The following is a 115,343-nucleotide window of genomic DNA, read 5'->3' as shown; positions in this document are numbered from 1 at the left end:
GCCAATGTGATTATAGATATTTTTGTACGGGAGGTTGCCCTTCGGCAGATCAAAGACTTTTTGGTAAAGAAATCTATAGAAAACAACATTGCACTTTTAATAAGAGATTATATGAAAAAGTTATATGGAAATGAGAAAGTAGTGATGATTTAAATGAAAAAAATTAACAGAGAAAAAAAGGGGGTTAAAATAGCTGTTATAGACAGTGGATTTACACCCCATATAGATATAAACAAAGGGCTTATATTAAAAGGAATTGGTTTATATTATGCAAATAATAAGATTAAGGTATCTGACAATTATGAAGATTTGTCAGGTCATGGTACTGCCATTGTAGGTATAATCAATGACAATATACCAGATGCGCAAATATATGTTATAAAGGTATTGGATTATAAAAATCAGTCAAATTGCGAATTATTACTTAAAGGAATAGAGATTGCTATAGATTATGGGGTAGATATTATTAATTTAAGTTTAGGAACAACAATAAAGGAATATAAGAAGGAGTTTTTAAAGATATGTAAATATGCCATGGGCAAAGGTGTTCATTTAGTAGCAGCTGAAAATATGAAAATGATTTACTCTTTACCTGCTAGAATTGAAGGAGTTATTAATGTATTTGCTGGACATATCTATTCTAACAAAAAGATTTACAATAGTGATAAAGGTTTTATAGCTCAAGGAATAAAACGTATGTTATACAGTTTAAATGATAGGTATAAAATGTTAGGGGGAAGTAGTTTTGCTACACCAATTGTTACTTCGTTAGTTGCTAAGATTATTCAAGAAAAGGGGAGATTACCCAATAAATATATGTATTCAGAATTAAGAAAAAGATCTTATAAGGTTTGTAATGGAAATATTATGAAAGTGTTAATAGAAAGATATGAAAATATATCAGAAAATATAGATAAGTATATATTTAAAGAAACTTTATTAGGGTTAGAAAGGGTAGTGCCTATTTATGACTATAATCAAAAGTTAATATCTCAAGGGCTAACATCTGATAAATATTATACTGTATTAAGACAAATAAATAATAGCCTACCAATAAAATATACTGAATTTAGTTATTTGGATTTTTTTAATGTATATTCTTTGGCTAGTAGGGTTCAAAAGTCTACAAAGAGTATACAAAATGAAAAAGAAAGGAGTTAGTTATAATGCATTTAGATTTGTGGGTTACAGATCATTGCAATATGGACTGTTCATATTGTTATATTAATAAAAATGACAAAAGTGAATTTACCAATGGAATGCAAAAGACTCTAATTGATTTTATAGAGTACCAAATAGAGACTAATGAGTATTACAAAAAAGAAAATGAGGCAAGGAAAAAATTAGCCATAAGATTCTTCGGGGGAGAACCTTTGTTAAAATTTGACTATATAAAAGATCTAGTTAATAAAATTAATAAGTTGGCTGATAAATATAAATTTAATAATCCTGTTAGTTTTCAGATGACTACAAATGGAACTTTATTAGATAAAGATAAAGTAGACTACTTAAAGGAAAATAATTTCTCTTTGTCCCTTAGTATTGATGGTTCATCAACTATACAGAATACACATAGAAAGCTAAATAGTGGTGAGAACTCTTGGGAATTAATAGAACCTAATTTGGATTATATAATTAATAGGATACCAAATACTTTTGCTAGAAGCACATATACGGTGGATACAGTTTCCGAGTTATCCAAAGGAATTGAATTTTTGATTTCAAAAGGATTTAAAAGAATAAAACCTATACCAGATTTTTTTGATTCAAGATGGGGAGAGGAAAGTTTTGCTAAACTAGAGCAACAGCTTTGGTATATAACTAATAAACATATAAATAAAGAGTATCCTAAAGATGTAAAGATATTACCTTTGTATGAATATAAAGTTTTAAAAAAATATGGAGACAGGTGTTTAGGAGGATATTCCCATTTCTCTATAACTTCCAATGGTGATATATATCCGTGTAATTATATATCAAAAGATGAAAAATTTTGTTTGGGGAATATAAGCAACTTAGATTCAATAAAAACTCCAGAAGAAATAAAGGAGGAGTGCAACCCTATTTGTTCTGAATGTGCTTATAGTGAATGTTGTAAAAGTAAAATGTGTGTATATATAAACTATAAAATGACAAATAAATTTAATAAACCCAATGGTTTTTATTGTGCTTATCAAAAGTTAATGATTGAAATAGGCAATAAATTAAAGTCTAAAGCCATATAACAAAAACATATAAAGGGGTGAAAAGGTGATCAAAGCTCAAAATACATATGATTATAATCATTTTATTAGGTTTATATATTTAGGTAAACATGTCATGGTCATTAATGGAAGGACTGGAGTATGGATAAAGATCTTAAAAGAGGTTAAAGATTTTATAGATAAGTCTATAGAAGCAAAGTTAACACTGGAAGAAACTATAAACAAAACAGAGGATATACCAACAAGAAATTATGTTGAAGAATTACTAGAAGAAATGTTTTCCCATAGTATGCTTAAAGACTGTAAAAGTGATGAAAATGATAAGTTAAAATTAGATTCAGTATCTTTTTCTTTGACTAATAAATGTAATTTAAGGTGTATACATTGTGCTAATAACTCTGGAGAATATATAAAAAATGAATTAGATTTTAAGCAGGTTTGTAAGATAATAGATTATATTTCTAATCTAGAAATAAAAGAACTTTGTTTAACCGGTGGGGAAATTTTTGTAAGAGAGGATATAGATAAAATATTAGAATATGCAAGTGAAAAATTTAGTGGAAGCTTAGAAATAATGTCAAATGGAACATTAATAAATAACAAAGAGATTGCTAGATTGATATTTAAGACTTGCGATAAAGTACATTTGAGTCTAGATGGATTTGATAAAGATAGTGTAGATAAAATTAGGGGACCTGGAATTTATGAAAAGGTTTTAAAATCTATAACATTATTAAAAGATGCAGGAATAGATAAAATAACTTTATCTATGGTGAAAACAAAAATTAATGATGATATAAAATTTAAAGAATTATGTGAAAAATTGGGAGTTAAACCGGTTATACGGAAACTAGATCCAGTGGGAAGAGGTAAAGAGTGTTATGATGAATTAAAATTATCTTCACAGAATAATGAAGATGTAAAAATGATGAGAAAGAATGTTAGAGGAAACTGTTTCTGTAAAGCTGGAGTAACTACTATTTTTATAGATGAAATAGGAGATGTATATCCTTGTGATGTGTTAAATTTTCCTGAGTATAGAGTTGGAAATTTTTTTCATGATAACTTTAGTGATAATTTCCAAAGTGATTTGAGGAAAATAATAGAAAAATTAAATATATGTATACTTGATCAAATAGAAGATTGCAAAGAATGCAACTATAGATACTTCTGTTCTAATGGCTGCCCAGGGATAGATAGATTAATCTTTAATAATGAAAATTATAAAAAAGAAATATGCCACTATAATAAGGAGAAATTCAAAAACTTAATTTAAAAGTATTGTAATTAACAAAAAGTATGGTGGAAAAATCAGATAAAACGCTTTACAATAAAATGTAAAGATGTAATAATAAAGATGATGAAAAAGATTAATATACTTTGCTAGGAGGAGAGATTGTGAATATAGTATCTGGTCAAAATATTAAAAAGTATTATGAAGTGGGAGAAAATATAGTAAAAGCACTGGATGGAGTAAATATTTCAATAAAAAAAGGAGAGATTGTATCGATTATAGGATCTTCAGGTTCTGGAAAGACCACGTTATTGAATATATTAGGTGGACTCGATAAACCAACTGAAGGTGAAGTTTTAATAGAAGATAGAAATATACATTCAATGACTAAAGACGATTTGGCTATATTTAGAAGAAGAAACATAGGATTTATATTCCAATCATACAATCTATTGCCAGTGCTTACAGCATGGGAAAATATAATATTGCCCTTGGAGTTAGATCATAAAAATGTAGATAGGGAATACATAGAAGACTTGATGATGACATTACAAATATATGATAGAAGAAATCACCTACCTGGAGAGTTATCGGGAGGACAGCAACAGAGGGTTGCCATAGCTAGGGCACTAGCATCTAAACCACTAATTTTATTAGCAGATGAACCCACGGGCAATGTAGATTCAGAAACAGAGCAGGAAATATTAAAGTTATTAAAGTTCTCTGTAAAAAAATATAATCAAACTCTGGTGATGATAACCCATAGTAGTGTAGTAGCAAATATGGCTGATAGAATTATAAAAATAGAAGATGGAAGGTTAATAGTATAGGAGGAGTTAGATATGTTATTAAAATTATCATGGAAGTATATAAAAAATAATAAAAAACGGACGAAAGCTATAATTATTTCTATAATAATATCGACTCTCTTGCTTACTGTAATAGGTGTATTGGGGTATAATTTAAAAAAACGAAATGTAGAACGGATAATGGATGTAACTGGCGATATGCATGTAACTTTTACTAATCAAAAAGGTAGTTTTCTAAATAAAATAAAGAATAATAATCAGATAAAAAAAGTCGGAAAATCCTATTTGTTTGGAAATGTTGATTTTAGTGAAAGACTAAGTATGTTATATTACGATAAAAATTCTCTAGACATGTTAGATATGAAACTAACTAAAGGTGATTATCCTAAAAGAAAAAATGAGATAATTATGAGTAAACATATATTTGATAAAATGAATCTATCCCATATAGGAGAAAAAGTTAATTTAAAGTTCCGCAAATATAAAGTAAATGCTAAAAATGTACTATCAGCTTTAGAAGAGAAGGAATTTGTAGTAAGCGGTATTTTAAATGAATCCATATTGACAAATAGAAGTATCTTAATAACAGATCAATATATTGAATCTGAATATGGTGTAGAAGATTTAAAATATGATTTTTTGGTTAAGTTTAATAATGATATAAATATTGAAAATAAATCATATGATATAGCAGAAAAAGTGGGAATAGAACAAGAAAACATAAAAATTAATCATTTTTTATTAGAAGCTAAAGGATATGATTTAAAGTCGTTAATACCATATATAGTTATAATAGGTATTATATTATTAGCTACCATATTAATTATATATAGTATATTTTATATGTCCATAAACGATAGAATACGGCAGTTAGCATTGGTAGCCTGCATTGGGGTAACTAATAAACAGATGAAAAAATTAATTTTATATGAAGGGTTATTTTTAAGTGTTATAGGAATTCCAATAGGTGTAATATTGGGCTCTTTAATTGGTTATAGTATTAATTTTATTGATATTTTGAATAATATAGATATTAGTATACCAGTTAAAATGATTATGTTGGTTACATTAATATCTTTTATATCTGTCATGTTGCCTATATTTAAAGTTATTAAAATCGTGACAAGGAAATCTGCCATAGAGTTAGTAAATTATGTAGGAAGAAAGTCACATAAGACCAAAAGAAGAAGTAGGCTTAGCTCTTTTTTTAGTAAAAATACTAAGCTTGCATATTTAAATTTATTAAGAAATAAGAAGCGAACATTTATTACTATATGTTCTTTATCTATTAGTGTTATACTATTTATAACCTTTTTAAGATATTCTGAACATATGAAAATAGACCATTTAGTTTATACTAAGATGGGACTAGATAGTGATATTACAATATCTAAGAAAATAGGCTCCCAAGCTAAATTAGATAAGATTGCAGAAAAACTAGATGGTATTGAAGAAATAAAAGATTATTATACTATAGGGCATAGGCCTTATAGCATGAAGTTAGATGATAAAAAGATGAGAAAAGAATTGATAGAAAAAATAAGAAAGTATAGTGAAGAAGATAGAATTTTAGGAGATATGTATCTATTAGATGGAGAGCGAATAAAATCTCTTAATGATTATTTAGTAAAAGGAAATATCAATGCAGATGAAATGGAGAATAGTCCCGTAGTGATTCTAAAAGAAGATAAAGAAGATTTAAATTATAAAATAGGAGATGAAGTTACAGTTGAGATAATAAACTCGAAGGGAGAGGAAATTAAACAGGATGTAGTAATAGGGGGGATTGTTAGAGCTATTCCTGGAAAGTTATCTGCTGGAGCTGTGGGACCAAAATTAGTAATGCATGAGGAAATGTATAGGAATATTGAAGATGAAAAAATTATATCTAAAATATGTATAAAGTCAAAACAAGATTCATATAAAAAATTAGAAAAAAATATAGAAGAGTTGGTTGCAAATAAAGATATAGAGGTCACCACTATTGGAGAGGTAAGGGAAGAGTTAGAAGAGTATAATAGTTTTATTAAAATTATAGTGGTAGGCTTAGTACTGTTAATATCCATAATATCCATTATAAACTTTAAAAATACATTAACAGCTAGTATATTAGCAAGGAAAAAGGAGATAGGGGTAATACAAGCGATAGGGATAACTAGAAAGCAATTAAAACAAATGGTTTATACAGAGGGTTTAAGTTATGCGGTTATAAGTATAATAATATCTAATATATTGGGGATATTTTTATCAACCCATATTATCCAATTAATTACTGAGACAAAAGTAACATATAAATTTATGCCTAGTATTATTTTACTAGACATTATTTTTATTGGTATAGTATTCATAAATACATCTAGTATCCTAAATAAGCTGGAAAGATATAGTGTGATTGAAAAAATACAATCTGTAGACTAAAGGACTATAGAAGGAGTAAATATAAAAGAAATACTTTCACTTTATTAGTCATCCAAAAGAAATTAACATAATTTAAAGTAAACTCAAATAAAGAATAGAGAATGAATAGACACATATTTTAAAGAAATAACATAATATAAATTAGAATAAAAACATGAAAATATATTTAAATTTTTCAGTGGAATAGATATAATATTGTTTTTATTTTATATAAATATTTAAATGAACTTTTAGGAGGGATTTAAAAATGTTTAATATAAGACCCTTTAGAAAAAGACATTTAAATATGAAGGATGACTTTTCTTCCCCTTCTATTAAAAAATTTTTTAATAATAATTTTTTTTCGGTGATGGATTATATAAAAGAAGATTTAGAAGAAACTGATAAAAATTATTTTATAAAATTAAAATTACCTGATATTAAAAAAGAAGCTGTAGATATAGAGTTCAGTAATAGCTATCTTATTATTAGTGTAAAAAGGGACGAGGCTATAAAAGAGGAGAGGCAAAACTATATTCGGAGTGAAAGACATTACGGAGAATTTAGAAAGAGTTTTTATGTAGGAAATATAGATGCAAGTAAGATAGAAGCTTCTTTTAAAAATGAAACTTTAGAAGTTTTTGTTCCAAAGATAACTTCAGTTAAAAATAGAAAAAGGAAAATTCATATTAATTAAATTAGTTGGGGGATTGTAAATCCCCCAATAACTATTTATATATCGAATAGGGACTGGAAATATCCAGTCCCTATTTAATGCGTAAATATTACAGAATATTAATAATAAATGAATTGACTATTAATACAATAAGTTATAAAATATTTTCTAAATATTAAAAAAATAAAGGAGGTGACACCATGTCTATTACAAAAAATATTAGAAATTATTACATATACTCTACATTTGCGGAGTTATTAATACTAGGACCAATATTTATGTTATTTTTTGTAGCTAAGGGATTATCTTATACCCAAATAATGACTTTAAATTCAGTTGCAGCTGTTTCAGTGGTATTATTTGAAGTACCTACAGGGGCTATTGCCGATAAAATAGGAAGAAAATTTAGTATGTGTTTGGGGGCCATATTTTGGGCGATTAGTCTCTTAGTATATATACTAGGGACTAATTTTTTTATATTTATGATTGCAGAAGTAATATTTAGTATAGGTGCAACATTAAAATCAGGTGCAGATACGGCACTTATTTATGATTCATTAAAATCAAAAAATAACGAACATAGGTTTCAAAAAATAGAAGGTACGGCTAGGTCACTGTCATTGTGTGCCCAGGCTATAGGCTCAATAATTGCATCTTATATATATGAAATAAACATAAATCTACCTATGATAGTTTCCATAGGATTTATGATTATAACAGTTATAGTAGCATTAAGATTTGATGAGCCATCTATAAAAAAAGAGAATGATGATACCATACAATATTTTAAGCAAATAAAGGACAGTGGAAAATATATATTTAACCATGAGAAAATAAAAGCTATATTAGCTTTTTCAATGGTATTTTATATTTTTTATAGGGCAGGGTTTTTATATTTTCAGCCATATATGAAAGCAGTAGATATACCTGTGAAGACCTTTGGGGTTGTATTTTTTATATTCAATATAACTGCGGCTTTGGTTTCTAAGATAAGTGATAGAATAATGAGCAAAACTAAACCAAAGACCCTTACATTTATGGCAGCGCTACTTATAGTATCTTTTATTTTACTGGGGTTAGTAAAAGTGGAAGTGGGAGTAATTTTTATATTATTACAACAAATAGCTAGGGGGCTATATAGACCTGTTACTAGAAAATATTTAAATAAACATATACCATCGGATAAAAGGGCTACTATACTATCATTTCAAAACTTAGCAACAAGTTTAGCATCAGCTATATTCTATCCACTTATAGGTATATTATTAGATAATACAAATATATTTACATCCCATCTAGTATTGGCTGGAGCTATGATAGTAATGATGTTTTTTGCAACTAGATATATGGATAAGCGGTTGGGAGTTGCTTTTAAAGAAGAGAGTGGAAAGAAGAAATTTAAAACAGAGAATAAAGAATAGAGAATAAATAATAGATGAGGAAACCTTCGACTGAAGTCGAAGCTATAGATTTTATTATGGGGAGATCAAGATAGAAGGGGGGCGTATAATGTTAATTAGAAAGGCGGTAAAAGAGGATGCTAAGGAGATTATTAATATTAATCATAAGACGTGGCGTATCGCATATAGGGGAATAGTATCCCAGGAGTTTATGGATAAGAGGGATAAAAAAATAAATGATAAAATAACTAAAATGTCTAAACAAATCAAAAATAATCAAGTAAATATATTGGTTGCTGAGGAAGATGAGAAAGTTATTGGATTTGTATCCTACGGAAAAAGTAGAGAGAATAGATATGAATCAGAAGTATATGCTATATATGTATTGAAAGAATATCAAAAAAGAGGCGTGGGGAAAAAGCTTATTAAAAAAGTTATAGAAAATTTGATAAAAGAAAATTATAGTAATATTATAATTTGGTGTTTGAAAGACAATAAATATAAAAAATTCTATGAAGAAGTAGGAGGTCAACCTAGAGAAAATAAGGTATTGAAAATAGGGAACAAACAATTAGACACAATAGGATATGGGTTTTATAATCTGAACAAAGTAATGGAAAAGTTAGGTTGAGATTAAAGAAGATTTATTCACAGTATTCTGTATCAACAAAAAAGCACCGAAGGTGCTTTGGTATGGTTACAATTTATAATTTACAATTTATAATTTACAATTTATAATTTACAATTTATAATTCTGAAGCTATGCTTCAGCGAGGGGGTAGATAAAAATGTTAAAAGGTAAAAAAGTAAAGTTAAGGGGAATAGAAAAGGAAGATGTTAAGTTAGCATATAAATATATGAATGATCCAGAGGTGATATTAAATTTAACTCCAAGTATACCATATCCCATGACTTTAGATAGAGAAATGGATTGGTATGAGAATCAAAAAAAATCTAAGGATACATATAATTTTGCCATAGAAGCTATAGAAGAAGGTATATATATAGGGGGATGTGGAATTAATACATTAGATCTAAAAAATGGAGTTGTAATAGTAGGAATATTTATAGGAAATAAGGATTATAGAAGTAAGGGTTATGGAACAGAGGCAATGAAATTATTAATTGATTTTATATTTAATCAGATTAATGTAAATAAGGTGCAATTAGTAGTATATGGCTTTAATGAAAGGGCAATAAAATCATATAAGAAAAATGGATTTATCGAAGAAGGAAGAATAAGACAGAGAATATTTAGAAATGGAAAATATCACGATGAAATAGTTATGGGCATACTAAGAGAAGAATATGAGAAGATTAATATATAGATTTATTCACTAGTGTTCAAATAATGGATAAATAAACCATTGACATTAGTAATATGATTATTTTTGAAATAATTCCATAAAATTAGGTATAAAAATAGCCAGTAATCTTTGGTTTAATATAATTACCACATAACCATATCAACCAAGGAGGTTACTGACTATGGGTAATTATATCAAACTTTTCGAAGAATTTATAGATATCATTAACTGGAATACTTTGAAAAAGTCTACATTTAAAATGAATATTGATTACAATATAGCTCAAAATCATTTAAAAGCTCTCATTTATTTTCACTTAGCAAAGTTAGATAGCTTGAGAGATATACATTCTTTTATGGAATCGAATTCTGGTCTAAAAAGTTTAATTAAAGGCATTAGCCTAGGGTCATTATCACATTACAATAACAACATAAACTATGAAATTTTAATTCCCATAATGAATGAATTAATCAATACAGCATTAAAATCTATAACTATAGATGAAAAGCTAAAAAAATTTGGGGCGATAAAATTAATTGATTCATCTACTATAAGTATGGCTATCACTTACTTTAAGTGGGCTAAGTTCCGTAGCACTAAAGCTGGAATTAAGCTTCACACAAAGTTTGACCTTGCTAAGGGTGTTCCTGAACAAATTATTGTCTCAAACGCTAAGATACATGATAAAACAAAGTTAGATGAACTAATGACTGAAAAAAATGCTATTTATATTTATGATAAAGCATATATTGACTATAAAAAATTCGACAAATTAGATTCTAATGAGAAACAATTTATTACTAGATTAAAAGATAATGCTATTGCTTCTGAAGTTCAGAGTTTAGATGTTACTTATTCAGAAACTCAGTTATTAGATAAAGAAACTCAAATTATTTATGATAAAATAGTGTACCTTGGTAATGATTGTAATAAAACAAAACAGAAATATAGGATTGTAAAGGTAATAACTTCAGAATACAAGGAACTAATTTTTCTAACCAATAATTTTACTTTGTCAAGTGAAGAAATAGCATGGTTATACAAAAAACGTTGGGAAATCGAATTATTCTTTAAATGGATAAAACAAAATTTAAAAATTAAAAGGTTTATTGGCCATAGTTTAAATGCTGTTATGATGCAAATAATTACAGCTATTATCACATTTATTATGCTAAAGCTAGTTAAGGATCACTCTAACTCAGCCTACGGCTTATTAAAAATTAGAAGATTAATAAAGTATTCAATAACTGAATTAGTCAATAAAGATATCTTTAGTTGGGCATTATGGCTAGGGGGATAAAATATAGAAAATAATTCCATATAAGACTACAGCTTATCCCTACCGGGAAACTACGCTCATTTTTATTGGTATTATATACCAATATCGTAAATTGCTTATTTTTTAGCTTTGAGCATTTGAGTTATAAAAGTCAATGGTAATATTTTTAAATTATTGAACACTAGTGAGATTTATTAAAGAAATAGCTTCTAAACATGAAACAACCATCATCCTAATTAGGATGGTGGTTGTTTCATGTTTAGAAGAAAATTATACTATAAATGATAAAAAATTTATAAAATATAAATTTAACTGTAACTTTTTATTATAAAATACGAATATAGGATGAAATGAAAAGTGAGGTGGCAAGATGAATGAAGATAAAATATTATTAGAGGGCTTTAAATCTGGAAATCCCAAAAGTTTTGAAAACTTAATCATAAAATATAGACAGAAGGGAATCAACTTTGCAAAAAAATATCTTCATGATTACTATCTTGCAGAGGATATTGTACAGGAAAGTTTTGCTGAGATATATGTCTATAGAGACAGATATGATCCTAAGTATTCTTTTAAATCATACCTTTATTCGATTATAAGAAATAAATCTGTAGATTATATACGAAAAAATCATAGTATTCCCGTTAAAGAAATTAGTTTAACCACTGAAGATACACCGGAGAAATCATTTTTTAATAAAGATAGAAAAAATACAGTTATAGAAAAAATTAATCAAATGAAAATGGATTATCGTATGGCAATATATTTGGTGGAGTATGAAGAACTAAGTTATAAGGAAATTGCTAAGATTATGAATAAAAATATGACTCAAGTGAAAATACTTATTTATCGTGCTAGAAAAAAACTTAAAAACCTTTTAGAAGGGGAGGTTTAGTTATGTATGATGAAAAGAATAATAAAGATTTTTTACAAGGTGTTTGGAATAAGGTAAGATATTTAGAATATAAAAAATGGGAAGAAGAAAAGGTAAAGGAAAATAGAAAAAAAATTAGGAAAAGAAATAAAAAAATAGTTATAACTTTTATTCCAATAACAATAGTTACAGTTTGTTTAGTCCTAGTTATGATGAGGGAAAATGTTACTTTAGAGTATATTATTAGTTTTATTTTAGCCATAGGCACTTTATATGAAAGAATATTAAACTCTAGTTTATTTGGAGGTGATCTATAAATGAAGATAAGTATAAAATCATTAAGTAAAAAATATGGAAGTAACTTTGCGTTAAAGGATATTAACTTAGAAATAAATAAGGGAATGTTAGGATTATTAGGACCAAATGGTGCAGGTAAAACCACTTTGATCAAAATATTAACCACATTAACACAAAAGTCTGAAGGTGAGATTTATATAAATGATATAAATATAACAAATAAAAAGGAAATAAGAAAAATAGTGGGATATCTTCCTCAAGAGTTTTCAGTATATCCATCTATGAACGTATATGAAACAATGGATTATTTAGCACTACTTTCAAAAATTACTCCAAAGTCCAAAAGAAGGAGTTTAATAATGGAATTATTAGAAAAAGTAAATTTGGAAAATCATTTAAAGACTAAAGTCAAAGCTTTATCTGGTGGGATGAAAAGAAGACTGGGAATAGCTCAAGCATTATTAAATAATCCTAAACTATTAATTGTAGATGAACCTACAGCGGGACTTGATCCTGAGGAAAGGATACACTTTAGGAATTTACTTAGGGATTTTTCTGATGATAGAATAGTAATACTATCCACCCATATAGTAGAAGATGTTGAATTTACATGTGAGAATCTAGCTATATTGAAAGAGGGTAGCTTATTATATAGTGGGAAGTCCAATGAGCTTATAAAAACGGCAGAAGAAAGTGTGTGGACTGCAAACATGCATAGGGAAAATTTGGATAGTATAAGAAGGGATTATACCATAATATCCACTGTATCTGAAGGCCAATTAATAAAAACTAGGTTCTTATCAAAGGATAAGCCCATAAATGAAGCTAAATTGGTTAAACCATCTATAGAAGATGCTTATATGAAATTGGTTAAGGGGGTGTAGATATGTTTTTTGAATTAATAGGCAAAGAAATAAAACAACAATTTAAAAGTATAACATTTTATTTATTTATAATTATTTTAATATTTTCTTATCATACTCAATTTATAGGGGATTTACCAGATTCTATCAAACCTACACCACCTAATAAAGAAAATGGATATAATAATTATTATGGATATACATATGATGTGAGTCATATGGAAGAAATGAAATCAGTGTATTCCTCTTTATACAGGGATTATAAAAATAAAGAGACATTAATACATGGTACTGTTATGAATAAAACTGTAAAGTTATCACAAGAACAAATAGATTTTCTAAAAAAAACCATGAAAAAAATATCTATTGATGGATATCAAGAAAAAGGCTTAAAAATAGATATAACATATGAAGATTATTTAGATTTAATGGAAGAAGTTGATAAAAAACTAGGAGGTGATACATATTATGATTCGGAATATAGATATATGATTACAAGAAAAAGATTATCCTACGAAGAAGCACTAGAAAATTTTAATATTCTAATGGAAAAGGATAAACTAACAAGGGGATATGGAAGGTTATTTGCCGATTATATGGGGATAACTGCAGGTATATACTTAATATTTTTATCGGCTTTTGTTATTACTAGGGATAAAAGAAGTAAAATGGATGGCTTAATATATAGTAGGAAGATTTCATCTTTTAAATATATATTAGCAAAATATATAGGGTTATTTGTTAGTGTTTTTATTGGTTATATTGTTGTAGCTACCCATGCTACTATAATGTTTACTAAGATAGCTAGTATTAATAATTATACGATAGATTATTTTGCGTTTTACAAGTATACAATTATATGGATAGTTCCTACAATATTATTTACTTTATCGATTGGGTTTATTATATCTATAGTATTTGGAAATGGAATAGTAGCAATTCCATTTCAATTTATTCTATTTAGTAGGTCGGTTTTACCTTTATCAGGGGATTATGGTTTAGATAAATTTATGATTAGATTTAATAGCTCAGGAAAATATGAACAGTATATTCAGTGGAGACCACAGATTATCACTAATAGGATTTTTTATGTAATATTGTCAATAGCTATATTAATAATTTCAGTATTAGTATTTGAGTGGAAAAGGGGTAGGGGAGATGAATTTTTTACGATCAAGAAAAGAACTGGGTAGATATAATATAAAAATTCTTTGTAATCTGAATATTTTAGCTGCTTTTATAATAATATTACTGACACCTGCTTTATTTAGCCTTAAAAGACTTTCATATGGAGAAATATCTAGAATAGGAGAAATGTATTTACCAATATTAGGTGTAATTTTGCTTACTTATATAGGTAGGATAGAAGAGGAGAACAATGTAGAACAACTAATTTATATAAGGGAAGTATCTAATTTGTTTATATTTGTAATTAGATTAGTATTAATAATGACATTAATTTTTATGATGATACTAGGTATTATTTTAATTGCACGATTACAAGGAGGGATATTTTCTATTTGGAAGGTAACTTTTGGAATTTTCATTTCTTCTGTATATTTTGGGATGATAGGATTAACTGTAGCAAATATTACAGAAAAACTTTCAGCAGGATATTTAGTTTCCTTTAGTTACTTTGCATTTGAATTTTTCACATTGGGAAAATATACTAAAGAGTTTTTTGTTCTTAGTCTTATAAAAGGGAATTTTAGTAATAAGTATAATATATTAATATTGATATTAATGTTTTTAATTTTAAACTTTGTAATGATAAATAGAAAGGGTATTAAAGGTTAATAGAAAGTATATAAGAGAAATGTTGACATTAAATGTAAAGAAACAATATAATAAAAGATAATTATTAATCTTATAAGAAATACTACATCTTAAATTATAATCTAAGATGTAGTATTTTTCATATAAAAAATAAATAAAGAAGGAAACATAATGCTAAATAAAGAACTTAAATATATAGAATAAATATATTAAGAAGGGGAGATTAATGTGAGTAATGAGTTAAAGAAAAGAAGTGAAGTAGATAAATCATTAACTTGGGATTTATCCCATATTTTCAAAACAGATGATGACTATGAGCAAACGTTAAATGAAGCTGTGGAAGGTTCTAAGGTAATAGAGAATAAATATAAAGGTAAGTTAAATAATGTAAATATTATTTTAAAATGTATAGAAGAATATGAACAGTTATATATAAAAGCATTGTTAACAGGGAGTTATGCTTCTTTAGCAGTTTCAGTGGATCAAACAGATGTTGATAATCAAACTAGATATAATAAAAATAATAGTATATTATCAGAATGTTTTAGTAGAATAACATTTATAGAAAGTGAATTAAAGGAGGTTGACGATAAGGTATTAGAAGAGGCTATAAATAATACCGACAAATATAAGGTTTATCTTGAGGATATAAAAAGAAGTAAACCCCATACATTACATCCAGAAGTGGAAAAGGCATTTGCTAGTCTATCTCCAGTATTAGATGCTCCATATAGCATATATAATCAAGCTAAGTTAGCTGACATGGATTTTGATAAATTTGATGTAAATGGAAAAGAGTATCCCCTTAGCTTTGTATTATTTGAAAACTCATATCAAGGAGATAAGGATACTAAGGTAAGAAGAGAGGCATTTGATGAATTTTCAAAAAAGATAAAAGAATATGAAAATACTATTGCCACTGCATATCAAACGCAAGTACAAAAAGAAAAAATTATGTCTAGTATGAAGAATTTTGACTCTGTATTTGACTATTTATTATTTGATCAGAAAGTAGATATGGAGTTATATAACAGACAGATTGATGTTATAATGGAGAAATTAGCCCCCCATATGAGAAAGTATGCAAAACTTATAAAAAGAATATATGGATTAGAAGAAATGACCTTTGCAGATCTAAAGGTATCTATAGATCCAGACTATGATCCTAAGGTGACTGTAGAAGAGTCTAAGAAGTATATAAAAGGTGCATTAGAAGTTATGGGTGAGGATTATCTTGATCTTGTTATGAGGTCTTATGATGAAAGATGGGTTGATTTTGCTCAAAATAAGGGTAAATCCACAGGGGGATTCTGTGCTACACCCTATGGAATACATCCATATATTTTACTTTCTTGGAATGGTCTTATGAGCGAAGTGTTTACTCTAGTACATGAGTTAGGACATGCAGGTCACTTCATGTTTTCCCAAAAACACAATAATCTTTTTAATGAATCACCATCACTATACTTTATTGAGGCACCATCTACAATAAATGAAATGCTTTTAACTAATTATTTAATAAAACAAGAAAATGATCCTAGATTTAAGAGATGGGTATTATCTTCTATGATTAGTAATACATACTATCATAACTTTGTAACCCATTTATTGGAAGCAGCATATCAACGGGAAGTGTATAGGATAATTGATGAAGGTGGCTCAGTTCATGCTAAAAAACTAAGTGAACTTAAGAAGGAAGTATTGGAAAAGTTCTGGGGAGATTCTGTAACTATAAATGAAGGGGCCGAACTTACTTGGATGAGACAGCCCCACTACTACATGGGACTTTATCCTTACACCTATAGTGCGGGACTAACGGTAGCTACAGAAGTAAGTCAGAGAATATTAAATGAAGGGGAAAAGGCTGTAGAGGATTGGAAAAATGTATTAAAGGCAGGAGGAACAAAGGCTCCTGTTGAACTTGCTAAAATGGCTGGAGTTGATATAACTACAGACAAACCTCTTTTAAATACCATAGAATACATTGGTGATATGGTAGATGAGATTATTAGATTGACCGAGGAGATAAATAAAAAATAAATATAAAAAGCTTGAGAAAGGAATTTCTCAGGCTTTTTATTAGGTTAATTATTTCTATGGTTGATTAATTGATTTTCTCCCATTTCAACTAGCCGTTTAGTCATATTACCACCTAAAGAACCTCCAATATGACCGTTGTTTCTAGAAGTCTTATTTCCCCCGTCGACATTTTCCTCATGTACTATACCGAGTTCATTGGCTATCTCAGCTTTCATTTCTTCTAAAGCTTTTCTAGCATTGGGATTAATAAACTTTTTTGACATTGAAAAACCTCCTTTCTATAATGTTATCTATATTCTTTCATAAATTGAGATTATAATACTAAATGAATCACGTAAGGGTAATAAAAAAATTGAATTTATTGACATAGGAATAATAATGTGTTATATAATAATTAGCACTCATTATTATAGAGTGCTAACTATTTTTTTTAGGTAACCTTCGAATGAATTCGAAGCTACTTATATCTAATCATAGGGGATAAACCTCGGTAATGTAGAGGGGAATTCATTCCCCAATTTTATGAAGGGAGAGAAACGCAATGAAAAAAGAATTTAAGACAGAATCAAAACGATTATTGGATATGATGATTAATTCTATTTATACCCATAAGGAGATTTTTTTAAGGGAGTTAATTTCCAATGCCAGTGATGCCATGGATAAAATGTATTATAAAGAGTTGACTGATGATTCATTAACGTTTAATAAAGAAAATTATTATATAAAAGTAACACCAAACAAAGAAAAAAGAATATTAAAGGTCTCTGATACAGGGATAGGTATGACAAAAGAGGAACTTGAAAATAATCTAGGAACTATTGCTAAAAGTGGGTCTTTAGCATTTAAAAGTGAAAATGAGATGAAAGATGGCCATGATATCATAGGACAATTTGGTGTTGGTTTTTACTCCGCATTTATGGTGTCTGAAGATGTAACTGTTATAACTAGACCTTTTGGCAGTGACAAAGGGTATAGATGGCATTCAGAAGGGGCAGAAGGATATACTATTAAAGAGTGTGATAAGGATTCCTTTGGAACAGATATTATATTAAAAATAAAAGAAAATACAGAAGATGAGAATTATGATGAGTATCTAGAGGAATATAAACTAAAATCCATTATAAAAAAATACTCTGACTTCATTAGTTATCCAATCAAAATGGATATAACTGAAAGCAAACTTAAAGAGGGAGCAGAAGATGAGTATGAAGATGTAACTGAAGAGAAAGTTATAAATAGTATGGTCCCAATATGGAAAAAGAATAAATCACAACTTACTGATGAAGACTATGAAAATTTCTATGCCGAAAAGCACTATGGATTTGATAAACCATTAAAGCATATACATATTAAAGCTGATGGTCTTGTAAGATATAATTCTATATTATTCATTCCTGAAAATATCCCATTTGATTATTATACAAAGGAGTATGAAAAGGGTCTAGAGCTATATTCAAATGGAGTATTAATAATGAATAAATGTCAAGATCTTCTTCCTGATTACTTTAGTTTTGTTAAGGGGATGGTGGATTCTGAAGATTTATCCCTTAATATATCTAGAGAAATGCTGCAACATGATAGACAGTTAAAAGTTATAGCTAAAAATATTAAGAAAAAAATTAAGAGCCAATTAGAAAAAATGCTAAAAAATGAAAGGGATAAATATGAGAAGTTCTATAAATCCTTTGGTAGACAGATAAAATATGGTGTATATGAAGAATTTGGGGCAAATAAAGATTTCTTAAAAGACCTATTAATGTATTATTCTTCTAAAGAAGAAAAAATGGTAACTCTAGATGAATATGTTTCAAGGATGGCTGAAGATCAAAAGTACATCTATTATGCTTCAGGGGAGTCAAAGGAAAGAATTGAAAAATTACCTCAAACTGAAATGGTATCGGAAAAAGGATATGAAATACTATACTTTACTGATGAAATAGATGAGTTTACTATAAAAATGTTAATGTCCTATAAAGACAAAGAATTTAAGTCCGTATCTAGTGGAGATTTAGGTATAGACTCTGAAGAAAACGAAAATAGCTCTGAGGGTAAAGATAAAGAGAGTAAAGAATTATTTGAAAAAATGAAGAATATACTAGATGGTAAAGTAAAAGAGGTTAGAGCATCAAAAAGATTAAAAAATCACCTTGTGTGTTTGGCTAATGATGGAGAGGTATCCATAGAAATGGAAAAAATATTAAAATCAATGCCCAATAATCAAGAAGTTCAAGCCGATAAAATATTAGAAATAAACGTTAATCATGAGGTGTTTAATTCATTAAAGGATGCCTATGAAAAGGATAATGACAAACTTAAATTATATACAGACTTATTGTATAATCAGGCATTATTAATTGAAGGGTTACCAATAGATGATCCTATAGAGTTTTCAAATAATATCTCTAAAATTATGAAATAAAGTTTATATACATTATTTTACAATATAATAAAAAACTGTTTAGGAATATATTCCTAAACAGTTTTTTATACTAAGAATAAATTATAAAATCAATAAGTTACACTGTATAGTATAAAAATGTTTGCCTGTCTTTTAGAATAATTGAGAGTAAGTTATAACTTGAAATTTATCATTATTTTCATATATAAATTTAATAATACTTTGAAAATCTTTTTTACTATAGCTTAAGTAATATTCATCATTATTATATTTAATTTTATTCAGAACAAGAATAAAGATATTATTCTTACTATAATCTTCTAAGAGTTTATCTTTTACTTCATTAACGGTTAGACTTGACAATAAGTGTATAGTAGTTACTGGTAAATATTGAATTTTTCTACTATTTAGAACAATTATATTATCTGATGTTCTGATATTACTATATCCAGAATTTTTAAGTTGGTAAATAAGGTAAGGATTAATTTCTCCATAAGGTACTACTATCATGTCACTAAATTTACCGAGGTATCTATTGTCCATCCATTGCTTTCCTTTATCAAAATCTAAAAGAAGTTCATTACATTTATCGTACATATTTTTTTTATGATAATATGACTGGTTTAATAAATTCCAACCTTCCAGATATAATGATGAGAGTTGTTGATAAGACAAATGCTCTTTATCATCAATCATAGATGGAATAATTGGTATGTTACCTTTATAATTATATTTATTCATTATTTTATAAACATCTCTATAAATACTTTTATGACCACCATCAAACATAAAGATAATTTTAGCTTTATCATTGCTAATGGTAGTTGGACTTTTAGGTTTTGTTTTATAGATACTAAGTTTCCTTGCTATATAAACATCTTTTCCCATATTTATCACTGTAACTATTGTTTTAGGATACATAAATATAGTTATAATTAAAGATAATATAATTATTTTTTTATTTAGTTTAATAAAAATCATCCCCTAGTCTTGAGTTAGACTAATCATTTTTTAACCTCTTGAAAGTTGCTTTTAAATTATAAGTTTCTGATAAATGTATCTTAGGACTTTTATTCTGGTAATCTTTATTACCTTCCCAGCCCACAAATGTAAAACCTGGATCTGGTATAGCCTCTAGGGTTATAGGAATATCTTTAAAATAAGTACCTTTCCATGGAATATTACTCTTTCTTATCTCTAGAGAATTAACTTTTATAAAACCACCTTCACTCATATTAATAGTTATATTACACAAATCTTTTAAATGGAAATATTCAATAATAAATTTTCTCATATAGTGAGGTCTTTTAATAGCAAAACTTTTTAAAACTTCTATTTCTTTTTTCCAGTTTTCAATAGTTTTATTATGCAGGTCCCACTTGTTAATATGAGTTTGTATATTAGGATAATAAATTTTCTGTAGCTTCTCAATTTTATCTAATACAACTTCAGTGGAATAAACAGTATTTAATCTATCTGCAAAGGTATTAATAAATTGATTTTTAAATTCACTATTTTTAAGTAGATTTCTTAATAACAGAGTAGACCATGGAGGATTAGGCCAATCAGGTCCATTCTCTTCAGTAGCTCTTTCTAGTGAATTATTTGTAGCTGCTTTATCACCTATAAATAGACCGAAACCATAGTCTAAATCAAATACAAGCCATCTCCAACGTCCGTCATGACCATAGGAGCTATTAGGTTCGTAAATGGGAGTTCTTTTACGCCATATACGAACATTATTACCAGGCCAATCTCTATTATCACAATAAATTTGTAAAATATTATATTCTATAAAATTATTTATATCGATTTGGGATTTTACAAAGTTATAATTGCTATCAACTTTTAGATCATATTTTTTTATATAATTAATTAATCGATTATAATGCATTTCATCTCCTGGAAAGCCTTCTTCTACTTCAACAGCTGTTCCACCGGTGGGGTTTTTTATTATGACTATATTATCGTTATCTATATTGTAGTAACTATTGATATAATTACTATCATAGGTTTCTCTAATATTATGAATCCCATAGTATTTTCCGTTTATATATACTATACAAGGGTTAGAATTTTGGGTGTCAAGTAGTTGGACTGGTTGTATTAAACTTTGAGTAAGAACATCTCTATATAAAGAGTGCTTACTATCAGTAGCAGAGGTTCTAAGAAGTATTTTTGAGAACTGAGTAATTTGACTATTGTTAATCTTATTTCTACATCCTTTATCAAAAAAATTATAATTAAAATAATCTGTATCATCATAGTTTTTATCAGCAGATAATGATAAAGATTTTAGTTTATTAAACCTTGAATATCCTCCATGAATTCTAACACCTATATTCTGACTTAATTTTAAATTTCCCTTTTCATCAAAGAGATTTATAACTCCTTGTCTCTCCCAGTTTTTACCTCTTTGGTTATAATTAGCAGGTGAGGTTTGATCTATATTTTCATTTAGATTGTTAACTCTCCATTTATAAAAAGTTTTTCCTAGAACATAAATTCCTTTTTCGTAGCTAAATAGATTTTTGGGGTCTGTTACTAAAGAAACAATAGGAGTATTGTATTTGTTATAAATATTTTTATTAATAAAATAGCTATGGGTTATAACTTTACTCTTAGGATAACCTTTTTTGTAAATTCTTGCTCTGACTATAGTAGCTGAGTTATCCTTTGATGGAATTAATATAGGTTTAGTATATATATTTGAATTTTTTGTAGGAATGGAACCATTTAAAGTATAATAAATTTTAGCACTAGAATCCTTTGTTTTTAAAATTAAACTAAAGCTATTTTTATAAAAACCGCTGTTATGGGAAAACTCAGGAGGAAATAATCTTTCGTCCCAAAAGTTTTTTACTAAAGGTTCAATTATATTAGTCTTATTTGGAGTACCTTCATCGAATCTATATAGTTTTAAACTTCCGTCAGGTTTTCTTCCATAGGAGATATTATCTATCATAGTTTTAAGAAGGAATATATGGCTCCAATGATTAGTGGGGTCTGTAAGAACTATTACACTATCACTATTTTTCAATTTAAAATTAGTATGTAAGGACATATCTTTTTTACTTATATTTTTTGCCGATGCCCAAACTAAGCAAAAAGACTTGGGATTTATTACTTTGTTAGGAAATCTTCATAAAAAAGGCTGGGTGGGGTCATTTGATAGTCCAAAACCATCTAGATTTATTGGATTGTTTCCTTTGTTGTAAATTTCAATCCACCCCTCAAAATCTCCCTCTTCATCTCTTATACTATTTCTGTTATTTATCATTACTTCATTAATAACTAAACTATACTTTGGAGATTCCTTTATATTATTAAATGTAAATATATGTTTTTTAAATCCTAAGTAAAAAATAATAGATATACATAAAAATAAGAATATAATTCTTGGAGATTTTACCTTTTTCATTATTTCACCCTCTTAAACTAAAATTATCCACTTACTTCTCCGTTATAGGATACAATATGAACTTCTTCTATATTTTCAATTGACTTAAGAGATTTTATTAATAAATCTTCTTCGATTGATTTCAATTTTATTTCATAAGTTATTTCCACAAAAAAATCTTTGGTCATTTTCATACGTAATTTGGAAGGTATTTTATATTCCCCTAATATATCTGATACATCTTTAGATTCAATATTACTTCCCCTTAATATTAATAAATAACAATAATCAAAGTAAATAGTTTTATTAAATATTAATAACAGGAGGGCCAAAATTATACTTCCAATAATAGCTATAATAAATTTATGAGTTCCAGCTGATAAACCAACTGCAATAGCCCAAAACAGGAAACCAATATCTCTAGGCTCTTTAATAGCAGTACGGAAACGTATAATAGAAAGGGAACCAACCATACCTAGAGATAGGGCTAAGTTATTTTCTATTAACATCATAATAATGGCAGTTATTATACAAACCATAACTATTGTTATATTAAAATTCTGTGAATAGGTAACACCAGAAAAAGTCTTTTTATATACGAAATATATAAATAAAGCCAATATAGTAGTGATTACTATATTAAAAATAATATTGTTAATAGTAAAAGAGTTTGTGCCGTTAAGTAAGGTAAATAAACTTTCTTGCTCAATTAAACTATTCATAATAGTTCTCTCCTTTTTATTTTTTTAATATGTTTCGTCCTAGACAATATTTACTTATTTGGGATCTTTGAATTTCAAAGTTGGATAATACTTTCTGTAAAGATATAGGTAGTATATTGTTGTATTTAACTTCTAATATAGATATGGGGTTGTTAAACATTGGAAACATTTGTATATCTTTTTTGAAAAAATCATAGGAGCTAAATGATGCATAAAGATTTTTATCTAAAGTAATTCTAATATTTTCAAAAGGATATATATAAGCCTCTCTATCATAATCTATAATAACTTTAGGATTATAAAAATTTCTATGCATAAAGAAAAATACTTTATTTGTTATAGTTTCATTATATTTAAGTAAGGGAAAAGAACTGCCCTTAATAAGGTTACAAGCATCTTCTTTAGATATAGAGGCAGTTTCTTTTAAAATGTAATTATCATATTTATTTTTAATTTCTAGTTTTACAGTAGATGAATTTGTGTCATATGAACGTAGTCTTATTTTTTTTCTAATATTATGACCTATGATTTTTTCATAATAGGCTCCATTGTCCATAGTGTCAAAATAAAGACTTCTAATCCAATAGAAACCTTTTTCTTTACAATGGCTATCTATTTGCATGTATTCTTTTAAAAATAATCTTAATTCAGAGATTTGTTTTTTATTAATGAAATATTTTATTTCATGTCTAAATACTTTTTTCTCATTTTTCATTTCTAATCCTCCGAAATACTATAATTTATAACAATTATTTGTTCTAGTGACTTTATTCCAACTTGTATTATTAAAGAAATAGGTAATTGTCCCATTTATAAAATAGAATATCCTTAGGATTTGAAAAAAGAATATATCTAATATAATCATAAAATAGAGTTTTTTAGTTTTTAAAGTTGGTACATTTTTCTGTGCGGCCCTAATAGCTATGACAGAAGAGAATATATTAAATATTACAGTACTTAAGTAATAATAAATTGTATGTAGGGGATAACCATATGCTAGCTTTGCAAATATTAAAATAATATTAAATATAAATACTATAGTGGCAATAGAATTACTTAATAAAGCATCTATAATAATATAAAAGCATACATTAGTTTTAAAAATATTTTTAAATAAAAAATTACTATTACTAAAAATAGCATCAATAAAACCTTTTTGCCACCGAATTCGTTGTTTAGTTAGTTCACTTAGGTTTTCAGGACATTCAGTATAACAAATGGCATTTTTATTAAAAATTAATTTTTTATTATGTTCTTTTGCATATTCTTGAAACTTTAAAGTTATATCAATGTCTTCTCCTAAACCTTTTTTAAAGCCACCTACTTCTAAAATCACACTTTTTTTAAATACACCAAAGGCACCTGAAATTATACTTAGGGCATTATTATAGGCAAGGGATGATTTATATATATAAAAGCCTTTTATGTAATCCAAAGCTTGCATTAAGACTACTTTTTTTAGTTTAGTATCTAGTTTAGATAACTGCATAATATGAACAACTCCCCCTGATGCAATCACATTTGGATCATCAAATACTTTGTTCATGCTTATTAAAGCGTTTTTTTCCAAGACACAATCGGCATCCATAGTTACAATAAGCTCTTTTGTAGAATAAGATGTGCCTATATTTAAACTATTAGCTTTTCCACTATTTACTTTATCGATCATATAGATAAAGGGATAGGTATTTGATTTATATATTCCTTTTATTTCATTAGACAACAAACATGACCCATTAATTTCTAATAAAGATAAATTTAGTGAATCACATAATATATTGAAGGTGTTATCTTCTGAACCATCGTTAATAAAGATTATTTCTAGATCATCATAGTTAATTTCCATTAAACCATTTAATGTATGCTTTAATATAAGTTCCTCATTATAACAAGGTATTAAAACAGAGATACTTTTTTGTTCAGTACTATGTAAAATATCAAAATTTTTAAATTTACAGGAGCTTATTAGGTGGTATATAGAAAAGAATGTACTTGTAAAAATAATTAAATAAAATAGCATAGTTTAATACCTACTTTCTTTAAATAATGGTTTTATACTTGTAGAAGTAACTTTAAATTTATTGGGGAAAACTGTGTCATTGTCAGGATTTCCGGGCCAGACTCCTCCAATAGCTTGATTTATTATTATATACATGTATTTATTAGGAACTCCTTTTTTCGAAGTATAAACTTCTTTATCATCTATGTACCAAGTGATAGATGTTGGGTCCCAACTTAAAGCTACGGAATATTGGGACTTTATGGGAACCTTATATTTAAAATGGTCAGACCCTTGAATATCATCCTCAGTAAAGTGGATTACTCCATAAAAGATATGGGGTTCGCTGCCTATCATTTCGAATAAATCCACTTCTGGAAGGGAGCTTCCATCATTAGGAAGAAACCATATAGCTGGGAAAAGGCCTTTTCCTTTAGAAATTTCAATATTAAACTTGAAATAACCATACTTATATGCAGTAGTACTTTCCACAAGCCCCGATGTATAAAGTTTGCTTCCTTTAGTCTCTTTTTTTGAAGTAATTTCAATAGTGTTATCTTCTATTATTACATTAGACTTAGAATAAAATTGTAATTCATTATTATAACTGTCTTTTCTTTTTATAGCCTTCCAGCACTTTAGAGTAGGTTTTTTATTATCTAAATTTTCTGGAGTATTAGAGTTAATAACTTCTTTGGAATTAGGGTTAGTTATAATATTTGAATTATTAATTTTCATCATATTTACAGTTTTATTTTTCTGCTGAGACATTTTTATTTTTCGTAAAGTATTTTTTAGTTCCATATAGGATATAAATAATATAAAAAATAAAATCATTATAATTAGAGTTTTTTTAAAGTTTATTTTTTTCATAGGAGACTCCTTATACAAATGTAGTAAAATATTAATCATATATATATTTATGGAATATATTTTTGAGTTATTACTATTTGTACAAAGATAATTTTACGATAGGTAAAATTATAATGAGACAAAAGCCAACAATATATGGATTTTTATAAATTTTTAATTCCCTATAAGGTTTTAAATACAATATTATACAGTATAAAGAGTTAGGAGTGATAAGATGTATATAAATCCATATATGTACTATTTATATATGCCACAGGAGAATTATAGTATTACAGTAAATAGAGCAGCAAGAACCCTTACATTATATAAAAATGGTCAGTGGTACAAATCATACCCTATAGCAGTAGGAAAACCATCTACACCTACGCCGAGGGGGACATTTAAGATTACAGTGAAGAGTATAAATCCTGGGGGCCCTTTTGGGGCAAGATGGATGCAGTTTAAACCTCACTACGGTATACACGGGACTAATAATCCTTCTTCCATAGGAAAAGCTGTGTCAGGTGGATGTGTTCGAATGTATAATGAAGATGTAATAGAACTTTATAGTATAGTACCTATAGGAACCACTGTGAAAATTATATAACTAATAAATAACCCTTTAAGTTTTAAAGGGGTTATTTATTAGTTATATGCTCTATATATCCTATGTATATCTTTTACTTTAGCTAGTTATAATAAAGTTATATTGCTAGGAAAAGGTGATGTCATGAAAAACAATGTTATAAATATTTTACTACTAACCTTTATTATATTTTTATTTTTAGGGTACTTTATAGCTACGAATTTTGCCTTTAATAATAATATAATGGAGCAATTAGAAATGGCAAAAAAATATACAGAAGGTGAGAATTGGGATAAGGTTTTAGATGTAACTAGGAATATTGAAAAGTCTTGGAATAAACAGAAATATTTGGTAATGCTTAACTTTGCTGAAGCAGAGTTTGCAGTTTTTGAAAATCATCTGAGTTATATAATTGGAGGAGCTAAGGGCAAACAAATGGACACGACTTTAAGTCATATATTAGCAGCTCAAGATCTATGGAAAAACACTAAGAAACTTGTTCCAGAGCCCTAAGGAGGGATATTGTGGAAATACTGATATACATATTAAGGTGTATTATTATGTTAGTAGTAACATGGACAGGAGTAAGACTTATAGGCAAAAAGTCCATAGCAGAAATGACATCTTATGATTTAGCAGCAATAATGTTGTTAACAACAGTTGCAGCGGAACCTTTAGTTTATAAGATATCATCTAAGGCTACGGTAGGGGTGTTTGCTTTGGTAATATGCACTTTAGGAATAGGACATTTATCCCTTAAAAAATTTTTTTATAACATAGATACAAAACCTGCAATAGTTGTTGTGGAAGGGAAAATAATAGAAAAGGAATTAAAAAAAGCTCGTATGAATTTACCTCTTTTGATGTCAGAACTTAGAATAAAAGGATATCAAAATTTATCAGATATTAAGTATGCAATAATAGAACCCAGTGGTAAGATGTCGGTTATACCTAAATCTCAAGCAAGTCCTATTACACCTAAGGAAATGGGAATACCTACTGCACCTGTAAACTTGAGTTTTCCCCTTATTATAGATGGAGAAGTAGATAATAAAAATCTTAACTTTCTCAAAAAGGATAGGAAGTGGTTATTAAATCAACTTAAAGCTTTTCAAGTAGGGGACTTCAATGAAGTTCTACTGGCTCAATATGATTCTTCAGGGCAATTATTTGTAAATGTAAAAAATAGGGAAATGGAAACCCCTAATATATTCTAATATTTTTGTAAATATTGTAGATACTATTTTTGAAAACTAATAAAAGGAGAGATGTTATTATGACTACAATAAATAAGTTAGAAAAGGCCCTAGCAAGTGCTAAAGGGTTATCGGCAGACTTAAAAACATTTTCAATGGATACTAACGACCAGAATGCAAAGCAAATGTTTAATATGCTTTCTACAAATGCAGAAAATATGGCTCAGATGTTGCAAAATAGAGTTAATTATGTCAAAAGCGAAGAGCCCCAATATAACCAGCCCCAATAGAATAATGTCCAAAAATTAGTATTTATAAAAACATACATATGAGGTGAAAAATATCTGTATTTTAAAATACAGATATTTTTTATTTTAAATAATACTTAAATCAATTACTTTTCTATAGCATAATTTAAAGATTATAATTGGGTTTATTTAAGGTTAAATTCTTGTTAAGATTTAGATAATAGTTACTATTAATTGATGTATAATATAATTATATAGGTTAAAGTGTAGTTTAGAGTAAAAGGAGGGGTATATTGAACAATATAACCAGATTTATAAATGAAATATTCATTGATGCTAGAAAAGGTATTAGAGGGTACATTAAGTCTCAACTAATATTGATGGCAATAACCTTTGGAATACTTACGATGGGTTTTATAGTTATAGGAGTACCACTGCCTATATTGGTAGCTCTAGGAATATCAATAATTGATATAATCCCAGTTGTAGGAAGTGGCATTATTATGATACCTTGGTCTATTATTAGTTTTATATTTGGAAATGGAGATATGGGACTTAATATAGCTATACTTTATGTGGGATTAACTATTTTTAGACAAATAATAGAACCTAAAATCACAGGAGATCAAATAGGGATACGTCCTCTTTATACCTTTGGTATAACTGTCTTGGGATCTATAATATTAGGACCTTTAGGGATAATAATGGCTCCTATAATAGCTATTATTATAAATTCAATATATAAGGTTAAAAATAACTGGGGCAATGAAGAAAGAAGGTGAAAATAATATGTGTGGAAGATATCAGTTAAATGTTAAATTAGAATCAATACTTTTTAGATATGATATACCTAAAACAGTATTATCTTTTTATCCCAAAACTGAAGTTTTTCCATCTAATGAGGCACCTGTGATTTTAAGAGAAGATAATAAAAAATTTAAAATGCTAAAATGGGGTTTTAAACCTTCTTTTACAAATAAATTATTGATAAATGCAAGAAGTGAAAGTGTTGATATTAAATCCAGTTTCAAAGATGCCTTTAAGACCAAAAGATGTTTAATACCAGCAAATAGTTTTTTTGAATGGAAAAATGTCGATGGAGAAAAAGTAAAATATAAGATTTCATTAAGAAATAAAGATATCTTTTCTATGGCAGGTATATATAATAGTTTTATAAACAAAGCTGGAGAGAGATTTGACTCGTTTGTCATATTGACTACATCGTCAAATGAAGCTATGAAGGATATACATAGTAGAATGCCAGTAATCATAGATAAAAATAATGAAGATATCTGGCTTGATAATAGCATTCAGGATTTAGCTAAACTAAAGAAACTATTAAAACCTTGGGAAAAAGGATTAGTTTTAAACAGACAAGATAGTGAACAATTAAAACTCTTTTAAAATTAGCTATAACATTATAAATATTAAAAAGATAAAGAAGGGGAGATTTTATGCCAGCATTATTTGCTTTAATCTTATGGATAATAGGATTATTTATTTTATATGTGATAATTAAATATGCTGTTAAAAACGGCATTAAAGAAGCAAAGGAAGACATAATGGATGAATTTATGGTGGAACTTGGAAAAACAATAGAAACTTATGTTAAAAGGACAAGGGAGGAGTAATATGGAGGAAAATAAAGTTAATATAGTTCATTTAGGTCATAGTAGTTTTTTAATTGAAACCAAAGAAAATATTTTAATATTTGATTATTATGATGATAAACCCGATGTTAAAAAAAGGACTTTAGAGAATGGTGTGGTATCTGGAGAAAAACTTAAAACTGATAAAAATATTTTTGTTTTTGTGACCCACAGTCATAGTGACCACTATAATCCTATTATATTTAAATGGAAAGAAACAAATCCCAATATAAGATATATTTTAAGTAATGATATAAAAGACGAAGTAGATAGTAACAAATATAAATATATGAATCCATATGAGATAACTAAAATAGATGAAATAGAAATTAAAACATATGGGTCAACGGATAAAGGGGTTTCTTTTTTAGTTAAAGTAGATGGACTTAACATATTCCATTCAGGGGATTTAAACTGGTGGCATTGGAAAAGTTTCTCTAAAGAAGAATTAGAAGTAGAGGAAAGGGATTACAAAAATGAAATAAACAAGGTTATGGAGAACAATATAGATATTGCCTTTGTTCCTGTGGATCCAAGGCTTGAGGAATTTTATTATTTAGCAGCAGAACATTTTATAGAGGAGATAAAGCCTAAACTAATGGTTCCTATGCATTTTGGAGATGATTTTAACATATGTAATAAACTTATAAATAAAATAGGAGAAAGATCCACTCAGATTGCTGATATTACTCATGTAGGCAAAGAAATTAGTTTTACTACTAAATGAATATCTTTGTTTTAACTTTTCAGCACGAAATAATCTTTTGAATAATATAATAGAGTGTAGAGAAATACCTAGTATCTAGTGTTTTATATGATTTTAGGAGGGATACTAATGGCGGGAATAAATAGTCGAGATGTTCTGTTAGTTATATCATCTATGTTGTTTATTATATTTGTATTGGGATTGGCACAAACAGAGGGAACAGCGGATGAACCAATAATTATTGGATAGTATTGATTGAAGATGACATTTATTAAAAGTGGCTTTGGAGGGGGTATAGTGGGCTCAGATAATCATATTGATTCATTGGCAAAGCGTTTAATAAAACAGTTAGGTTTATCTGAAGACATAGATAATTTAGATAATAAAAAAGATAATAAAGATGGATCTAAGAAAAAATCTTGTATAAATTTATCTGCTTCAAACCTATTAGTTATAGCTGGACTTTTATCAGGAGCTTTAACAGTGGATTCATTATTGGTGGATGCAAGACAGGAAATTCAGATTGTCCTTACAGGTTCATTGAAACAAAAGACAGAGTTGGAAAAAATGATGGATCAAATAGGAACCATGCCCTTTGATGAAGTTGTTAAAGCCATAGTAGGTAGATTTTAATAGGAATATATTATTTGGACAAGAACTTAATACTAAAATAAATGGTAATCTATGTTAGATAAGATTATCATTTATTTAGAATTTAGATTAGGAATACACTATCGTATACAATTATTGTGGATAGATAAAAAACATGATAATATTATAATAAGTGATAGAAAATGGAGTGATTAATATGGAATATTTGGCTAGAATATTTCTCTACATAGGTATAATATTGGGAGGATTATTTTTTATATCTATAATTAAGTTCTATTTTTATAGAAGAAGACAAATAGATAAGATAAAAGTTGTGGAATTTATAATAGATAGTGATAAAACATCATCCACTTATAATATACATAAAAGTATTTTTTCTAATAAAAAAGTTAAATATGTTAATGAGTTATTAAAGGAACTTGAATCAGAAAATTTAGTTAAAAAAGTAAATATGGGTATATCAAATGGTGAAAATGGAATTTGGGAATATATTAAATAAAAAAATTATATGAGATATATGTAGGGACTGAATATATTCAGTCCCTACATATATTTATTATCTCACCAGCTCCCTGCTCTTTCTACCGTGCACTCTGCATAGAACAAAGTCGCCTTTGTTTTATAAAAAACTATTCTATAAATCTATTAATAGTATTGACAAGAATATCGATATGATTTAGTGTTACTATTGGAGTTATTAATAAAATAAGTACTATAAAATAGGAGGTTATTAGGGATTAGATGTTTACTAAAAATTATAGACCAATAGATGAGACAATTTGGCAAGGAAGAATTGACAGTGAATCAAATTTTGAAGCCTTTAGGTGGCATCAATGGGTTAAAAAAATAGATTTAACTAAGGAAGGTTTAGAGGTAGATACTGGTAAATTAGGATTCGCTATTATGGGATTTTGCTGTGACAAAGGTGTTAAATTTAATAAAGGCAGAACAGGAGCAATAGAAGCCCCTACAAATATAAGGAAGAAATTAGCTAATTTACCTTGTAGCTTTACAAAGGATGTTAAGTTATATGATGCAGGCGATATAATATGTGAAGATTGTACTTTAGAAGAGAGTCAAGAACTTCTTTCTAAGGCAGTGGATAAAGTTTTAAGTTTAAATCTTTTTCCAATTGTCTTAGGCGGGGGCCATGAAATTGCCTTTGGACATTATAATGGAATATTAAATTATTTAAGTAAAGAAAATAACAGGCCTAACATCGGTATAATAAATTTTGATGCCCACTTTGATTTAAGACCCTATCCTAAAGGGGGCAATTCAGGGACTATGTTTAGACAGATTGCAGATATATGTAAGGAGCGGGAACTAAATTACTCTTACTTTTGCTTTGGTGTCCAACCCCATAGCAATACGGTTGATTTATTTAATACGGCAAATAAATTAGATGTTCAGTATATACTGGCAGAGGATGTGGTAGGAAGTAATGATTTTACCATATTAGAAAAATTAGATTATTTTATAAAGAAGCAGGAGCATCTTTATGTGACAATATGTTCAGATGTTTTTTCCTCAGTATTTGCTCCTGGTGTAAGTGCAATAGAGCCATTGGGATTAGAACCAGATAAGGTTTTAAAGTTTTTAAAATATATCTTAAGGTCTGGTAAAGTCATAAGTTTCGATATAGCGGAGGTATCTCCTAGATTTGATCAAGATCATACAACATCAAAGTTGGCATCAATAATAATATTTAATACAATAAATGCAATAACTAAAAATCATAACCTATATGTTTAATTTAATAAATTAAATAGTGGGATGCTAATATTCTCAGATAGCTGAAACTAATAAAACCAAGGAAATTTTAATTTCCTTGGTTTTATTAGTTTACTTTTAATTTTTCTTTAGGACTACTAAGTAGAAATTTTGTGTATCTTATTAAAACATATAAAACAATAAAAACAGTAAATAATTCTTCAAATTTCACAATATACTTTAATATTCCAATTCCGTTACCACTACTATTTAAAAAAGCATTTGTTTTTTTTATTGCAATGGCACTGATTACAAATGGAAATGTAAAAGCGGAATAACTGGGATAGAATTTTAACTTTAACATTTTAGGCATATATAATAAAACAGAAAAGGTCATAATCAAAGCTAAAACTGTTAGAAAATTAACCATAAGCATATTCTTATTCCCGAATGAACTCATATAGCCTGCTAAACAAAGACTTGCAGGGGCAGCTATTATGGTTATAGTTGGAATGACAGGTTCCTTTATACCTTTAATAACTAAAACTCTATAAAGAACTATAGGAAGTAAGATTAAATAGGATATAAAACCAAACCAAAAAAGAGACTTTCCTATAGCAAATAAACCATATGCTGGAGCAGTAACACTACCTACTACAATACCCACATAAACTACAAAATAACTTGCAAATACTTTGTTAATATTAAATTTAAATATAAACTTTCTTGTAAACATAAGTATAAGGAAGCAATGAATTATTAATCCTAAAACCCAAACACTCTTTCCAACAACTACAGAATAGGGTTTAATATAGGTAGATAAAATCATTATACCCATAGAAAAAGTTGGGGCTACACTGGCCATAACAGGATTAGTCAAAGCCTTTGAAATGGATTTAAAGTCAGTAAATATCTTAGCTATAAGAAGTAATGCTATTATAGCAGATAAAACTCCAAATATATTTCTGTAAATAGATCCATAGGATAGCACCAAATTACCAGTAGCAGCTAAAGCCAGCATTAGACCAGCTATAGGTACTGGAACTTTTTTAATTATATTTCCCATTTTTAAACCTCCGTTATTCATCTGTATTTACAAGGTCTAGTTCTCTAACTATTATTTCTGCTGCTTTTTGTGCTATTTCACCAGTGAATGATATACATTGAGATTTGTGCTCTCCTGATCCCATGTCCATACCTTTAGTATGAATCTTACAACATAAAACACCGTTGTGATTATCTTTAAAACTTTGCTGTAATTCATTAGCTAATTCTAAAGTCTTTTGAACCTTTGGGTCCCCCCCTTTAGTTCTACCAAAGAAATAACCAATTGATATTATTCCTCCGGATACAGCACCGCAGACACACTTTGATTTACCTATACCTACTGGAAAGCCAGATGCCATTGCTATCATTTCATCGGGCATATCAAGTTCAAAGTTATTCTTTATCGAGCTGACTATCGCCTCTGAACAGTAGAAGTCACCTCTTCTAAAAGCTTCCTCTGCATCACGTCTAATTTTTTTTATACTCACTTCTTTTTTCAACATAATTCCTCCTTTTTTTCGCACTTATCTAATTTATAACACACTTTTTAAAAATATAGAAATAGATTTTATTAATAGACTTTTAAAAATGATAAAAATAGTCTATAGTAAATAAATGTAATAGTATTTAAAGAAAACTCAATTTAAATAATAACAAATTATTAAAAAGTACCATATTAATGTATAAATAACTGTACTATGTTATAAGATATGATAAAATTATAATTAACATGTACATATACTATAGTTGAAAAGGAGAGTATTATGATAAAACTAGGAAAGATGCAAAAGCTAAAGGTTATAAAAAAAGCTTCTCAAGGAATTTATTTAAATGAAGAAGGGAACAAGAAAACAGGTAATATTTTATTACCTAAAAAAGAAGTGCCATCAAATATTGATATTGGAGATGAAATAGAGGTATTTATATATAAGGACTCGAAGGATAGGATAATAGCTACCACCAAGAAGCCTAAGCTAATGGTAGGGGATATAGGCTCCCTTAAAGTAAGTGATACAACAAGAATAGGTGCATTTTTAGATTGGGGTTTAGATAAAGATTTATTTTTACCATTTAGAGAACAAAAAGGAAGAATTAAACCAGGGAGAAGATGTCTAGTAACATTATATGTAGACAAAACTAGTAGGCTGTGTGCTACTATGGATATTTATAAACATTTAACTAGTGATTCACCATATAAGGAAAATGACGTGGTTAAAGGGATAATATATGGTAGAAATCATGATTTAGGAACATTTGTAGCCGTTGATAATAAATATCATGGATTAATACCTAAATGGGAAGTAGAAGATGACTTGAAAATAGGAGATGAAGTAGAGGGTAGAGTAGTTAAAGTTAGAAAAGATGGAAAATTAAATTTAAGTCTAACAGAAAAGGCATATAAAATAATAGATAAAGACGCTAAGGTGATTTTAGATAATCTTGTTAAAAATGGAGGAGAACTTCCATTAAATGACAATAGCTCTCCAGATAAAATTAGAAAAGAACTGAGAATGAGTAAAAGTGCTTTTAAAAGAGCGGTAGGGAGACTATTAAAAAGAAGGGTAATAGAGTTTACTAGAAAGGGTATAAGGCTTAAGAAGTAAAATTTAAAAAATATATAGGGACTGGGCATGTCTAGTCTTTAAGTATTGACAAAGTAAGCAAAAATGTCCGTCAGTCCTCGGATTTGGAAAATATATAGAAACGGTCGAAAATAGAATTCCAAACTCACTACGTTCAAACAGTGGAATTCAAGCGATTTTCTCCCTTTTTCTATATTTTCACAAATCCTGCGGGATGACTACCATTTTTGCTTACTTTGTCTAAATATACTCTATAAATAAACTGGGATGGAGATACCCAGTCCAATTTTTCAAAATAAAATATTTAAATTTAAAAGTATATATAGACATAATATTTTAACTAAGTATTGATTAATCACTTATAAATTCGAAACTATTATTAACTAACTCAAAATTATCTTTTAGTCCACTTGTTATAGATATTTTTTTATCCTTTGTTATAAATATGGCATCAACACCATCTAAGTTTTCGATAATTTTTTTACCCTCTTTAAGACCAATAGAGAATATAGAAGTGGATAGGGCATCACCATCTATTGACTTATCAGAAATTATAGATACTCCAGATAGATTATTATTAACGGGGTATCCAGTAAATGGGCTAAGTATATGATGATATCTCTTGCCATCTTTTTCAAAAAATCTTTCGTATATCCCAGAAGTAACTATTGATTTATTTGATACACTTACAGTACCTATATAGGCTCCCCTGGTTTCTAACGGATTTTGAATTCCGATCTTCCATTTTGAACCGTCTACCTTAGTTCCAAGTGTATAAACATTACCTCCAAGGTTTATAATTCCATGCTCCACACCATTATCTACCAATAAATTTTTTACTTCATCGGCAACATAACCCTTTGCTATGCCACCTAGATCTATTACCATGCCCTTATCTTTAAGCATAACTTCTTTAGTGTCTTTATTTATTAATATTTTTTTATAATCCACTTTAGGTAAGGTAGCTTTTATTTCATCTTTAGTTGGAACTCTGGCATCATCACTTCCAATATTCCAAAGTTTAACTATTGGTCCTACGGTTATATCAAAATATCCCTTTGATAATTCAGAATAATATAATGACTTTTCAATAACGTTAAAAGTATCTCTAGATACTTTTACGAAATTTTCTCCAGAATTAGAATTTATGTCTATAACTTCACTGGTATTTTTATTTATAGTCATTTTATTTTCTATTTCTTCTATTCTGTCAAAAACTTTATTAAATATAGTATCATCTACATTATCATAAAGTTTAATAGTGATAACTGTATCTAGATAGAAATTAGTTTTGGAAATCGGGGTATTTTTGTTATTACTTGTGTTACAACCATATAAGATGTTAACAGATAAAATAATCATAATAAATAAAGAGATGTATTTAATTTTTTTAGATAACATAAAAATCCTCCGAATATTAAAGTATTTTGTATATATTATATAATATATTATAACTGAATAAGGCAAAAAATAAAACTATAAAGGCTTTAGGAGAACCCCTAAAGTTTTTTATTGTTAAAAAATTTATTAAAATGTTAAAGGGATACCTAGAGGGGTATAATTAAATTATTATACCCAGTGATTTCAAAAATAAAAAAGTAAAAAATGTAAATAGGGCAAAGTTATTTAAAAACATGGTCGAATATGATATAATTATGTCAATATAGTTAGTAATTCGAAATAAGTTCATTATTAAATGAGGAGGAATATTAATGGGTACCAAGAAGATTTGTATTTTAGGTGCTGGTTATGGTGGAGTTCATGCTGCTAAACTTCTAAATAGGAAGTTTAAAAAGGATGATAATCTAGAAATAACATTAATAAATAAACAGCCCTATCACACACTTTTAACTGAACTCCATGAGGTTGCAGGGGGAAGGGTAGAAAGGGATAGTGTTAAGGTAAATCTTGAGAAAATATTTGGTAAATCTAAGGTAAAGGTTAAGTTAGATGAGATTACTGAAATTGATTTTGAGAAAAATACTTTAAATTCCCCAAATAATAGATATGATTACGATTACTTAATAATCGGATCGGGAAGTGAACCGGCATTTTATAACATCTCAGGTGCTAAAGAAAATAGTTTTACCATTTGGTCATATGAAGACGCAATTAGAATAAGAGAGCATATAGAAACAATGTTTGAGAAAGCAAGTGTCGAAAATAATAAAGACAAAAGAAGAAAAATGCTTACGTTTATGGTAGCGGGGGCTGGATTTACTGGAGTAGAGACTATAGGTGAAATAGCAGAGTGGAAAAATAAACTTTGTAAAGACTATAACATAAGTAAAAGTGAAGTAAGGTTGATTATAGCAGATATGTCTCCTAAAATACTTCCCATATTAGAAGAAAAATTAATAAGGAAGGCTGAAAAAAGACTTAGAAAGTTAGGTGTTGAGATATATACAAAGTGTCCTATTTCACAAGTGAGTAAAGATTATGTTATTATGAAAGATAATGAAAAAGTTAATTGTAAAACTTTAATTTGGTCCGCAGGTGTACAAGCCAATAAATTTACTAAAGAACTAGGGCTTACTTTAGGAGTTGGAGGTAGAATAGTAACTAATGAACATATGCAAACGGTAGATCATAAAAATGTATATGTAGTTGGAGATAATGTAGATTATGAAGATAATTCTAATAAGCTACCCCAGATTGTTGAGACAGCATTACAAACAGCAGAAACAGCAGTGGAAAACATTAAAAATGATATAGATGGAAAGTCAAAAATAGCCCACAAATCCAATTATCATGGCTTAATGGTTTCAATAGGATCAAGATATGCCGTTGCATCAGTGGGAGGAATGAAACTCTCTGGATTCTTTGCTATGGCAGTAAAGCACTTGGTAAATCTACACTATTTATTTGGTGTTGGAGGATTTAATTTAATTTGGTCCTATTTAATGCATGAGATATTCCATATAAAAGAAAAGCGCTCATTATTGGGAGAACATTTTTCATACAATACTCCTAACTTCTGGTTAGTGCCCCTTAGGGTATTCTTAGGTGCCCACTGGCTAATAGAAGGTATTAAAAAGATTCAAGATGGATGGCTAGATCCCGGTAATATATTTATAATACAAACAGAAGTATCCGGGGCAAGTGAAACGGCCGATGCTGCAGCTAATGCAGTGGAACCTTTATTAAGTAGTCCACCGGCTATATATCAGTGGTTTATGGATACATTTGTTGAAAAGGTTGCCTATCCAATGCAGGCTATGGTAGTTATAACAGAGGTAGCAATAGGACTTGCTTTAATAGCAGGATTATTTACAATGATATCAGCAATAGTTTCTTTATTCTTAACATTTAACTTTATAATTTCAGCTATGGCTGATGCCAGTATATTATGGTATTCATTCTCAAGTATTGCCTTAATAGGAGGAGCAGGAAGAACCTTTGGACTGGACTATTATGTAATGCCATGGATTAAGGAGAAATGGAATAAGACTAAGTTGGCTAGGAAATTTTATGTATATATAGACTAATAATGAATATTGTTGATTAATGTTGGAGGATTACAATCCTCCAACTTATTTAATTGCTGGGGGATTTGTAATCCCTCAGCTGATTTTTATATAAAATATATGATATAATTAATAACTAGCTATCTTATTTATTAGATAACAAATGAAAATATTTAGATTAGGGTGATGATATGACTAAGTTTTGGGAGCATTATCCTGAAATCAATAGCGAGCTAGAGGACATAAAGAAAATTATAAAGGATAATACAAAAGAGAAGGTTATAAATGAACCATTATCTCCCGTTGTGGAATCAGGGGGGAAAATGTTAAGACCAGCCTTTTTATTGATGGCTGGAAAGTTTGGAGAATATAAAGCCGATAGATTAAAAAATCTAGGGGCCATAATGGAAATGCTCCATACAGCTACTTTAATACATGATGATATTATTGATGACTCACATTTAAGAAGAGGACAGATTTCTATTCAGTCTAAATATGGAAAAGATTTTGCTGTATATATGGGAGACTATTTATTTTGTAAATGTTTTATGATGCTCTCTAAGGATTTTAATATGGAGGATATGAGTAGAATATCTAAAGTTATTTCAAAAATATGTCTAGGAGAGATGAGGCAACACTATGCTAGAAGGAGTACTAAGGTATCACTAAAAGAATATTTAAAAATTATATCAGGAAAAACAGCAGCATTATTTTCCCTTAGCTTCTATATTGGAGCCAGGGAATCCAATTGCGATGAAAGATTATGTAAATTATTAGGGAAAATAGGCTATGATATAGGTATGGCTTTTCAAATTATAGATGATATTTTAGATTATAGTGGTTCGGCAGAAACAGTTGGAAAAGATACAAGGAATGATTTAAAGCAAGGATATTATACTTTACCCCTTATATATGAGTTTAAAAATAATAATAAATTATTAAAACTTTTAAAAAATAAAGAATTAGAGGATAAAGATATAGATAGAATATATGAAGAGGTAAGAAGTTCGGAAGGGATTGAGAAATCAAGAAAGTTAGCTAAAAGATATACAAATAGGGCTTTTGATAGAATAGATAAACTTCCAGAGAATAACAATAAAGTAGTTCTTAAGGAAATTTTAGATAAATTATTAAATAGAGAATATTAATTATTTGTTTAGGATTTGAAATCCTCCAATATATATTAACAAAGAAGTGACTAAAGTCGCTTCTTTTTAGTATATATGATATAAATAAGATATAGATGTTAATAATAAATAAGAAAGGGGCGATTTTATGGTAAATCGTGAAAGGATAGTTAATGAATTTATTAAATATGTAAAAATAGACAGTCCAACAAAGAGTGAGAAAGAATTTGCAGATTTTATAACTAAAGAGCTAGAGGGCTTAGGATTTGAAGTTTACATAGACAACGCAGGGGAAAAGGCTGGTTGTAATACAGGAAATGTAATAGCTAAGTTAGATGGTAATAAAGATGTTGAACCTATATTATTTAGTTGTCATATGGATACTGTATCACCAAGTGTTGGAATAAAACCAGTTATAAAAGATGATGCAATATATTCCGATGGCACAACTGTATTGGGATCAGATGATAAAGCAGGTATTGCAGCTGTAATGGAAGCGATGAAGGTTATAAAAGAAAATGATATTGACCATGGACCAATAGAGATTGTGTTTAGTATATATGAAGAAGGTGGACTATTTGGGGCTAAGAACTTAGAATATGATAAGTTAGAATCTAAAAAGGCATTTGTTCTTGATAGTGGCGGAGACCCAGGACAAATTATAATAAAGGGACCAGCTCAAGATAAAATAGATGTAAAGGTACTGGGAAAACCTGCCCATGCAGGTGTTTGTCCTGAAGAGGGAATAAGTGCCATAAATGTGGCAGCCCATGCTATAAGTAAAATGAAACTACTTAGGATAGATGAAGAAACCACAGCAAATATAGGAAAAATAGAAGGTGGAGTTGCTACAAATATAGTTACACCGGAAGTTAAAATTAAAGCAGAAGCCAGAAGTTTAAGTGATGAAAAATTAGATAAACAAACTGAACATATGGTTAAATGTTTTAAAGATACAGCTAAAGAGTTTAATGCCCAGGTTGAAATAGAAACCAGTAGAATGTATGGAGCATTTTCATTAGATGAAAATGATGAAATAGTAGAGCTTGTGAAAAAAGCATGTGATAATGCTGGTATAAAGCCATTTACCGATTCCACAGGTGGAGGCAGTGATACGAATATATTAAATGGAAATGGAGTAAAGGCAGTAAACCTAGGAATAGGGGAAAGAAAGCCCCATACTTTAGAAGAGCACATATATATAAAGGATTTAGTTGATAGTAGTAAGTTGGTACTTGAAATAATAAAGTCAATATAAATTAATTAAAAGTTTTTTGTAGGGGCTGAATATATTCAGGCCCTATATATAGTTATGGTGTCACCAACTCCCTTTACTCTGCTCTTTGCACCCTGCACCAGCCAAAGAAGTGGCAAAGCCACCTTTGGCTTTATTTATCAGAAAATTTCAAATAATAAAGAATAAATGTGAAAAATATGGGTATACAAAATAGGGATACATATTATAAAGTAATTGGAGTGATAATATGGATAAAAGTACAAATAAAGTTTTAACTGGAAATCAGGCTATATCAAGGGGTTTTTATGAAGCTGGAGGAATTATAGCCACAAGTTATCCAGGTTCTCCTACAGTGGGAATTATTGAAAATACTAAGGCTTATGAAGATGTTTATTCGGAGTTTTCTACAAATGAAAAGGTGGCATTAGAGGTAGCAATAGGAGGTTCCTTTAATGGTGCTAGATCCATGGTTGCAATGAAGCATGTGGGGATGAATATAGCTTTAGACCCCCTTATGACCTTTACAGAAACTCCAATAAATGGAGGTTTTTTATTGGTATCAGGAGATGATCCAGGACTTGCTAGTTCCCAAAATGAACAGGACAATAGATATTTGGGGAAATTTGCAAATATGGGTATATTAGACCCTTCAGACAGTCAAGAGGCAAAGGATTATACTAAAAAAGCTTTTGAAGTAAGTGAAGAACTGTCCATTCCGATGATGCTTAGAATAACCAGCAGATTGTGTCATAGCAGAAGTATAGTAAATGTTGAAGATAGAGTTGATATAAAGCAAAGTGGTATGGATAGGGACTGGAAAAAGTTTTGTATGATACCTGCTAATTCTAGAGGGTCTCAATATTTTATAAAGGAAAGAATCGAGAAATTAGAAGAATATGCCTATGACACTGATTTAAATAGACTAGAAAATAAGGATGGAACCGATACACTGATAATAACATCGGGACTAATGTATAACAATCTAAAGGAACTGGATATTGATGCAAGCATATGGAAACTAGGTCTTATCTATCCTATTTCTGCGAAAAAGGCAAAGGAAGTAACAGATAAATTTAATAAAATAATAGTTTTGGAAGAAATGATGCCCTTTATTGAAAATGAACTAAAATTAATGGGAATAAAATGTGAAGGTAAAAAATACTTTTCCTTTACAGGGGAGTTAGATTTAAAGGATATAGAGGAAGGCTTATTTAAGGCTGAAGTTATTAAAGATAAGAGTATAGAGGAAATTAAAAATTCAGAAACTGTTGTTAGACACCCTGTATTTTGTACTGGATGTCCCCATAGATCCACATTTGATATTCTGAAAAAGGCCAAAACTAAGTTAATAGTTGGTGATATAGGATGCTATTCCCTGGCAGCGCTACCTCCCTTTGAGAAATCCAATTCCATAATAAGTATGGGAGCAAGTATTGGAATAACAAAGGGACTTAGTAAGGCAATGAAAGCAGATGGAAATACAGAACCAATTGTAGCTGTAATTGGAGATGGAACATTTTTTCACTCGGGAATTCCATCTTTTATAAATCTATTACATCAAAAGGGGGAAGATGAAAATATAACAATAGTTGTCCTTGATAATAGAACCACCGCCATGACTGGGGGACAACACAATGGAAGCTCTGGATTATATAATGAAGGGGATGACATGAAAGTTGGTATAAAGACCCTTTTAGAAAATATAGGTTTTGATAGAGTTAAAGAAATAAATCAATATGAATATAAAGAAGCTAAAAAGCTGATTGATGGGGAGATAGGATATGATGGACTATCGGTCATAGTTGTAAATGGCCCCTGTGCCTTAAAGTATAAACTTGAAAAGCCCCATTATTATGTTGATCCCAATATATGTATAGGATGTAGATCCTGTATAAGAACTGGTTGTCCACCTCTTAAAATGAAGGAATATGAAGGAATAGAAAAGTTAAAATCTTCAATAGATAGTGATATGTGTGTAGGATGTGGAGTATGTGCTGCTGTTTGTCCGGTGGATGCAATTAAACAGTCAAAACCAAAAGATGGGGACGGTGATCATATTGACAACTAATATAATGCTATCGGGAGTAGGAGGTCAAGGATTAGTTTTAATGACCAAAATCATTTGCCAAGCAGCAATGATGGATAACTATGATGTAAAAAGCAATGATGTAGTTGGTTTATCCCAAAGAGGTGGTATGGTATGGGGAAATGTAAGAATAGGTGAAAAAGTTTATTCTCCTAACATAAAACCAAATGAAGGAGATATAGTAATCGGTATGGAGCCCCTTGAGGCATATAGGTGGCGGGAACTGCTTAAAGATACAGGTACTGTTATTATGAATATAAAAAAGTTTAATCCTGTATTGGTTCAACAGGAAAAAGTAAAATATCCAGATGAAGAAATTGAAGAATTCAAATCAAAATACAATACCATAGCTATAAATGCAATAGAAGAGGGTATTAAAATAGGCAAAAAACAAGTAGCCAATGTAATACTATTGGGGATTTTAGCCAGGTACCTAGAAAAAGAAGAAAAAACCCCTATATCTATTGATATATGGAAAGAAACCATTAGGGAAAATGTACCTAAAAAAGCTGTAGAAATGAATATGAAAGCCTTTGATTTGGGGTATAACTATGGGAAAACTAATAGCTAATAAGCACAAGCTATTAATTTATATGTAGGTCCTAAATATATTCAGGACGATTTTAAAGCCATATAGTATATTACAATAGTAAAATCTAGTTGCTGGGGGATTCGCAATCCCCCAGCTTACCTAGAAATACAGTTTTTGGCATAATAGGTCTTCTAGAAGAAGACCTAAGGGATTCAATATATTGAATCCCTACATATATTTATAGTCTAACCAACTCCCTGCTCTCTGCACCTTATACTCTGTACTGAACAAAGAAACGCTGAAGGTGTCTTTGCTCTAATAACAAATAAAAGATGTTATATTTCTTAAATCAGTTCCATAAAATACCCACATAAATCCAGTCCATCTAAATCCAGATATTGATCTCCTTCCTATAAATGTAGGATAGAACCAAAAGGCATCTCCATTTGACAACCAAATATATGTGAATTTGCGTCTACATTGTTTAATCGAACCGGGATCTACCCTAAAGGGAGATGGCTGTGGTGTAAATGATGGAGGTGGACTAGCAGGTGGTCCATCTCTAAAATCATTAGGTTGGTTAAATGGTGGTGGAGGAGGTGGTGTATATGGATAAAAGAATCCTCTCATTTATAATCACCCCTTTATATATTCTCGATACATTATATTCAAACTTGTCTATTATGTGATGTAAATAAAGAGTAATAGTTATAAATAAGAAAATAATGGATATAATCATTAAAAACCTATGTTTCAATATAAAATATTTTATCAATATTTCTATATATGATAAGATTATGTGTAGATATTAATTGAATTATAGGATAAAAGGTGGTTTTGTTATGGATCCATTAAATATATTAAAAGAGTATTTTGGATATGAAAGCTTTAGAAGGGGACAACAGGAGTTAATAGAGGGAATAATAGATAATAAAGATGTACTAGGGATTATGCCCACAAGTGGAGGTAAGTCTCTCTGTTATCAGATACCATCTATTATTATGGATGGAGTAACTATAGTTATATCTCCTCTTATTTCCCTTATGAAAGATCAAGTTGACTCTTTAGGAGAGCTGGGTATAGAAGCTACTTATATCAACAGTACCCTTACTGTAGCCGAACAACGTAAAAGAATAGCGGACATAGAAAATAATAAATATAAGTTAGTATATGTAGCCCCTGAGAGATTAAATTCAATGGAATTTTTAAGTTTATGTAACAGGGTAAAAATCCCCCTAGTAGCCATAGATGAGGCCCACTGTATAAGCCAGTGGGGACATGATTTTAGGCCAAGCTATAAGGAAATACCAAGGTTTATAAATAGATTAAATAATAGACCGGTGGTAGGTGCTTTTACAGCTACAGCAACAAAGGAAATAATAGTTGATATCAAAGAGCTATTAAGCTTAGACAATCCACTGGAAATTTTAACTGGTTTTGATAGGGAAAATCTATATTTCCATGTGGAAAGATCTATAGATAAAAAGAAATTCTTAATAGACTACTTAAAAAATAAAAACGATAAATCTGGGATAATTTATTGTTCCACTAGAAAGGAAGTAGAAGGAGTATGTCACTATCTAAATGAACATGGTCTTAAAGCTGGTATATATCATGGTGGAATGGGAAGTGCTGAAAGGCAAGAATCCCAAGAGGACTTTTTGTATGATAAAAAGCTAATTATGGTAGCGACAAATGCCTTTGGAATGGGAATAGATAAATCAAATGTAAGGTTTGTTATTCACTATAATATTCCTAAAAATATGGAAGCCTATTACCAAGAAGCAGGAAGGGCAGGTAGAGATGGAGAGGATAGTGATTGTATAGTATTATTTTCCCCCCAGGATGTTGTGAAACAAAAGTATATAATCCAGCAAAATCAGATGAATCCAGATAGGGAAGCCCTACTATATAGAAATCTTCAGTATTTAGTTGATTATTGCCATACCAACGAATGTTTAAGAAAAAGGATACTAGAGTACTTTGGAGAAATAGAAACCATTGATAAATGTGGCAACTGTAGTAATTGTTTAGATGATAGGGAGTATGAAGATATAACAATAGATGCCCAGAAGGTTTTATCCTGTGTATATAGGATGGAAGAAAAATATGGTACAACCCTTGTGGCTCAAGTACTAAAAGGATCTAGAAATAAGAAAGTATTAAACTTCGGATTAGATAAAATAACAACATATGGAATTATAAAAGATAAAACAGAAAAGGAAATTAAACAATTAATATTATATTTAGTGGCAGAGGATTTTTTAAAATTAACTGAAAGTAAATTCCCTGTGGTAAGATTAACATCAAAATCAATAGATGTTTTAAAAGGTAAAGAAAAAGTATTTAGAAAAGTTCAGAAAAGGGAAACTGTAAAAGAGGACATTATAGTACATGAAGAATTATTTAATGAATTAAGGGAACTTCGTATGGAAATATCAACGAAAAATGGAGTACCTCCATATATTGTATTTTCCGATAGTACACTAAAGGATATGTGTAAATACTTACCAACCACAAAGGAAGAAATGGTAAATATAAAAGGGGTAGGAAATAAAAAATTAGAAAGTTATGGAGATAGATTTATCTTAGTAATAGCTGATTATAAGGATAGAACAGGAGCTGAAACCGAAGTAAAAGCTATTAAAAGTAGTGATAATAGTGGAAAAATAAAGACCCATATTATAACCTATAATATGTATAAAGAAGGAAGGTCTCTAGAAGAAATAGCAAATGAAAGGGAAGTCACGGAGGGCACTATATTAAATCATTTAGTTAAATGTTATGAAGAAGATAAAGAGGTTGACTGGTCTAGTATGGTAGATAAAGACTTAGAAGAACGGATATCAGCTGCTATAGATGAAGTTGGAGCTGAATATTTAAAACCCATTAAAGAGCAATTACCCGATGAAATATCCTATGAGGATATAAAGAAGGTTCTTTATAAAAGGATTTATAGTAGTTGATCGTTGATAGATATGAAGAAGAAGAGCTATATAATATTTCAAACTTAGTATCGTCAATATTTCTGTTAGATCAAGAGATAAATCAAAAAGAATTAATAAGAAGATTAAAAAAGATAATATATATACTAAAGAAAATAAGTTCAGAACAATTTGATGTATTTAAGCAATGGATAAAAAAGATAATTAAACCTAGATTAGATAAGAGCATGGGAAGTAATGTGGACGAAATATTAGATAAGTCTAGTCAAAGGGAGGTTGATACAATGGTTCATAATTTAGAAATAACATTAGATAATATTAAAAAAGAAGGTATGAAGGAAGGTATGAAAGAAGGTATGGAAAAGGGGAAAATTGAGGTTGCAAGACAAATGCTAATAGAAGGATTAGGGATAGATATGGTAATAAAATTAACAAAATTAAAAAAAGAAAAGATATTAAAATTAAAACAAGAAATAGATAAAGGCAAACATTAGGGAAAGACCTTATTTCTATGCAGAAATAAGGTCTTTCAAACTAAAAAGGGGGAAATTATGAAAATAACCGATAATATTTCAAAAGATATAATACAATTTTTAAATAACAAAAAAGTTTTAGAAGTTGCCTGTGGAGATTCGGAATTTAGTTTGAGTGCTTCAAAATATGCAAAGAATGTGTTAGCAACTGACATATCTTTAGAAAGATTTAAGAAAAAAGCTTTAAACCAGATACCCCAAAATGTTGAATTTAGAGAAATGGATGGATCTAATTTACAAATAGATAAAAATACATTTGATACCTCTGTTTGTTATAATACTTTAGGTCATTTAGAAGATGTACTAGCTTTAGTTATAGAAGAGATGAAAAAAGTTACAAAACCCGGTGGACACTTGATATTTATAGCCACATGGAAGATGGATAAAAAGATCTTATCAGATTTTAAAAATACTATTGGTATGTATGGGGAACTAAAATTAGAGTTAGATATTGAGAAAAATAGATATAAAATATTAGTGATCAATAATAAAAAGATAGGTTAGATATATAAGAGTATTGTTTAGAATATTACATAGTAGATAAAAAATGACTCTTAATTTAGGCCCCTGGAAAATGCAAGTAGCTTCGAATTCATTCGAAGCTACTTGTATTTTGATATAGGTAATAAACCTAAATGATGTAGAGGGGAGTTCATTCTTGGTACAATAATATTTTTTTTATAAAATTAATTTAAAAAAGTTGAAGGGTTTTTTAAAGGTCATACGTCTATACATAATAGAGAAGAAAATAAGGAGGGAAAAAAGATGAGGACAAAGAAAGTTGGGATACTGACTTTAGCTATTTCACTAATATCAATTGGATGTTTGCTTTTATTAAGAAATTTTTTTAATTTTGATGTGGGATTTGTATTATCTATATTTACACCATCTGTAATAATATTATTTGGACTGGAGTTAATACTTAGTAAACTTATATTTGATAATAAAAAAGAAGAAATAAAAATGAAGGTTGATAAACTAAGTCTAATATTATTAATTATAGTTGTAATAGTAACATCAATGGGGAATTTATCCCTTAGAGTTGATGGGGTAAATATATTTGGGAGTGATATTTTTTATGAACATAGTTCTTTTTACACAAGGAATTATGACTTAGATGTAAAAGGGAAAAATAAGTTTATAATAAATAACTCCCATGGAGATATAGATATAAGATCTACTGATAAAGAAAAAATATCTATTAACTGTGATATAAACATCAAACATAATGACGAAGAATATGTAGAGGGAATATTAGATCAAATAGTGGAGATTAAGGATCTTAAAGAGGCAATAGAGGTGAAAACAAAAGGGGATAGAAGATTTTATGATAGAAAAAATATAGTAGGTATAAATGTTTCATATTTTATTGAGATACCTAAGGGAATAGAGGTTAAAGTTGATAATAGATATGGAGACATCTATGTAGAGGGAATAAATGAAGTGGCAACTATAGAAAATGGTTATGGTGAGATAGAAATAAAAAATATAGGTAATAAGCTAAATATAATTAATTCATATGGAGATATAGAGATAGAAAATGTAAAGGGTAATAGTAAAATAGTAAATGAACATGGAAAGGTTAAAGCTGTAAATATCGATAAAAACTTAGAAATTGAAACCTCCTATGATAATGTGGAAGTGGCTAAAATAAATGGAGATGTATATATAAAGAATGGTCATGATAAAATTGAGGTTGATGATGTAAGGGGAAGCTTAACTATAGATAGTGAGTACTGTGATATTGAAACTTCTAATATAGGTAAAGATGCAGATATAGAAGGAAGTCATGGAGACATGAAGTTGGAGAATATAGTGGGAAATGTAAAGATAGACAGTAAATATGACGAAATATACTTATCAGAGGTATATAAAGAGATTAATATAATGGGATTACATAGTGATATAAGAGTAGAAAATTCCAAGGAGATTAAGGATTATGTTAAAATAACAACCGAATATGGGGATGTGGATTTAAGAGTATCTAAAGAACAGAAAGGAGAATTCATATTATTCTCTACAGATGACGAGATAGATACAAATCTTGACTTGACTATAGAAGAAGAAGGAAGAGGGGAAAAGGTAAATGAAGTTATAACTGGAGGAGAAGGTAAGTTTGATATAGAAGCTAGAAATGGAGATATAGAAATATTTACAAGATAATGTAGGTTGGTGGTGAGCTAATTGGATGAAGAAAAAATAGTTATTGCGTTACAAAGGGGTAATAAGGAAGTATTTCCTAAACTTATAGATAGTTATAAAAAGAGAATATTTGCTATGGCATATAAGTTTACCAATGATTATAATGAAACTCAAGACTTAGCCCAGGAGATATTTTTAAAAGTATATAAAGAAATAAAAACCTTTAAATTCCAAAGTAAATTATCAACATGGATATATATAATAGCAAATAATACCTGCTTAGATTGGAAAAGGAAAAACTCAAAGAAAATACTGGTAGATATATCAAATATAGTAGACACCACGGCTGACTTAAACAATCAAGGGGATGACATACCGGAGGATAATATAATAAAATCCGAGTATCAAAGAGAAATTCATCATACAATCTATAGGTTACCGGATATATATAAGTCTGTTATAATTATGTACCACTTTAATAATATGTCCTATAAAGATATATCAATAGCATTAGATATATCTGAAAAAACGGTGGAAACTAGATTGTATAGAGGAAGGAAATTACTTAAAGACAAAATAGATAAATTAAATTCAGGGGTGATTACCTATGAAATGTAGAGTGGTTATTGATAGTATGGATATGTATTTTGATAAAAAACTTTCTAATCTAGAAGTTAATGATATAGAAAAACACTTGACAAGTTGTAAAAAATGTAGAGACCAATATGAAAATACGAAAAGCTTTTATGATATTCTAGATAATCATGACATTATATCACCACCCATTGATTTTACAGAAAATATTATGGATATGATAGAAGATGTTGAAATAGATAGGCATAAAAAACATAGGGGAGGCAGTAAATGGGGACTTAGTTTTGTAGCAGCAGGAATATTATTTGCCTTTATAAGTTTTTCATCATTTAATTACCAAATGAGGGATTTATCTGTTGGTATATCACAAAAAGTTTTGGAGACCAATGAAATGGTAAGGAAACCCTTAAAAGAAATATCTGAGGGATTAAGTTACTTGAACAACTATTTTAACATTAAAAAATAAATAAAGGAGGTATATTTATGGAATATAATGAAGAAAAAGTTAAAAAGTCAGATTTAATGTGTAAATATTGTGGACATAATACTTCTAACAAATATATAAAAGATGAAGATGGGGTAGTATGTATAGGGTGTGCTAAGGATAATGGATTATTAGTTGTTGAAGATAAAAAAAATAATAATCATTATAAAGTAAGTAACTCTAGACGATATAGTTCATTTTGGACTACTATTTTATCCTTTATCCCGGGAGCGGGACAAATGTATTTAGGATTTATGAATAGAGGGTTACAGGTTATGCTGGCATTTTTCGGTATAATTGCCCTATCTTCAATGACTTACTTCTTTGGCTTTATAACTCCATTGGCAGCAATAGTCTGGTTTTATGGTGTTTTTGACTGCTATAATCTAAGAAAGAAACTTGAAAAGGGAGAAGAAGTAGAAGACAAAATGTTTATAAACTTTAATATAAAAAATGTTAACCTATATTATGTAGGTATAGCTGTTACCATTATTGGAGGAATATCTTTAATTGAAACAGTAATGGAAAGGTATATGAATAATTATTATATAAGGATGACAAGAAGCCTAATCATATCCGTAGCATTAGTAGCAATTGGAGTTTATTTAATATATAGGGAAAGAAAATCACTTAAATCTTAATTTTAATAATTAAAATGAAAAATGAGTTAGGGGATTAGGAATCCCCAACAACTAAAAAGCAAATGAAAACTCCCTTGAGTCTTGTTTACTAGTTCAGGGATCCAGGGAATGAAAAAAAGGATTTTGCCTATAGGCAAAATCCTTTTTCAACCTCAACCTCAATTCATTATCTGTTTAAGAAAAAGTCAGCAGAGGGATTTACTCCTTCAAGCATATCCTTAACCCTTTTTCCGATTACTGGATTATAATGGGGATGGGTTAAAATATAGAACTGTTCTTCTTCGATTGCTATAAATACACTTTGACCAATTGAATCTATTGGCATACCTGTATTAATAACATGATGACCTCTCTTTAATCCATCTTTATAGGATTTACTTTCATAATATGGGTTATTTGGGTCTATTTTAAATCTTTCCGGACGATGTCTATCGGAATTATCTAAATCAGTTTGGACAAAGCCAGGACAGAATACTGACATCTTGATTTTAGAGTTTCTAGCTTGTAAACTATAATTTACAGACTCAGTGATTGCCACACTGGCATGTTTTGTAGTATGATAAGCAGGCATGTTAGGAGTAGTAAGAAGCCCTGCTACCGATGCTGTGTTTACTATATGACAAGGGGTATCCTGCTTAAGCATTATAGGAATAAAAGCCTTTAGACCGTGTATAATACCATATACATTAACTCCGATTATCCAATCCCAATCATTTAGTGGCAGTTCCCAAGCAGGTCCTGCTGCAACTACGCCGGCATTATTAAATAGAAGATCTACTGAATCAAATTCATCTAAAGTTTTATCAGCTAGAGCCTTAACATCTTCATATTTGGAAACATCGGTTACCACTGAAATAACTTCTGCGCCCATTTCCTTAATCTTCTTTGTTGCATTTTCTAAATCATTTTTATCAATGTCAGACATGACTATTTTCATTTCCCTATTGGCACATTCTTTAGCATACTCAAAGCCAAAACCATTGGCTGCTCCTGTTATTACCGCAACTTTTCCTTTAAAATCCTTCATTAATATATCCCCCTTTTAGTCTAATACATAGGCTTTTTCAAAACCTTCTCTTATAGCCTCGGCGATTCTACCTGCTTTACTTGCATCTCCTATAACTTTAATGTTACTAAAGTTTTCTTCTAAATCATTTAATAGATTTTTCACCGGCTTAACACCCAGTGACAAAACAACATTATCTACAGGTAGTTCAATATCCATATTTGTTAATGTATTTAATAAAACGATACTATCTTTGTTTATCTTAACAAGTCTATGTCTAGTTTTAATATCAACATTATATTTATTTAAACGTTGGTTTATATCGAATAGATTAGCTGGGTATAGGTCCTTACCGATTTGGGACTGCATCTCTATTAATGAAACATTATTGCCATTTTCTGCAATCATTTCAGCAGTTTCACAACCGGTCATTCCAGAACCTATAACAGCTACATTTTTATTATCGAACTTAATATTTCCCTTTAATACTTCCACTGATGTGGTCACATTGTCTCCGTCTACTCCAGGAATAGGTGGTATAATTGGGTTTGCACCAGAAGCTAGGAATATAGCATATGGCTCAATAGCTTTTATATCTTCCATAGTTGCTTCTGTATTTAAATGGACCTCAACACCAAGCTTTTTAACTTCATATTTCAAATTATCTATTAGCCAATCAATTTTTTCCTTTTTAGGAGGTTTATTTGCTAGGTTTAAAGCTCCTCCTAGTTCGTTTTCCTTTTCAAATATTACAGGTTTAAATCCACGGAGAGCAAGAACTCTAGCTGATTCCATACCGGCAGGACCTCCACCTATTATGGCAACCTTTCTATCATCTCCATTTTTTTCAAAACCATCAAACTCTAACTCTCTTCCCACTCGGGCATTTACAGCACATTTTATCTTTCTACCGCTTTCAAGCTCTTCTATACAATGAAGACATGAAATACAGGGTCTAATAGTTGACTCTTCTCCATTATAAGCCTTTTTACCCCAATTAGGATCTGCCAGATGGCCTCTACCTAATGCTACAAAATCAAGATTTCCCTCGTCTAAAAGTTTTTCAGCAAAATCAGGTTTTCTTATTACATCAACAGCAATAACAGGTATATTAACAGCTTTTTTAATAGTTTCAGATAGATGCCTTTTCCAACCTTGAGGGTATGAAATAGGTTCTATTATTGTAACACCTGATTCATAGGTTCCATTACTTACATTTATAGCATGTATACCAAGACTTTCTAAATATCTTGCTATTTTAACTGCATAATCTAGCTTAAATCCACCTTCAACAAATTCATCTCCATCAATTCTTACTGAGATTGGGAAATCCTTTCCACATATATGTTTAATGCCAAGGATTATTTCTGTTATAAATCTCATTCTATTTACAAAATGGCCACCATATTTATCAGTTCTCTTATTAGTATAGGGACTCATAAATTGGTTAATTAGATATCCATGGGCACCATGAAGTTCAACTCCATCTATGCCGGCCATTTGGGCGATCTTAGCTCCCTTTACAAACTTTTTAACTAGACCTTCTACTTCTTCTGTTGTAAGCTCCCTAGGCTCCTCTTTACATCTTTGACATGTAATTGGACTTGGAGCTACAACTTGTCTTCCTTCTATTAAGTTACTATGACTTTGTCTACCGGGATGATGTAACTGTACAAATACCTTAGAATCATATTTATGTATTGATTTTGCAAGTCTTTCCAGTTGAGGCACATGATTTGGTTTTGTTACACATAACTGATTAGAAGTACCAACACCATATTCATCATCAACACGGGTTATTTCAGTTATTATAAGTCCAGCTCCACCCTCAGCCCTTTCTTCATAATATCTTATTAAGTCATGGGAAGCTTCTCCAGTTGCAGTGGCTAATGATGTACCCATAGCAGGCATAACTATTCTGTTTTTCAACTCTAGATTACCTATTTTTCCTTTAGAAAATAAATTTTTATACTTCATAAATGCCCTCCTCGTTATTTTATTATCAATCCTACTTATAATCTATCATAGCATCAAATGTAAAAACATATTGGGCTGACACAAAATTAACATAGTTTTTTGTGCTAAATGCACTATAAGATTGAAATTTAACATAAGTTTATTTACTTAAATCTCATATATCCCTTGTTTATATTGGCTAAATGGTATATAATGATTCAGACACATAACAATTATTAGATGGTAAAGCTGTAAATGGAAAGTGTTCATTTACAGTTTTTTTGTTGGTGGAAATTGGAATATATAGCCTAATCAGGTGGGATTATGGTTGTATTATAGGATGCAAATGATTTATATACTAAATCTAAGACTAAAACTGAAACTCAAACTAAAACTAAGACTTAGACTGAAGTTCAATTTGCCCCCTATAATGCAACCATGACCAGAATTTTGGGGAAATTTCCATTTATTACAATCGAAGACGATGATAAGACAATTGTTATGTGGAAATAATAATATCATAATGTAAGCGAGAGAGGAGAAAGTTAATGGAAAGAATAAGATTTGAAAAACTTAATATTTCGGATGAAATTAAAAAAGCTGTAAAGGACATGGGGTTTGAAGAGGCTAGTCCTATTCAGACTAAATCTATTCCTTATTTAATGGATGGAAAGGACGTTATTGGTCAGGCACAGACTGGAACAGGAAAAACTGCTGCCTTTGGAATACCTACATTAGAAAGAATTGATGCAAGTAATAAAACGGTACAATCTTTAATCTTATGTCCAACAAGGGAGTTGGCTATACAGGTATCAGAGGAGATAAGAAGAATATCTAAATTTATTAAAGGTATAAATATACTTCCTGTATACGGAGGGCAGCCTATAAATAGACAAATAAAAGCTCTTAAAAAAGGAGTTCATATAGTTATAGGAACTCCTGGAAGAGTTATGGATCATATGCGCCGTGGTACTTTAAAGATGGGTAATTTAAAAATGGTTATATTAGATGAAGCAGACGAAATGCTTAATATGGGATTTATAGATGATATTGAAACAATACTACAAGGTACTCCAAAGGAAAGACAAACGGTATTATTTTCAGCTACTATGCCCAAGGGGATATTAAAAATCGCCAATAAATATCAAAAGAACCCTAAAAAAATTAAAGTGGTCCATAAAAAGTTAACAGTACCTAGCATTGAACAATATTATTTCGATATTAAACAAAGAGATAAGTTAGAGGTTCTTACCCGTTTAATGGATATGTATAGCCCTAAGTTAAGTTTAGTATTTTGTAATACAAAGAGAAAAGTTGATGAACTTGTAATAAAACTACAAGGCAGAGGGTACTTTGCAGATAAGTTACATGGAGATATGAGACAACGTCAAAGAGATAGGGTAATGAATAGTTTTAGAAATGGTAATGTCGAAGTGCTTGTTGCCACAGATGTTGCAGCTAGAGGTATAGATGTGGATGATGTGGAAGTAGTATTTAACTTTGACGTTCCCCAAGATGAAGAATATTATGTACACAGAATTGGTAGAACGGGAAGAGCAGGAAGGACAGGTAAGGCATTTACCTTCGCTGTAGGTAAAGAAATATATAAACTAAAAGATATACAAAAGTATACTAAAACTAAAATTAGAAGACAGAATCCACCATCAGCAAGTGATGTGGAGGAAGCTAAAAGTGAGATAGTGTTAAACCAAGTTAAAAATATTATAAGCAAAGAAAAACTAACTAAAGAAGTTAATCTAATAGAAAAGTTTATTGATGAAGATTATGCATCAATTGATATTGCTGCTGCTCTATTAAAATTATTAACAGATAGAACTGATAAAAATTCCGATTCTCCAGAGGCTGATTTTGGAGATACAGGAGCAGAACCCGGTATGGTACGTCTTTTTGTAAATGTAGGTAAAAAAGATAAGATAAGACCAGGGGATATCGTAGGAGCAATAGCAGGTGAAACAGGACTTAAAGGAGAATTAATCGGAGCTGTCGATATATTTGATAAATATACCTTTGTTGAGGTTCCAGAAGATAGTGGAAGAGAAGTTATTAATGTAATGAATAGAAATAAAATCAAAGGTAAAAATGTAAATATAGAACCTGCTAATAGAAAATAAATAAAAAATTGTTGACAAAGAAATTACTATATGATATTGTTATTAGCAACAAATTGGATATCCTTATTAGGAGATAGGGTAGAGAGTTAGCTCGTTGACCCTACACCAACCTACTTGATTAAGTAAGGTGGTTCTGCTAACATCGATAAGGAGGACGGTTAAAAATCCCCTTAACGATGCTTTAAGGGGATTTTTTATAATTAAATATTTATTCTTATCCAGAGAGGTGGAGGGACTGGCCCGATGAAACCCGGCAACAGCCAATCTAAAGATTGGAAATGTGCTAAATCCTGCAACTATTGGTTGAAAGATAAGAGATTTTTATAGATTGAGTCTATATAAAACACTTCTTATCTTTAGGGGGTGTTTTTTTATTATTAAAAATAAAGGAGTGCTGTATATGAGTAGAAACTATATTAATGATACCATCTGTGTTCAAGGGGGATATAAACCTAAAGTTGGAGAACCTAGAATAACTCCCATTGTTCAAAGTACCACTTACAAATATGAAGATCCAAATCATTTGGCTGATATATTTGATTTAAAAGAAGAAGGACATATGTATTCTAGAATAAGTAATCCTACAATATCTGCCTTTGAGGAAAAGATAGCTCAATTAGAAGGGGGAGTAGGGGCCCTTGCAACGGCTTCAGGTCAGGCAGCCACATTGATTTCAATATTAAACATATGTAAATCAGGAGAGCATATTATAGCTTCTTCAAACCTTTATGGAGGAACCCATACTCTATTTTCCACTACGCTAAAAAAGATGGGTATAGATGTTACATTTATAGATCCAAATCTTAGTGAAAAAGAAATATTAAGTTATGGAAGGAATAATACAAAGACCTTGTTTGCTGAGACAATAAGTAATCCATCACTAAATGTATTAGATTTTGAAAAATTTAGTAATGTAGCTAAAAAGTTAGAGGTTCCTTTTATAGTAGATAACACATTCCCAACTCCATATCTATGTAATCCATTTAAATATGGGGCAAATATAGTGATTCATTCTGCAACTAAATATATAGATGGCCATGCTACCAGTGTAGGTGGAGTAATAGTAGATGGAGGAAACTTTAATTGGGATAATGGTAAGTTTAATGAGTTAGTTGATCCAGATCCAAGTTATCACGGTATTAGTTATATAAAAGAGTTTAAGGAACAAGCCTATATAGTAAAAGCTAGGGTACAACTTTTAAGGGATATGGGCTCTTCATTAAGTCCATTTAATAGCTTTTTACTAAACTTAGGAGTGGAAACTTTACATTTAAGAATGGAAAAGCACAGTGAAAATGCTTTAAAGCTTGCTAAATATCTAGAGTCTCATCCTAAAGTAGCATGGGTTAACTATCCTAAACTTAAAGGAAACATAAACTATGAATTAGCCAATAAATACTTAAAAAAGGGCTGTAGTGGTATGTTAACATTTGGAATAAAGGGAGGGAAGAAAAAAGCAATAGAGTTTATAGAAGAATTAGAACTGGTATCTTTAGTTATCCATTTAGGGGATGCTAGAACATCTGTGTTACATCCAGCAACTACTACCCATAGACAACTAAGTAAAGCCCAGCTAGAGGAATCTCTAGTAACGGAGGACATGATAAGGGTTTCTGTGGGGATTGAAGGAATAGAAGATATAGTTTATGACTTCGAAAGGGCACTAGAAAAAATCTAAGTGGGGTAGATGTATATGATAAAAATATTAATAGTAAATTTAATGCCTAAAAAAATAGAAACTGAAAACCAATTTTTAAATATCTTTAATAATGTTCCCTTTAAAGTAAAAATAGATTTTCTATTTATGGAAAGCTATAGACCTAAGAATTGTGATATAAATTACTTGAAAGAAAATTATAAGAGTTTTAAAGATATAAAAAAGAACAAATACGATGGTATGATAATAACGGGGGCTCCATTAGAAAAATTTCCCTTTGAACAAGTGAGTTACTGGGATGAGTTAGTAAATATAATGGAGTATTCAAAAACAAATATAAAAACTACCATACATATATGCTGGGGAGCTTTAGCTGGGTTGTATTATCACTATGATATACCTAAGCGTGATTTGAGTAAAAAAATATTTGGAGTATTTAAACATTATATAGTTGATAAAAGAAACAAACTATTAACAGGATTTGATGATGAGTTTTTAGTACCCCATTCAAGATTTTTCTATCTAAAGAGTGAAGATATAGATAAAGTAAAAGATTTAGACATATTGTCTAAATCAGATGAATCAGGGGTATATCTAGTAACCAATAAAGATAATAGTAGGATTTTTATGACGGGACATGGTGAATATGATAGATATACGTTATATAATGAATATGATAGGGACATTAAAAATGGAGCTTATCCATGTAAACCTAAAAATTATTTTTTAGGTGACAAACCTGTTGTCAAGTGGAAAGCCCATTATAACCTATTGATTATAAACTGGATTTACCATTGTATATTAAATAAAAAAGGAGGAGTTTTAAGTGGCTAATATAGGCCTTTTAGGATTGGGAACTGTTGGAACTGGGGTGTATGAAATTATAAAAGACAGAAATGAATACTTTAAGAAAGTATTAGGGGAGGAACTTAATGTTAAAAAAATATTAGTAAGAAATCTATCTAAAGAGAGGAAACTCTTAGTAGGAGAAAGTGTTTTGACCACAGACCCAGAGGAAATTTTAAATGATGATGATATAGATATAGTTGTTGAAGTTTTGGGGGGTATAGGTGATGCTTATAAGTATATTAAGACTGCATTGAATAAAAATAAACATGTGATTACTGCTAACAAAGCAGTGGTAGCTCTATACTTAGAAGAATTTTTAGATATATCTAATAGAACAGGAAAGGGATTTTTATTTGAAGCAAGTGTTGGAGGAGGAATTCCAATTATAAAGCCCCTTAAGCAAAGTTTAAATACTAATGATATAGATGAAATCACAGGTATATTAAATGGTACTACAAACTTTATACTAACTAAAATGTATGAGGAAGGATTAGATTTTGATAAAGCTCTCAAACTAGCTCAAGATTTAGGGTATGCCGAAGCAGATCCTACTGATGATATAGAGGGATATGACGTTGCTAGAAAATTAAGTATATTATCTTCTATTGGATTTAAAAATAATACAAATGTATCTAAAATAAAGTGTAGAGGTATATCTAATTTAATAACTAAAGATATAGATGCATTTAAAAGTAGAAATTTTGCCGTAAAAGTACTAGGAAAGGCGAAGGTTTCAGATACTAATATATTGGCTTCGGTTGAACCAGTTCTCATTAATAAAGATTCCCAGTATGCTACAGTAAAAGATGCTTATAATGTGGTGTCCATAAAGGGAAATGTTGTGGGAGATTTGAAGTTTTATGGTAAGGGAGCAGGTAAAGAACCAACAGCCAATGCAGTGGTATCAGACATTATAGACATATTAAATGGTTCTTATAAATTAGATAGGATTAATATAGAAAAAAATCTTGATTTAGATGAAAATAAGGTATTTGAAGGAAAATATTATATTAGATTAACACCAAATGATTTATATACACCATCGGATATAAATGAAAAAATCAGTGAAATTGATATTGAGTATGAAACTATTATTAATGATGGAGATGTCATAATACTAACTGAAATTATAGAAGGAAATCAATTGATTGATTTATTAGATACTACTGATAACATGATAAAGGATTGTTTTTATTTAAGGATAGAAGAAATATAAAGAGATTGGAGGGATAGAGCTTGAATATAGTTGTTCAGAAATATGGCGGAACATCTGTAGGTAATATAAATAAAATTAAAGGGGTAGCTAGGGGGATAATAAGGGAAAAAAATAAAGGTAAGGATATTGTAGTTGTTGTATCGGCTATGGGAAATACAACGGATAAATTAATAAATATGGCGAGAGAGATTTCTAAAACTCCGTCTTTAAGGGAATTAGATGTTTTACTATCAACTGGCGAACAACAAACTATAGCTCTATTAGCTATGACTTTAAAGGAATACGGTTACGATGCTATTTCACTAACAGGGTATCAAGTAGGAATAGAAACCACCGGTATCCACACCAAAAATAAAATTTCGGATATTAATATGGATAAAGTAAAAAAACACTTAAATAATGGAAAAATAGTTATAATAGCAGGATTCCAAGGGGTTAATAAAAATGGAGATATAACAACATTAGGTAGGGGAGGCTCTGATACCACTGCTGTGGCCCTAGCTTCAAAGCTATCTTGTTTATGTGAAATATATACAGATGTTGATGGTGTGTATAAAATAGATCCTAGATTATATACAGAAGCCAAAAGAATAAATTATATAGATTATAATCAGATGATAGAAATGGCTGATCTAGGGGCAAAGGTATTGGAAAAGAGGGCTGTGATTTTGGCTAAGAAATATAATGTTCCTATATATGTTGGATTAAGTTGTAAAGAAAAAAAAGGAACTTATATAGGAGGTAGGAATATGTTAGAGGAAAATAATATAACCGGATTAGTAGTAAGTGATGACATATTTACTATATCCATAGATAACATACCTAATAATTCTAAGGAAGTATCCAAGATACTAAGGCTTTTTAAAAAGTATACCTTAGAGATTAATATAATAAATAAAGTATTATCTAAGAACAATACTTTATCAATGACTTTTTTATGCAAAAGTGATAATAGAATATTAATAAATAGGATAGAAGATGAACTGAGACATAGGTTTAAAGGTCTTAAAATAAATAAAAATTGTGACGATGTTAGGATTTCATTGGTTGGAACAGGAATAAACACCCAATTGGACACATTAGATAAGGTGTTTGAAATATTTATTAATAACAAAGTAGAGTTTAATCAAATAACAAATTCTGAGGTTAGCCTATCCTATATTATAAAAAAAGAATATAAATTTAAAATAGTAAATGAATTTGTAAAAACTTTCAATCTTTAAGGAGGGATTTTTGTGTCAGTTAATTTAGCTATAGTTGGAGCTACTGGAATGGTTGGAAGAACTTTTCTAGAAATATTAGAAGAAAGGAAGTTTCCAATAAAAAATCTTTATCTATTTGCTTCAGAAAAATCCAGTGGAGAGAAGATAAAGTTTAGAGATAAATATTATAGTGTTGAGAAGTTAGATGAAAAATCTTTTAATTATAACATAGATATAGCATTGTTCTCGGCAGGGGGAGAAATAAGTAAAAAATATGCTCCTATAGCTAGAGATAATGGAGCAATAGTTGTAGATAATAGTAGTGCTTGGAGGATGGATAAAAATGTTCCTTTAATCGTACCAGAAGTTAATAGGGAAGAGATAAAAAAGCATAATGGGATCATAGCTAATCCTAATTGCTCAACAATACAAGTGGTTGTACCCCTTAAAGTATTAGATGATAAGTACGGAATAGAAAGGGTTGTATATTCCACATATCAATCGGTATCAGGATCAGGAGTTAATGGAATTAGTGATTTAGAAAGGGGGATTGAAGGAATACCCAATAAAACTTATCCTCATCCCATAGCATATAATTGTATTCCCCATATTGATGTATTTATGGATAATGGATATACAAAAGAAGAGATAAAGATGGTAGAAGAAACAAAAAAGATACTTAATAACTATGACTTAAAGGTAACAGCAACAGCTGTAAGGATGCCCGTGAAATATGGACATTGTGTATCTACAAATATAGAACTTAGAAATCAGTTTGAATTAACAGAGGTATATAATTTACTTGATAACGTGGAGGGGATAAAGTTAATGGATAATATTAAAGAAAACAAATATCCTACACCATTAAAAATAGAAGGGAAGGATGATATATATGTAGGACGTATAAGACGGGATTTTAGCCTAGATAAGGGTCTAAATTTATGGATTTGTGCTGACAATATAAGAAAAGGAGCTGCAACAAATACAGTACAAATTGCTGAATTACTGTTGTAGAAATTTTCTATAATAGATACAATATATATGTTATTTATTATAGAGAGGAAAGGAATGATAAGTTTGAAACTATTTTTTATATCAGATATTCATGGGTCTATATATTATTTAAATGAAGCCTTAGAGAAGTTTAAAGAAGAGGATTGTGATTATATAGTTCTACTGGGAGATGCCCTATATCATGGCCCTAGAAATCCATTACCAAAGGAATATAATCCTAAAGAAGTGGCTCTTTTGCTTAATCAACATAAGGATAAAATAATTGCAGTTAGGGGAAATTGTGATAGTGAAGTTGATCAAATGGTTATTGATTATCCAATGATGGGAGATTACTCAATAATATTACATAACAGTAGAAGGTTATTTTTAACCCATGGTCATATATACAATAAAGATAATCTACCTAATTTGTCCGAAGGAGATGTATTAATCCATGGGCATACCCATATTCCAGTGGCTAAAAAACTAGAGAATATATACATTATCAATCCTGGATCCATAACATTACCAAAGGAGAATAATCCAAATTCATATGGAATACTTGATAATGATATATTTGAAATTAAGGATTTAGAAGGAAATATAATAAAGAAAATAGATTTAAATAGTTAAATTATAATTGGCTGGGGGAGGTTGTAATCCCTCAGCTATTTTATAATGTCTATGTAGAAACTATTTACACTGGAGTCAGCACAAAAACTTTTTTATTACCAAATCCCTGTACCTTACACTCTGCCCATACCTAATAACCACCATAAAATATCTTCATACTACTTTGTAATTATAAATATAAATGGATTTTTACCCATAGACTTGACATTAAAAAGATGGGGTGGTATCATACATTTAAATAATTAGACAATTATCTAAATGTCTAAAAAGGAGGAGATGAATTAATTGAATAAAGCATTTAAAGCTCTAGCAGATCCAAATAGAAGAAAAATGTTACAACTACTGAATGATAAGGATTTAACTGCAGGAGAAATAGCAGATTATTTTGAAATAAGTAAACCATCAATAAGTCATCATTTAAATATTTTAACTAATGCTGAATTAGTATTAAGGGAAAAGAAAGGTCAGAATGTTATATATTCTATTAATACTACAGCATTTCAACAAATAATAAAATGGACATTTGATTTTATGGAAAGGGGAGATGGAAGTGAAGAAGAATAAAGGTATACTAATATTATCAATATTGTCTTTGATAGCCACTGCTATAGTTTATAAATATTTACCAGATACTATAGCAATACACTGGAATTTTAAAGGGGAAGTAGATGACTATGCTGGTAAATGGTTTGTTTTTATAACAGCAGCATTACCTATAGTATTGTATACTATGTTTTTAGTAATTCCTAAGATTGATCCAAAGAGGGACTCTTATGAGAAACATGGTAACGCTTATAAGATTATAAAACTAATTACTATAGTTGTACTTATCATAATTCATTGGATATCTGTGTTTATCGCCCTAGGATATGACTTGAATATTGGTTTGATAGTAAAACTAGTAGTTGGTATATTATTTATAGTTATAGGTAATTACATGGGGCAGTTTAGACATAATTATTTTGTAGGAATAAAGACTCCCTGGACTTTAGCAAATGAAAGAGTTTGGAAGAAAACCCATAGAGTTGGAGGGTTTGGATTTATAGTGTTAGGATTAGTCTTTATAGTAGGTATATTTATAAATAGTGTTATTTATTCCTTAATAACATCAGTATTAGTTATATTATTAATAGTGGGATTATTTTTATATTCCTACTTAATCTATAAAAAACTACAAAAATAATTAATATTTAGAGGTATTTAAGTTTATTAGAAAATATTTAATAAATTAATGGGCTAGATATATCTAGCCCTTATAATTATGTACAATATAATTACTATTTTCATCATAAGTCTATTAAAAAATAATATATGGGTATATAATACATACATAGAGTAAATATGCTGAATAGAAAAGGGATATAAGGAAATAATCGTTATATATACATATATTGACTAATTATTTTTAATTGATACAATAAAATAGAAAAGAAAACTAATGGGAGGAAACTATGAAAAAAACTAAGATAATGATAATTACATTAATAATATTGATTTCATTTGTAGGATGTAATGAAGATGTGGTAAATGAACAAGAACAAAAGAGACCAACAATAGCAGTATCTATAGTTCCCCAGAAAACATTTGTTAAAGCGGTAGGTGGAGACTTAGTAAATGTAGTTACTATGATCCCCCCTGGAAATAGCCCTGCAAATTATCAACCAACACCAAAGGAAATAAAAGATTTTAGTGATGCGTCATTATATTTTTCAATAGGTGTGCCTACTGAAAAGGCAAATATATTGCCTAAGATAAAGGATTTAAATAAGAATTTAAAAGTGATAGCGCTTGAGGAGAAGGTATCTAAAAAATACCCAGATCGTTATATTGAAGGTGAAGGTACTAGCGAAGATCATGATGATGATCATGACCACGATCATAAAGGAAGAGACCCCCATATATGGTTATCTCCGAAACGGGTTCAGGTTATGATTGAAGTTATTAGAGATGAATTGATTAAATTAGATTCTGATAATAGAGCTACTTATGAAAAAAATGCTAATGAGTACATAGATAAGCTAAAAGGTGTGGATCAAGAAATTAAAGGTACACTTAAAGGTGTAAAGAAAAAGACCATCATTGCATATCATCCATCATTTGGATATTTTGCAGATGATTATGGATTAAACATGTTAGTTATAGAGGATGAAGGCAAAGAAGCCACTGCTAAAAGATTGAAGGATATTATAAATATAGCCAAAACAAATAATATTAAATTTGTTTTCTATCAAGCTGAATTTGATGATAGTCAAGCTAAAATCATAGCTAATGAAATAAATGGGGAAACAGTAAAATTAGACCCATTAGCTAGTGATTATATCAATAATCTAAAAAACATTGCAGAAAAGTTTAAGGAAGTAGGAAAGGGTAAAGAATAAGTATATATAACTATTTTATTAATAGGAGGTTTATTATGGATTATAAAAACAAAATAGACAATATGAAGGATCAATTATTAAGTTCTTTAGCCGAGGTTGTAAAAATTCCCAGTGTAAAGGCTGAAGGTAATGAAAATTATCCCTTCGGAGAAGAGATAGATAAGTCCCTTGTAAAAACACTAGATATTTGCAAGAACCTAGGTTTTACTACATATTATGGAGATGGCTATTACGGATATGCTGAAACAGGTGAAGGGGATGAAATGTTAGCTATATTAGGCCATTTAGATGTGGTTCCTGCAGGAGAAGAAGATAACTGGAACTATCCTCCCTTTGGAGCAGTAATAGAAGATGGAAGGATGTATGGCAGAGGAACCCAAGATGATAAAGGACCTATGTTAGCATGTATATATGCCGTAAAGGCATTACTTAATACAGGTTTTAAACCAAACAAAAGGATAAGATTTATATTTGGAACCGATGAAGAAAATCTTTGGGGGGGAATAACTAAATACATGGAAAATGAAGAAGTACCTAGTTTTGGTTTTACTCCCGATTCAGATTTTCCCATGATTTATGCAGAAAAAGGTTTGTTACAACTACATTTAAAATCAAGTAATAACAGTGAAATAACATTAAAAGGTGGAAATGCCTTTAATGCTGTTCCCGATAGGATAATTTATGATGATATAAAACTAGATGAACTTGAAGTCGAACTTAAAAATCTAGGTTTTGATTATAAAAAAGAGAATAAATCAATAATTGTATATGGAAAGGGAGCCCATGCATCTAAACCCAATCATGGAATAAATGCAATAAGTAGATTATGCATTGCACTTAATAATATGGGAGTTAAATCAGATGCAGTGAGATTTATTGCAGAAGTTATAGGAGAAGATTATAATGGGAAAAACATATTTGGAAATTGTGAAGACGAACCATCAGGAAAAATAACAATTAATATTGGAAAAATAAATGTAACAAATAATGGCGATGAAATATCGGTGGATATAAGGATACCAGTAACCAAAGATAAAGAAAAAGTTGTTGGTGATTTAAAAGAAAAGGCAAAGAAATATAATCTAGAGTATAAAGAGTTTGACTATCTAGATTCATTATATGTTCCAAAGGACCATTTTTTAATAAAAACATTAAGAAAAGTTTATGAAAAGGAAACTGGACTAAATTCTGAACCCATATCAACAGGAGGAGGTACATATGCCCGCTCTATGGATAACTGTGTTGCATTTGGACCAATATTCCCTGGACAAGAAAAAGTGGAACATCAAGCGAATGAATATGTGGAAATAGAAAAACTAATTGAAACGGCTAAGATATATGCAGCTGCCATACATGAATTAGCAAAATAAGTACAAAAACAGTAAAAAACTATCTACCTCATGAGGTAGATAGTTTTTTACTGTTTTTGATATGTTATTTTATAAACTTTAAAAGAAAAAGGGATGCTGGTTTTGCCATAGAGGGTATATAAACTCCTTATAAAAGTCATAGGACAAAGCTAAATATTAATATGTATCTTATAGAGCAAAAAAAGAAAGGAGACTTTAAAATGGCTAAGATCGTGGTTATAGGTGGTGGATGGGCCGGATGTGCAGCGGCAATAAGCGCCAAGAAAGCTGGAGCAGAGGTTACATTAATAGAAAGAACAGATCTATTATTGGGACTTGGTAATGTAGGGGGAGTAATGAGGAATAATGGTAGATATACGGCTACTGAAGAATGTATATTGTTAGGGGGAAGGGAGTTATTTGAAATAACAGATAAGTATGCTAGACATAAGGAAATAAATTTCCCAGGACATAAACATGCCAGTACATATGATATAGACTATGTGGAAAGTGCTGTGAGGTCAAAATTATCAGAAATGGGTATAGATATACTATTTGAAACAAAGGCTGTAGATGCTGACATTAAAGATGATAGAATAAACTACATAATTTTAGATAATAAAAAAAGGATTTATGGAGATAGTTTTATCGAAACCACGGGATCTACAGGACCAATATCAAATTGTTATAAATATGGTAATGGATGTGTAATGTGTGTATTAAGATGTCCTACATATGGAGGTAGGGTTAGTATTACTGAAAAGTTGGGAATTAAAGATATGGTAGGAAAAAGGAAGGATGGAACATATGGTTCATTTAGTGGCTCAATAAAAATACTAAAGAAAACTTTAAGTGATGACTTACAAAAAAAGTTAAATAAAGATGGAGTTTTAATAGTTCCACTTCCTAAGAAAGAAATAAATAGTAAAAAATTAGATATAAAAGTTTGTAGACAGTATGCCATAGATGATTTCAGTAAAAATATTATTGTTATTGATACTGGTGAGGGAAAAGTAATGGCACCCTTCTATCCCTTGGATAAGTTGAGGAAAATTAAAGGTTTTGAAAGGGTTAGATTTAAAGACCCTTACTCGGCAGGGATAGGAAACTCCATAAGACATTTTTCTGCTGCACCTAGGGATGACTTTATGAAAGTAATAGGAGTAGATAATTTATTTGTTGCAGGGGAAAAAAGTGGTTTTTATATAGGTCATACAGAAGCTATAACAACGGGGTATTTGGCGGGATATAATGGAGTAAGAAAATCTATTGGCACATCTTTACTGAAACTGCCCAGTACCACAGTAATAGGAGATATGATATCCTATTCTAATAAAATTATGAATGGTAAAGATGGAGACAAAATGAAATTTACGTTTGCAGGGGCGGATTATTTTGAAAGAATGAAAAGCAGAGGACTATATACAACGGATAAAGAAGAATTATATCAAAGAATTAGGAACGTAGGACTTATTGATGTTTTTGATAACAAAATAGTATATTAGCTTATTATAAATATTATAACTTAACCTAAATGGAGTAAAGGAAAATTATAGTTCTTTCCCTTTAATAAAAAAGGAATATCAAAGAAATTATAGAATACTTAAACAGATGATCATTACTTAGGGGGGACACAATGAAGAAGAAAGAGGAAGTATATGAAGTGTTAGTAATGATGGAAAAAGAATTTAAAAGGGGAATATCAGCAAAGGAAATAGGGAAGAAACTATGCATTGATAGATCTAATATTAGTAGATACCTAAACACATTATATAAAGAAGGAGTAGTAGAAAAAATAAAAGGGAGACCTGTACTTTATAAAACAAAGAAAAATATAGTAAGAAGAGAAGAAAGGAAAGATGAAAAAATAGAGCATACATTAGAGAAATTGGTTGAAGATAATGAAAGTCTCCATATACCTATTCAGCAGGCCAAGGCAGCTATTCTTTATCCACCTAAGGGGCTACATACATTAATTTTAGGTGAAACCGGTGTGGGGAAATCTATGTTTGCAGAAATGATGTATTTATTTTCAAAAAAATCTGGGGTTATAAGTGAAGGGTCTCCCTTTATTAGATTTAATTGTGCCGATTATACCGATAATCCTCAACTTTTAATAGGACAAATTTTTGGTGTGAAAAAGGGGGCATATACAGGAGCTGATAAGGACAAAGAAGGATTAATGAAAAAGGCCCACGGAGGCATATTATTTTTAGATGAAATCCATAGACTATCTCACCAAGGTCAAGAAATGTTATTTCTTTATATAGATAAAGGATATTATAGACCCCTTGGAGAAACAGAGAAAGTTGTTAATGTAGATGTGCATATAATAGCCGCCACAACAGAAAAGCCAGAGTCATATTTATTGAAAACATTTACAAGAAGAATTCCAATGACTATAACATTACCCCCATTGAGGGAGAGGAGTATTAATGAAAGGTATAATATTATAAAATTCTTTATAAAGGAAGAATCAAAAAGGGTAGGAAATAGTATATACATAAATAGAAATTCATTAATATCATTATTATTATATAATTGTCCAAATAATATTGGACAGCTACAAAGTGATATACAGCTATCCTGTGCCAAGGCTTTTCTAGCTTATAAGTCTAATAGGCAAGAATATATATTAATAACCCAGTTGGATATACCTTCCCATGTTAAAAAGGGATTAATGAGTATTAAACACTATAGAAAAGATATAGACAAAATAATAGGAAGTAATCAAGAAGTTTTTAAATTTTATTATAAAGAAAAGAGTAACTTATTAAGAAAAGATAATTATAAAGATGGAGAGTATTTCTATGATTTAATAGAACAAAAGTTAGAAAGTTTAAAAAGCTCTGGTATGGAAGAAAATCAAATTAATGATATTCTAAATGTAGATATTGAAAATTACTTTAGAAAATATATAAATAACTTACCCAATAGATTTAGAAAAGATGAAATAGTTAAAGTTGTAGATGAGAAAATAATAGATTTAGTAGAAAAATTATTAAAATATGCAGGTGATAAGTTAAATAAAGAATACGATGAAAAAATATACTTTGGATTAGCTTTGCATCTTCAAAGAAGTATACAAAGAATTAAGAATGGAGATAAAATATATCATCCAAAGTTAAATTTTATTCGAGTAAATTATACGAATGAGTTCTTTATCGCTATGGAGATAACAAAAGAAATAGACAAAATATTTAATATAGAGACTCCATTAGATGAGATTGGTTACTTAGCCATGTTTTTATCATCGAATCCCTATAGGATAGATTCTAAAACCGATGAGAGGGTTAATGTTATAGTAGTTATGCATGGAGATAGTACGGCTACCAGTATGACTAATGTAGCAAATAATTTAGTTGGAACTACCCATGCTATTTCATTTGATATGCCCCTTAGTATGAAAACAGAAACAATGTATGAAATTGTAAAGAAAAAGGTAGTAGAATTAGACAATAATAAAGGAATATTATTGTTGGTTGATATGGGGTCTCTAACTAATTTTGGCAATATGATTTATGAAGAAACGGGTAAAGTGGTTAAAACCATAGATATGGTTAGCACAGCTACAGTAATTGAGGCTTGTAGGAAGTCTATATTAGGAAGGGAACTTAATGAAATATATAAATCCTGTATTGATATAAAAACATCCACATATGAGGAAATAAAAAATACTAAGGCTAAAGAAAATATTATTATATCAGCTTGTTTTACTGGAGAGGGGGCTTCTGAAAAGTTAAAAGAAATTATTAAGAAGGAAATATCTAGTTCAAAAAACGTAAAAATTATAACACTAGATATTTTAAGTAGAAGGGAATTTATAAATAAAATAAATAATTATAAAAAAGACAATAGAATTCTTGCTATAGTGGGAACTGTAGAAATTCATATAGAAGACATACCCTTTATTTCAGCAGTAGATATATTAGTGGGAAGTGGGATTGAAGTATTAAAAGATATCATAAATAGAGAGGGAAGGTTAGAAGAAATCGGCAACTCTTTGACAGAGCATCTATCGTTAATTGATGGAATGGAGATTATAAATAAGTTAAGGATAGTTATAGATAATATAGAAGAAAAACTAAAGGTAAAAGTAAAGGATGAAGTAAAACTAGGTATAATATTACATATGAGCTTTTTAATTGATAAGCTAAAAAAAGGAGAGGAAACATCTATTTTTAAAAATCTTCAAGAATTTAGTTCTCAATATAATAGGGAATTATCCCTTATAAAAGAAACTATAAAAGATTTAGAGGATTATTATAAAGTTTCTATTAAAAATAATGAACTGGCATATTTATGTAAGATGTTTATAGAAAATAATTTAAACAATTGAATCAAAGTGTGTAATTAGTGTAAATAGTGTGTATTTTAAAATACACACTATTTATTTTTTATGTAGGGCCTGAATATATTCAGGATGCCTTTAAGGCTATATAATATATAACAATAATAAAATTTAGTTGCTGGGGGATTGGTAATTCCACAGCTTATTGAAAAATATAGTCTTTTGTATAATAGGTCTTCTAGAAGAAGACCTAAGTGCTTCAATATATTGAAGCACTACATAAATTTAGGGGTTCATCAATTCCCTGCTCTCTGCACCTTGCACATAACAAAGAAGCGATAAAGGCACTGTTGTTATTCAAATTATAATTTATAATCAAAATAATATACTCTTTCAAAGTTGGCATACATATTGCAATTATATAAAGTGTAAGGGAGGTATTTGTATGAAAAAAATAAATGTAAAAGTAAATAGTGTATCAGGCTTACATGCAAGGCCAGCCAGTTTAGTAGTTAATACTGCCAATAAATATTCTTCTAATATATCTATAAAGAAAGGAGATAAAACCATTAATTGTAAAAGTATAATGGGGGTTTTAAGTATAGGAGCAGATAAAGGGGATGAACTAGTAATAATTACCGAGGGGGAAGATGAAGTGGAAGCAATTTATGATTTAGAAGATTTATTTGTTAATCAACTTGTTAATGAATAAAGTTTTATTTATATATTCATATTTTAACTGAAAGGAGGGGGTTTTTATATAAAGTTAGTTTATATTATAGATTATTTAAGGGAGGAGTGGGATTGTGAAACAAATAATGTTAGTTTGTTCAGCAGGAATGTCAACTAGTTTATTAGTAACTAAGATGCAATCAGCAGCGGCTAAGAGGGAAGTAAATGTTAAGGTCTTTGCAGTTGCAGAGGCTGATGCAAAAAAATATGAAGATGATATTGAAGTATTATTATTAGGTCCTCAAGTAAGATATTTACTTTCTAAAATGAAAAAAAGGTTAGAACCAAAGGGGGTACCAGTAGCTGTAATCGATAGTATAAATTATGGCACTATGAATGGGGAAGCAGTTTTAAACCAAGCTTTAAAATTAATTGAGAACAATAGTTAAAATTAGTTGTTAAATGAGGGGGATTTATTGTGGAAAAGATTATAAAGTTTTTAGAGGAAAAATTTGTTCCTGTTGCAGGAAGAATTGGTTCCCAAAGACATTTAGTAGCAGTTAGAGATGGATTTGTTACTATTATGCCATTAATCATAGCAGGGTCTTTGGCTGTTCTTGTTAATAATTTTCCGAATGAAGCTTATCAAAATTTTATGCAAAAAATATTTACTGACAAATGGACTAGTTTTGGTGGCAACATATGGAATGGTACCTTTGCGGTAACGTCATTATTAATTATATTTACAATAGCTTATAGTTTAGCAAAATCATATGATTCAGATCCATTGGCAGCAGGAATAGTTAGTTTTGCATCACTTATGACAATAACTGCAGGGGCTGAAGGGGCTTGGGCTATACCCTATGCATGGACTGGGGCCCAAGGTTTATTTGTATCTATTATAGTTGCAATAATTTCTACTGAGATATTCACTAGATTATTAGGGAATAAGAAATTAAACATAAAGATGCCCAGTGGAGTACCACCGGCAGTGGCTAAATCATTTGCAGCATTGCTTCCAGGTATGATAACAATAGCTGTATTTTCGTTTATTAGAATAGGAACCGTTGCAGCTGGAATAGCTAATATTCATCAAGCCATATTTGAAGCTATACAAGGACCTTTATCAAACCTAGGTCAATCAATTTGGTCTGCCATAACTATAGCATTTTCAAATCACTTATTATGGTTCTTTGGACTTCATGGTTCAAACATACTAGAACCAATAATGCAAAGTGTATACTTACCAGCATTAGAGGCTAATATGGCAGCATTACAATCAGGTATAGACATTCCTAATATTGTTACAAAGCCATTCTTTGATGTATTTGTGTATATGGGTGGATCTGGAACTACTATATCTTTACTAATAGCCATATACATAGCATCATTAAGAAAGAAATATAGAAGTAAACGTTTATTAAGTACAGCGAATCTGGGATTTGCACCGGGGATATTTAATATAAATGAACCTGTAATGTTTGGTCTTCCCATAGTATTAAATCCAATGTTTATAATTCCATTTATATTTATACCCGTTGTACTGACAATAATATCCTATGGGGCAATAGCATCGGGACTAGTACCCCGTACAATCGCCATGGTTCCATGGACCACACCACCAATACTAGGAGGATATCTAGCTGTGGCATCATGGCGAGGAATAGTACTACAGTTATTTAACCTAGGGATAGCTGTATTGTGCTATTTCCCATTCATAGTTTTATCTGAAAGATCAGAAAGGAAAAAGGCTAAAGAAGAAGCATAGAATAGAAAATGACAGGAGAGATATTATGGAACTTGAACAAATAATTTTTAAAATAATAACCTATAGTGGTAATGCTAAAAGTTCTTTTATGGAGGCTATACAGCATGCTAAAAAAGGAGAAATAGATAAGCTAAAGAATTCAATAGAAAGTGGAGAAGAAGATTTAAAACTAGCCCATAAAGAGCAGACAAAATTAATTCAGAATGAAGCTGATGGAGGCAAAGTGGAGACATCATTGTTACTGATACATGCTCAGGATCACCTGATGAATGCAATTACCATTAAGGATTTGGCTATGGAGATAGTGGAATTATATAAAAAAATAACAGAATAGGCCCTTTGCCTATTCTGTTATTTAATAAGGAGGAAATAGTTTGAGTGGGTTAAAAATAGCTGTAATAGGTGGAGGCAGTAGTTATACTCCTGAATTAATAGATGGAATCATAAAACGATCTAGTGAGCTGCCAGTGGAAAGTATTTGGCTAGTAGATATACAGGCAGGTAAAGAAAAATTAGATATAATAGGGGATTTAACTAAAAGAATGATAAAAAGAGCTAAACTAGACATAAAAGTTTACACCACTCTAAATAGAAGAGAAGCCATAAAGTATGCTGATTTTGTTATAACACAATTTAGGGTGGGTGGATTAAAGGCTAGAAGTTTAGATGAAAAATTGCCCCTTAAATATGATGTTATAGGTCAAGAGACAACGGGACCAGGGGGATTTGCCAAGGCATTAAGGACTATTCCCGTTATTTTAGATATATGTAATGATATAGAAGAATTAGCTAGTAATGCTTGGCTCATTAATTTTACTAATCCAGCAGGTATTATAACAGAGGCAGTATTAAAACATACAAATGTAAAAACTATTGGGTTATGTAATGTACCTATAACTATGAAAAATAATATTTCAAAAATTTTAGATGCCAATAGCAATAACATTAAAATAGATTTTTTAGGCCTTAATCATATGGTATATGGAAACAAAGTATACCTTAAAGGTCGAGATGTTACTAACAAGGTATTAGATATTATATCTGAAGGAGAATCTTTCACTATGAGAAATATTCCTGATCTTAAATGGGATAGTAAGCTTATAAAATCCTTAGAAATGATCCCTTGTCCATATCATAAGTATTATTATATGACAGATGAAATATTAAAAGAAGAGAAAGAAAATAGTGATACAATTGGTACAAGGGCAAAACAGGTTATGGATATTGAGAAAAAACTTTTTGAAAGATATAAAGAGTCCAATCTCGACACAAAACCCAAGGAATTGGAAAAGAGAGGTGGTTCCTATTATTCAGATGCTGCAATATCACTTATAAGTGCTATATATAATGACAAAGATGAAATACATACGGTAAATGTTAAAAATGAAGGGGCCATATCAAATTTATCTGAGGACATTGTAGTGGAAATAAACTGTTTAATAAATAAAAGTGGGGCTAAACCTATATCTGTAGGAAGGATGTCAAATAGAATAAAGGGTTTAGTTGAAGTAGTAAAAAGTTATGAGTTATTAACAGTGGAATCGGCAGTCTTTGGAGATTACAATAAAGGGGTTCTAGGATTATCAACTAATCCTTTAGTTCCGTCCTTTACAGTGGCTAAAAAAATATTTGATGATATTATATTGGCTAATAAATACTATTTACCACAGTTTAAATAAAATCGGGGGAATAATAAAATGAAACAATTGGGAATTTCAATATATCCAGAAAATGCAAGTTTAAAGGAGAATAAAGATTATCTATCTCTTGCAGCTAAAAATGGGTTTACAAGGGTTTTTACCTGTTTACTATCTGTAAAGGGAGATAAAAAAAAGATAATAAATGAGTTTAAAGAAATTGTAGATTATGGGAAAAAATTAGGGATGGATATAATAGCAGATGTTAGTCCAGATGTCTTTAAAGATTTAGATATAAACTATAAAGATTTAAGTTTTTTCAAAGGAATAGGGCTATATGGTATAAGATTGGATTTAGGATTTACAGGTAATGAAGAGAGTATAATGACATTTAATCCATATGATTTAAAGATAGAGATTAATATGAGTGGTGGAACTAAATATTTAGAAAATATATTGTCCTATAGACCTAAAACAGAAAATCTAATAGGGAGTCATAACTTTTATCCCCATGTCTATACAGGAATATCAAGGGATCATTTTATAAAGTGTTCAGAGAGTTTTAAAAAAGAAAATATAAGGACAGCGGCTTTTATATCCTCAAGGAATGCTAGCTTCGGTCCTTGGCCAGTAAATGAAGGCTTATGTACACTAGAGGAACATAGAAACTTACCCATAGAGGTTCAAGCTAAAGATTTATTTAATACAGGATTAATAGATGATGTTATTATAGCTAATTGTTTTGCGTCAGAGGAAGAACTTCATAAATTAGGAGAGTTAAACAAAGATATGATTGAATTTAATGTGGAATTAGTTGATAAAATTTCTGATATAGAAAGGAAAATAGTACTGGAAGAGTTACATTTTAATAGGGGAGATATATCTGAATATATGATAAGGTCCACACAAAGTAGAGTTAAATATGAAGAACATAATTTTCCCATATTTAATCCCATTGATATTAAAAGGGGAGATATTTTAATAGAAAGCTCCCTTTATAAAAGATATAAAGGGGAATTACAGATAGCTTTAAAGGGTATGAAAAATAGTGGTAGAACCAATGTAGTGGGAAGAATATCTAAAGAAGAACTATACTTATTGGATTATATTAAACCATGGCAAAAATTTAAATTCAAATAAGAAAATCTATAAATATAAGAGTTTTTATGATAGTTTAAACTTTAAGGGGAGATTATCCTAATATTTCTTCCTTTAGAGAGGAGAGATAAGATGAGAATTATAAGGGCTAAAGACTATGATAAACTAAGTAAAAAGGCTGCAAGTATTATAGCTAGTCAGGTTATATTAAATCCCGAGAGTGTTTTGGGACTTGCCACAGGTTCTACTCCCATTGGAACTTATAGAGAGTTGGTACGGATGTACAACGAAGGTATTATTAGCTTTAAAGATATTATAACATTCAATCTTGATGAATATTATGGATTAGATAAAGGGGATAAACAAAGTTATTCTTACTTTATGTATGATAAGTTATTTAATTATATAGATATATCTAAAAATAATATTAATATACCCAATGGAAAAACAGATGATATTCAGAGGGAATGTCATGGATATGAAAATAAAATAAAAAAATCTGGAGGTATAGATCTTCAACTTTTAGGTATAGGGAAAAATGGCCATATAGGATTTAATGAGCCTGATTTGAAATTTGAGGCATTAACACACTTGGTGAAATTAGATAAAGAAACTATAGATTCTAACTCCAGATTTTTCAGCTCTATAGAGGAAGTACCTAAAATGGCTATAAGTATGGGAATAAAAACCATAATGCATTCAAAAAAGATAATATTATTAGCAAGTGGAGAAGAAAAGGGTAAGGTTATATATGAAATGATTTATGGAAAGATAACCCCTAAACTACCTGCATCTGTTTTACAATTGCATCCAGATGTTACAGTTATAGTTGATAAAGAGGCAGGATATATGTTGTAGTATTAACATAGGAAGGATGAATTTTATGAAGGGTATAGGAGCATCACCGGGAATAAGTATTGGTAAAGCATATATAAAAAAAGATGATATTGATATTAAAAAATATAACATAGATAATGTAAATGAAGAAATCAAAAGATTTCATAAGGGATTATGTAATTCTAAAAGTCAAATTGAAGAATTAATAGAAAAGACAAAGAAGGATATTGGAAAAGAAGAAGCTAATATATTTAAATCCCATAAATTAATATTAGAAGACCCTGAGTTTATAGGTCAAGTTGAAGAGAAAATAGAGATGAATTATATAAATTCAGAGTGGGCAATAAAAGAAGTTATAGAGTTCTTTATGGACTTATTAGGCAATTTGGATAATGATTATATTAAAGAGAGAAAGGCAGATTTTAAAGATGTATCAAATAGATTAGTAAGAAATCTATTGGGAAAAAGAGGGGTAGACTTTAATGAAATAGAAGAAGGAGCTATTATTATCGCCAAAGATTTAACACCATCAGAAACTATTAACATACCTAAAGACAGAGTTAGGGGTTTTATTACAGAAATAGGTGGAAAAACATCCCATACAGCTATTATGTCTAGAAATATTAATATTCCAGCTATAGTGGGAGTAGGAAAAATTTTAAGAGATTTAGAAAATGAAGACATTATAGCTATGGATGGAGAAACTGGAGAGTTTCATATAAATCCAGAAAAAAGAATAATAGATATGTATGAGAAAAGAAAGATAGAATATGAAAAGTATAGAAAAAAGATTAAAAACCTAATAGGTACTAAATCAGTTTCAAAGGATGGATTTCAAGTTAGTATAGGCTGTAATATTGGATCTATAGATGATTTAGATTATGTTATAGGAAATGATGGTGAAGGAATAGGACTATTTAGAACAGAGTTTATATATATGAATAGACATAGTCTACCAACGGAGGAAGAACAATATGATAAATATAGACTTGTTGCAGAGAAAATGGAAGGGAAGCCTGTAATAATACGAACTCTAGATATAGGTGGAGATAAGGAAATACCCTATTTAAATTTACCTAAAGAAGATAATCCTTTTTTAGGATTTAGAGCAATACGTTACTGCTTAGAAAATAGGGATATTTTTAAAACTCAATTAAAGGCTATACTTAGGGCAAGCGCCCATGGGAATATTAAAATAATGTTCCCTATGATTTCAAGTGTTGGTGAAATAAGAAGTGCTAAAAAGATTTTAGAGGAAGCTATAAATGAACTTAGTAAGGGAAATATAAATTATAATAAAAATATAGAAGTAGGCATAATGATTGAAATACCATCGGCAGCTCTAATTTCTGACAAACTAGCCAAGGAAGTAGATTTCTTTAGTATAGGAACCAATGATCTATTACAATATACCGTTGCAGTGGATAGATTAAATGAGAGGATATCCCCACTGTACTGTCAATATCATCCAGCCCTTTTGAGGCTTATTAAGATGATTATTGAGAATGGACATAAAAATAATATATGGGTAGGGATGTGTGGAGAAGTTGCAGGTGATACGAAGCTTGTGCCTATTCTTTTGGGGCTTGGCTTAGATGAATTTAGTGTAAGTCCTTCTTCAGTATTAAAGGTAAGAGATAGTATCACTAGTTTAGATAAAAAATCTATGGAAGAGCATGCATTAAATGTTTTAGATTTATCCGGTGGAGATGAAGTGTTAAGATATATAAACAAAAATATTAAATAGTGCCCTTATCTGATATATAATATAAAAAAATCCAAGGTTGATATCAACCCTGGATTTTTTATATTATATATTAGCATCCAAAACCATAGTAAGGGTAGCAGAATAGGATTACTAATAGCAAGAAAAAGAATAATAAGCTACTATCTACTCCTCCACATCCTAAAGCTCCACCTGTTGCTTCAGCCATAAAATAGCCCCCTTTCTGGAACTTTAATATACTTATCTTTTGTAGTATATTATATGAATTATAAATTATATATGTTAATGATTAAATTATTCTATAGTTTTATTATATAAAGAAAGAAAAAAATACGGGTGTATTTAAAGTTCCTATTCTAAAAAAGGATAGAAATTGCTAAAAAATACATAGAATGTGTCGATAAATATAGTACAATAGTACTATTTGGTAAGAAAAGGCATAATGGAGAGGAGGATACCATGACATAAAAATATATTTTTCGACTTAAGTATATTGACATTGGAGGGAGAACATGAGAAAAATAGGATACAAAATAACTTTAGTAATTATATTATGTTGTTTATTATTATCAGCTAGTATAGGTGGTATAAGTTTATATCAATCTTCAAGGTACATAAGGTCTGAATCAAAGGATAAATTGATAAATATGGTGGAAAGATATAAAAATGATTTAGATAAGGATTTTAAATCATTAGAAATGACAGTAGGTTCTTTAGGTAGAACCATAGGTAATATTACAGATTTGCAGAAGTTAAAAGAAAGTCCTAAAAAATATATAGATGAAGAACATAGTAGGAGTATCTTAAGTATACTTTCTGATTTTGGCAATGATTCAGAGCTTATACAGGGGGTTTACTTCGTATTAAATCCTAAATTAGCAGGGACTGGTTATGATGCTTATTTTGCTGACTCTAAAGACGATGATAAAAGGAAGTTTGAGTTAATAAATGCAGTTTATTATGATAAAAAAGACTATGATGCTGCAATTTTTCCTTATAAAGAAGCTATAGATACAGAGGGGGGGATTTGGACAGACCCCTATAAGGACTCAACCCACAATATATACATGGTATCATATACAGAGCCTATTTATGTAGATGGAAAACTAATAGGTGGGGTAGGAATAGATGTTAGTTGTTCTGATTTAAAAGAAAAGATAAAGGGCTTAAAAATATATGATAGTGGATATGCTTCTTTGTTAAATAGTAAATATGATTTTCTAATACATCAGGAATATGCACCTTTAGATGATAATGAAGAAAAAAAAGATGAAGAAAAGGCTAAAGAAGAAAATAAAGAAGAAAAGAAACCAAATCTTAGAAATGTGGAAAAGGGAAAATTAAGCTCTATAGCCGATAAAATCGATAAAAAAGAAGCTGGGATTATAGAGTATAGTTTAAAGGATAAAGAGAAACTAATGGGATATACAAAAATGTCAAATGGTTGGATAGTTATGTTAACAGTTCCTAAAAGGGAAGTATATTCCCTTATAAATAGTATGATTAAAACTCTTGTAATTGTGATAGGGGTAGGTATTATAATTACTATATTGATAGGATTATTTGTTGGAAGGTCTATTTCAAAACCTTTAGATAAATTAACTGAACTTATTAATAAAACTGCAAGTTTCCAATTAACGGATAATGGAGAGTATGATTATTTAAATAATTCTAAAAGTGAGATTGGAACCATATCAAGGGCTGTAACTAAACTTAGAGATAATCTATATCAGTTTGTTGTGCAATTGACTGACACATCTGATAATATAGAGGTGAATGCAGCTAATGTTAATAAATTGACAGATGATTTGAATACTGATGCAAAGGAAACATCGGAAATAACAGGACAGTTACTTGCTGGAATGGAGGAAACTTCAGCATCTTCCCAGCAGATAAATGAATCAACTATAGAAATTGAGAAAGAGGTAAAATCTATTAGACAAAAATCTGAAGAAGGGGCCAGATTATCTTTGGAAATAAAAAATAAGGCTAATGACTTAAAAGATAATACAATGTCTTCTGTTGAAAAGGCCAATAGTGTCTACAATGATGTAAAGGCTGAATTAGATGTTGCAATAGATAAAGCTAAAGATGTAGAAAAAATAAATACCCTTGCAGATAACATATTAGAAATTACTGAAAGAACAAATTTACTTGCATTAAATGCTGCCATAGAAGCTGCTAGAGCAGGGGAAAGTGGTAAAGGTTTTGCAGTTGTTGCAGAAGAGATTAGAAAGCTTGCAGTACAATCTTCGGAAAATATAACAGATATACAGCAGGTGGTTGAGATGGTAAATCAACTGGTTAAAAATCTAGTTAATAGTTCTAAGGAAATACTAGATTTTGTAGAAAACGATGTAAACAAAGACTACCGATCATTGATTGAAGTAGCTAAACAGTATCATGGAGATGCAGATTACTTTAACAACCTTATGACAACCTTTGATGAAACCACAGGAAAACTTAAGAATTCGATTGAAAATATAACCATATCCATAGACGGTGTTTCTGATACAGTGAATGAGGGAGCAAGTGGAGTTGAAGACATTGCAGGTAGGACTGGAAACATGGTGTCAAAGGTTTCCAATGTACAGCAAAGCACAGAAGAAAATATAAGTAGTGCTAAAAAATTAAAAGACATAGTTTCTAAATTTAAGATATAATAAAAATAAGGATTTAAAATAATAAGATAGAAAATTTTCTATCTTATTATTTTCTTTGTTAATTGATTTATAATGTTTAAAAGCACGTTTACCATAAAGTATATGGAAAGATAGGGGTTGTAAATAATATGAAAAGGATAGCTATATTTATTATTATAATTGTATTTCTATTGATAGGTTGTAATAGAGAAAATAATAAATTAAATAAAATAAAGGATAACATTACTAAACCCACAGAAATAGAGAATAAACAAAAAGAAGATAGAAATATTACTGAAGATAAAATACAAAATAAGCTAGATAATATGACACTAGATGAGAAAATAGGACAAATGATCATAGCTGGTTTTAGTAGTTATAATGTAGACGAAAAAGTAAAAACTTTAATAAAAGATTATAATATAGGAGGTCTTATTTTATTTAATAGGAATATAAAAAGCTCTGATCAACTGGTAGATTTATTAAATAGCATAAAAGAAGAAAATAAAAATAATATCCCCTTATTCTTAGCAGTAGATCAAGAAGGGGGAAGGGTTAATAGGATGCCGAAAGATATCATTAATTTTCCCAGTAATATTGAAATAGGATATGGAGGCAATGAAGACCTAGCTTATGATGTAGGGAGTGCAATAGGACAAGAAATAAAATCCTATGGATTTAATCTAAATTTTGCACCGGTGATAGACATATTTAGTAATAAAGAAAATAAGGTTATTGGAGATAGGGCCTTTGGTAAGAATGAAAAAATTGTCAGTGAATTTGGAATATCTAAGATGAAAGGGCTACAGAGTAAAGGAATAATACCGGTTATAAAGCACTTTCCAGGTCATGGGGATACCAGTGTTGATTCCCATATGGGGTTACCAATTATAAAAAAGGATATAGAAAGTCTGAGTAAATTTGAACTAATTCCTTTTAAAAGAGCCATAGATAATGGAGCTGATATGGTAATGATAGCACATATATTATTATCGAAAATAGATGATAAGCCTGCTACCTTATCAAAGAAAGTAATTACTGAATTGTTAAGGGGAAAATTGGGATTTAAAGGGGTTATTATAACTGATGATTTAGAAATGGATGCAATTACTGATAACTACTCTATAGAAGAAACGGTTTTAAAAGCCATAGATGGGGGAAATGATATACTATTGATATGCCACAGTTATAATAAACAGATCAAAGCCTTTGATATTATAAAGGAAGAAGTAAAAGCTGAGAATATACCTATAGAGAGAATTAATAAAAGTGTTTATAGAATACTTAAACTGAAATCTAAATATGGCTTGTCAAATGATAAGAAGGAGTATGTAGATATAGAGAGAATAAATAATAATAATAGAAGGATAATAAATATTTTAAAGGATAAGTAGGCTATCATTTTCTTTAAGTGAAGTTATAAATGAAATAATAAAAATAATTTATAAAAATATTTACAAATATAATATATGTTGCTATAATAATCTTGAAAAAAGAAAAAATAACTATAGGTGTCTTAATTAATTGTTCATAGTTAGAATTTCTATCAATTAATTAAGAAGAATAGGGAATGAAGTGAAAGTCTTCAACGGTCCCGCCACTGTAAAGGGGAGCATTGTATAAATATCACTTAGGATTACTAGGGAAGATATACAAATGTGATGAAGCTAAGTCAGGAGACCTGCCTATGGTTTATGTATATTCTATGGGTAATGGTAAAGTCCGTAGTCTATTTGCTGTACAGTAAATAGACTACGGACTTTTTTATATATAAACTTCATAATAATTATTTAGAAAGGGGTTAAAAAATGAACTTATTAAATGAAACTATTAAAAAGATTAAAGGTGTAGACAGGGAAATCATGGAGAAATGTAAAAATAGGGTGGATAATCTTATAAAACCAGTTGGAAGCTTAGGTAAGCTAGAGGATATAGTTATTAAACTAGCAGGAATAACCGGTGATATGTATCCTAAGGTAGATAACAAATCAGTAATAGTTATGGCGGCTGATCATGGAGTTTGTGAAGAGGGGATTGCAGCTGCTCCCAAAGAAGTAACTTTGATGCAGGCCATTAATATGACAAAGGGTCTAACTGGGGTATGTGCCATGGCTAAACAAGCAAAATCAGATGTGGTAGTTGTTGATATAGGTATAGATGGAGAAATAAATAATGATAAAATAATAAATAAAAAAATAAAGCATGGAACTGAAAATATAACTAAGGGTCCAGCCATGACTAGAAAAGAAGCAATAACATCAATTGAAACTGGAATATTGGTGGCAACAGAAGAAATTAAGAAGGGTAAAAATATTTTAACCACTGGAGAGATGGGGATTGGAAATACAACCCCCAGTGCAGCAATAGTATCTGCCATAACAGGAATGGATCCAAAGGAAGTAACTTGGGTGGGGGCCAATTTACCAATGGATAAACTGAAAAATAAAATAAACTGTGTAAAGAGGGCTATAGAGGTTAATAAACCAATAAAGGAAGATACAATAGATGTATTATCTAAGGTTGGAGGTTTAGAAATAGGAGGTATGGCTGGGGTTATGTTAGCTTGCGCAGCCAATAGAGTTCCCATTGTCATAGATGGCTTTATATGTACCGTGGCAGCATTAATTGCCTATGGAATAGAGCCAAAGGTAAAGGAATATCTGATACCTTCCCATAGTTCTGAGGAAAAGGGTGCAAAATATGCTTCTGAAATATTAGGGTTAAAACCTATGCTAGATATGAATATGAGGTTAGGAGAAGGTAGTGGAGGTGTACTTGCCTTTAATATAATAGAAGCGGCTACATATATGAATAACGAAATGATTACATTTAAAGAGGCAGGAATAGGTGTAGTTTAAATAATTGCATAAAAATCCTAATATTGACAAAGTTAAATGATGAAAAATGTCGAAATTTAGAAGGTCATAAGAGGAAAATGTAGAATAGTAAATAGTATAGGGTATAAATTTATTAATCAAATAAAATGGGAGGGATAATTTTGAAAAAAATATTAGATTTAAAAACAAGTAGTAAGCTTGTGATTTTAGCAGTTCTTATTATGACCTTATTTCTTTTGACAGAAATTTTCATGTTATCGAGTTTAAAGGATACCACTATCGATGAAACGGAGAAAAGAGTAATACAGACTTCAAAGGTTGAATCACAGGTAATATTAAAAGAAATGGAAGTAATAAGAGAGTCAGTGGGTCATTTGGCTGATAATATAAGTATTTTAGCAGAAAAGGATGATGTAAATAGAGAGGTAATAATAAAATTGGTAGAAAAGAGTCTAGAGTCAAATACAAATATAGTTGCCCATGGGATAGGTTTTGAACCTAATGGATTTGATGGACAAGATAGTATGTTTATTGGTGACAGTAAAACTGGTAGTGATGATAATGGAAGGTTTTTACCTTATATATACAAAGACGGAAATGGTAAAGTAGCTGTAGAGCCCTTAGTGGGATATGATGTGGAAGGGGATGGAAATTGGTATTTAGTACCTAAAAGTACTAAGAAACCTATTTTAACAGAACCATACATATATCCAGTTAATGGGGTAGATGTTTTAATGACGACAATTTCTTATCCAATAATAGATAACAATAATAAATTTTTAGGTGTTGTAACGGCAGATATTAAACTAGATAGTATACAAGAAATAGTTACTAAAATAGAAAATATAAATAACTTAGATGGTTATGCATTCATTATGTCTGATGCTGGAAAGTTTATAGGAAATGGACTAGATAAAAACCTAATAATGGAAGATGCTTTTGGGAAAGGTTATGTTCCAAGTGAAGCCATGGACAAACTTAAGAAAAATCAGATGTTTTCCTTGTTTGACGATGATCAAGGATTAGAGATATATATCCCTATTGATTTTGAGGAGTTGGATTCTAGTTGGTATTTTGGAACCAATATACCTGCTAATAAAATACTAGAGTCATATAATAATCAATTAAAAATTATAGTAGTATTTATAGTTATTACATTACTAGTTTCAATAGGATTAATATATTTTATTACTAGAAGTATTACTACACCAATAAAAAAACTAATAGCTTTAATGAAAAGAGCAGAGCAAGGGGATCTAACTGCACTGTCTGATATAGAGGGAAAAAATGAGTTTGCCAAATTATCAAATAGCTATAATAATATGATTAGAAATATAAAGGAGTTAGCTAATAATGTTAAAAACTCATCTATGACGGTGGTAACCCAATCAAATGATTTAGAAGATATAGCTGAGAGGTCGAAAAACTCGATGTCAGAGATAAGTGATGCAATGGAACAAGTTGCAATAAGTACTTCTGAACAGGCTAAGGATACAGAAATTGTTGCCACAAAGACCAGCGACTTGGGAGGTAGTATTAAGAAAACAACTGATTTAATAACCCAAGTATATGGCATAACAAAAGAAACAAATGATTTAAGTAAGGAAGGGCTTGATAAGATAAAAATATTAAATGAGAAAACCAACGAAACCACTGAAAAAGCAAAAAAAGTTAATAATATAATAAATGATGTAAATGAATATGCTAAAAATACAGAGGGTATTATAACCCTTATAAATAGTATAGCTGAACAAACTGGTCTATTGGCATTAAATGCATCGATAGAAGCAGCTCGAGCTGGAGAGGCTGGAAAAGGCTTTGCGGTAGTAGCAGATGAAATAAGAAAATTAGCAGAAGAAACTTCTAGGGCTACCGGTGAAATAAATCAGATGATAGTTGATATACAAGAAAGGTCAGATAGTGCTGTTATAACAATGGAAGATGTAAAGACTACTCAGCAGGATCAAACCAAGTCAATAATGGATACAGAAAAAATATTTAAAAGTACAGCCAGTTCGTTAGAGATATTAGTAGATAATATGAATATGGTTGAAAATTATGCACAAAATATTGAAGATAGTAAAAATGATATAATAGGTGCTATAAATAATATTTCGGCTGTAACTGAAGAAACATCTGCTAGTACTGAAGAAGTAACAGCAAGTGTTGACGAACAGTTATCCTCCATATATAAAATAAATGATCATGTAAAGGATACAAAAGAATTAATTAATAAACTTATAGAGAATGTAGATAAATTTAAGTTATAAGAAATATAATAGTTATTTATTTTTACTAAGGTCTGGACATGTCCAGACCTTAGTGTTTTATTTTTATTATAAAGAAAACAAAGCTACTAAATAATATTGAAATTCCTGTAAAGAAAAACAAAAAACCTATGGAATTATTATTAAATAGATTTCCGATGATATCCAAAACTATAGGAGATAAGAATTTTCCTAAAAATACAGAGCTACTTATAATAGATATGGAAAAAGAATTTGAAAATTTCGGTGTGACCTTTGTTACTTTTAAAAATATTATTGGTTTAATTATTCCCTGGGCAAAACCAATCATAAACATAGAAAGTAAAACTGTATATATATTTGATGTATATTTTAAAGTTATAAATCCTATTGACATTATTAATAGACTTATGGAAATTCTAAAACCTCTTAAGGCCCTTGATATTTTTTCAAGGATTATGCCACCTAAAAAACCAGCCAGAGTAAGGCTAGACATGGCCATACCAGCAGTATTAGAACTACCTATATTTTTACTTTCTAAAAATATGGCTATATTAGTAACGGAACAGTAAAATCCAATGTTTAATAATATGGTGAGGATTGATATTAACAATACCCTATGGTTTATTGATTTTATATTATTTTTGTTTTCTTTTCTTTTTGGAGGTTCCGGTAAACCTACTATGACTAAAACCAAAACAAATATACCTATCAAATATACTAAAAAAGTATATCTCCAATTTATTGAAGCCAAAAATCCACTGATCAGTGTGGCAACTACTGCTCCTAGATTAGAAACAGCATTTGATACACCCATCAGATTAGTTCGTCTGTTACCGGTATAAAAGTCTGCAATCAATGATCTAGATAAAGGGAGTAATAGACCTGCGCCTATTCCAATTATAGCCCTAAAAATTAATATAACATAAAGATTATTACAACACCCTCCCCCAACACCCCCTATTACATAGAGTATAATAGCTAATATTATTATCTTTCTCTTTGAAATAGTTAATGATAATTTACCAGATAATAAACTAAATGGTATTATTATAATAGATGGTAATGTTAATATTAATTTAACTATGTTTTCATCTATAGCAGGGAAAGATTTTTTTATTTCTCCAAGGGCAGGGGAAAGGGCGGACCCTGTTATAATTATTAATAATGAAAGGGATAATATTGATGGTTTAATTAACTTTTTCATATAATCCTCCAGAAGATAAAATTTAATTAATGTCAATCTTAGTATTTACTTTGATAAAATTTATATTATAATTATAAAAATAAATATAATGTTTTAAGAATATATTGAGTGAAATTACATTTAACTGTAACTCGTCAACTGTCAACTGTAAATTATAATAGGTAGAGGGGAATTCATTCTCCGGTAGACCAATAAGAAACTAGGAGGTATTTTGGTGATTAACTTAAATAAAACTTTGGAAGAAGTAAAAGATTGGGCTAGAGAAGTTGGAGAAATTCAAAAAGATAACTTTGGGAAACAGGACTTAAAGATAAGTAGTAAAACTACAGAAATAGACTTGGTAACAGAAGTAGATGAGATGTCTGAAAAATATATTATAGATAGGATAAGGGAAAGATATCCAGAACATGGCATTTTATCAGAGGAGGCTGGGAAAGATAAAGAGAATACAGAATACATGTGGATAATAGATCCATTGGATGGTACCATTAATTATGCCCAAGGACTACCTATTTTTGCAATATCCATAGCTTTACAATATAAGAAAGAGACTGTTTTGGGGGTAGTTTATTTACCTATGCTGGACGAAATGTTTCAAGCAATTAAAGGAGAAGGGGCTTATTTAAATGGAAAAAGGTTAAAAGTAAATGATAGAAGAGATTTAAGATACTGTGTATTAGCTACTGGTTTTCCCTATGACAGAGCAGAAGATGATGATAATAATGTGAATTATTTTTCTAATTTTGTACCGAAAGTAAAAGGAATAAGAAGAATGGGGGCTGCAGCCTATGATTTAGCCAATGTTGCAGCGGGAAGGTTAGATGGATATTGGGAATTAAAACTAAGCATATGGGATATTGCAGCTGCTTCCTTAATGATAGAAGAAGCAGGGGGGAAAATTAAATATATACCAAATAAAAGAGAGCATTCCATAGTTGCAGGCAATAAAGATATATGTAATAAAATTTATGATGAAATAAACAATTTAAGCTATGAAGAAGATTTAACCACATTTTCTTAGTAGATTAAACTTTAGTCTAAGAGTATATTAATTTGCAAAATAGGCTGATAAAAAATAAAATAAGAGAGAAAAATATTATAAAAACAGGGGGTATTTAAAATGAAAATAAAGTATCTAGGACATTCAGCTTTTTTAATTGAAAAAGGAGATTTTAAGGCATTAATAGATCCCTTTATTAGTGGAAATCCTAATGCACCGTTAGAGGCTAAAGAGTTACAAGATATAACCCATATATTTGTAACCCATGGTCATGGAGATCATTTGGGAGATACAGTAGCAATAGCTAAAAGTGCCAATGCTAAGGTTATATGTAACTTTGAGATTGGTAATTACTTAGGAAATGAAGGCTTAGATGTACATACAATGCATGTAGGGGGAAGAACTAAGTTTGACTTTGGAATGGTTAAAATGACTCCAGCACTTCATGGTTCAGGTTACTTTAAAGATGGGATGTTCTATGATGGAGGAAATCCATGTGGTTTTGTTATAGAAATAGATGATAAGAAATTATATCATGCCGGAGATACGGGGCTCACTATGGATATGAAACTATTGGAAAGTGAAAAAATAGATGTGGCATTAATGCCTATAGGTGGAAACTTTACAATGGATATTGATGATGCAGTTAGGGCAGTGGAGTTTGTGAAACCGGATGTAGTAATTCCAATGCATTATAACACATTTGAAGTAATAAAGGCAGATCCTAAAGAGTTTAAAAATAAAGTTAAAGATGCAGATGTGAAAGTATTAGGATATGGGGAGAGCATGGAACTATAATATATAGTTGACAATTGGCAATGGACAGTGGACAATTAAGGTATAAATCGGCTAAAGCCGATTTAATATATAATTTTTTACGAACAAAGTGAGTAAAAATACCTTTTCTGTACCCTGTCCCCTGCACTCTGTACAGAACAAAGAAGCGCCAAAGGCGCCTTTATTCAAAGTCTTCTATATAATTCGTCTTTATAATCAAAGTTTTCCTTAAGAGCTATATTGATTTCTTCTAGTAATAAATTCTTATCATCTGATAAATTACCAACAAGGGAAACATAATTTGAAGGATGATTACTTCTAAATATACAGTTTGTAAGCTCTAAATTTTCTATAAAAGTCTTTGTTTCCAAAAGAACTTCTTTAGGACTTAATAATTCAAATTTGTTATCTTTTATCTCTTTATTTAAATCTGTATTATCTTGAATAAGTAATGTGAGTAGTCCTAGGTAATCAGGATTTATTTTATTTAAAACTTTTGCAGACTCTAAAGCATGTTCTTTCCAATGTTTTTTACCACCTAACCCAGAAATAACTGTAACTGATAATTTTATTCCTGCGTCCATAACTTTATTTCCTGCTTTAACCATTTCATCAGGGGTTACATCTTTTTTTATTCTATTTAAAATCTTATCACTACCGGATTCTAGACCAAGGTATATTATCTTTAATCCAAGTTGGTTGAGTTCCTTTAGGTCCCCTACATTTTTTCTTAATATATCCTTTGGAGCACCATATACCCCTACCCTTTCACATTCTGGAAATAATTGTTTAATTTCTTTTAGTATATATTTTAATATTTCCTTTTTTATGATAAGGGCATTACCATCTGCCAAGAAGATTCTTTTTACTCTTTTATATTGTTTTCTAGCAAGATGCAAGTCTGCTAATATATCTTCTAAATTTCTAATACGAAACTTTTTATCTTTATACATACTACAAAAAGTACATTTGTTATGGGCACACCCTATGGTAGCTTGAATAATAATGCTTCTAGCTTCGCTGGGAGGCCTATATAAAGCACCTTCATAATGCATACTATCATCTCCTTATATAATTTTATAACACTTATTTTATCATATATTATAGGCTATTTATAAATTTTATTATTAATATATCCCTGTTCTTTGTACTTGCACCCTGCAAGAACAAAGAAGCGCCAACGGCGCCTTTGTTCTATAGGTTGCTAAAATCTATTATATACTGATAAAATAAACATAAATTGATTAGAAGGGAGAATATGATATGAAGTTATTGATAGAATTTATTGATGGGGATGAAAAGGTTTTTGAAGTGAATAATGATCAAGGAAGATTCTTTTTAAATTGGCTAACAAATGGAGAAACTGAGGCTTGTAAATTAAAAACTGAAAATGATATATACTATATAATAAGATCCTCTATAAAATATATTAAAGAAGTATAAATTTTAGTAAAAGTAAAAATATTATTAATATGGCTAGGTTTGTGGTATATATAGATATAGTCTATAAGAAAGGAGACATTATATGAAACAATATAAATGTACTGTGTGTGGCTATATTTATCGACCAACAAGAGGAGATAAAACTCAAGATATAGAGCCTAACACAGCCTTTGATGATTTACCGGAATTTTGGAAGTGCCCAACTTGTAACGAACCGAAAATGGCATTCGTTGAAAGAAGAGATTAAGAGCAAAAGTGCCTTTGGCCCTTTTTTGCTCAGTGCAGGGCGCAAAGTTTAGAGTACAGGGTTATCATAAACAATAAAAAAGTAAGACATGGAGATATCTCCATGTCTTACTTTTTTAAAAAAAAGCCCTGCTCCCTGCTCCCTGTACCTTGCACTTTGCACTAAGTTTTAAAGGCATAATACTAAATATATAGTAAAAACTTTAAAATTAATATATATAAGTATTAACAAACAGGACATACACAATAAAGTCTGAAATGAATATTAATATAGTGACAGTGAAAAATAATGTGGACAAAGTCAATTTAAGAGGTGATTTTGTGAAAATAATAATAGATCCAGGTCACGGAGGAAAAGATCCCGGTGGTGGCAATAATGAATATTGGAAAGAGAAGGATATGAATCTTAAAATTTCATTGTATCAATATGAACGTTTTAAAGATTTAGGCATAAATGTAGAAATGACAAGAAAAAGAGATATTTATTTAAGTCAAGAAGAACGAACAAAAAAAGTAAGGGGATCGGGAGCGGAGATATGTATATCAAATCATATAAACAGCGCCTATAATAAGTCGGCCCAAGGGGTGGAAATAATTCACTCTATATATACAGATGGTACATTAGCCGGTTTAATTATGGAAGAGTTAAAAGTTATGGGGGCTAAGGGAAGAAGAGTGTTTTCTAAAACCCATCCTAATATGCCAGGAAAAGACTATTATTATATGAATAGACTAACAGGAAATGTTGAGACAGTAATTGTTGAGTATGGATTTGCAAGTAATAGGGAAGATTCTAAAAGAATATTGGATAATTGGCAGCAGTATGCAGAGGCAGTTGTAGCTGGAGTATGTGAATATATAAATTATCCCTATAATAAAGATATAAATTATACTAAAATAATAGGTAAATCTGAGGTTACATTAAGAAAAATGCAAGATTGGGCAAGGAACAATAAAGCTACAGAAAAGTTTATTGGAGCAGCAGAAAAATACATTAAATATGGAGAGATAACTGGAATAAGGGCAGATATACTATATAGTCAAAGTGGGAAAGAAACTAACTTTGGTAGATATACAGGTGTTGTCACTGAGGATATGAATAATTTTGCAGGTATAAAGGTAAAGAATCCTACCGGTGACCAAAGCAAGGATCATGAAAGATTTCTAACAGTAGATGATGGAGTAAGGGGGCACTTTAACCATATGTGTGCTTATGTTGGAATTGAACCAGTGGGTAAAGTCCATGATAGGTATTTTGTAGTAAAATCATTAAGCTGGGCAGGTAAAGTTAAATATGTAAAACAACTGGGTGGGAAATGGGCACCGGACCCAAGATACGGTATTTCAATAATAGAGGACTATCTTACTAAACTATTAAATACTACTGTAGAATATAACGATTATAAAGTATTATATGAAAACTGTAAGAAAGAAAATGCAGTTCTAAAAGAGAGCATTAGAGAACTTAGGAATAAACTTGAAAAAATAGCTACGATTGCGGAGGTGTAATGTATGCTAGAGTTTATTAAAGGTTACTGGGTTCCGATAGTGGTCATATTAATAGCTATGATTTCACTAATTTTTCTATATAAAAAGGGAAAAGAAGATACGGTGAGAAAGGTAATACTATCCCTTGTAATACAGGCAGAGAAATTATTGGGTTCGGGAACTGGAGAGTTAAAATATGCATGGGTAGTGGAACAAATATATAAAACGTTACCAATAATGGTCCAACTGATATTTACAAGAAAGCAAATAGATAGCATGATAGAAGAAGCAGTGGAATTTCTTAAAGATTATTTAAGTAACGGAAAAAGTTTATTGGGCTATGATGATGAATTTAAGAAAGTCAATTTTGATAATATGAATTTATAATGTATATTTAGGACTTCAATATATTGAAGTCCTAAATATATTTATGTGTCACCAATTGCCTACTCTCTGCACCTTGCACCCTGCATAGAACAAAGAAGCGACAAAGTCCCCTTTTTTCTATAAAATATGTTATGCTATATAATAAAAGTTTATATAAAAAACTGTTGACTAATATATTGTAATATCATAATATATGAATATAACAATTGATGCGGAGGTGTATATTTATGAAAAAGAAATCTCATATGAGTTGGTCGTGGATATTTATAGTAAGTTTCTTTGTATTATCAATATTAGATTTTAGATTTGGTATATTAGGATTTGTATGCATGGGTGCACCAGTTTACCATGCTTTAAGAGGAAGGGGGAAGGTTCATTGTTCCCATTATTGTCCTAGAGGATCTTTTTTAGGTAAGTTTTTACAAAAGGTTAGTTTAAACAAAACTATGCCAAAATGGATGAGAAGTAAAGTGGCTAAAAATGTTTTACTAATATTAATGTTAACTTTATTAACTGTATCAATGATCCATGCCAAGGGAAACTTTTATAAAATAGCATTTAGTTTATTTAGATTTATGGGAGCTTCATTCATTGTAGGAATAATGATGGGAATAATATTTAAACCAAGAAGTTGGTGTATAGTTTGCCCAATGGGACATGGAACTGGACTCATTAAAAAAGCTAAAGATTCTAAAAATAAGAAAAAAGACAAGAAAAATAAAATAGCTGCTTAAACTGCCTATTAATTAATAGGCAGTTTTTTTGAATTAGATTAATAGGTAAAAGGGTAATATATATAATATATAGATATTTAGGAGGTATTATATATGGAAAAATCGCCTAAAGACACCAAGGTAGTAGTGGGAATGTCAGGGGGAGTAGACTCTTCGGTGGCAGTTTTACTTTTAAAGGAACAGGGATATGATGTAGTGGGTATATTTATGAAAAACTGGGATGAGGAAAATAACTTTGGCTATTGTACTGCCGAAGAAGATTATGAAGATGTAAGGGCAGTGTGTAATCAATTGGATATTCCCTATTATATTGTTAATTTTGAAAGGGAATATTGGGATAAGGTATTTACATATTTTTTAAATGAATATAGAGACGGCAGGACTCCCAATCCAGATGTTATGTGCAATAAGGAAATCAAGTTTAAAGCTTTTCTAGACCATGCTTTAAAAATTGGAGCTGATTATTTGGCTACAGGGCATTATGCAAGACTTGAATATACTAATGATGAATATAAATTGCTTAAAGGTGTTGATAAAAATAAGGATCAGACATATTTTTTATGTGCTTTAAATCAAACCCAATTATCTAAATCTATGTTTCCTTTGGGGGGATTAACTAAATCTGAAGTTAGAGAAATAGCTAAAAATAAAGGGCTTAAAACTGCAAATAAAAAAGATAGTACAGGGATATGTTTTATTGGAGAAAGGGATTTTAAAGAATTTTTAAGTAACTATCTTCCAGCCCAACCGGGAGAGATAAGAAAATATACAGGAGAAGTAGTAGGAAAACATGATGGACTTATGTATTATACATTAGGACAGAGACGAGGCTTGGGAATAGGTGGAAGAGGTACAGGGGAACCTTGGTTTGTTGCAGATAAAGACCTTGAAAATAACATATTATATGTTGTACAGGGTGCAAATAATCCTAAGTTATATTCCTATGGACTTATTGCCACAGATTTTAACTGGATAAGTAATAAAGATATAGATAATGAATTTAAATGCAATGCTAAATTTAGATATAGGCAGAAAGATCAAGATGTAAAGGTAAAAGTAACATCAGATACAACATGTAAAATAATATTTGATAAACCTCAGAAGGCAATAACCCCCGGTCAGGCGGTTGTGTTATATGATGGGGAGGTTTGCTTAGGGGGAGGCATAATTGATAAGGTTTTAAAAAATAAAAATGAAATATAAATATAAAATAAAAGTTAGAAGTACAAAAGCACTTCTAACTTTTTACATTTATAACCAAAAAAACGCTATGTATGGCAATAGAATAACTATATATGGAAAAATAGTTTGATATCATTGTAAATAAATATAAAATAAGGTTAAAAAGAAAATACTTAATAATTACATGAAAAAGTAATATTGATACACATTCCAAAATTTATTTGTATTCAAAAGGGGTGGAATAATGATAAGTGGTATAAAACCTACAGACAACGTGATGTATAAAATCAATAATACATTTAATAAAACAAAAAGTTCATTTGAAAATATGGATATAGATAAAATTAATGAAGAGGAAGACAAAATATTATATGAAAAACTTAAAAAAGCAGGAGTAGATCTTGATAAGTTTACTTTGAAAGAACAAAAAAAAGCTATAAAGGGGTTTCCACCTTTGACAGCACCTGGACATGTTAGGAAGGCTTGGAGATTAACAATGGAAAAGCTATCTCCTGAAGAAAAAAAATTAGTAAGGGGAATTTCATTATATTTTCATGCTTTTAAAGAAGCTAATCCAAATTACGACCATAGTATGGAAAAAAGTTTTAAAGGAAATATAGAATTGACAGATAGGTTATTAGATTTTATAAAAGGCCATAAATATGTATTAGAAGAGGATTTGTTTGAAGGACTTTATAATACCCTTGAAACTTTTAAACAAGAATTAAATAAATATAAAGGGATAGGTTTAAGATAGAATCAACCTAGGAAAAGGATTGTTTTTAATTTGGAAATAATCTTTTTTTTATTCTAATTTAAGTTGTAATAAAGGATATAATAGTTATTAAGGATATAAATATATTTTTAAACTCTTCTTAATAAAAGCAGGAAACATAATCTTAAATGTTGAAACATATAAAAATAATAGCATAATTAGTTTCAAATAAAAAAGAAAGGGATGTTAAATATGGAAAGAGTTTTAGAAAATTTATCACCCAAAAGTGTATTTACATATTTTGAGGATTTGACTAGAATACCTAGATGCTCTGGGGATGAAAAAAAAGTAAGTGATTACTTAGTTGATTTTGCCAAGGAAAGAAATTTAGAAGTTATACAGGATGAAGCTTTAAATATTATAATAAGAAAACCGGGAACTAAGGGATATGAAAATGCACCTACTGTTATATTACAAGGACATATGGATATGGTTTGCGAAAAAAATAAGGGAACAAAGCATGACTTTTCAAAGGACCCTTTAAATCTTAGAATAAAGGATGACATGATATGGGCTACAGATACCACATTAGGAGCTGATAATGGAATAGCAGTGGCATATTGTTTAGCCATACTAGATTCAAATGATATCCCCCATCCTCCCCTTGAAATTTTAGTTACTACAGAGGAAGAGACCGGTATGGGAGGAGCAAATCAACTAAATCCAAATAATTTGAAAGGAAAGACATTAATAAATATAGATTCTGAAGAAGAGGGAGTTTTATTAGTAAGTTGCGCCGGTGGAGTGAGAAATAAAGTTCATATACCTATAGAGTATTCTAAGGTAGAAAAAGATTTATTACCTTATACTCTAAAGCTTAGGGGTCTTAAAGGTGGACATTCCGGTATGGAAATTAATAAGGAAAGGGGAAATGCAAATAAATTAATGGGACGAATCTTATATTCCATTGAATCTAATTTTGATATTTCCCTTTCTGATATTAATGGTGGAGCAAAAATGAATGCAATACCCAGAGAGATAGATGCTACAATACTAATAGATAGCAGTCATAAAGAGGATTTAGAAAATGAAGTTAATAACTGGAACAGAATATTTAAAAACGAATTAAAAACTTCAGATCCAGGGGTTTACATAGGGTGTGATTTTGTTGAAGATGATATAGAAAGAGCCTTCTCTAAAAAAACTACAAAAAAAGTAATATCAGCCCTTATGCTTATGCCGAATGGAATACAGTCTATGAGTATGGATATAGAAGGTTTGGTGGAAAGTTCAACTAACTTAGGGGTAGTTACTACAGCTGAAGATAAAGTGGTTTTAGAAAGTGCCATAAGAAGTTCTGTAAGAACTCTTAAAGATGATATAGCAACTAAAATAGAAACTATGGCAAAACTAATAGATGCAGAAGTAACTAATGAAGCAAGTTATCCTGAATGGGAATATAAAAAGGATTCATATATAAGGGAGGTATTTGTAAATGTATATGAAAACATATTTGGTAAAAAACCTGAGATTACAGCTATTCATGCTGGATTAGAATGTGGCTTGTTTGGAGAGAAGCTTGGAGATGTAGATATGATTTCCTTTGGACCTAATATGTTTGATGTGCATACCCCCGATGAACATTTAAGCATATCTTCAACTCAAAGAATGTGGAAGTACCTACTTGGAGTGTTAAAGGAAATTAAATAAAGGATTTTAATATACTTTTATAGAAGTAATTGTTTAAAGTAGTAGAAAAATACCTATAATAATATATAGGGAAACATTATGTTTCCCTATATATTATTAAGCTACATAAATAAATTTGAACAAAGGAGATTTGATAATGAATAAACACGATGAAAAATGTAAATGTAATCACGAACATGATGAAGATTGTGGATGTGAACATGACCACAATAATGGGGACTGCGGTTGTGGACATGAACACCACGATGGAGATTGTGGCTGTGGCCACGATCATGAACATGAAGAAGTAGAGGTTATGTATATAACCCTAGATGATGATACGGAGCTAGAATGCTATGTGTTGGGAAATTTTGAAGTTGAAGATATAGAGTATATTGCATTAGTTCCAGATAATGACGATAGGGTATTATTATATAGATATAAAGAGGTAGATGGCGAAATAGAACTTGAAAATATAGAAAGTGACGATGAGTTTGAAATAGCCACAGAAGCTTTTTATGAACTTTTCGGAAATGATGAAGAGGAAGATTAATAAACTTTATTAATCTTCACCTTTGATCGCTGAACTTTGCACAGATAAAGGAGGGGCAAAAGTTCAGCTGGTATAAATAGGTTTTACACACTTATAGAATCTATTAAATATAAAAAACAGGAGGTCTTGATATGACGAAAGAAATAAAACTTGCAAACAATTTAATTGACTTTATTTATAATAGTCCAAGCCCTTTCCATGCTGTGGAAAGTACTAAAGATATTTTAAAAGAGAAAGGTTTTAATGAATTAAAGTTGACAGAAAGATGGAATATAGAAAAGGGAAAGAAATACTTTGTTACGAAAAATGATTCTGCACTAATAGCATTCAATATTGGAACAGGAGATATAGAAGAAGCTGGATTTAAGCTTATAGGTGGTCACACTGATGCTCCAGGGTTTAAGGTAAAACCATCTCCAGAAATAGTTACTGAAAATAGCTATTTAAAATTAAATACAGAAGTATATGGTGGCCCTATATTAAATACCTGGTTAGATAGACCATTATCGGTAGCTGGTAGGGTAACACTTAAAAGCGATGATATAATGAATCCAGAGAGTAAACTAATAAATATAAAAAGACCCATTATGATAATACCAAACATTGCTATACATATGAATAATAAAGTAAATAAAGGTGTTGAATTAAATAAACAAAAAGATACATTACCCCTGGTTTCAATGGTTAATGAGAAATTTGAAAAGGATAACTATTTAGTGAAATTATTAGCAGAGGAATTAGATGTTAATAGCAATGATATAGTGGACTTTGAACTTTATTTATATGAATATGAAAAAGGTAGTATAGTAGGATTAAATGATGAATTTATATCAGCAGGTAAACTTGATGATTTGGCTATGGTACATGCAGGTATAAATGCAATAGCTAACACTGAAGCTTCAGAGGCAACAAATGTAATGATATGTTTTGATAATGAAGAAGTTGGAAGTAGAACAAAACAAGGTGCCGGTTCACCTATGGTAAGAAATATTTTAGAACGAATAGTAAATGGCTTAGGCAAGGATAAAGAAGATTTTTATAGAGCTTTATATAACTCATTTATTATCTCTGCTGATATGGCCCATCCAGTACATCCAAATGCACCGGAAAAACATGATCCAACAAATAGACCATTGTTAAATAAGGGACCAGTTATAAAAATAAATGCAAATCAATCATATACAACAGATAGTAATTCAGATGCTGTGTATGAGATGATATGTGAAAAAGCAGGGGTACCTGTACAAAAGTTTGTTAATCGTTCAGATGTAAGGGGAGGTTCTACTATAGGCCCTATTTCATCGGGACAAATGGACATTAGGTCAATAGATATAGGAAACCCAATGCTTGCTATGCATTCTATTAGAGAGCTTGGAGGAGTAATGGATCATTACTATATAACTAAGTCCTTTGAAGAATTTTATAAATTATAAAAAGTAATGGGGTAGCCAAATGGCTATCTCGTTTTTATGTAGGAATGAGAATTAAAATCTATTTATTTCTATTATTTCTGGGTATAACTAAAGGTATATATGACAATAAAGGAGATGATACTTTGGCTCATAAATTTGATCCCAAGCATAAAGAAAAACTAGATAATAAAGAGAGAAGAGAAAAATTTCCCCCTAGGGAAATCCTAAGGAGATTTGAATTAGAAAAGGGAAGTAATATGTTAGATATTGGATGTGGGATTGGATACTTTTCTATACCTGCCAGTGAAATTGTGGGAAAAGAAGGGAATGTTTATGCTGTAGATACTTCAGAGGAAATGTTAGAAGAAGTTAGGAAAAAAATTAAGGAAAATAATATAAAAAATATGGTTATCATCAATAGCGATGAATATTCAGCTAGACTTAGGGATAATAATATAGACTTTATTTTAATATCCAATGTAATGCACGAAATAGATGATAAAGATAGGTTCCTAAAAAACTATCTTAATTCATTAAATATAGGGGGAAGACTAGCAATAATAGAATGGAAAAAGGTTGATACAGAAAGTGGACCACCACTAAAAGCTAGATTAGACGACAAAGATTTAGAAAACATATTAAAGGAACATAATATAAAATTAGTAAATAAATTAGATTTAACAGATACCCATTATGGTGTATTGTTAGAAAAGTATTAAAGTGACATGGTCACCTTAATACTTTCCAACATACTCCCATCCTATAGGAATACCTTTATCTCCAGGTTGCCATCCTGCTTGAACTCCCAGGCCAGTCTCTCTGTTATACTTAAGGCCTGCTATTATTCTTAATATCTCATTTATATTTCTTCCCACAGGTTGAGGATTTACAGACCAGGCTCTTATTTTACCTTCAGGATCAATAATAAAAGTTCCTCTATAGGCAAAACCTTCATCTTCGTTTAAAACTCCATAGGTTTTTGAAACTCTTTGCGTTCTATCTGATAATAATGGATAATTTATCTTTCTTCCCGATGGAGATGTTTCTGTAAATATCTTATGGGAATAGATACTATCTGTACTAATGGCCAATACCTCTGCGTCTAAAGCATGGAATTTATCAATCTTTTCAGCTACCGCTGCCAGTTCTGTTGGTCAAACAAAGGTGAAATCAGAACCATAGAAAAATAGTACTACCCACTTTCCTATATAATCAGATAAAGAAACTTTCTTTCTATCACCGCATACTATTCCATCCAAAGTAAAACCAGGAGCTTTATCACCTAAGTCGAAATAATCGCAATATTTATCTTCTATCATACAAGGTCGTTTATGGTTTTCATTTTTATAAGATTGTTGAGGTGGATAATTTCTAGGTTGTTTTGGGGTATAACAGTAGGTGTTGTAATACCAATAATAAGGATTTCTCATTTTTATGCCTCCCTTCAATTATATAATATTCAAATATAATAAATAGTGTTATTTAGATGATAAACCTTGCATCCTATAGACATAAGGAATTATAATAAATGTATAGAAAAAGGTAATAATACGGGGTGATAAATTTGAAATACAAAATTATAGCTATAGATTTAGATGGTACACTTTTAAATAATAATAAAGATATAGTAAAAGAAAATATAGAAGTATTAAATAAATTAAATAAAGATGGCATTGAAGTGCTAATTGCCACAGGAAGAAGGTATTGGGCCGCAAAAAGATTAACTAAAGATTTAAATATGAACTTGGTTATAATGGCCAACAATGGGAACATAGTCAGAACTGCCTCTGATGATAAAGTCTTAGTCAAAAAGTATCTTAATAGAAGTGACTTCTATAAACTGGTTAAAGAGAGTAAGTCTAGGGATATGTATCCTATATTGCATGTAGACCATTATGAAGAGGGATATGATCTATTACTTGAGCTAGATGAAGGTAATAAAAAATACTCCCATCATGTATCAGAAAAAATGAATAGATATAAATGGATAGAGGACTTTCTTAAATATGAAGATCCCAAGGTCTTAGCAGCAGTATATGTTGGTGACATGAAAAAACTTAGTGAATTTGAAAGGGATCTAAAAGAAAATTATCCTAAAAAATATAGTTCCCATATCATGAGTAAATTAACAGTGGCTGGGGGAATGCTTGAAGTAATGCACCCTTTAGGTTCAAAGTGGCTTACTTTGGAAGAATATGCTAAAGCGAAGGGTATAAAAGACCATGAGATAATAACTATAGGTGATGATAATAATGACATAGAAATGATAAAAAAAGCAGGTCTAGGTATAGCCATGAAAAATGGATCCGATGAAGTTAAAAGTATAGCAGATATAGTAACTGATAGTACTAACAATGAGGGAGGAGTAGGTAAGGTACTGAAAAAAGTGTTTGATATATAACTTTATATTATCAATCCCTACATAAATTTATGGTTTCACCAACTCCCTACTCTCTACACCTTGCACTCTGCGCAGAACAAAGAAGGGACAAAGTCGTCTTTGTTCAAAAAAATATTTCGAGTGTTGAAATATTTTTTCTTTTGATATAAAATCTAAGTTGTGGCAAAAGAAAATAAAAAGGGGTGTGATAAAATATGGGAGATAATAAGAAATACTTACCAATAATAGCTGGGATTATTTATTCAACTATATTTGGATTTTCATTTATGTTTACTAAAAAATCATTGGATTTAGTTGAACCATTTCATTTATTAGGATTTAGATTTATGATGGCTGCCACAGTTTTAACTATATTGCAACTTATAGGTATAATTAAAATAAATTTTAAAGGGAAAAGAATACACATATTGTTATTATTAGGGTTATTTCAACCTGTATCATATTTTATATTTGAGACTTTAGGTATAAAAATGACATCTTCATCTGAAGCAGGGATGATGATAGCTTTAATACCTGTTTTTGTTACCATACTGGCATATATATTCTTAAAGGAAAGACCCACACCAAAACAATTTTTATTTGTTATATTATCAGTAGCGGGGGTTATATTTATAAATATAATGAAGGGGAGTATGGATGTAAGAGGAAGTATAGCAGGGATATTTGTATTATTGGGAGCCGTTATATCAGCAGGGTTTTTTAATATCCTATCTAGAAAGTCGTCATTACAGTTTAAACCGGTGGAAATAACCTTTGTGATGATGTGGATTGGAACAATAGTATTCAATGGTATATCCGTGATACAACATATTAATAATGGGGATTTATTAGATTATTTTAATCCTCTATTAAATATAGATATTCTATCAGCAGTATTATACTTGGGGGTACTATCTTCAGTTATAGCATTTTTCTTGGTTAATTTTATGTTATCTAAATTAGAAGCATCAAAATCCGCTGTATTTGCTAACCTAACCACGATAGTATCAATTTTAGCTGGTGTAATAATATTAAATGAAGACTTTTATTGGTTCCATTTTCTGGGAGGATTTATGATATTATTAGGAGTATGGGGTACCAATTACTTTGGAGTAAAAAATAAAAGGGATAAAAAAGTCGGTCAGTAAAAAAATAAGGTAGTATCTTAATTGGACAAATGGCTAGTTTTCTGTTATCATAACAACTGACTACAATTAAAAAGGAGAGTTTATATGAGCGAAAATAAAGTTTTAGCAACAGTTAATGGCAAAGAAATTACCGAAAAGGACGTAGAGGCATTATTAAGAGGATTAGGACCACAACAGGCAATGCAATTTAACTCAGAAGAAGGAAAGAAGAGATTACTTACTGAACTTGTTAACCAAGAGCTATTTTATCAAAATGCCTTAGACAATAAATTTGAAGAAGAAGAAGCTTTTAAAGTAGAAGTAGAAAATATGAAAGTGAATCTTCTAAAGCAATATGCTATTAGGAAAGTACTTAATGATATTTCAGTAGCCCCAGAAGAAGTTGAGAAATACTATAATGACAATAAGGAACAATTTAAAAATCCAGAGAGTGTAAAAGCTAGTCATATCCTAGTAGATGAAGAAGATAAAGCTAAGGAAATATTAAAAGAAATAAACGATGGACTTTCATTTGAAGAAGGAGCTAAAAAGTATTCAAAGTGTCCTTCAAATGCTAAAGGCGGAGATTTAGGTTCATTTACAAGGGGTAAAATGGTACCTGAATTTGAAGAAGCAGCCTTTAAGATGGAAAAAGGTGAAGTAAGTGAGCCTGTTAAAACACAGTTCGGTTACCACATAATAAAAGTTACTGATAAGCAACCAGAATCAATGAAAACTTTTGATGAAGTTAAAAATCAACTATCACAACAATTAGTAGCTCAAAAACAAAACGAAGCATACTTCAATAAGAGCAATGAACTTAAGCAAAAATACGAAGTAGAAATAGCAGAATAATCAAAACGACCCTATATAGGGTCGTTTTGATTATTCTCAATTAGTCGTTTGGAGATTCGTAATTAGTTGTTTGGAGATTTGTAATTAGTTGTTTGGAGATTCATAATTAGTTGTTTGGAGATTTATAATTAGTTTTTGGGAGATTTATAATTAGTTGTTGGGGGATTCGTAATCCCCCAACTTATTTTTTTGCACCATTTACTTTGAGAACAAAGAAGCTACAAAGGTGCATTTCTTCCTATCCTTCTATTATTTCACCATCATTTCTATGCTCTACTAAATCAATAGAACCTAGAACTATATGGGCAAGACCAAAGCCTACTAATCCCCAAGCCAAAGAGCTGGGAATAGCTTTTTTCATTGCCAATCCAGAGGTAGTAACGGCTGTGCCTAGTACTGTTGGTATTAAACCTTCTCTTGTATGCATTAAATACCTCCTAATGTTAGTTTCATTTTCTAAGAGTAATAACATATTACTTTAAGAAACTTTCTAATAATATTATTTGTTAAATAGAACATTAATATTTGATGATAATAAATGTAATGTTAGAATTGATTACCTAAAAAAATTTCAAATAAAAAATTCTTGACATTTTAAAATAACAGTAGTATTATTATATCCAGATACTTTAACGAAGTAAAGCAATAAAGCACTAAAGCGAGGTGGAATTATGATACAAGGAAAAAATTTAAAGAATACATGGGACATCTACAATTATGAAGTAAAAGAAAATATATATGAAGGAATAAAGGATGTATTTAAAAAATATGGATATAGGCAAATATCCACATCAATTATGGAACAGTATAAATTATTTTTAAATAATAAAGGAACCTTTGGTAATCATGAGCTATATAAGTTTATAGATAGTAGGGGAGAGGTATTAGTCCTTAGACCTGATATGACTATTCCAATAACCAATATCGTTGCAAATAAAAATCAAGATATAGATGAGATGAAACTATTTTATATATCAAAAATTTTTAGAATGGGAGGAAAGGTTAATAAAACACAGAAAGAGTTTCTTCAGGGAGGAATAGAATATTTTGGGAACAATACAACCTTAGCCGATGCAGAGGTTATATCAATAGCTATAAAAACATTAAAAAGATTTTGTGATAATTTTACCATCGATATAGGGCATACAGAGTTTTATAGGGGTGTATTTGAAAATATAAAAATTAATACTGAAGCTAAAAATAAATTGAGAAGATTAATACAGGATAAAAATCAAGATGAGATACAAATATTACTACAGAAAATAGATATTTTAGATAATCATAAAGAAATTATATCAAAGCTTCCTAAACTATATGGGAATTTTGGAGGATTAATTAATGAAATAAGGACTATCCCATTAAATTCTAGAATGGAAAAGGCACTAAAAGAACTGGAGGAGATTAATGACATAATAACAGAACTAGGTTATGAAGATTATATATCATTTGATTTGGGATTAATTAATGACCTTCACTACTATACAGGAACAATTTTTAATGGATATATGGACAATTATGGTTCTATTATTTTAAATGGAGGAAGATATGACAAGTTGGCTGAGAATTATGGAAAGGATATTCCAGCTACTGGGTTTGGTGTTAATATAGATAAGTTGATTAATGGTTTAGGAGGGGAAGATATGTTAAGAGCTAATGGAAGTAATATTGATTATGAAGTTATTTATCCTAAAAACAATAGAAAGAGAGCATTACTTTTAGCAGAAAAGTTAAGGGATGTTGGTTATATTACAGTTGTAAAAGATAAAGATAATAGTTTAAAAAATTATATTGAAATTGCAGAAAGGGAGAGAAAAAGCAATTTAATATTGTTGGATAATGAAAGGTTGAAGATTATAGACGTGGTAAAAAACACATCCAATAATATTAAATATGATGATTTTATTAAAAAAATTAATTTAGGTTTTAAAAACTTATCAATACACTAGGAGGTGAATTATGTCATATTTAAGTGTAGCCCTTGCAAAGGGAAGAATAGCAGAGGACTCCATAAAATTATTTAAAAAAATAAACTTAGGAAAAACAGAATTAAATAGCACTTCTAGAAAGCTAGTTTTAAAGGATGAAGAAGAAAAAATAAAATTTATATTTGTTAAACCAACGGATGTACCCACATATGTTGAACGGGGAGTTGCTGACATAGGCATCGTTGGTAAAGATACTATTATGGAGGAAGGAAAGAATATATATGAAATAATGGACTTGGGTTTTGGTAAGTGTAAAATTTCTATAGCAGCTTTAAAGGGCTTTGAAATTCATGATATGGTAACAGAATTAAAAATTGCAACCAAATATCCCAACATAGCTAAAAATTATTTTTACAATAAAGGAATAGATATAGACATTATAAAGCTTAATGGTTCGGTTGAATTAGCTCCCATAATGGGACTTTCAGATATAATAGTGGATATTGTAGAGACTGGAAGAACCCTAAAGGAAAATGGATTAGAAGTAATTGAAGATATGCATAATATTTCTGCTAGATTTATATCAAATAAAGTAAGTTTTAAGGTTAAGAATAATGTAATATCAAAAATAATTAATAAAATTGAAAGATACAGGGAGGGGGAAAATAGGTGATAAATATTATTGATTGCAGAAAGGAAAAGAATAATTTAGAGATTAATAAATTGCTTAATAGAACTCAGTTAGATTTTAGTGGAGTTAATGATACAGTTTCACAAATCTTAATGGATGTTAAAAGTAAAGGAGACAATGGTCTAATAAAATATACTGAAAAATTTGATTGTGAAAACATAAAAAATATAATTGTATCAAAAAAGGAGATAGATAAAGGATATAGTAGTTGTCAGAGGGATTTTATAGAGGCACTTGAAACTTCTAAAAAGAATATAGAGGATTATCATAGAAAAGAACTGAAAAACTCATGGATAGATAATAGTAAAGATGGGATAATGCTTGGGCAACTATATAATCCCATTTCTAAAGTAGGATTGTATATTCCTGGAGGTACAGCTCCCTATCCATCTACATTACTTATGTGTGCAGTACCTGCTCAAATTGCAGGGGTTAAGGAAATAGTATTAATATCTCCCCCATCTAAAGATGGTAGTATAAATAATAAAATATTGGCTGCAGCAAAAGTGGCAGGGATAGAAAAGATATTTAAAGCTGGTGGTGCTCAAGGAATAGGAGCCTTAGCATATGGGACAGAAACAGTTCCCAAAGTTGATAAAATAGTAGGACCAGGAAACATATATGTGACCATGGCAAAAAGAATGGTTTATGGTTATGTTGATATAGATATGATTGCAGGTCCCAGTGAGATACTAATAATAGCCGACGATGAAGCCAATAGCAAGTTTATAGCTGCAGATATGCTATCTCAAGCTGAACATGATAATTTAGCGTCATCGATTTTAATTACAACTTCTGAAAAAATAGCCAGTGAGGTTAAAGAAGATTTATCAGAACAAATGTCTAAATTATCTAGAAACAGTATAATGAAGGATTCCATTTCAAATTTTGGAGCTATAGTTATAGTTAATGATTTAAAAGAAGCATTTACATTGTCAAATGAAATAGCCCCAGAGCACTTAGAATTAATGATAAAAAGTCCATTTGAAAATTTAAATAACATAAAAAATGCTGGAGCAATATTTATTGGGGAGTATTCTCCTGAACCTCTGGGGGATTATTTCGCAGGTCCTAACCATACATTACCTACAAGTGGAACCGCTAAATTCTTTTCTCCATTAGGAGTAGATGATTTTATTAAAAAATCCAGTATTATATATTACAATAAAAAATCCCTTATCAATGCAAAGGATAAAATAATAAGGATAGCAGAGGAAGAAGGTTTAACCGCCCATGCCAATTCCATAAGGATAAGGTGTGAGTAGTTATGATAAATCAATTAGTTAAGGAAAGTGTAAAGGGATTAAAACCCTATAATGTCTATAGCAAAAGCTATCTATGTAAAACGGATGCCAATGAAAGTCCCTTTAATCTACCTAAAGATATATTAAATGAAGCAGTGGATGATATATTAAATGCTTATATAAATAGATATCCTGATAATCAGTGTAAAAGATTAAAAGTAGAATTGTCACGGCATTTAGGAGTGAGTAAGGGCAATATAATACTAGGTAATGGTTCCGATGAGATGATAGGTTTAATAACAAATACTTTTATAGATAAAGGAGACAGTGTTATATCCCATGAGCCTACATTTTCCATGTATAAACACTCAGTTTTATTGGCAGGAGGTAATTATATAGCAGTACCAACTAAGGAAAATTTTTTAGTAAATATAAATGAAATAATTCGTAAATCTAATGAGGAAAAGGCTAAAGTTATATTTTTATGTTCTCCAAATAACCCAACTGGAAATACCATTAGTAAAAAGGAAATTATTAAAGTAATTAATAAAACAAATAGTATAGTGGTTGTGGATGAAGCATATATAGAATTTGGAGGAGAAACAATGCTACAGGAAATAGAGAGATATAGCAGGCTAGTAATACTAAGAACCTTTTCAAAAGCCTTTGGTGCAGCAGCCATTAGAACAGGATATCTTATAGCATCTAAGGATTTAATCTACTATTTAAATAGTGTGAAGTCTCCCTATAATTTAAATACTATTAGTCAAATAATAGCAACTAGAATACTAAAAAATAAAGAATTAATCTTAGATAAAATATTAGAAATAAAAAAAGAAAGAGATAGACTAATCAATATGATGGAAAGAATAAACAAAGTTAAAGTTTATAGCTCTGAAACAAACTTTATTTTATTTAAAGTAGAACAAGGAGATAGAGTATTCCAGGGATTATTAAATAAAGGAATAATAATTAGAAGATTTAAAAATGAAGTGTTAAAGGGGCATCTTAGGGTTACTGTGGGGACAAAAGAGGAAAATGATATATTTATTAATGGACTTAAAGAGGTGATATTATGAGGAGCATAAAAAAATCTAGAAAAACCAGTGAAACCCATATAGAACTTGAGTTTAATATAGATGGTAGCGGAGAAAGCGATATTGATACAGGTATAGGTTTTTTTGATCATATGTTACAGTTATTTTCAAAGCATGGCTTATTTGATTTAAAACTACACTGTAAAGGTGACTTAGAAGTAGATGGACATCATACAGTTGAAGATATAGGTATATTGTTGGGAAAAGGACTTAATGAAGCTTTGGGTGATAAAAAGGGGATAAAAAGATATTCAAATATATATACCCCTATGGATGAAGCCCTATCTCTTATAGCTATGGATATATCCGGTAGACCCTACTTATCATGGAATATTGAATTTTCAAGGGATAAAGTAGGGAACTTTGATACAGAGTTAGCTGAAGAGTTTTTTAGAGCATTTGTCATGAATAGTAAAATAACACTACATGCATCAATGATAACAGGATATAATACCCATCATATGATCGAGAGCATATTTAAAGGTCTTGGAAGGGCACTAGATATGGGAACTACAATTGATAGTAGGATAGATGGTGTTATGTCCACTAAAGGGGTGATTTAGATTGATTACTATTATAGATTATGGATCAGGAAACTTAAAAAGTATAAAAAAAGCTTTAGACTATTTAAAAATCGATTCTATTATAAGTAATAAAGTCTATGATATAGACATAGCCCATGGGATTATACTCCCTGGTGTAGGGGCATTTAATGATGCAATGGAAAATTTAAAACAGTCAAAACTTATTCCAACAATTATAGATAATGTAAATAAAGGAAAACCAATATTAGGTATTTGTCTGGGGATGCAACTTTTATATGAGAAGAGTTTTGAAAATGGAGAGACCCAAGGGCTTGAGCTATTAAAGGGACAAGTTGTTAAATTTAAAGAGGACTTAATAGTTCCCCATATGGGATGGAATAAGTTAAATATAAAGAAAAAAAGTAAAATTGACAATTATATAAAAGAAGATTATGTATATTTTATCCATTCATACTATGTAAAGTCCGATGGAGATGAAATTATCGCTACAACAAAATATGGTAAAGAGGTTCCAGCTATAGTTGGAAAGGAAAATTTGTTTGGAATGCAGTTTCATCCAGAAAAAAGTGGTGAAGCGGGACTGTCTTTGCTAAGAGGATTTGGGGAGTTGGTAAAATGAAAATATTTCCGGCTATTGATATGAAAGATGGCAAATGTGTTAGATTAACCCAAGGGGATTTCAATAAGGTTACTGTATATAATGACAATCCCTTAGAAGTTGCTAAAATGTGGGAGGAAAAAGGGGCGGAATACATTCATTTGGTGGACCTAGATGGAGCTAAAGAGGGAAAATCCAAGAATATGAAAATTATTAAAAGAATACTAAAAGAAGTGAAGATACCCATTCAAATAGGGGGAGGAATAAGGGATGAAGATAAAGCCAACACCCTAATAGATATAGGAGTATCTAGAATAATACTTGGAACCATTGCAATTAATAATAGAGAGCTATTAAAGAATTTAGTCAATAAATATGATGAAAAGATAGTAGTATCAGTGGATGCAAAAAAGGAACTGGTGGCAATAGAGGGGTGGAATAAAACCAGTGCTATAAACTCTATAGAATTTGTTAGTGATTTAGAGGGGGTAGGGGTTAAATCAATAGTATATACTGATATAGCCAAAGATGGAATGATGAAGGGTCCTAACATAGATGTTTATAAGAAATTAAATAATAGCAGTAATATAAATATAATTGCATCAGGCGGGGTTAGTACCAAGGAAGATGTAATGAAATTAAAAGAAATAGGAATATATGGATGCATTATAGGAAAAGCCCTTTATGATAATAAGATAAGTTTTGATGAGGTTATTAAAATATAGTTTAAGTCTATGGAGGTGATAAAGGTGTTGGCAAAAAGAATAATCCCTTGTCTAGACATTAGAGACGGGAAAGTTGTAAAGGGGACTAAATTTAAAGATATTAAAGAAATAGATAATCCAGTAAAATTAGCAAAATACTATAATGATCAAGGTGCTGATGAGTTAGTCTTTTATGATATAAATGCATCCTATGAAGATAGGGAGATTATAGCCAATATAGTAAAGGCAGTATCGGAAGAAATATTTATTCCCTTTACAGTTGGAGGGGGAATAAGGAGTATAGATGATTTTACTAAAATATTACGGTCAGGAGCCGACAAAGTATCCATAAACTCTGCTGCTGTTAAGAATCCAAGATTAATAAAAGAAGCTTCTGGGAAGTTTGGAGCCCAGTGTGTAGTGTTATCTATTGATGCCAAGAGAATAGATGATAGATGGAGTGTATTTATAAACGGAGGAAGATTAGATACTAAGGTGGATGTAATTAGTTGGGCCAAAAAAGGGGTAGAGCTAGGGGCCGGGGAACTAGTTATAAATAGTATTGATATGGATGGAGTTAAAAAGGGATATGATACAGAATTAATAGAAAGATTGAGTAATGAAGTAAATGTACCTATTATAGCCTCGGGAGGGGCAGGTGAAAAAGAAGACTTCTATGATGTTTTAAATATAGGAAATGGAACTGGAGCACTGGCAGCATCGGTTTTTCACCACAAAGAAATTATGATAAAGGATTTAAAAGATTATCTTTATAATAAAGGAATTAGTATTAGAAGGGTGTGATATTTTGATTAATATTGAAAATATTAAATTTAATGATAAGGGACTTATACCAGCTATTATACAGGATTATAAAACTAAGGAAGTATTAATGCTAGGCTATATGAATAAAGAGTCCTTAAATAAAACCATAGAAACAAAGAGAACATGGTTTTTCAGTAGAAGTAGGCAGAAACTTTGGAATAAAGGGGAGACATCGTCTAATTATCAAGAGGTAAAAGGGATAAAATTAGACTGTGATAGTGATACTTTATTGATAAAGGTTCTACAGGCGGGGGTAGCTTGTCATAGGGGAAGTTACTCATGTTTTTATAAAGATCTAGCAAAGACCGATTCTTTTGATAAGGAAGTAGAAAGTGGACTTATTAAGAAACTATATAAACTTTTAATTGATAGAAAAATAAATCCTAAAGAAGAATCGTATACTAATTATCTATTTGAGAAGGGAATAGACAAAATATTAAAAAAAGTAGGAGAGGAAACAAGTGAAGTTATTATAGGGGCAAAAAATAGTTCTAAAAGTGAAACAGTATATGAAATTTCGGACTTAGTATACCATGTTATGGTACTTATGATAGAGATGGGAATAACAATAGAAGATATAGAAAGAGAATTATATAGTAGATATAAAGTATGATTATATAGAAAAACGGTGTAAAATAAAATTCCTAATTATAAAGGAATTTTATTTTTTTTATGGAATATCAATTTATAAGGAGGTGTAACATTTGAATAGAAAAAACTTTGTGTTGGGATTTATATTAATAATTATAGGAGGACTTTTTCTTTTAAGTAATTTAGATGTAATTGATATAAGTATAGGGCTCCATTGGTCACTAGCATTACTAGTACCGGGTTTGATTTTTGAAATTAGCTATTTTTCGGATAGAAATAATCCGGGATTATTGGTACCTGGGGGTATATTAATTACCTATGGTATATTATTTTACATAATGGATATATATGGTTGGGGTTTAATGGGAGATTTATGGCCAGTTTTCCCCTTAGGAGTGGCTATAGGACTTTTCCAGTTATATATATTTGCTGATAGAGATGCAGGTCTTTTAGTGCCAGTTGGAATCTTAGGAGGGTTCTCGGTTATTTCTCTATTGGCCAATACAACAAAATTAAGGGTAGATTTCAATCTTATATTGGCTATAGTGTTTATTATTGTTGGGTTGGTTGTTATATTACGAAGAAAATAAATTGTATTTCATGTAAGGCCTGAATATATTCGGGCCAATTTTAATGCCTTATAGGGCAATAGTAAAACTTAATTGTTGAGAATTCACAATAGCTTAATTGCTGGAAATTAATAAGGATTTATTTATTTGAAATTCATAAGAATTAAGTTACTTGGAACTCATAAGAATTAAGTTACTTGGAACTCATAAGAATTAAGTTACTTGGAACTCATAAGAATTAAGTTACTTGGAACTCATAAGAATTAAGTTACTGGAAATTCATAAGAATTAAGTTACTTGGAACTCATAAGAATTAAGTTACTTGGAACTCATAAGAATTAAGTTACTGGAAATTCATAAGAATTAAGTTATTGGAAATTCATAAGAATTAAGTTACTGGAAATTCATAAGAATTAGGTTGCTGGGGATTCATAAAAATTAGGTTGCTGGGGGATTCATAAAAATTAGGTTGCTGGGGGATTCGTAATCCCACAGCTTATTAAGAAATATAGCCTTTTTTATAACAGATATTTCAAAAAAGAGACTCAAGGTGCCGTTGGTCTTAAACTACATGGTTACATGGATACATTTCTTGAAATAGGAAAATATACATTATATAATGATGTATAAAACATAAGATAAATTAAATAGAGGTGATTAATGTGGAAGAAAAAGATCTATATAGAGTATATTCAGTCCATTTGAAAGAAAAATATGGTCAAAAAGTTTACAAATTACCTATAAATTTACCGGTGACTTGTCCAAATAGGGATGGTTGTGTAAGTACCGGAGGATGTATATTTTGTGGGGAAGAGGGAGCTGGATTTGAAAACTTGTCAAATACTATCTCAGTAAGGGAGCAGCTTGAAAATAATATGGGATATATAAGAAAAAGATACAAAGCAAAAAAGTTTATTGCATACTTCCAAAACTTTACAAATACATATATGGAATTTGATGTATTTAAAAAGGCCATAACAGAATCTATTATGGAAGATATAGTTGAAATATCTATATCCACAAGACCGGACTGTATAAACGATAAGCACTTAAAATTTTTAAAGGAAATTAGTGATAAACATAATATTAATGTGACTATAGAGTTAGGCTTACAATCAGTAAATTATCATACCCTTAAGAAGATCAATAGGGGTCATACCTTGGCAGAGTTTATTGATAGTGTTATTAGAATAAAAAAGTATAACTTTAATGTATGTACCCATATAATACTTAATCTCCCTTGGGATAGTGATTTTGATGTTATTGAAGATGCAAAAATACTATCTGCTCTTAATATTGACTACATAAAATTACATTCATTATATATAGTAAAGGATACAGTACTTGGAAAACTATATAAAAATAATGAAATTAGAATGATAACTAAAGAAGAGTATGTGGATAGAGTAATTACTTTTTTAGAATACTTAAAACAGGATATAGTTATACAGAGATTAATAGGTAGGGCGCCGGAAGAAAATACGTTATTTGTAAATTGGAATACCAGTTGGTGGAAGATAAAAGATAGTATAATAGATAATATGAAGAGACTAGAAACCTATCAAGGTAAAAAATGTGATTACTTAAATGGGAAAGCCGTAAAGAAATTTATTGAATAGTTAGAAAATTTTGAAGGAGATTTTTTCTATTTGTTGAATACTTATATTATAGGAAGAAAACTATAAATTTCTGGAGGGTGGTTATAATGATAAAGTTAATTTATGGCCCAGAAGGGTCTGGTAAAACAACCAAGTTAATTGATATGGCCAACGGTGAGGTTAAAACTACAGATGGAAACATTGTGTTTGTTGATGCAGATAATAGTAATATGCTGAATTTAAACCATGATATAAGGTTAATTAATGCCATGGAGTTCGATATTGATAATATTGAATCTTTCCGTGGCTTTTTATGTGGAATCATGGCAGAGAATTATGATATTACAAAAATATATATAGACGGAATATATAAAATACTAGATGTAGGTGTAGAGGAAATAAGAAAATTAATAAAAGAAGTAATGAATAAACATAGTATAGGATTCGTATTAAGTGTTAATTCCACCATGACAGAACTACCTGATGACTTACAGAAATATATAATTAGTTAGAAATTCCTAAGTAGAAAAAGGTGGCTTAGCCACTTTAGGGTATTGACAAAGTAAGCAAAAATGTTCGCCAGTCCTCGGATTTGGAAAATATATAGAAACGGTCGAAAATAGAATTCCAAACTCGCTATGCTCAAACAGTGGAATTCTAAACAATTTTCTCCCTTATTCTATATTTTCACAAATCCTGTGGTATGGCTCCCATTTTTGCTTACTTTGTCTAAAGATACTTAAAAGACAGACAGAGGTGGCTAAGCCCAATGTCATTAAGTTAAGAAGAAATAAAGAGTTTTGTGTGTTCTTACACACAGAGCTCTTTTTTTATGTAATATTTTCATAAAACCCTTGATAAATTAGCAAAAATGCGGTGAATAACCTTGAGCATAATATTCTTAAGGAGGTTATACCTATGAAAAATCATTTTATAGCAGCTACAAGAAAGTCTTTATTTGATATTATTAAAACACTCGAT

General features: G+C 29.8%; 112 protein-coding genes, 1 pseudogene and 3 riboswitches (1 of these 116 running past the window's edge). Of the genes and pseudogenes, 95 read left to right on the top strand and 18 right to left on the bottom strand.

What is annotated here, in order from left to right; translation table 11 throughout:
- The 17 genes from V6137_RS03570 to pepF form a co-directional block, all read left to right on the top strand.
- Positions 1-134: the 3' portion of a radical SAM protein gene (locus V6137_RS03570; protein WP_425446505.1), read on the top strand. Its footprint begins 1,111 nt before the window's first position; only the last 134 of its 1,245 coding nucleotides appear in the window; the start codon falls outside the window, past its left edge; the stop codon is at positions 132-134.
- Positions 135-153: 19 nt separating this feature from the next.
- Complete coding sequence (locus V6137_RS03565) at positions 154-1,161, top strand: S8 family peptidase (protein ID WP_425446504.1); 1,008 nt, start codon at positions 154-156, stop codon at positions 1,159-1,161.
- Positions 1,162-1,166: 5 nt separating this feature from the next.
- The gene (locus V6137_RS03560) at positions 1,167-2,225 is read left to right on the top strand and encodes a radical SAM protein (RefSeq protein WP_425446503.1); all 1,059 of its coding nucleotides are present in this window, start codon (positions 1,167-1,169) and stop codon (positions 2,223-2,225) included.
- Between the two features lie 25 nt (positions 2,226-2,250).
- On the top strand, positions 2,251-3,480 hold the full coding sequence (locus tag V6137_RS03555) for a radical SAM/SPASM domain-containing protein (RefSeq protein WP_425446502.1): 1,230 nt from the start codon (positions 2,251-2,253) through the stop codon (positions 3,478-3,480).
- 128 nt (positions 3,481-3,608) lie between these two features.
- Entirely contained in the window at positions 3,609-4,268 is a 660-nt protein-coding gene (locus V6137_RS03550) for an ABC transporter ATP-binding protein (RefSeq protein ID WP_425446530.1), read from the top strand.
- Positions 4,269-4,280: 12 nt separating this feature from the next.
- Positions 4,281-6,665 carry an ABC transporter permease gene (locus V6137_RS03545; protein ID WP_425446501.1) on the top strand — a complete coding sequence of 795 codons (2,385 nt, stop codon included), beginning with the start codon at positions 4,281-4,283 and terminating at the stop codon, positions 6,663-6,665.
- A gap of 247 nt (positions 6,666-6,912) precedes the next feature.
- A complete protein-coding gene (locus tag V6137_RS03540; protein ID WP_425446500.1) occupies positions 6,913-7,341 on the top strand; it encodes an Hsp20 family protein in 429 nt (142 codons plus the stop codon).
- A gap of 179 nt (positions 7,342-7,520) precedes the next feature.
- Positions 7,521-8,741, top strand: coding sequence for an MFS transporter (locus V6137_RS03535; protein WP_425446499.1), 1,221 nt, complete (start codon positions 7,521-7,523; stop codon positions 8,739-8,741).
- Positions 8,742-8,829: 88 nt separating this feature from the next.
- Positions 8,830-9,351 carry a GNAT family N-acetyltransferase gene (locus V6137_RS03530; RefSeq protein WP_425446498.1) on the top strand — a complete coding sequence of 174 codons (522 nt, stop codon included), beginning with the start codon at positions 8,830-8,832 and terminating at the stop codon, positions 9,349-9,351.
- Positions 9,352-9,508: 157 nt separating this feature from the next.
- Complete coding sequence (locus V6137_RS03525) at positions 9,509-10,048, top strand: GNAT family N-acetyltransferase (RefSeq protein ID WP_425446497.1); 540 nt, start codon at positions 9,509-9,511, stop codon at positions 10,046-10,048.
- Between the two features lie 160 nt (positions 10,049-10,208).
- On the top strand, positions 10,209-11,327 hold the full coding sequence (locus tag V6137_RS03520; RefSeq protein WP_425446496.1) for an IS4 family transposase: 1,119 nt from the start codon (positions 10,209-10,211) through the stop codon (positions 11,325-11,327).
- A 349-nt stretch (positions 11,328-11,676) separates the two neighbouring features.
- Positions 11,677-12,201 (top strand): RNA polymerase sigma factor, encoded by a 525-nt coding sequence (locus V6137_RS03515; RefSeq protein WP_425446495.1) that lies wholly within the window; start codon positions 11,677-11,679, stop codon positions 12,199-12,201.
- Positions 12,202-12,203: 2 nt separating this feature from the next.
- Entirely contained in the window at positions 12,204-12,497 is a 294-nt protein-coding gene (locus V6137_RS03510; RefSeq protein WP_425446494.1) for a hypothetical protein, read from the top strand.
- Positions 12,498-13,361 carry an ABC transporter ATP-binding protein gene (locus V6137_RS03505; RefSeq protein WP_425446493.1) on the top strand — a complete coding sequence of 288 codons (864 nt, stop codon included), beginning with the start codon at positions 12,498-12,500 and terminating at the stop codon, positions 13,359-13,361.
- A 2-nt stretch (positions 13,362-13,363) separates the two neighbouring features.
- The gene (locus V6137_RS03500; protein WP_425446492.1) at positions 13,364-14,533 is read left to right on the top strand and encodes an ABC transporter permease; all 1,170 of its coding nucleotides are present in this window, start codon (positions 13,364-13,366) and stop codon (positions 14,531-14,533) included.
- On the top strand, positions 14,499-15,137 hold the full coding sequence (locus V6137_RS03495; protein WP_425446491.1) for a hypothetical protein: 639 nt from the start codon (positions 14,499-14,501) through the stop codon (positions 15,135-15,137). Before V6137_RS03500 ends, V6137_RS03495 begins: the two co-directional genes overlap by 35 nt.
- Positions 15,138-15,344: 207 nt before the next feature.
- The gene (gene pepF / locus V6137_RS03490; RefSeq protein ID WP_425446490.1) at positions 15,345-17,156 is read left to right on the top strand and encodes an oligoendopeptidase F; all 1,812 of its coding nucleotides are present in this window, start codon (positions 15,345-15,347) and stop codon (positions 17,154-17,156) included.
- A gap of 44 nt (positions 17,157-17,200) precedes the next feature.
- On the opposite strand, the gene V6137_RS03485 is transcribed toward pepF, so the two are convergent.
- Positions 17,201-17,419: an alpha/beta-type small acid-soluble spore protein gene (locus V6137_RS03485; RefSeq protein ID WP_425446489.1), complete on the bottom strand. Its 219-nt coding sequence runs from the start codon at positions 17,417-17,419 to the stop codon at positions 17,201-17,203.
- A 278-nt stretch (positions 17,420-17,697) separates the two neighbouring features.
- Here V6137_RS03485 and htpG point away from each other — a divergent pair, with 278 nt between their 5' ends.
- Positions 17,698-19,575: a molecular chaperone HtpG gene (gene htpG / locus V6137_RS03480; RefSeq protein WP_425446488.1), complete on the top strand. Its 1,878-nt coding sequence runs from the start codon at positions 17,698-17,700 to the stop codon at positions 19,573-19,575.
- A gap of 132 nt (positions 19,576-19,707) precedes the next feature.
- Here the strand turns inward: htpG and V6137_RS03475 are convergent, their stop codons facing one another.
- From V6137_RS03475 to V6137_RS03445, 7 genes are all read right to left on the bottom strand, one after another.
- The gene (locus tag V6137_RS03475; protein ID WP_425446487.1) at positions 19,708-20,535 is read right to left on the bottom strand and encodes a polysaccharide deacetylase family protein; all 828 of its coding nucleotides are present in this window, start codon (positions 20,533-20,535) and stop codon (positions 19,708-19,710) included.
- A 19-nt stretch (positions 20,536-20,554) separates the two neighbouring features.
- Positions 20,555-22,594: a CotH kinase family protein gene (locus V6137_RS03470; RefSeq protein ID WP_425446486.1), complete on the bottom strand. Its 2,040-nt coding sequence runs from the start codon at positions 22,592-22,594 to the stop codon at positions 20,555-20,557.
- A 102-nt stretch (positions 22,595-22,696) separates the two neighbouring features.
- Positions 22,697-22,975 carry a lamin tail domain-containing protein gene (locus tag V6137_RS03465; RefSeq protein WP_425446485.1) on the bottom strand — a complete coding sequence of 93 codons (279 nt, stop codon included), beginning with the start codon at positions 22,973-22,975 and terminating at the stop codon, positions 22,697-22,699.
- 23 nt (positions 22,976-22,998) lie between these two features.
- Positions 22,999-23,676: a DUF4956 domain-containing protein gene (locus V6137_RS03460; protein ID WP_425446484.1), complete on the bottom strand. Its 678-nt coding sequence runs from the start codon at positions 23,674-23,676 to the stop codon at positions 22,999-23,001.
- Between the two features lie 16 nt (positions 23,677-23,692).
- On the bottom strand, positions 23,693-24,391 hold the full coding sequence (locus V6137_RS03455) for a polyphosphate polymerase domain-containing protein (protein WP_425446483.1): 699 nt from the start codon (positions 24,389-24,391) through the stop codon (positions 23,693-23,695).
- Positions 24,392-24,409: 18 nt separating this feature from the next.
- Positions 24,410-25,696: a glycosyltransferase family 2 protein gene (locus V6137_RS03450; RefSeq protein WP_425446482.1), complete on the bottom strand. Its 1,287-nt coding sequence runs from the start codon at positions 25,694-25,696 to the stop codon at positions 24,410-24,412.
- 3 nt (positions 25,697-25,699) lie between these two features.
- On the bottom strand, positions 25,700-26,548 hold the full coding sequence (locus V6137_RS03445) for a glycoside hydrolase family 16 protein (protein ID WP_425446481.1): 849 nt from the start codon (positions 26,546-26,548) through the stop codon (positions 25,700-25,702).
- 214 nt (positions 26,549-26,762) lie between these two features.
- Here V6137_RS03445 and V6137_RS03440 point away from each other — a divergent pair, with 214 nt between their 5' ends.
- From V6137_RS03440 to hutG, 11 genes are all read left to right on the top strand, one after another.
- Positions 26,763-27,134 carry a L,D-transpeptidase gene (locus V6137_RS03440; protein ID WP_425446480.1) on the top strand — a complete coding sequence of 124 codons (372 nt, stop codon included), beginning with the start codon at positions 26,763-26,765 and terminating at the stop codon, positions 27,132-27,134.
- A gap of 123 nt (positions 27,135-27,257) precedes the next feature.
- A complete protein-coding gene (locus tag V6137_RS03435) occupies positions 27,258-27,626 on the top strand; it encodes a hypothetical protein (RefSeq protein WP_425446479.1) in 369 nt (122 codons plus the stop codon).
- Positions 27,627-27,637: 11 nt separating this feature from the next.
- A complete protein-coding gene (locus tag V6137_RS03430) occupies positions 27,638-28,330 on the top strand; it encodes a DUF421 domain-containing protein (protein ID WP_425446478.1) in 693 nt (230 codons plus the stop codon).
- Positions 28,331-28,389: 59 nt separating this feature from the next.
- Positions 28,390-28,599, top strand: coding sequence for a DUF1657 domain-containing protein (locus V6137_RS03425; RefSeq protein WP_425446477.1), 210 nt, complete (start codon positions 28,390-28,392; stop codon positions 28,597-28,599).
- A gap of 251 nt (positions 28,600-28,850) precedes the next feature.
- Positions 28,851-29,339, top strand: coding sequence for an AI-2E family transporter (locus tag V6137_RS03420; RefSeq protein WP_425446476.1), 489 nt, complete (start codon positions 28,851-28,853; stop codon positions 29,337-29,339).
- Positions 29,323-29,961, top strand: a complete 639-nt coding sequence (locus V6137_RS03415; protein WP_425446475.1) for an SOS response-associated peptidase — start codon at positions 29,323-29,325, stop codon at positions 29,959-29,961. The genes V6137_RS03420 and V6137_RS03415 overlap by 17 nt, the downstream gene beginning before the upstream one ends.
- Positions 29,962-30,011: 50 nt before the next feature.
- A complete protein-coding gene (locus V6137_RS03410; protein ID WP_425446474.1) occupies positions 30,012-30,188 on the top strand; it encodes a DUF6019 family protein in 177 nt (58 codons plus the stop codon).
- Between the two features lies 1 nt (position 30,189).
- Positions 30,190-30,933 (top strand): MBL fold metallo-hydrolase, encoded by a 744-nt coding sequence (locus V6137_RS03405; RefSeq protein WP_425446473.1) that lies wholly within the window; start codon positions 30,190-30,192, stop codon positions 30,931-30,933.
- A gap of 276 nt (positions 30,934-31,209) precedes the next feature.
- On the top strand, positions 31,210-31,545 hold the full coding sequence (locus tag V6137_RS03400; RefSeq protein ID WP_425446472.1) for a hypothetical protein: 336 nt from the start codon (positions 31,210-31,212) through the stop codon (positions 31,543-31,545).
- Between the two features lie 151 nt (positions 31,546-31,696).
- Positions 31,697-32,023, top strand: coding sequence for a hypothetical protein (locus tag V6137_RS03395; protein ID WP_425446471.1), 327 nt, complete (start codon positions 31,697-31,699; stop codon positions 32,021-32,023).
- Positions 32,024-32,265: 242 nt separating this feature from the next.
- On the top strand, positions 32,266-33,279 hold the full coding sequence (gene hutG / locus V6137_RS03390) for a formimidoylglutamase (RefSeq protein WP_425446470.1): 1,014 nt from the start codon (positions 32,266-32,268) through the stop codon (positions 33,277-33,279).
- Between the two features lie 85 nt (positions 33,280-33,364).
- Here hutG and V6137_RS03385 read toward each other — a convergent pair whose 3' ends face one another.
- Positions 33,365-34,303, bottom strand: coding sequence for a TDT family transporter (locus V6137_RS03385; RefSeq protein ID WP_425446469.1), 939 nt, complete (start codon positions 34,301-34,303; stop codon positions 33,365-33,367).
- Positions 34,304-34,316: 13 nt separating this feature from the next.
- A complete protein-coding gene (locus V6137_RS03380; protein WP_425446468.1) occupies positions 34,317-34,784 on the bottom strand; it encodes a C-GCAxxG-C-C family (seleno)protein in 468 nt (155 codons plus the stop codon).
- A gap of 264 nt (positions 34,785-35,048) precedes the next feature.
- Here V6137_RS03380 and V6137_RS03375 point away from each other — a divergent pair, with 264 nt between their 5' ends.
- Positions 35,049-35,888, top strand: a complete 840-nt coding sequence (locus V6137_RS03375) for a CvfB family protein (RefSeq protein ID WP_425446467.1) — start codon at positions 35,049-35,051, stop codon at positions 35,886-35,888.
- 330 nt (positions 35,889-36,218) lie between these two features.
- Here the strand turns inward: V6137_RS03375 and V6137_RS03370 are convergent, their stop codons facing one another.
- Positions 36,219-37,268, bottom strand: coding sequence for an FAD:protein FMN transferase (locus V6137_RS03370; protein WP_425446466.1), 1,050 nt, complete (start codon positions 37,266-37,268; stop codon positions 36,219-36,221).
- Between the two features lie 311 nt (positions 37,269-37,579).
- On the opposite strand from V6137_RS03370, the gene V6137_RS03365 reads away from it, so the two are divergent.
- From V6137_RS03365 to V6137_RS03345, 5 genes are all read left to right on the top strand, one after another.
- Positions 37,580-39,355, top strand: coding sequence for an FAD-dependent oxidoreductase (locus tag V6137_RS03365; RefSeq protein ID WP_425446465.1), 1,776 nt, complete (start codon positions 37,580-37,582; stop codon positions 39,353-39,355).
- A gap of 170 nt (positions 39,356-39,525) precedes the next feature.
- Positions 39,526-40,482 (top strand): polyprenyl synthetase family protein, encoded by a 957-nt coding sequence (locus V6137_RS03360; protein ID WP_425446464.1) that lies wholly within the window; start codon positions 39,526-39,528, stop codon positions 40,480-40,482.
- A gap of 127 nt (positions 40,483-40,609) precedes the next feature.
- A complete protein-coding gene (locus V6137_RS03355) occupies positions 40,610-41,719 on the top strand; it encodes a M20/M25/M40 family metallo-hydrolase (RefSeq protein ID WP_425446463.1) in 1,110 nt (369 codons plus the stop codon).
- A gap of 226 nt (positions 41,720-41,945) precedes the next feature.
- Positions 41,946-43,766 (top strand): thiamine pyrophosphate-dependent enzyme, encoded by a 1,821-nt coding sequence (locus V6137_RS03350; protein ID WP_425446462.1) that lies wholly within the window; start codon positions 41,946-41,948, stop codon positions 43,764-43,766.
- Positions 43,756-44,355: an indolepyruvate oxidoreductase subunit beta gene (locus tag V6137_RS03345; RefSeq protein WP_425446461.1), complete on the top strand. Its 600-nt coding sequence runs from the start codon at positions 43,756-43,758 to the stop codon at positions 44,353-44,355. Before V6137_RS03350 ends, V6137_RS03345 begins: the two co-directional genes overlap by 11 nt.
- 276 nt (positions 44,356-44,631) lie before the next feature.
- Here the strand turns inward: V6137_RS03345 and V6137_RS03340 are convergent, their stop codons facing one another.
- The gene (locus tag V6137_RS03340; protein ID WP_425446460.1) at positions 44,632-44,946 is read right to left on the bottom strand and encodes a hypothetical protein; all 315 of its coding nucleotides are present in this window, start codon (positions 44,944-44,946) and stop codon (positions 44,632-44,634) included.
- Positions 44,947-45,158: 212 nt separating this feature from the next.
- On the opposite strand from V6137_RS03340, the gene recQ reads away from it, so the two are divergent.
- The 7 genes and pseudogenes from recQ (at position 45,159) to V6137_RS03305 (ending at position 51,655) form a co-directional block, all read left to right on the top strand.
- Positions 45,159-47,282: a DNA helicase RecQ gene (recQ, locus tag V6137_RS03335; RefSeq protein WP_425446459.1), complete on the top strand. Its 2,124-nt coding sequence runs from the start codon at positions 45,159-45,161 to the stop codon at positions 47,280-47,282.
- Positions 47,279-47,755 (top strand): RpnC/YadD family protein, encoded by a 477-nt coding sequence (locus tag V6137_RS03330; protein WP_425446458.1) that lies wholly within the window; start codon positions 47,279-47,281, stop codon positions 47,753-47,755. The genes recQ and V6137_RS03330 overlap by 4 nt, the downstream gene beginning before the upstream one ends.
- A 24-nt stretch (positions 47,756-47,779) precedes the next feature.
- Positions 47,780-48,298, top strand: a pseudogene (locus V6137_RS03325) (class I SAM-dependent methyltransferase); the annotation flags it as partial.
- A 261-nt stretch (positions 48,299-48,559) separates the two neighbouring features.
- Positions 48,560-49,957: a DUF4097 family beta strand repeat-containing protein gene (locus V6137_RS03320; protein WP_425446457.1), complete on the top strand. Its 1,398-nt coding sequence runs from the start codon at positions 48,560-48,562 to the stop codon at positions 49,955-49,957.
- A gap of 21 nt (positions 49,958-49,978) precedes the next feature.
- A complete protein-coding gene (locus tag V6137_RS03315) occupies positions 49,979-50,554 on the top strand; it encodes an RNA polymerase sigma factor (protein ID WP_425446456.1) in 576 nt (191 codons plus the stop codon).
- A complete protein-coding gene (locus V6137_RS03310) occupies positions 50,544-50,996 on the top strand; it encodes an anti-sigma factor family protein (RefSeq protein ID WP_425446455.1) in 453 nt (150 codons plus the stop codon). The genes V6137_RS03315 and V6137_RS03310 overlap by 11 nt, the downstream gene beginning before the upstream one ends.
- Positions 50,997-51,013: 17 nt before the next feature.
- A complete protein-coding gene (locus V6137_RS03305) occupies positions 51,014-51,655 on the top strand; it encodes a hypothetical protein (RefSeq protein WP_425446454.1) in 642 nt (213 codons plus the stop codon).
- 166 nt (positions 51,656-51,821) lie between these two features.
- Here V6137_RS03305 and V6137_RS03300 read toward each other — a convergent pair whose 3' ends face one another.
- On the bottom strand, positions 51,822-52,682 hold the full coding sequence (locus tag V6137_RS03300) for an SDR family NAD(P)-dependent oxidoreductase (protein WP_425446453.1): 861 nt from the start codon (positions 52,680-52,682) through the stop codon (positions 51,822-51,824).
- A gap of 15 nt (positions 52,683-52,697) precedes the next feature.
- Positions 52,698-54,638, bottom strand: a complete 1,941-nt coding sequence (locus V6137_RS03295; protein WP_425446452.1) for an oxidoreductase — start codon at positions 54,636-54,638, stop codon at positions 52,698-52,700.
- 527 nt (positions 54,639-55,165) lie between these two features.
- Here V6137_RS03295 and V6137_RS03290 point away from each other — a divergent pair.
- From V6137_RS03290 to V6137_RS03170, 25 genes are all read left to right on the top strand, one after another.
- Positions 55,166-56,749, top strand: a complete 1,584-nt coding sequence (locus V6137_RS03290) for a DEAD/DEAH box helicase (protein ID WP_425446451.1) — start codon at positions 55,166-55,168, stop codon at positions 56,747-56,749.
- Positions 56,750-56,809: 60 nt separating this feature from the next.
- Positions 56,810-56,901, top strand: a riboswitch (SAM riboswitch).
- 59 nt (positions 56,902-56,960) lie between these two features.
- A riboswitch (SAM riboswitch) is annotated at positions 56,961-57,066 on the top strand.
- Positions 57,067-57,149: 83 nt separating this feature from the next.
- Complete coding sequence (locus V6137_RS03285; protein ID WP_425446450.1) at positions 57,150-58,427, top strand: O-acetylhomoserine aminocarboxypropyltransferase/cysteine synthase family protein; 1,278 nt, start codon at positions 57,150-57,152, stop codon at positions 58,425-58,427.
- Positions 58,428-58,442: 15 nt separating this feature from the next.
- The gene (locus tag V6137_RS03280) at positions 58,443-59,240 is read left to right on the top strand and encodes a homoserine O-acetyltransferase/O-succinyltransferase family protein (protein ID WP_425446449.1); all 798 of its coding nucleotides are present in this window, start codon (positions 58,443-58,445) and stop codon (positions 59,238-59,240) included.
- A complete protein-coding gene (locus V6137_RS03275; protein WP_425446448.1) occupies positions 59,233-60,471 on the top strand; it encodes a homoserine dehydrogenase in 1,239 nt (412 codons plus the stop codon). Before V6137_RS03280 ends, V6137_RS03275 begins: the two co-directional genes overlap by 8 nt.
- A 20-nt stretch (positions 60,472-60,491) precedes the next feature.
- Positions 60,492-61,694: an aspartate kinase gene (locus V6137_RS03270; protein WP_425446447.1), complete on the top strand. Its 1,203-nt coding sequence runs from the start codon at positions 60,492-60,494 to the stop codon at positions 61,692-61,694.
- Positions 61,695-61,706: 12 nt separating this feature from the next.
- Positions 61,707-62,687, top strand: a complete 981-nt coding sequence (locus V6137_RS03265; RefSeq protein ID WP_425446446.1) for an aspartate-semialdehyde dehydrogenase — start codon at positions 61,707-61,709, stop codon at positions 62,685-62,687.
- Positions 62,688-62,741: 54 nt separating this feature from the next.
- The gene (gene yfcE, locus V6137_RS03260) at positions 62,742-63,299 is read left to right on the top strand and encodes a phosphodiesterase (protein ID WP_425446445.1); all 558 of its coding nucleotides are present in this window, start codon (positions 62,742-62,744) and stop codon (positions 63,297-63,299) included.
- Between the two features lie 285 nt (positions 63,300-63,584).
- A complete protein-coding gene (locus V6137_RS03255) occupies positions 63,585-63,863 on the top strand; it encodes an autorepressor SdpR family transcription factor (protein ID WP_425446444.1) in 279 nt (92 codons plus the stop codon).
- Positions 63,850-64,482, top strand: coding sequence for an SdpI family protein (locus V6137_RS03250; RefSeq protein WP_425446443.1), 633 nt, complete (start codon positions 63,850-63,852; stop codon positions 64,480-64,482). Before V6137_RS03255 ends, V6137_RS03250 begins: the two co-directional genes overlap by 14 nt.
- A 268-nt stretch (positions 64,483-64,750) precedes the next feature.
- Positions 64,751-65,677 carry a metal ABC transporter solute-binding protein, Zn/Mn family gene (locus tag V6137_RS03245; RefSeq protein ID WP_425446442.1) on the top strand — a complete coding sequence of 309 codons (927 nt, stop codon included), beginning with the start codon at positions 64,751-64,753 and terminating at the stop codon, positions 65,675-65,677.
- Positions 65,678-65,712: 35 nt separating this feature from the next.
- Positions 65,713-67,047 carry a dipeptidase PepV gene (gene pepV / locus V6137_RS03240; RefSeq protein ID WP_425446441.1) on the top strand — a complete coding sequence of 445 codons (1,335 nt, stop codon included), beginning with the start codon at positions 65,713-65,715 and terminating at the stop codon, positions 67,045-67,047.
- Positions 67,048-67,247: 200 nt separating this feature from the next.
- Complete coding sequence (locus V6137_RS03235) at positions 67,248-68,531, top strand: FAD-dependent oxidoreductase (protein ID WP_425446440.1); 1,284 nt, start codon at positions 67,248-67,250, stop codon at positions 68,529-68,531.
- A 131-nt stretch (positions 68,532-68,662) separates the two neighbouring features.
- Entirely contained in the window at positions 68,663-71,365 is a 2,703-nt protein-coding gene (locus V6137_RS03230) for a sigma-54-dependent transcriptional regulator (RefSeq protein ID WP_425446439.1), read from the top strand.
- Between the two features lie 397 nt (positions 71,366-71,762).
- Positions 71,763-72,029 carry an HPr family phosphocarrier protein gene (locus V6137_RS03225; protein WP_425446438.1) on the top strand — a complete coding sequence of 89 codons (267 nt, stop codon included), beginning with the start codon at positions 71,763-71,765 and terminating at the stop codon, positions 72,027-72,029.
- Between the two features lie 94 nt (positions 72,030-72,123).
- Positions 72,124-72,438 (top strand): PTS sugar transporter subunit IIB, encoded by a 315-nt coding sequence (locus tag V6137_RS03220; protein WP_425446437.1) that lies wholly within the window; start codon positions 72,124-72,126, stop codon positions 72,436-72,438.
- Positions 72,439-72,467: 29 nt separating this feature from the next.
- Positions 72,468-73,757 carry a PTS sugar transporter subunit IIC gene (locus tag V6137_RS03215; protein ID WP_425446436.1) on the top strand — a complete coding sequence of 430 codons (1,290 nt, stop codon included), beginning with the start codon at positions 72,468-72,470 and terminating at the stop codon, positions 73,755-73,757.
- Between the two features lie 25 nt (positions 73,758-73,782).
- On the top strand, positions 73,783-74,091 hold the full coding sequence (locus V6137_RS03210; RefSeq protein WP_425446435.1) for a PTS sugar transporter subunit IIA: 309 nt from the start codon (positions 73,783-73,785) through the stop codon (positions 74,089-74,091).
- 40 nt (positions 74,092-74,131) lie between these two features.
- Entirely contained in the window at positions 74,132-75,436 is a 1,305-nt protein-coding gene (locus V6137_RS03205) for a 6-phospho-beta-glucosidase (RefSeq protein WP_425446434.1), read from the top strand.
- Positions 75,437-75,454: 18 nt separating this feature from the next.
- A complete protein-coding gene (locus tag V6137_RS03200; protein WP_425446433.1) occupies positions 75,455-76,534 on the top strand; it encodes a DUF871 domain-containing protein in 1,080 nt (359 codons plus the stop codon).
- A gap of 90 nt (positions 76,535-76,624) precedes the next feature.
- Positions 76,625-77,350, top strand: a complete 726-nt coding sequence (gene nagB, locus V6137_RS03195; RefSeq protein WP_425446432.1) for a glucosamine-6-phosphate deaminase — start codon at positions 76,625-76,627, stop codon at positions 77,348-77,350.
- Positions 77,351-77,375: 25 nt separating this feature from the next.
- A complete protein-coding gene (ptsP, locus tag V6137_RS03190) occupies positions 77,376-79,076 on the top strand; it encodes a phosphoenolpyruvate--protein phosphotransferase (protein ID WP_425446431.1) in 1,701 nt (566 codons plus the stop codon).
- A gap of 491 nt (positions 79,077-79,567) precedes the next feature.
- Positions 79,568-81,718 (top strand): methyl-accepting chemotaxis protein, encoded by a 2,151-nt coding sequence (locus V6137_RS03185; RefSeq protein ID WP_425446430.1) that lies wholly within the window; start codon positions 79,568-79,570, stop codon positions 81,716-81,718.
- Positions 81,719-81,846: 128 nt separating this feature from the next.
- A complete protein-coding gene (nagZ, locus tag V6137_RS03180) occupies positions 81,847-83,091 on the top strand; it encodes a beta-N-acetylhexosaminidase (protein WP_425446429.1) in 1,245 nt (414 codons plus the stop codon).
- A gap of 121 nt (positions 83,092-83,212) precedes the next feature.
- A riboswitch (cobalamin riboswitch) is annotated at positions 83,213-83,400 on the top strand.
- 105 nt (positions 83,401-83,505) lie between these two features.
- Positions 83,506-84,555, top strand: a complete 1,050-nt coding sequence (gene cobT / locus V6137_RS03175) for a nicotinate-nucleotide--dimethylbenzimidazole phosphoribosyltransferase (protein ID WP_425446428.1) — start codon at positions 83,506-83,508, stop codon at positions 84,553-84,555.
- Between the two features lie 140 nt (positions 84,556-84,695).
- Positions 84,696-86,804, top strand: coding sequence for a methyl-accepting chemotaxis protein (locus V6137_RS03170; protein ID WP_425446427.1), 2,109 nt, complete (start codon positions 84,696-84,698; stop codon positions 86,802-86,804).
- A gap of 49 nt (positions 86,805-86,853) precedes the next feature.
- Here the strand turns inward: V6137_RS03170 and V6137_RS03165 are convergent, their stop codons facing one another.
- On the bottom strand, positions 86,854-87,987 hold the full coding sequence (locus tag V6137_RS03165) for an MFS transporter (protein WP_425446426.1): 1,134 nt from the start codon (positions 87,985-87,987) through the stop codon (positions 86,854-86,856).
- Between the two features lie 214 nt (positions 87,988-88,201).
- On the opposite strand from V6137_RS03165, the gene V6137_RS03160 reads away from it, so the two are divergent.
- Both V6137_RS03160 and V6137_RS03155 read left to right on the top strand, forming a co-directional pair.
- Positions 88,202-89,008: an inositol monophosphatase family protein gene (locus V6137_RS03160; RefSeq protein WP_425446425.1), complete on the top strand. Its 807-nt coding sequence runs from the start codon at positions 88,202-88,204 to the stop codon at positions 89,006-89,008.
- Between the two features lie 99 nt (positions 89,009-89,107).
- Positions 89,108-89,785 (top strand): metal-dependent hydrolase, encoded by a 678-nt coding sequence (locus tag V6137_RS03155; RefSeq protein WP_425446424.1) that lies wholly within the window; start codon positions 89,108-89,110, stop codon positions 89,783-89,785.
- Positions 89,786-89,949: 164 nt separating this feature from the next.
- On the opposite strand, the gene V6137_RS03150 is transcribed toward V6137_RS03155, so the two are convergent.
- A complete protein-coding gene (locus V6137_RS03150) occupies positions 89,950-90,819 on the bottom strand; it encodes a radical SAM protein (RefSeq protein WP_425446423.1) in 870 nt (289 codons plus the stop codon).
- A 208-nt stretch (positions 90,820-91,027) separates the two neighbouring features.
- On the opposite strand from V6137_RS03150, the gene V6137_RS03145 reads away from it, so the two are divergent.
- The 11 genes from V6137_RS03145 to V6137_RS03095 all read left to right on the top strand — a co-directional run bounded on the left by V6137_RS03145 (position 91,028) and on the right by V6137_RS03095 (position 100,332).
- Positions 91,028-91,207 carry a hypothetical protein gene (locus V6137_RS03145; protein WP_425446422.1) on the top strand — a complete coding sequence of 60 codons (180 nt, stop codon included), beginning with the start codon at positions 91,028-91,030 and terminating at the stop codon, positions 91,205-91,207.
- A gap of 82 nt (positions 91,208-91,289) precedes the next feature.
- Entirely contained in the window at positions 91,290-91,454 is a 165-nt protein-coding gene (locus tag V6137_RS03140) for a rubredoxin (protein ID WP_425446421.1), read from the top strand.
- A gap of 257 nt (positions 91,455-91,711) precedes the next feature.
- Positions 91,712-92,962 (top strand): N-acetylmuramoyl-L-alanine amidase, encoded by a 1,251-nt coding sequence (locus V6137_RS03135; protein WP_425446420.1) that lies wholly within the window; start codon positions 91,712-91,714, stop codon positions 92,960-92,962.
- A 3-nt stretch (positions 92,963-92,965) separates the two neighbouring features.
- On the top strand, positions 92,966-93,328 hold the full coding sequence (locus V6137_RS03130) for a hypothetical protein (protein ID WP_425446419.1): 363 nt from the start codon (positions 92,966-92,968) through the stop codon (positions 93,326-93,328).
- 227 nt (positions 93,329-93,555) lie between these two features.
- Positions 93,556-94,062: a 4Fe-4S binding protein gene (locus V6137_RS03125; protein ID WP_425446418.1), complete on the top strand. Its 507-nt coding sequence runs from the start codon at positions 93,556-93,558 to the stop codon at positions 94,060-94,062.
- Positions 94,063-94,155: 93 nt separating this feature from the next.
- Complete coding sequence (gene mnmA, locus V6137_RS03120; RefSeq protein WP_425446417.1) at positions 94,156-95,265, top strand: tRNA 2-thiouridine(34) synthase MnmA; 1,110 nt, start codon at positions 94,156-94,158, stop codon at positions 95,263-95,265.
- A 223-nt stretch (positions 95,266-95,488) separates the two neighbouring features.
- Positions 95,489-96,001: a hypothetical protein gene (locus V6137_RS03115; protein WP_425446416.1), complete on the top strand. Its 513-nt coding sequence runs from the start codon at positions 95,489-95,491 to the stop codon at positions 95,999-96,001.
- 210 nt (positions 96,002-96,211) lie between these two features.
- The gene (locus V6137_RS03110) at positions 96,212-97,669 is read left to right on the top strand and encodes an aminoacyl-histidine dipeptidase (protein ID WP_425446415.1); all 1,458 of its coding nucleotides are present in this window, start codon (positions 96,212-96,214) and stop codon (positions 97,667-97,669) included.
- Positions 97,670-97,805: 136 nt separating this feature from the next.
- Positions 97,806-98,201 (top strand): DUF1292 domain-containing protein, encoded by a 396-nt coding sequence (locus V6137_RS03105; RefSeq protein ID WP_425446414.1) that lies wholly within the window; start codon positions 97,806-97,808, stop codon positions 98,199-98,201.
- Positions 98,202-98,332: 131 nt separating this feature from the next.
- Positions 98,333-99,634, top strand: a complete 1,302-nt coding sequence (locus V6137_RS03100) for a M18 family aminopeptidase (RefSeq protein ID WP_425446413.1) — start codon at positions 98,333-98,335, stop codon at positions 99,632-99,634.
- A gap of 122 nt (positions 99,635-99,756) precedes the next feature.
- Positions 99,757-100,332 (top strand): class I SAM-dependent methyltransferase, encoded by a 576-nt coding sequence (locus V6137_RS03095; protein ID WP_425446412.1) that lies wholly within the window; start codon positions 99,757-99,759, stop codon positions 100,330-100,332.
- Positions 100,333-100,347: 15 nt separating this feature from the next.
- Here the strand turns inward: V6137_RS03095 and V6137_RS03090 are convergent, their stop codons facing one another.
- Positions 100,348-100,932 carry a peroxiredoxin gene (locus V6137_RS03090; protein WP_425446529.1) on the bottom strand — a complete coding sequence of 195 codons (585 nt, stop codon included), beginning with the start codon at positions 100,930-100,932 and terminating at the stop codon, positions 100,348-100,350.
- Between the two features lie 245 nt (positions 100,933-101,177).
- Between V6137_RS03090 and V6137_RS03085 the strand changes: the two genes are divergently transcribed.
- The 3 genes from V6137_RS03085 to V6137_RS03075 all read left to right on the top strand — a co-directional run bounded on the left by V6137_RS03085 (position 101,178) and on the right by V6137_RS03075 (position 103,975).
- Complete coding sequence (locus V6137_RS03085; protein WP_425446411.1) at positions 101,178-102,014, top strand: HAD family hydrolase; 837 nt, start codon at positions 101,178-101,180, stop codon at positions 102,012-102,014.
- A gap of 194 nt (positions 102,015-102,208) precedes the next feature.
- A complete protein-coding gene (locus tag V6137_RS03080) occupies positions 102,209-103,141 on the top strand; it encodes a DMT family transporter (RefSeq protein WP_425446410.1) in 933 nt (310 codons plus the stop codon).
- Between the two features lie 84 nt (positions 103,142-103,225).
- Entirely contained in the window at positions 103,226-103,975 is a 750-nt protein-coding gene (locus tag V6137_RS03075; RefSeq protein ID WP_425446409.1) for a peptidylprolyl isomerase, read from the top strand.
- Between the two features lie 238 nt (positions 103,976-104,213).
- Here the strand turns inward: V6137_RS03075 and V6137_RS03070 are convergent, their stop codons facing one another.
- Positions 104,214-104,402 carry an asparagine synthase gene (locus tag V6137_RS03070; protein WP_425446408.1) on the bottom strand — a complete coding sequence of 63 codons (189 nt, stop codon included), beginning with the start codon at positions 104,400-104,402 and terminating at the stop codon, positions 104,214-104,216.
- Positions 104,403-104,646: 244 nt separating this feature from the next.
- Between V6137_RS03070 and hisZ the strand changes: the two genes are divergently transcribed.
- The 12 genes from hisZ (at position 104,647) to V6137_RS03010 (ending at position 114,874) form a co-directional block, all read left to right on the top strand.
- Positions 104,647-105,921 carry an ATP phosphoribosyltransferase regulatory subunit gene (gene hisZ / locus V6137_RS03065; RefSeq protein WP_425446407.1) on the top strand — a complete coding sequence of 425 codons (1,275 nt, stop codon included), beginning with the start codon at positions 104,647-104,649 and terminating at the stop codon, positions 105,919-105,921.
- Positions 105,922-105,931: 10 nt separating this feature from the next.
- Entirely contained in the window at positions 105,932-106,573 is a 642-nt protein-coding gene (hisG, locus tag V6137_RS03060; protein WP_425446406.1) for an ATP phosphoribosyltransferase, read from the top strand.
- Positions 106,570-107,856: a histidinol dehydrogenase gene (gene hisD, locus V6137_RS03055; RefSeq protein ID WP_425446405.1), complete on the top strand. Its 1,287-nt coding sequence runs from the start codon at positions 106,570-106,572 to the stop codon at positions 107,854-107,856. The genes hisG and hisD overlap by 4 nt, the downstream gene beginning before the upstream one ends.
- A 2-nt stretch (positions 107,857-107,858) precedes the next feature.
- Positions 107,859-108,914, top strand: a complete 1,056-nt coding sequence (gene hisC, locus V6137_RS03050) for a histidinol-phosphate transaminase (RefSeq protein WP_425446404.1) — start codon at positions 107,859-107,861, stop codon at positions 108,912-108,914.
- Positions 108,911-109,495 (top strand): imidazoleglycerol-phosphate dehydratase HisB, encoded by a 585-nt coding sequence (hisB, locus tag V6137_RS03045; RefSeq protein WP_425446403.1) that lies wholly within the window; start codon positions 108,911-108,913, stop codon positions 109,493-109,495. The genes hisC and hisB overlap by 4 nt, the downstream gene beginning before the upstream one ends.
- A 1-nt stretch (position 109,496) precedes the next feature.
- Positions 109,497-110,096 (top strand): imidazole glycerol phosphate synthase subunit HisH, encoded by a 600-nt coding sequence (hisH, locus tag V6137_RS03040; protein ID WP_425446402.1) that lies wholly within the window; start codon positions 109,497-109,499, stop codon positions 110,094-110,096.
- Positions 110,093-110,800 (top strand): 1-(5-phosphoribosyl)-5-[(5-phosphoribosylamino)methylideneamino]imidazole-4-carboxamide isomerase, encoded by a 708-nt coding sequence (hisA, locus tag V6137_RS03035; RefSeq protein WP_425446401.1) that lies wholly within the window; start codon positions 110,093-110,095, stop codon positions 110,798-110,800. The genes hisH and hisA overlap by 4 nt, the downstream gene beginning before the upstream one ends.
- Positions 110,801-110,809: 9 nt before the next feature.
- Entirely contained in the window at positions 110,810-111,583 is a 774-nt protein-coding gene (gene hisF, locus V6137_RS03030; RefSeq protein WP_425446400.1) for an imidazole glycerol phosphate synthase subunit HisF, read from the top strand.
- A gap of 4 nt (positions 111,584-111,587) precedes the next feature.
- The gene (hisIE, locus tag V6137_RS03025) at positions 111,588-112,217 is read left to right on the top strand and encodes a bifunctional phosphoribosyl-AMP cyclohydrolase/phosphoribosyl-ATP diphosphatase HisIE (RefSeq protein ID WP_425446399.1); all 630 of its coding nucleotides are present in this window, start codon (positions 111,588-111,590) and stop codon (positions 112,215-112,217) included.
- Between the two features lie 91 nt (positions 112,218-112,308).
- Positions 112,309-112,785 carry a LiaI-LiaF-like domain-containing protein gene (locus V6137_RS03020; RefSeq protein ID WP_425446398.1) on the top strand — a complete coding sequence of 159 codons (477 nt, stop codon included), beginning with the start codon at positions 112,309-112,311 and terminating at the stop codon, positions 112,783-112,785.
- A gap of 641 nt (positions 112,786-113,426) precedes the next feature.
- Positions 113,427-114,383 carry a tRNA modification radical SAM protein MnmL/YtqA gene (gene mnmL / locus V6137_RS03015; RefSeq protein WP_425446397.1) on the top strand — a complete coding sequence of 319 codons (957 nt, stop codon included), beginning with the start codon at positions 113,427-113,429 and terminating at the stop codon, positions 114,381-114,383.
- Between the two features lie 86 nt (positions 114,384-114,469).
- Positions 114,470-114,874, top strand: a complete 405-nt coding sequence (locus V6137_RS03010) for a hypothetical protein (RefSeq protein WP_425446396.1) — start codon at positions 114,470-114,472, stop codon at positions 114,872-114,874.
- The last annotated feature ends 469 nt before the right edge of the window (positions 114,875-115,343 follow it).

The sequence above is a fragment of the Dethiothermospora halolimnae genome (genome assembly GCF_037577855.1).
In the GTDB taxonomy this organism is placed as follows: Bacteria; Bacillota; Clostridia; order Tissierellales; family VENL01; genus Dethiothermospora; species Dethiothermospora halolimnae.
Note: the sequence above shows the minus strand (reverse complement) of the source record. Positions and strands in the feature narration are given on the sequence as shown.

Coding starts and splice junctions, on each gene's coding strand:
- V6137_RS03075 (WP_425446409.1), top strand. CDS start 103,226: ATGAGCGAAAATAAAGTTTTAGCAACAGTTAATGGCAAAGAAATTACC.
- V6137_RS03320 (WP_425446457.1), top strand. CDS start 48,560: ATGAGGACAAAGAAAGTTGGGATACTGACTTTAGCTATTTCACTAATA.
- V6137_RS03560 (WP_425446503.1), top strand. CDS start 1,167: ATGCATTTAGATTTGTGGGTTACAGATCATTGCAATATGGACTGTTCA.
- htpG (WP_425446488.1), top strand. CDS start 17,698: ATGAAAAAAGAATTTAAGACAGAATCAAAACGATTATTGGATATGATG.
- hisB (WP_425446403.1), top strand. CDS start 108,911: ATGAGGAGCATAAAAAAATCTAGAAAAACCAGTGAAACCCATATAGAA.
- V6137_RS03495 (WP_425446491.1), top strand. CDS start 14,499: ATGAATTTTTTACGATCAAGAAAAGAACTGGGTAGATATAATATAAAA.
- V6137_RS03365 (WP_425446465.1), top strand. CDS start 37,580: ATGGGTACCAAGAAGATTTGTATTTTAGGTGCTGGTTATGGTGGAGTT.
- V6137_RS03305 (WP_425446454.1), top strand. CDS start 51,014: ATGGAATATAATGAAGAAAAAGTTAAAAAGTCAGATTTAATGTGTAAA.
- V6137_RS03115 (WP_425446416.1), top strand. CDS start 95,489: ATGATAAGTGGTATAAAACCTACAGACAACGTGATGTATAAAATCAAT.
- V6137_RS03155 (WP_425446424.1), top strand. CDS start 89,108: ATGAAAATAAAGTATCTAGGACATTCAGCTTTTTTAATTGAAAAAGGA.
- nagZ (WP_425446429.1), top strand. CDS start 81,847: ATGAAAAGGATAGCTATATTTATTATTATAATTGTATTTCTATTGATA.
- V6137_RS03465 (WP_425446485.1), bottom strand. CDS start 22,975: ATGAAAAAGGTAAAATCTCCAAGAATTATATTCTTATTTTTATGTATA.
- V6137_RS03105 (WP_425446414.1), top strand. CDS start 97,806: ATGAATAAACACGATGAAAAATGTAAATGTAATCACGAACATGATGAA.
- mnmA (WP_425446417.1), top strand. CDS start 94,156: ATGGAAAAATCGCCTAAAGACACCAAGGTAGTAGTGGGAATGTCAGGG.
- V6137_RS03565 (WP_425446504.1), top strand. CDS start 154: ATGAAAAAAATTAACAGAGAAAAAAAGGGGGTTAAAATAGCTGTTATA.
- V6137_RS03010 (WP_425446396.1), top strand. CDS start 114,470: ATGATAAAGTTAATTTATGGCCCAGAAGGGTCTGGTAAAACAACCAAG.
- V6137_RS03210 (WP_425446435.1), top strand. CDS start 73,783: ATGGAACTTGAACAAATAATTTTTAAAATAATAACCTATAGTGGTAAT.
- V6137_RS03350 (WP_425446462.1), top strand. CDS start 41,946: ATGGATAAAAGTACAAATAAAGTTTTAACTGGAAATCAGGCTATATCA.
- V6137_RS03300 (WP_425446453.1), bottom strand. CDS start 52,682: ATGAAGGATTTTAAAGGAAAAGTTGCGGTAATAACAGGAGCAGCCAAT.
- hisA (WP_425446401.1), top strand. CDS start 110,093: ATGAAAATATTTCCGGCTATTGATATGAAAGATGGCAAATGTGTTAGA.
- V6137_RS03310 (WP_425446455.1), top strand. CDS start 50,544: ATGAAATGTAGAGTGGTTATTGATAGTATGGATATGTATTTTGATAAA.
- V6137_RS03515 (WP_425446495.1), top strand. CDS start 11,677: ATGAATGAAGATAAAATATTATTAGAGGGCTTTAAATCTGGAAATCCC.
- V6137_RS03375 (WP_425446467.1), top strand. CDS start 35,049: ATGATAAAACTAGGAAAGATGCAAAAGCTAAAGGTTATAAAAAAAGCT.
- V6137_RS03295 (WP_425446452.1), bottom strand. CDS start 54,638: ATGAAGTATAAAAATTTATTTTCTAAAGGAAAAATAGGTAATCTAGAG.
- V6137_RS03510 (WP_425446494.1), top strand. CDS start 12,204: ATGTATGATGAAAAGAATAATAAAGATTTTTTACAAGGTGTTTGGAAT.
- V6137_RS03460 (WP_425446484.1), bottom strand. CDS start 23,676: ATGAATAGTTTAATTGAGCAAGAAAGTTTATTTACCTTACTTAACGGC.
- V6137_RS03150 (WP_425446423.1), bottom strand. CDS start 90,819: ATGCATTATGAAGGTGCTTTATATAGGCCTCCCAGCGAAGCTAGAAGC.
- V6137_RS03410 (WP_425446474.1), top strand. CDS start 30,012: ATGCCAGCATTATTTGCTTTAATCTTATGGATAATAGGATTATTTATT.
- V6137_RS03525 (WP_425446497.1), top strand. CDS start 9,509: ATGTTAAAAGGTAAAAAAGTAAAGTTAAGGGGAATAGAAAAGGAAGAT.
- V6137_RS03290 (WP_425446451.1), top strand. CDS start 55,166: ATGGAAAGAATAAGATTTGAAAAACTTAATATTTCGGATGAAATTAAA.
- V6137_RS03100 (WP_425446413.1), top strand. CDS start 98,333: ATGACGAAAGAAATAAAACTTGCAAACAATTTAATTGACTTTATTTAT.
- hisG (WP_425446406.1), top strand. CDS start 105,932: ATGTCATATTTAAGTGTAGCCCTTGCAAAGGGAAGAATAGCAGAGGAC.
- V6137_RS03545 (WP_425446501.1), top strand. CDS start 4,281: ATGTTATTAAAATTATCATGGAAGTATATAAAAAATAATAAAAAACGG.
- hisC (WP_425446404.1), top strand. CDS start 107,859: ATGATAAATCAATTAGTTAAGGAAAGTGTAAAGGGATTAAAACCCTAT.
- V6137_RS03235 (WP_425446440.1), top strand. CDS start 67,248: ATGGCTAAGATCGTGGTTATAGGTGGTGGATGGGCCGGATGTGCAGCG.
- V6137_RS03540 (WP_425446500.1), top strand. CDS start 6,913: ATGTTTAATATAAGACCCTTTAGAAAAAGACATTTAAATATGAAGGAT.
- hisF (WP_425446400.1), top strand. CDS start 110,810: ATGGAGGTGATAAAGGTGTTGGCAAAAAGAATAATCCCTTGTCTAGAC.
- V6137_RS03130 (WP_425446419.1), top strand. CDS start 92,966: ATGCTAGAGTTTATTAAAGGTTACTGGGTTCCGATAGTGGTCATATTA.
- V6137_RS03450 (WP_425446482.1), bottom strand. CDS start 25,696: ATGCTATTTTATTTAATTATTTTTACAAGTACATTCTTTTCTATATAC.
- hisZ (WP_425446407.1), top strand. CDS start 104,647: ATGATACAAGGAAAAAATTTAAAGAATACATGGGACATCTACAATTAT.
- recQ (WP_425446459.1), top strand. CDS start 45,159: ATGGATCCATTAAATATATTAAAAGAGTATTTTGGATATGAAAGCTTT.
- V6137_RS03285 (WP_425446450.1), top strand. CDS start 57,150: ATGAGTAGAAACTATATTAATGATACCATCTGTGTTCAAGGGGGATAT.
- V6137_RS03385 (WP_425446469.1), bottom strand. CDS start 34,303: ATGGGAAATATAATTAAAAAAGTTCCAGTACCTATAGCTGGTCTAATG.
- V6137_RS03245 (WP_425446442.1), top strand. CDS start 64,751: ATGAAAAAAACTAAGATAATGATAATTACATTAATAATATTGATTTCA.
- V6137_RS03080 (WP_425446410.1), top strand. CDS start 102,209: ATGGGAGATAATAAGAAATACTTACCAATAATAGCTGGGATTATTTAT.
- V6137_RS03125 (WP_425446418.1), top strand. CDS start 93,556: ATGAAAAAGAAATCTCATATGAGTTGGTCGTGGATATTTATAGTAAGT.
- V6137_RS03530 (WP_425446498.1), top strand. CDS start 8,830: ATGTTAATTAGAAAGGCGGTAAAAGAGGATGCTAAGGAGATTATTAAT.
- V6137_RS03425 (WP_425446477.1), top strand. CDS start 28,390: ATGACTACAATAAATAAGTTAGAAAAGGCCCTAGCAAGTGCTAAAGGG.
- V6137_RS03360 (WP_425446464.1), top strand. CDS start 39,526: ATGACTAAGTTTTGGGAGCATTATCCTGAAATCAATAGCGAGCTAGAG.
- V6137_RS03370 (WP_425446466.1), bottom strand. CDS start 37,268: ATGTTATCTAAAAAAATTAAATACATCTCTTTATTTATTATGATTATT.
- V6137_RS03485 (WP_425446489.1), bottom strand. CDS start 17,419: ATGTCAAAAAAGTTTATTAATCCCAATGCTAGAAAAGCTTTAGAAGAA.
- yfcE (WP_425446445.1), top strand. CDS start 62,742: ATGATAAGTTTGAAACTATTTTTTATATCAGATATTCATGGGTCTATA.
- V6137_RS03110 (WP_425446415.1), top strand. CDS start 96,212: ATGGAAAGAGTTTTAGAAAATTTATCACCCAAAAGTGTATTTACATAT.
- V6137_RS03435 (WP_425446479.1), top strand. CDS start 27,258: ATGAAAAACAATGTTATAAATATTTTACTACTAACCTTTATTATATTT.
- V6137_RS03440 (WP_425446480.1), top strand. CDS start 26,763: ATGTATATAAATCCATATATGTACTATTTATATATGCCACAGGAGAAT.
- V6137_RS03455 (WP_425446483.1), bottom strand. CDS start 24,391: ATGAAAAATGAGAAAAAAGTATTTAGACATGAAATAAAATATTTCATT.
- V6137_RS03135 (WP_425446420.1), top strand. CDS start 91,712: ATGAATATTAATATAGTGACAGTGAAAAATAATGTGGACAAAGTCAAT.
- V6137_RS03355 (WP_425446463.1), top strand. CDS start 40,610: ATGGTAAATCGTGAAAGGATAGTTAATGAATTTATTAAATATGTAAAA.
- V6137_RS03340 (WP_425446460.1), bottom strand. CDS start 44,946: ATGAGAGGATTCTTTTATCCATATACACCACCTCCTCCACCACCATTT.
- pepV (WP_425446441.1), top strand. CDS start 65,713: ATGGATTATAAAAACAAAATAGACAATATGAAGGATCAATTATTAAGT.
- V6137_RS03185 (WP_425446430.1), top strand. CDS start 79,568: ATGAGAAAAATAGGATACAAAATAACTTTAGTAATTATATTATGTTGT.
- nagB (WP_425446432.1), top strand. CDS start 76,625: ATGAGAATTATAAGGGCTAAAGACTATGATAAACTAAGTAAAAAGGCT.
- V6137_RS03445 (WP_425446481.1), bottom strand. CDS start 26,548: ATGAAAAAAATAAACTTTAAAAAAACTCTAATTATAATGATTTTATTT.
- V6137_RS03405 (WP_425446473.1), top strand. CDS start 30,190: ATGGAGGAAAATAAAGTTAATATAGTTCATTTAGGTCATAGTAGTTTT.
- V6137_RS03165 (WP_425446426.1), bottom strand. CDS start 87,987: ATGAAAAAGTTAATTAAACCATCAATATTATCCCTTTCATTATTAATA.
- V6137_RS03230 (WP_425446439.1), top strand. CDS start 68,663: ATGAAGAAGAAAGAGGAAGTATATGAAGTGTTAGTAATGATGGAAAAA.
- hutG (WP_425446470.1), top strand. CDS start 32,266: ATGTTTACTAAAAATTATAGACCAATAGATGAGACAATTTGGCAAGGA.
- ptsP (WP_425446431.1), top strand. CDS start 77,376: ATGAAGGGTATAGGAGCATCACCGGGAATAAGTATTGGTAAAGCATAT.
- V6137_RS03505 (WP_425446493.1), top strand. CDS start 12,498: ATGAAGATAAGTATAAAATCATTAAGTAAAAAATATGGAAGTAACTTT.
- V6137_RS03200 (WP_425446433.1), top strand. CDS start 75,455: ATGAAACAATTGGGAATTTCAATATATCCAGAAAATGCAAGTTTAAAG.
- V6137_RS03280 (WP_425446449.1), top strand. CDS start 58,443: ATGATAAAAATATTAATAGTAAATTTAATGCCTAAAAAAATAGAAACT.
- V6137_RS03225 (WP_425446438.1), top strand. CDS start 71,763: ATGAAAAAAATAAATGTAAAAGTAAATAGTGTATCAGGCTTACATGCA.
- cobT (WP_425446428.1), top strand. CDS start 83,506: ATGAACTTATTAAATGAAACTATTAAAAAGATTAAAGGTGTAGACAGG.
- V6137_RS03535 (WP_425446499.1), top strand. CDS start 7,521: ATGTCTATTACAAAAAATATTAGAAATTATTACATATACTCTACATTT.
- V6137_RS03140 (WP_425446421.1), top strand. CDS start 91,290: ATGAAACAATATAAATGTACTGTGTGTGGCTATATTTATCGACCAACA.
- V6137_RS03500 (WP_425446492.1), top strand. CDS start 13,364: ATGTTTTTTGAATTAATAGGCAAAGAAATAAAACAACAATTTAAAAGT.
- V6137_RS03145 (WP_425446422.1), top strand. CDS start 91,028: ATGAAGTTATTGATAGAATTTATTGATGGGGATGAAAAGGTTTTTGAA.
- V6137_RS03475 (WP_425446487.1), bottom strand. CDS start 20,535: ATGATTTTTATTAAACTAAATAAAAAAATAATTATATTATCTTTAATT.
- V6137_RS03070 (WP_425446408.1), bottom strand. CDS start 104,402: ATGCATACAAGAGAAGGTTTAATACCAACAGTACTAGGCACAGCCGTT.
- V6137_RS03415 (WP_425446475.1), top strand. CDS start 29,323: ATGAAGAAAGAAGGTGAAAATAATATGTGTGGAAGATATCAGTTAAAT.
- V6137_RS03520 (WP_425446496.1), top strand. CDS start 10,209: ATGGGTAATTATATCAAACTTTTCGAAGAATTTATAGATATCATTAAC.